This is a genomic window from Tistrella arctica (assembly GCF_039630945.1).
GTDB classification, from domain to species: domain Bacteria; phylum Pseudomonadota; class Alphaproteobacteria; order Tistrellales; family Tistrellaceae; genus Tistrella; species Tistrella bauzanensis.
The window spans coordinates 518,354-630,071 of sequence record NZ_JBBKTV010000001.1 but is presented as its reverse complement, the minus strand read 5'-3'; the positions used below and the strand labels follow the sequence as shown (position 1 = coordinate 630,071).

The window sequence follows — 111,718 nt, the reverse complement described above, 5'->3', positions numbered from 1 at the left end:
CGGCCGGGTCGTCGCCGCCGGTGGCGATACGGATGCCCTCAGCATCCGCACGGCCGCCGATCACCGGGGTGCGGGTGATCAGCATGCCGTCGGCGGCTTCCAGCCGCGCCAGCAACACCGCCATCAGGCCGTGGCTGTCGATGATCGCAGACGCAGGCGACAACAGCGCGGCATGCACCGCCAGCGCCGGCTCCAGCGCCCGTGCCGCAACCGCCGACACCGGTTGCACCTCGATCGCACCGTTGGCATGAGCGCGCGCCAGGATCGCGTCGAGCCGCGGTGCCTCGTCGGCGGTGACGGCGACCACCAGCTTGCCCACCGCCTGATAGCCGACGCCGGTCGCGGCGGCGAAGGCCTTCAGCCGGTCACGACCATCCAGACAGCATACGGCCTTCAGACTGCCCGGCGGGTAATACAGCCCCGCATGCACCACTTCCGAATTCCGGCTGCTGGCGCCCTCGCCAAACCGTGGGCCGGCTTCCAGCACCACCACGGAGCGGCCGGCACGCGCCAGACGCTCGGCCACCGCCAGCCCGACGACACCGGCACCAACCACCACCGCATCCAGATCCGGCTTCCGCATACCCGACGCATCCCCTCTGTCCGCCGCTCCCGACCCCTTGCCGGCCGCCTGCCGGCCGGCATTGAACCAGACACAAGCCTCAAAGCACAACGGCCGCGAACCCTTATGCAGGGCCGCGGCCGTCGAATGATGCAGACTTCGCCATCTGCGGGCATCATCCGGGGAAGATGATGCCAAAGAGAAGTAATGGTCGGAGCGAGAGGATTCGAACCTCCGACCCCTAGTCCCCCAGACTAGTGCGCTAACCAGGCTGCGCCACGCTCCGACCGGTCTTCCTGGGGGCATTTGACTGCCCCCTGCGAAGTGCGCGGACTATATCCAACCGGATCATCCCGCGCAACCCTTCTGCGACAGGTTACGGCCTGAAAAATTCAGGCCGCCCCATCCTGCCCGCGCTCGCCATCGGCGTCCGGGGACATCGTGTCATCTCCGATGGTTTCAGCGGCGGCTTCATCTGCCGCCTGAACCTGGTCATGGCCGTCTGCCGGCTGCGCGCCGCCAGCGATACCGGATGCTCCGGCGCCCTCGCCCGACAGCTCGATCACCAGAACATCCTCGGCAAAACTCTCGTCAATGCCGGCCACATCGCCATCGACAAGTCCGAGGGCGGCGTCGGCCTCGTCATCGCCATGCAGCAACGCACGCGCACGCTCCAGATGGGCCAAGGCCTCGCGCATCAGCCCCTGGCGTCGCTCATCCTCCGCCAGCAGGGTCCGGATACGGGCGGCCGACAGATCGGCGAGGCCGGTGGTGCCGGCCACAGGCACCGCGACAACCGGCGGCGCTGCCTGTGCAACAATGGAGGTCGGCGACGCGGCCGGCTCGGCCGGGGACGGCGCGTCATCGGCGGCGATCAGGCCGTCATCGCCGATGTCGTCGGGATCGTCGACGTCGTCCAGGTCTATATCGTCATGCCCGGCATCATCGTCGCCGCCGCCCTCGTCGCCATCCGACGCATCGTCGAGATCATCGCCGTCACGATCGAGACGTGCTGCCAGGGCATCGAGCAGATCGGGATCCTGAGCCGCGGTTCCCGCGGTGCCAGCCTCGACCCGCTCGGCCACCGCCTTCACACCACCCTCGCGCAGCAATTTCTGCACGCCCTTGATGGTATAGCCTTCGTCATAGAGCAGGCTGCGGATACGGCGCAGCAACACCACGTCCTCGGGCCGGTAATAGCGCCGGCCGCCTGCCCGCTTCAGCGGCTTGACCTGGGGGAACTTGCCTTCCCAGAATCTGAGGACGTGAGCGGGGACGTCGATCTCCTCCGCCACCTCGCTGATGGTGCGGTACGCGCCCGGCGCCTTGCCGCCGCCGCGCCGCCGTTCGCCATCATTGGCGGTGGTGTCGGTCATCTCGTCAACGCCTCCATCTCACCCTGATGTCCACAATGCCGATCCGCTGGTCAGGCTTCGGCGTCCTCAAGATCTTCCTCAAGGTCGTCGACATCGATCAGGCTTTTGCCGATACGGTCCTTGAGCACGTTCGAGGCCCGGAACACCAGCACCTTGCGCGGCAGGATCGGAACTTCCTCGCCGGTCTTCGGGTTACGCCCGACGCGCTCGCCCTTCTGGCGCACCGCGAACGTGCCGAAGGACGAGATCTTGACCGTGTCGCCCTCGACCAGACTGTCCGAGACAACGGCCAGCACCGCCTCGACCAGTTGAGCGGATTCGTGCCGCGACAGACCAACTTCCTGATAGACCGCCTCGGCCAGGTCCGCGCGAGTGACGGTGCGTGCCATCGTCTTGTCCTCAAATACTTGCGCGCGCAGCTTCACCCTGTTTATGCGCCATGGCGGACAAGCTTGTCAAACGCCTTGCGCTTCAGGGCCTTGCGACACGCGGTTGTGTCATTGTCGAAATGCGGGGGACGGCCCGGGAGCCGTCTGCGTCACCGGCAGGCACGGGGGCCCGGCCGGCCATGATGGACAATTACCAGCGGATCAGCGCCGACCCCCAGGACAGACCACCACCGATGGCTTCGACCAGCACCACCTGCCCCGGCTGGATACGGCCATCGGCGGCCGCCTCCGCCAGCGCCAGCGGAATGGATGCGGCCGAGGTGTTGCCGTGGCGATCGACCGTCATCACCACCCGGTCCATCGGCAGGCCCATCTTGCGGGCGGTGCCAGTGATGATTCGGGCATTGGCCTGATGGGGCACCAGCCAGTCGATGTCGTCGGCGGTCAGGCCGTTGGCATTCAGCGCCTCGGTCACGCTGTCGGCCAGCTTGACGACCGCGTGCCGGAAGACTTCCTTGCCTTCCATCCTGAGATGGCCGGCGGTCTGGGTGGACGAGACGCCACCATCGACATAGAGCGCGTCGTGATGTCGGCCATCCGAGAACAGATGGGTCGACAGCACGCCGATATCGGCATTCGTCCCCGCGCCGGCCTCGGCGCGCAGCACCATCGCACCGGCGCCGTCGCCGAACAGCACGCAGGTGCCACGATCCTTCCAGTCCAGGATGCGCGAGAAGGTCTCGGCGCCGATCACCAGCGCGGTCCGGAACTGGCCGCTCTTCAGGAAATTGTCGGCGGTCGACAGTGCGAACACAAAACCCGCGCACACCGCCTGAAGATCGAAGGCGGCACCGCGGGTGATGCCCAGCGCCGCCTGGATCTTGGTGGCGCTGGCAGGAAAGGTCTCGTCGGGGGTCGATGTGGCGAGGATGATCAGATCGACCTCCTGCGCATCGATCCCGGCATTGGCCAGCGCCGCACGTGCGGCATGCAGCCCCAGCGTCGAGGTCAACTCGTCGGGAGCGGCGATGCGGCGCTCGCGAATGCCGGTCCGCTCCTGGATCCACTCATCCGAGGTGTCGACCATTTTCGACAGGTCTTCGTTGGTCAACACCCTGGCGGGCAAATAGCCGCCGACGCCGAGCACGCGCGCGCGCATAACCGTCATGCCGTAGCCGCCTTCTGCTGAACGGAGGCGCCATCGATCTGGCCCGCCGCGATCCGTTTGAGTTCGCCACTGATACGGTCGTTGAAACCGTGAGCCACCAGGTCATAGGCAACACCGATCGCATTGGCGAAGCCCAACGCATCGGTACCACCATGGCTTTTGACGGCGATGCCGCCCAGCCCCAGGAACATGGCACCGTTGTGATGGCGCGGATCGGTCTGCTTCTGCAACGCCTTCAGACTTGCCCGGGCGAAGAGATAGCCGATCCGGGCCAGCAGCGACCGGCGGAACGCCGATTTCAGATAATGGCTGTAGAGCTTGGCCGTGCCTTCAGCCGTCTTCAGCGCAATGTTGCCGGTAAAGCCATCGGTCACCACGACGTCGACCGTGCCCTTGGCGATATCGTCGCCTTCCACGAAGCCATGGAAGCGGATGCCGTCGATGGTCTTCAGGCGGGCTGCTGCCTCCCTGACGGCCTCCAGCCCCTTGACCTCTTCCTCACCGACATTCAACAGGCCGACACTGGGATTCTGATACCCGAGAACGATCCGCGCAAACAGTTCACCCATGATCGCGAACTGGATCAGGTTGCGCACGTCGCATTCGGTGTTGGCACCAAGATCCAGCACCACGGTTTCGCCGCGCAATGTCGGCATGGTGGCGGCGATGGCCGGGCGGTCGATACCGGGCAGCATGCCCAGCATCATCCGCGCCATCGCCATCAACGCACCGGTATTGCCGGCCGAGACAGCGGCATGCGCCCTGCCTTCACGCACGGCCCGAAGCGCCAGCCCCATGCTGGACTTGCGCCCCTGCCGCAAGGCGACCGACGGCCGCATCGAGCCGGGGATGACCTCGTCGGTGTGCAGAAACTCGGTCGCGGCGAGCAGCTTCTTGCGGCGCTTCATCAGCGCACGCAGCCGCGGCTCGTCGCCGACCATCAGGAACCGGAGGCCGGGATAGCGCTTCAGCGCAATGGCGGCGCCCTTGACCACCATCTTTGGTGCCTGATCGCCGCCCATCGCATCGAGTGCGATGGTTACATCACCGGACAACGCCACCTCACCTCCGCGCCTTTCGCCGGGCCTGGACCGGCCCGACGCCACGTACCGATACCCAAAGGCATCGACCGGCGTCAGCCGGCCGCCGCCTCCGTCGCGACGTCACGGCCGTCATAGAAGCCGCACGAGCCGCAGACATGATGGGGGAGCTTCAGCTCGCCGCAGTTCGGGCACTCGTTCGCGTTGGTGGCGGTGAGCGCGTGATGGGCGCGACGCATGTCACGCCGCGACTTGGAGACCTTTTTCTTGGGGACGGCCATAGTCTTCGCCTTTCAGGATGGGACTTTTCGGTACGGTGACGGGCACAAGCCGAATAGCGCGCTTAGTTAGCGAAAAACCGGCGCGATGGCAAGGCTTCTCCCGGAATTCACGTCCGGTGTCATGCAGATCCGGAAGAACCGTCCTCGTCGGACCGCCCTTTCCCGCCCTGCTGCTTGAGAACCGCCAGCTTCGCGAATGGATGCTCACGCGGCTTTTCGCCCCCGGCCGTGCCGGCCCGAAGGGCAAAGACTTCACGTTCGACCGCCTCCGCCGGCGCCTCGGGCCCCCGCGGATAGGGATCGATCGCCAGGCTCAGATATTCCGTCGCCAGTTCCCCCACATCGACCCGACCGTCCACCAGAAGCTCCGGCGGTTCGGGCGCCTCCTCGGGCTCGGCGGCGTCGATGGCGGCCAGACGCCGGCCATATTCCGGTTCGGTCAACGCATCCACCGCCACCGTGTCCGAGACCGTGGACTCAAACCGTAGATTGGTCACGACGCAAGTCTGAATCAACCGGGCAGAGAAGGTAATTTCGATATGGGCCCCGCCGCGCACCCGGCCGATGGTGACCGTGACATCGAAGGCATTGAGCGCCGGCAGGTCGAGACGCCGGGCCAGCGCCGCACATTCGGCCGCATCGGCTGAATGGCGAAACACACGCGGCTCTGACGGATCGAGTGCATCGATCTCGATGATGCGCGAGAATTCCGGGGTCGCACCAGGCGCTGCGGACGGACCAGGTGCTGCGGTTGGGCCGGTCATGGCGGCAGATCCTCGTGTCGGAACAGATAGATGGGTGGTAACCGCCACAAGCGGCCGTGGCGGCGCACACTACCCTATTGAATGGCGCTCCGCCAGCCTTGGCAGGGCCACCGGGCATGTGCCGGGATCAGCCCTCACCAGCGTCGGACGCATCCTCGGCATCAGCCCGGGTCGCCGGGACAGCGGCGAAGGCGACGCGGCCATCAAGGATGTCCTGGGTCGCCATGGCGTCGAGCACGCCGATACTGGCCATGACATAGGCCGCGATGGCCTGAAGCGTCGCCTCCGGCGGCCGGGCCGCGCCGGCGGCCTCGATACCGAAGACGTTGCGGGCGATCGCCTCGTTCAATGCGGCGCCACCATCGCCCGCCACCGCCGCCACGGCCGCGTCATAGACTTTCACGCGGCCATAAAAGGCCTCTCCCATGCGCTTGACCTGCTTGCCGACGCTGAGGTCACCCACACCCATTTCGCGCAATGAGCGGTCCATATCGGCGAACATGCGGTCGAACAGCGCCTGACCGGTGCGCCGTCCGCCCTCGCCCTCGCGCTTCATCCGATGCAGGATCATGAAGACATGCAGCACGATCATGTCAAAACGGCCGTCGACGGTGTCGGGGACGCCCAGATCGCGATAGAACACCACCGAGCGGGCCTGGGCCACCGCGGTATCGTACTGGGCCTCGGCAGCCGCACGCGGGCCCGTCCGGCCGAACAGCCTGTCTAGAAACATGGGGGCCGTCTCCTCCTGTTGCTCGCTCGCCACCGACAGATGATCCGCACCCCGGTCGGCCGATTGACACCCCGCGCCGCGGAATGCAATCTTGGGCCGCCCGTAAGCAGACGGGCCGTCGCAGCCGACACCTTGTTTCGGATCCGGCCGGGCCGATGCGCCCGGATCCCTCATCCGCATCGACACATCGTCGGGGTGGTTATGGCGGCGACGCACCACAGCGTCAACGGTGACATCGCCAAGATGATCCGGTCTGCGCCCCGGCGCCGCTCCATCGCCCGCCCCGTTCTCCGCTCCGCGTCCATGGCCGCGGTGGTGATGGCGTCGATCGCCCTCGCCGCCTGCCAGCCCGTGGTGCGCACCCACGGCTTCATGCCGGCCACCGATGAAATCGCCCAGCTCCGGCCGGGTGAACAGACCCGCGAGGATGTGCGGGCCATTCTGGGGGCGCCGTCGACCACCGGCACCTTCGAAACCGATACCTGGTATTATATCCAGCGCCGCACCAGCACGATTGCGTTCTATTCGGCCGATGTGACCGAACAGGACGTGCTTGGCCTGCGGTTCGGCGATGATGGCCGGCTGGCGGACATCGTCCGCTTCGGCCTCGATGACGGGCGCACCATCAGCTATGTCGACCGGGTCACCCCGACCTCGGGCAACGAGCTGACGGTTCTTGAACAGTTCGTCGGCAATATCGGCCGGTTCAACTCGGAAGGCAGCGCCAACCGGCCCGGCAATCCCAGCGGCATGGGCGGCCGGCGCTGATCCGACGCGCCCCCCGCATCCGCTCTTCAACACCACCGCAGGCATCGGCCCGCCGGGATGAAGAAGACGGCGGGATGGAGAAGACGGCATGATGAAACGGCCGGGAGATCATCATCTTCTTCCGGCCGTTTCATCATTCGGGAGATTGTGATCGCCGCGCAGGCGGCCCGACCGGCTATCACTCCGCCCCGCTGTCACTCCGCCGCGCTATCACTCCGATCGGCGCTTCATCCCGCGTGGCGCTGTGCGGCGACATCATTGGTGCCCTGCACCAGAACATCGCGCACGACTTTGCGGCCGAACCACGCATTGGCGGCATCGGCCAGGCCGCGCTTGATCTCGTCGAGGGTCGGCTCACGTCCGAAGCGGGCCGCATCGGACGCCACGATATGGGCCGCGTTGACAAAGACCGGGCTCATCCGCGCGACCGCGGGGACGATGTCGTCGCTGCGGACCCCCGGCTCCAACTCCAGCATGATGTTGATCACCAGATAGCGATACACCACGCCATTGCGGAAGATGGGCACGCTGACCGGTTCCGGCTTGATGAACACAGGCAGCGCCGCAGCAGGCGGCTGCGACGATCTGATGCCGTGGAGCACGCCCAGCGGATCGGCCTGATACAGCAACCAGCCGCCCCCGCCGGCGACGGCGAGCAGAATGGTCACGATCGCGATCAGCAAGGGGCGCATCGGCAGGTGGTCCGGTGGTGGTGATCAGGGCAGCCGGATCAGCCGCGGCCGCCTGGCTCGGAGAAGTGCAGCACTTCATAGGTGTTGACGCAATCGGATTGCGCCCCCACCGCGGCAGCGCGCGATGCCGCCTCGTTACACCACAGGCTGTAGCGCACAAGCTCCCAGCGATCGGCGTCGAGCGCAATGGAATGGGCATAGAGGCCCGGCTTGCCCAGCATGTCGGCCTGAAGGGCGGCCTCACGCTCATGCACCGCATCCAGCGACATCTCGGGCGGGATGACGTCCACCTCGCGCACCGCGAAGCGCGGACTGTCGGCGCAGGTGCCATGCCCGAAGCCGAGCACGAACCAGGTCCGCACCCGCGGCCGTCCGAAGGCCGCGGCCAGATCGGCGAACAGATCCCCGAAGACGAACTGCTTCCAGTCCTCTTCCGAGCGCCAGATATAGAATGGCGCGTAGACCTGATCCTCCTCGTTCAGGAGGAACGACTTCATCACCAATCCGGGATGAGCATCATAAAGCTGTCCGCGCTCGGCAACCCGGTTGCGGATGGTCTCCGCGTCCAGATCCGCCTTCAGACGCACGGTGTATTGAAGCGCCAGCATCGTCTGCGTTCGTCCCCCCGCGATCGATCGGCAGAATCCATATGGCGGGACCGCCACATGGTGTATCCGCGGACGTTACGCCATCGTTGCCGTCGCGAGAACGGTCATTCACGCATGCCGCCCATGCAGGAAGCTGTTAGAAGTGCACATGTCCGGGCTGCCCGCCCGCAACAATCGGCCCACCGGCGTCGGTCAGCACCACCCGTCCCCGCCCCGTGGCCTGCCCGGTCACCTGCCCGATCCGGGTGACGGCGACACCGACGCGGGCGCCCTGCATCATCACGGCGCGGCGGGCGGCGGGCGGCGCGGTGAAGACCAGTTCATAATCGTCGCCGCCGGTCCACACCACCGGGGCAAGCCCGGCCCCAGCCGACACAGACCCGGCCGACACAACCCGGCGTGCTGCCGGCGAAAGCGGGACCAGATCGACACGCATGCGGATGTCGACGCCGGATGTTTCGGCGATATGGCCAAGATCGGCCGGGAGGCCATCGGACACATCGGCACAGGCGGTGGCGATGCCGGCCAATGCCGATCCCAGGGCCAGCCGTGGTTCGGGCAGCAGGCGCCGGGCCTCGACAGCGGCACAGGCAGCGGCATCCAGACCCATCGCTGCCAGGTCGATACGGCCATAGCCGGCCTCGACCGCCAGCGCCGCGTCGCCGATGGTGCCCGACACCCAGACATCGTCGCCCGGGCGGGCACCGCCGCGGGTGAGCAGACGCTCCGCCGCCGGCGCGTGCCCCAGCAGGGTCAGGCTCATCACCGCAGGGCCGTCGGTGCCAACCGTGTCGCCACCCAGCAGCGCCACGCCATAGCGCGCCTGATCCTGCGCCAGCCCCGCGGCGAAACGCCGCATCCACTTGCCCGCATCCGGACCGGGAATGGCCAGCGCCAGCAGATAGGCGACAGGTGTCGCCGCCATCGCCGCCAGATCCGACAGGTTCACGCGCAGCAGTTTGCGGGCGACCTGCTCCGGCGGCTCGCCCGGGAAATAATGCCGGCCCTCGACCATCGCATCCTTGGCCGCCACCAGAATCCGGCCCGGCGGCAGCGCCAGCCAGCCGGCGTCGTCGGTCAGATCGAGCGCGCCGGGCAGCGTGCGGGCCAGCGGCCGCAACCAGCGTTCGATGGCCCCGAACTCGCCGAGCCGGGGCTCGCCCTCGTCGGGCGCGCGCGCCACTGGTGCCCCATCATCCGGCGCCTCGCCGCCGCCCTCGCCGCCGCCGCTCACCGCGCCGTCGGCCGTCCGCCGCGATGATCCTTGCGCAGCAGCCCCGCCAGGCGGTCGAGAACGCCGTTCACGAAACCGGGCTCGCCACCGGCGAAGAACGCATGCGCCACGTTGACGTATTCATTGATGATCACGGCTGTGGGCACATCGGTGCGCGCGGTCAGCTCATAGGCGCCCGCGCGCAGGATGGCGCGCAGGGTCTGCTCCACCCGCTCCAGCCGCCAGCCTTCGGCCAGCGACGCCTCAAGCATCGGGTCGATCTCGGCCGCCGCCGCCGCGAAGCCCATTACGATGTCGCGGAAATGGTCGCGGTCGGCATCAAGCTCCAGGCCATCGTCGATGACCTTGCCGATCCGGTGGTTCAGGAACTCGGTGACCACCACCTCGGGCTTCAGGGCACTGAAGTCGATCTGATAGAGCGCCTGGACGGCGGCGAGACGGGCAGCGGTCCGCCGCGCCATCCCGGCTTCACGCGTGCCGTCGCCGCGACCGGGCCTCGGCGTGGGCTTGGGGCCGCGTGCGGCAGCCGGCGCCCGGGTGTCGGGTGCCGAAGCCCCTTTGGCGGCGTCACGCTGTTTGTCGGTCATAATGGTCGGAAATCCTTCAGCCCTGCTGGAACTGACGCTTGATCTCGATCATGCGCAGGCAGGCATTGGCCACGTCGCCACCCTTGTTGGCACGGTCGACGCGCGCGCGGGCCCAGGCCTGCTCGCGATTCTCGACCGTCAGGATGCCATAGCCGATGCAGGCCTTGCGCTCGATCGCAAGCTGGTTGAGCCCGCGGGCGCTTTCGCCGCAGACATAATCATAATGGCTGGTCTCGCCGCGGATCACACAGCCAAGCGCCACGAAGCCGTCGAAGCGGCCGCTGTCCATGGCGAGGCGGACCGCGGCCGGAATCTCGAACGCCCCCGGCACCGCCAGACGTTCCACCTGGGCGCCAGCGGCCTCAAGCGCCGCCACGGCGCCTTCGACCAGCGCATCGGCAATGTCTTCGTAGAAACGCGCCTCGACGATCAGGACGCGCAGATCGGATGCAGGTGCCGTGGCCATGGGGGCGTCAGACCTTCTCGATGGTAAGCGGGGCATGGCCGACGATGTGCAGGCCGTAACCGTCCAGCCCCACCACCGTCTGCCGCGAATTCGAAATCAGGATCATGTTGCGCACGCCCAGATCCAGCAGGATCTGCGCGCCGGTGCCGTAATCGCGCAGCGACGATGCCGCCTGCGGGCTTTCCAGCCGCAGCCGCGCCATCTCGGACAGGCCCGTGGGGCGCGGCTCACGCAGCAGGACCAGCACGCCGCGCCCGGCGCGGTCGATCTGCTCCATGGCGGCCCGCACGGCGCCGGCCCGGCCGCTGCTGCGATCGCCCAGCAGATCGTCGAAGGCATTGACCACATGCATGCGCACAAGAACCGGCTGCTCGCCGGCGGCGGCCAGATCGCCCTTCACCAGCGCCATATGCTCGGCGCCGTCGATCTTGCTCGCATAGACGATCATCCGCCAATCGCCGCCGAAATGGCTGCGGAACAGGCCGTCGGTCAGACGCTCCACCAGCTTTTCGGTGCGGCGGCGATAGGCGATCAGATCGGCGATGGTGCCGATCTTCAGGCCGTGCAACTGAGCGAAGGGCACCAGATCGGGCATCCGCGCCATCGACCCGTCATCGTTCATGATCTCGCAGATCACCCCCGACGGGTTCAGGCCGGCCAGCCGCGCGATGTCGACCGCCGCCTCGGTATGGCCGGCGCGGACCAGCACCCCGCCATCACGGGCGCGCAGCGGAAAGATATGGCCCGGGGTCACCACATCGCGGGCCCCCGCCTCGGGGTCGATCGCCACCTTGACGGTATGGGCACGGTCGGCGGCCGAAATGCCGGTGGTCACACCCTCGCGCGCCTCGATCGACAGTGTGAAATTGGTGTGATGGCGCGAGGCGTTGCGCTGGGTCATCAGCGGCAGGCCCAGCTCCTCGACCCGCTCGCTGGTCAGGGTCAGACAGATCAGCCCGCGGCCGTGCTTGGCCATGAAGTTGATCACCTCGGGCGTCACCATCTCGGCCGGAATGACCAGGTCACCCTCGTTCTCGCGATCCTCGTCATCGACCAGCACCACCATGCGGCCGGCACGGGCATCCTCGATCACATCCTCGATGTCGGAGATATAGGCGCGCGTATCGTCGGCCGCCTGGTCCTTGATCACCGTCATGTCGTCGTCCTCTCCCGTTGCGCCGTGTTCTTCAGGTCCGCAACATGTGATCGGCTGGGGATGCCGGATGATCAGCCGCGGATGCCGGCCTGCCATTCGTTCAATCGCGCCACATAGCGCGCAAGCACGTCGATCTCAAGGTTAATCGCATCGCCGGGCGTCCGCTCGGACAAGGTTGTGTTGGTCCAGGTGTGCGGAATGATGTTCACACCGAACCGCGTGCCGTCGACCTCGTTCACCGTCAGCGATATGCCGTCGAGGGTGACCGAGCCCTTGGGGGCGATGAAACCCGCGAGCTCTGCCGGCACCTCGAAGGCCAGCCGCCAGGATCCCCCCTCAGGGGTCACCGACACCAGACGCGCCACGCCGTCGACATGGCCCAGCACGACATGGCCGCCAAGTTCGTCGCCGACCTTCGCCGCCCGCTCCAGATTGATGTGCCGACCCTGGGTCCAGCCGCCAAGCGTGGTCTTCGACAGCGTCTCGCCCGAGGCTTCGGCATCGAACCAGGCCCGCCCGCCGCCGTCGCGCCCGCGCTCGATCACCGTCAGGCAGCAACCGGAACAGGCGATCGAGGCGCCGATATCGATGCCGTCGGGATCATAGGCCGTGGCGATCCGCAGCCGGCGGTCTTCGGCGGCCCCGGCCCTGGGGGCCGTGACGCTGACGATCTCGCCGATATCGGTGATGATGCCGGTGAACATGGCTGAACGCGCTTTCTGAAGGGAGGGACGCTGTCAGATCCGGGGGGCGACGGTGCCGGTCGCCGCATAGGTTTCGTATATGTCGGGTCCAAGGGACAGGACGTCCAGCCGCTCGAACGCCGCCATGTCGACCAGATGGTCCACACCATAGGCGCGCGCCGCCGCCAACCCGTCGCCGCCGGCCACCACCGGCGCCCTGAACCAGTGGACCCGGTCGACCAGCCGATCGCGGAGCAGAGACGCCGCAAGCTCGCCGCCGCCTTCGAGCAGCACCCGGGTGATGCCGCGCTGGCCCAGAACCTCCAGCACCCGCAGCGGGTCGGGGCGGCCATCGGCGCCGTCGGGCACGCCCAACACCTCGACCCCCGCCTGAACCAGAGCGGCCCGGCGGTTGACATCGGCATCGTCGCGGGTCACCAGCCAGACCGGCGCCATGCCGGTGTCGCGGCCGCGGGCGGCTTCACGCACCAGCGCATGGGTCAATGGCAGCTTCAGGCGGCTGTCGATCACCACCCGAACCGGCGAGCGGTCCTCAAGCCCCGGCACCCGCACGGTCAGGCGCGGATTGTCGGCCAGCGCCGTGCCGACACCGACCATGATCGCATCATGGGAGGCGCGCAGCATGTGGCCCATGGCGCGAGACTCAGGCCCCGTGATCCACTGGCTTTCGCCATTGCGGGTAGCGATACGGCCATCCAGCGTGGTCGCGACTTTCCAGGCGACCAGCGGCCGCCCGGTCAGAATGCGCGAGAAGAACCCGGCATTCAGCGCGCCGGCCTCGGCCGCCATCAGCCCCAGATCGACGATGACCCCGGCACGGGTCAGCGTTTCCATGCCACGGCCGCTGACCCGCGGATCGGGATCGCCGGTGGCGATCACGACCCGCGCCACACCCGCCGCCACCAGGGCATCGGCGCAGGGCGGGGTCTTGCCCCAATGGGCGCAGGGCTCAAGGCTGACATAGGCGGTGGCGCCGCGCGCCGCACCGCCTGCCGCCGCCAGCGCCACGGCCTCGCCATGAGGGCGCCCGCCGGGCTGGGTCCAGCCGCGCCCGACAACCCGGCCATCGGGCGATACCAGCACGCAGCCGACGGCGGGGTTCGGCCAGACCCGTCCGAGGCCGCGCCCGGCCAGCGCCAGCGCATGGGTCATGTGGTGCCGGTCGGCGTCGGACCAGATCACCGGCGCCGACACCGCCGGCCCGTCCGTTTCAGGCGCCTGCAGGCCGGCATATACCGCATCAGACATCGTCATTCCCGCCGCCATCGGCCGTCGGCGTCGGCATGCCGCCCGCCAGGCTGCCGATCAGGGCCTGGAAGTCGCCCACCTCGCGGAAGTCGCGATAGACCGACGCAAAGCGGACATAGGCGATCTTGTCGACGCCGATCAGAGCCTCCATCACCAACTCGCCGATGATCCGGCTCTCGATCTCGGTCTCGCCCATGCCTTCCAGGCGGCGGTGGATGGCGCTGACCATCCGTTCCACCTGCTCGGCCTCGACCGGGCGCTTGCGCACCGCGATCCGGATCGATCGCGCCAGCTTCTCGCGCTCGAACGGTTCGCGGACGCCATCCTTCTTCACGACCACCAGATCACGAAGCTGGACGCGCTCGAAGGTGGTGAAGCGGGCGCCACAGGCGGCACAATGACGGCGCCGCCGGATGGCGGCACCGTCTTCAGCCGGGCGGCTGTCCTTCACCTGGGTCTCTTCGTTGCCACAGAACGGGCAGCGCATCGCACCTCCGGATATGTCAGGACGATCGGCGCCCGATCAGGGCGCCGATCTGATCAGAGCGCCGGATAGATCGGGAAGCGGTCGCAGAGCGCCTTGACCTCGGCCCGCACCGCCGCCTCGACGGCCGCGTCGCCCTCTGGGTTGGCGGCAAGCGCGTCGAGCACCTGCACGATCAGCCGCCCGACCTCGCGGAATTCCTCTTCGCCGAAACCGCGGGTGGTGCCGGCCGGCGTGCCGAGACGCACGCCCGAGGTCACCATCGGCTTTTCGGGGTCGAAGGGGATCGCGTTCTTGTTGCAGGTGATGCCCGTCCGCTCCAGCGCATCCTCGGTGGCATTGCCCTTCAGACCCTTCGGCCTGAGGTCGACCAGCATCAGATGATTGTCGGTGCCGCCGGTGACGATGTCGAGGCCCCCCGCGACCAGTGTTTCGGCCAGCGCCTGGGCATTGACCACCACCTGGCGGGCATAGTCTTTGAAGTCGGGCCGCAGCGCCTCGCCGAACGCCACCGCCTTGGCCGCGATGACATGCATCAGCGGGCCGCCCTGAAGGCCGGGGAACACCGCCGAATTGATCTTCTTACCCAGCGCCTCGTCATTCGACAGCACCATGCCACCGCGCGGACCGCGCAGGGTCTTGTGGGTGGTGGTCGTGACGACATGGGCATGCGGCAGCGGCGACGGATGGACACCGGCCGCGACCAGCCCGGCGAAATGGGCCATGTCGACCATCAGATAGGCACCGACCGCGTCGGCGATGGCACGGAAGCGTTCAAAATCGAAGATGCGGCTATAGGCCGAACCGCCGGCGATGATCAGCTTCGGCTCGTGTTCCCGGGCCAGTTGCTCGACCTCGTCCATGTCGATGCGGCCATCCTGAAGACGCACGCCATACTGGACCGCATGGAACCATTTGCCCGACTGGTTGGGGGCGGCGCCATGAGTGAGATGGCCGCCGGCCGCCAGCGACATGCCAAGGATGGTGTCGCCCGGCTTCAGCAGCGCCTGGAACACCGCCTGATTGGCCTGGGCCCCGGAATGCGGCTGAACATTGGCATAGGTGCAGTCGAACAGCCTGCAGGCGCGCTCGATCGCCAGCACCTCGGCGATGTCGACGAATTCGCAGCCGCCGTAATAGCGCTTGCCCGGATAGCCCTCGGCATATTTGTTGGTCAGCACCGTGCCCTGAGCGGCCATCACGGCGGGGCTGGCGATATTCTCGGAGGCGATCAGCTCGATCTGGTCGCGCTGACGGGTCAGCTCGCCGTCGATCGAGCGCATCAGCTCGGCGTCATCGGCGAGCGAGGCGCGGAAGAACGCCTGGGCATTATAGCTGGGGGTCTGGTCGGTCATCGGTCGCGCACCTGTCCGGAGGTGAGGCGCGGACACCCGGCGCCGGTGCCAGCCGGGCCGGGTGTCCGCCTAAGCAGAAACGGTGCGGCAGCCTGCCATTCGGCATCAGCCACCGCACCGCGGTCGGTTGAGCGGTCAGCCGAGCTTGTCGACCCGCCGCTGATGACGGCCGCCTTCGAAGGCGGTGGTCAGGAAGACATCCAGGGCATCCCGCGCGGTTTCAGGGCCGATCACCCGTTCGCCCATCACCAGAACATTGGCATCGTTGTGCTGCCGCGACAGGCGCGCGGTCAAGGCGTCATGCACCAGGGCCGCACGGATATGGGGGTGACGGTTGGCCGCGATCGAGATGCCGATGCCCGATCCGCAGATCAGCACGCCGCGGGCCGCGCGGCCTTCGGCCATGGCCGCGGCCAGCGCATTGGCGAAATCGGGATAGTCGACCGATGCCGTGCCATCCGTGCCGAGATCGAGAACCTCCAGGCCACGGGCGGCAAGCTCTTTCTTCAGCGTGGATTTGAGATCGACGCCGCCATGATCCGAGGCGATCGCCACGACGCGGGTGCTGTCAATGGACATGCCGATCCCTTCCTTGATCCTGAACGCCGGCCGGAACCTCTCCGGCCCGGATACGACCGTCGCGCGTGTGCCCGGCCGCGATGCCTCTTCCCTTAACACACCCCGCCCGTATCGCCAACTGCGCCGCACACATGGTAACCAGCCATCGGGTGCATGGGCAGGTGCATGAGGCGCCCGGTCATGGCCGGATCATGGAACCGCGCACCCGGCCGCCACGACGTGCAACGGGACGCCACGCCACCCCAATTCGTCGTTCGAGAAAGGCTGAGCACCAAGAACACCCGGAAGAAGTGTGTCCATTACTGCAAAAGGGCACGCTATCGACGATATTTCTGTTGTGATATCTGTTCGGCCAAGTCATCATGCGGCAGGTGATATTTGCCGCGAGGGGCATTTGCAGAGGCGGATCAAGATCCGATGATGCTACCGATAGACGGGCTTCCGATATCAGGGCGTCCATAGCGGCCGCATCTGGCCCTTCAGCGGTTTTTTGCACGGTGACTTCAACGGCGGACAGCCATCGGAAAGCGAGCGTTCCATGTCGGATAGTTCCGAGACCAGTATCATCGCCCATGACAAACTGCTGAGCATGGCAGCGCAGATCGTGGCGGCCTATGTCAGCCACAATACCCTGCCCGCCCAGCAACTGCCCGAAGTGATCCAGACGGTGTATTCGGCGCTGAGCGATCAGCGCAATGGCGGCACGTCGCCACAGGAAGCGGTACGCGAAGAGGCGCAGAAGCCGGCCGTGCCGGTGCGCAAGTCCATCACGCCCGATTACATCGTGTGCCTGGAAGACGGCAAGAAGCTGAAGATGCTGAAGCGTCATCTCCGCGCCAATTACGGGATGACGCCGGAAGAATATCGCGCGAAATGGGGCCTGGCACCGGACTATCCGATGGTGGCGCCGAATTACGCCCAGCAGCGGTCGGACTTTGCCAAGAAGATCGGCCTTGGCCGCGCCACCAACGCGCCCCGCGCCCGCGGCGGCCGCCGCGCCGCCCAGGCCTGACCCCGGCCCTGCGACCGGACATACAGGCCGTCGTCACGACATCGAAGCAACGGGGGGCTCCGCATGACGGCGGCGCCCCCCGTTTGCAGCTTGTGCGGTGGCTGGTTTGGCGCCGTGGACAAACGCCCTGGCGCCTCGCGGGCAATACACGGTCCCTCGCACTCTATGACGGCTGTTCGGGCGATCTGTTATCGTCCCCGACCGGTGTCACGCCATCGCGCGTGATCCTGATGTTGCCTGATGTCGTGGACAGAAGGCATGTGCGTCACGCCTCCTGTTGTCTGGTCTCGGTGATCTGGAAAACCTTGGCGATGATCCGCCACGTTCCGTCCACCCGGACGAATGTCAGGAAATCCACGAAATCACGTGAGCCGATGGAGCAGCGCACACGCGCGACGGCGGTATTGTCTCCGGCAAGGTCGATCCCGTCGATGTGATCACGACGCCGTTCGCCGCGAGATGCCGGAGATTGCCGCGCCGCGACAACCGGAAAATACTCATCCATGGTCCGATACAGGAACGGTGTCTCGTCCGCCGTGGCATAGATCGCCCGGGGGTGAAAGACACGCTGAAGCTTCCCGACGTCGCAGTCGTAGAGCGCGTCGAAATAATCCTGAATGACCTGACTGAGATGGTCGAACGTGTCGTTCGTCATGCTGCCTCCGGTTGAATAAGGCCCTCGGCCATCAGCGCACTGCGCACCGCCGGACGTGAGCCGATGCGGCCGACATAAGCGGCGACCATCGGCCAGCGCGCCAGATCGACGCCGATAAAGTTGCTCCAGTTGAGGACGACGAACAGATAGGCGTCGGCGACCGTGAAGGTCTGGCCGAGGATAAAGGGCCGTCCGTCCGACAGCGCGCGCTCGACATCGCCGATGCGGCGGAAAAGCGTCGCCTCCGCACGGGACATCTCGTCGTCTTCAAGCGTGCGACCGCTGAACCAGGGGCTGAAGCTCTTGTGCAGTTCGGACGCGATGAAGTTGAGCCACTCCTGCAACCGGACCCGCTCGATCGTTCCCGCGGCGGGCGCAATCGCCGCGTCCGGAGCGATGTCTGCGAGATACTGCAGGATGGCCGCGTTCTCCGTGAGGATCACCCCCGGTTCAATCTCCAGAGCTGGCACATAGCCTTTCGGGTTCACCGTCAGATAATCGGCCCCGATTGCCGTTGTGGCGGTCTCGGTGTCAACCTTGATCGCGTCGAAATCCCGGCCGATCTCGGTCAGGGTGATGCGGGACGCGAGCGAGCAGGCGCCGGGTTTGAAGTAGAGCAACATGGAAACCTCATGTGTCGGTGGGCACGCCAAGACTACGAACTGGCGTTACCATTGACAATTTAGTTTCTCCTGGTTACTTCATTTTCAGGTTTCCCCGCGGTAACGCCTCCCCGATCTGAGACTGCTGTCCGATATGAGTTTGAAAGTCCGGAAGAACCGAAGCGCGCCGCCGCCCGAGACCTGCGCGCTGACCGAATGCATGTCGATCATCGCCGGTGCATGGGCACCGAATGTGATCTGGCACCTACGTGCCGGACCACGGCGCTTCAGCGAGCTGCGGTCCGACATCCCACCGATTTCAGCCAAGGTGCTTTCGCAGCGATTGAAGGAACTCGAAGGCCGGGGCGTGCTGTCGCGTGCCGTCCAACCGACGACGCCGCCATCGGTCGCCTATGCCCTCACAGCGCTCGGGCACGACCTCGTCCCGGCGCTCGACGCGATCGTCGCGGTGGGACATAAGTTGAAGGCCGAACGGCGGTAGGTCTGTGGTGGGGATGATCCTCAGGATCCATTCCCGATATCAGGGTCACCACCATCGGCAAGACCGCCCGGCCGCGTGCCGGGCACCGGATCGTGAAGATGGCAGAGATCCTGAAGCGCCGCACGGCTGCGCAGGACACAGGCCGCCCCTTCACCGATCGCCTGCGCGCCGTGATCGAACTCCATCCACCGGATATGACCCACACGGGGCGCCAGAACCAGATCTGGCGGGTCGCCGGCCATACGGCTGCGGCTGATCCGGTCCTGCATGATCGCGATCGCGCTCATCATCACGTCACCGATGCCGGGATGCGTGGCCCGGCCGGCCTGCGCCACCGCCCGGCGTTCCATCTCGGCCGCGCCACGCGGGCCGAAGCCGATCAACCGGCCACCGAACCCCAGCAGCCGGCGGGCGCCGCGACGATCGGGCACCGCGCTCGCCACACCGGCCGGTGCCCCGCGCGCAAGCCCGTGGGCATGGGCCGATGGATGGGCCTGCAGCGATGGGCCGTGCGCGTGGCCCGACGGTCGATCTTCATCTGCCGCCCGCGCGATCGCATCGGCGCCATCGATCGGCCGGGCGCTTGACGGCCCCGCAGCGGCCTGCCGGGCGGCATCGATCCGCAAGCGGCGACGATAGCCGGCCAGATCGCCATGCAGGGTGACGGCGATCACCGCTTCAGCGCCAAGATGACGACAGAGCGAGACCGGCACCGGATTGACCAGCCCGCCATCGACCAGCAACCGCCCACCCATGCGCACCGGCGCGAAGATGCCGGGAATGCTCATCGATGCCCTGAGCGCGTCGACCAGATCGCCTTCGGTCAGCCAGACCTCCTGACCACTTGCCAGATCGGTCGCGATGGCACCGAACGGCATCGGCAGATTTTCGATCCGGGTGTCGCCAAAGGCCTCACGCAGCACCGATGCCAGCCTGTCGCCAGCGACCAGGCCGCCGCCCCCCATGCGGAAATCGCCCAGCCGCACCACTTTCAGCCGGGTCAGCGCCCGTACCCAGATCTCGAATTCATCCAGCCGGCCGGCCGCATAGAACGCACCGACAATCGCCCCGGCGCTGGCGCCCGCCACGACCGTCGGGGTCACGCCCTCGCGCAGCAGGCCGTCCAGAACGCCGATATGGGCCCAGCCGCGCGCCGACCCTGAACCCAGCGCCACACCGATCACCGGCGGGCGAAGCGCCTGCGGCGCCGGATCGCCGCGACGGGCGGCGGCATCGGCGCGCCGCCGGCGGCGGCGGCGTGGCGGCACCGGATCGGCCGCCGGCAACGGGTCCGCCACGGGGGGTGGTTTGTTGGGTGTCGGATCGGCTGCCGCCATGGCTGCCGGTGCCGGTCCGGGGCGCACCGGCGGGTTGTGCGCTGCGGCAGAAGTTTGAGGATTGTTGCTGGTTCGGGTTGGCGCGACGGGTCTGGTCATGCGATGCTCGTCTCCGATGGCGGTCCGGATCGCCCGGCCGACAGCGCGAGCGAAAGGAAGTGCCCGATGCCCAGGCTGTTCGTCGCTCTTCCCCTCCCCGAAGCCGTCAGGGAGGCGCTGTCCGGCCTCCGGGGTGGGCTCACCGGCGCCCGCTGGACGGCGCCGGCCAATCTGCACCTGACATTGCGCTTCATTGGCGAGGTCGACGGGCCGTCGGTCGCCGACGCGCTCGACGCCCTCGGCACGATAGATGTCGTGCCGCTGACCCTGTCTCTCAAGGGGCTTGGTCTGTTCGGGCCGGCGAGACGGCCCGGAATATTGTGGATCGACGTCGATGGCGGCCCTGAGCTGATCGAGTTGCAGCGCCGCGTGGATGCAGCGATCGACGGTGCCGGCCTGCCCCGCGACCGGCGCCGGTTCACACCGCATATCACCCTCGCCCGGCTGCGCCGCGCCGCCGATGACCGGCTCGATCGCTATCTCACCACCCATGCGGCCGCGGCCGTGCCGCCGTTCACGGTGGATGCGATGCACCTGTTCGAAAGCCGGCTCGGTCATGAGGGGCCGGTCTACAGCAGCCTCGGTGCCTTCGGTGGTCTGGCTCATGTCGGCGCCGGCCTCGACGATCTGGACGATTTCGCCGAACTGGAGGCACCCGACGACAGCGAGTATCCGATGCTCGCCACATCGGGCGGACGCGTGCAGCCGGGCTTCGATGGCCGTGGCCATGCGACGACCAGTTGGGGCGGCCCGCCATCGCCGTGGCGCGATGCCGATATCTGGCCGCATGGCGTGTCGCGCCGCCGCCGGCGGCGCTGAACCCGTGCGGCGGTCACGATGCCACCGGTGACAGAGCGGCACCGCCGGATGGAAATTCTGTGACCGTCTTAACCACTTCGATACCAACAGCGGCCTAGGGTGAAGCCAGACGCCAGGATCGGGCCGGTCATAGACGACCCGGCCCGTCTCCTGGTCCCGCTCTCAAGTTTTTCGACGCGAGTTCAGATCGCATGGCCTCACCTGTCGCTCCCGCATCATCCTCGCCCGCCGATAGCAGCCGTGCAGCCGATGGATCGGCCGTGGCGGGTGACCCACGCCGGATGATGCGCCACCACATCGCCGAACTGGACCGGCGACTGGCCGAGCGCTGGCGTCAGGGCCGCATGCAGATCCTGGCCTGGAACAGCTATGGCGCCCGGCTGGATCTGCTGATGTTGTCGACGTCACATCTGCACGATGCGATCGCCCGCGATCCGTTTCTGATGGTGGGGCCGCGCAAGTTCAGCTATGCCCGCATGCGCCGGGCGCTGCAGACCCTGGGCCTGCGGCCGGTCACGATCGAACTGCCCTTCACCCCCGGCGTCGATCTGCCGGAAGCCGCGGTGGATGCCGCCGTCCGCCGCTATGGCTGCACCGAGGTGCAGCACCGCGGCATCGCCGGGTTCGAGATCCGCGGCATTCAGAAACTGGACCCGATGCAGGCGGCACAGGCGACCGCCGTGTTGTGGTCACGGGTGGTGCGGGCGCGGCAGTTGCTGGTGCGCTCCGGGCTCGATATCGATCTGGTCAGCCAGCAGAGCGGCGACACGCTGCTGCTGTGGAGCCGCCAGATCGGCCACAAATCCGACACCACCCTGTTCGCCCTGCTGCTGCTGGTGCTGGCCGATGCGACGCTGGACCGGATGACCGAAGCCGAGGCCGTGGCCGAAGCCCAGGCCGCCGCTGCCCACGCCGCCGCCATCGCCGCAGGCGTGACGCCGCCGCCGGCCCCACCCACGCCGGCACAACAGGCCGCCGAGGACGGGCTTGACCCGCATCACGGCAGCGGTCTGGTGGCGGCATTCCATGTCGGCAGCCATGTCGAGATGTATCCGCCCGAAGGCGATCGCCCGGGCACGATACCGGTCGCCATGGGCGAGGCGGTGCGGATGATCCGCCAGATGCTGACGATCGCGACCGACGATCAGCTTCTGATCGGGCAGTTCGCCGCACCGTTGGCGGAAGGGCCGATCCGTCAGGGGCGGATCTATCGGATGGTCGACACCCCCCGCTTCATCAGCCATGCCCAAGGCCTGCTGGATCGGATCGAGGGCGAGAAGATGGGCGGTGCCGCCCTGAACCGGCTGGTGACCTATCTGACCGGCGACCGGCTGATCGAGGGCGTCTTCACCATCAAGCGTTACGAACTGGATCGGCCGGACGGTCTGCCCTGCCGGTTCTTCAATGCCAAATGCACGCTGCACCGTCTGAACGCGCCGCCGGTGTTTCTGGGGCTTCAGAATGAACGGATCCGCCGGGCACCGGGCACGACCACGGTGTATGAGAGCCCGCAGCCGCAACCGGCAATGCTGTGGCCCGATGATCCGGTGAGCGATGCGGAGCCATCGGCCAGCGCCGGCTGACGGCAGGCCTCAGGCGTCGGGTATCTCAGGCGTCGGGTATCTCAGGCGTCGGGCACCTCAGGCATCGGGCACCTCAGGCATCGGGCACCAGCACCAGCGAGCCGATGACGTCGCGGGCTTCCAGCCGGCGGTGGGCGTCCGCCGCCCGGCGCAGCGGCAGCACCCCGGCCACGGTCGGTGACAGCAGGCCTTCCACAAGCGCCGTGAACAACGCCGATGTCGCCTCGCGCAGCCGTTCACGATCGTCGATATGGGCGAACACGCCGGGCCGGTCCAGGCCCAGCGACCGCTGCGGCCCCAGAACCCCCACATCCAGCGGCGGGATCGGCCCCGCCACCTGACCGAAGCTGACGATCCGCCCGAAGGGCCGCACCAATGCCGGCAGCCGGGTGAAATTGGCGCCGCCGATCGCGTCGAACACCAGATGCACCCCGGCACCGCCGGTCATGTCCAGCACCGCGCGGCCGGCATCGGCGATCGCCGCCGACCCGCCGATGACGACATGTTCGGCCCCCGCCTCACGCGCCGCCTCGGCCTTGGCCTGGGTGCCGACGATGGCGATCACGCGCGCGCCCATGGCAGACGCCCAGCGCACCAGGATCAGCCCCACCCCGCCCGCGGCACCGCGCACCAGAACCGTGCGGCCATCCAGCCGCAGCCCGAGCCCATAGACCATCATATGCACGGCGATGCCGGGCAGAAGTGCAGCCGCGCCGACATCCCAGGGGATCATGTGAGGAAACCGCACCAGCCGGCCGACCGGCAGCACACGGTGGGCGGCATAGGCACCGTGCGGCGGGCCGGCATGGGCCACGCGGTCGCCGGGCCCGAAGCGGTCGACACCGGCGCCCACCGCCAGCACCTCCCCCACCGATGCCAGCCCCGGCACATGCGCCGGCGCACCGGCGGGTGCCGGTATGGCATCGAAAGGCAGGGTGCCGTCGCGGTAATAGAGATCCAGATGGTTGACGCCGATGGCGCGGGTGGCCATCAGCACCTCGCCCGGCCCCGGCCGGCGCAGCGGCACCATCGCCGGCACCATTGCCTCCGGCCCGCCCGGCCGGTCGACACGCATCACCAGGGTCTCGGACGGGATCGGCGGCGGCGCGGCGGTGGTCATGGAGCGGGCTTTCCGGTCTGGGCAGGGCTGTTGCCATCGATGTCTGTCATCGATCCGTCCCATACCACGCCGCGGCCCCGCCGCCGTCAAGTGCCGAGGCGCGTCAGCCGCCGCGTGCGACCCGCCCGGGCGTGGTGCCGAAGCGGCGCCGGAAGGCGGTGGTGAAATTGCCGACATCACCATAGCCGGCATGAAACGCGGCCTCGGCGATGCTGCTATGGCCCGACGCAATGGCAGCGCGCGCATGATCGAGCCGCCGGCCGCGCAGCCAGCCGGCGATCGACTGGCCATGGGCCGCGCGGAACAGCCGCTGCATGGTGCTGACGCTGACCCCGCAATCCGCCGCCACCGCCGTCAGAGACGGCGCGATGCCATCGCGTTCCAGGGCATCGCACAGGGTTTCCAGCCGCTCGCGCAGCCGGGTGGCCCGGCGCAGATCGGCCGGTCGCAACCCGCCCGGTGCCGGGACATCGCCGCCGACCGCACCACCTTGGCTGGCAACCGCGGCGAGCACCGCGGCGGCAGTTTCAAGGCTTCGAGCCTCGGCGATCAGGTGACTGAAAGGATCACCCGGCGGCTCGGCTGTGATCAGCCCGGCCGTCAGCGCCACCAGCCGCGGCGACGGTGTCCACCGCACCGCTGCCAGATGACGGCCGCAGAACCGCCCGGCCGGGGTTTCGGCGGCGAGCCCGGCTGCCTCAAGCCAGCCCCGGTCAAGACGCAGGGTCAGTTTGCGGACATGGGCGCCGGCGTGAAACTGCCGCAACAGGCGGTCGGGTTCGGCCAGAGACACCGCAAAAGCCGCCGCACCAGCGGGCCCGGCCCGGCAGATCTGGCGCCGGCCGCCGAAGCTCGCCTCCACCAGTCCGTCCAGCACGATCACCGCCGTGATCGAGGGCGCGATCTCGCGGTCATGCACCCGGTCGTCGCATTCGATGCCGTCGGTGGTGTGGACCATCAGCCCCGGGCGCGGATGGGCGACGGTCAACGCGCCGGCCAGCGCCGCGCTCTCCAGGGGCTCCCGTGCCTGCATGATGATCCGCTCCCGCTGTCACATGACGTCGCATATCGCAATTGCGACTTATTCTCATTTATTGGCGACGCCAAGGCAAGCCCGGCCTGCTGGCCGGCATCACATGCCCGCGCAGGTTCAGGCAGGCGGGGACGCAGGCGGGGCAGGCTGGCACATTTTCACAAAACTGCGGCCGCCGCGCACAAGCCATGGATCTGGCGACCCCATCACTGGCGGTGTAATTGAAACGCAGTCGCAACTTGCTGCATCCCATCCTGCCCTTCGGAGGCCCCGTCATGCGCCAGCCCTGCCCGCTCCTGTTCCTGTCGCTCGGCGTGTCCGTCGCCACGGCGGCGCTGATGACCGGCGCGGCGCGTGCCGACGAGGCCGAGGCGCTGCCGACGCTCCAAATCGAGGATCGCCGCACCGATCCGGCCGATCCCGGCCGCACCGAGGGCAGCACCAGCTATGGCACCGACCGGGTCAGCGTCGGCGGCAAGTCGGTGCGTGAGATCCGCGAGGTGCCGCGCAGCGTGACGGTGATGACCCGCGCCCGGCTCGACGACCAGAACCTGACCCAGCTTGAAGACGTGGCCCGGCGCACCCCCGGCTTTCTGGCGCTGAGCAACGATCCCGGCCGGTCGAGCATCTTCTCGCGCGGGTTCGAACTCGACAATGCCCTGGTCGATGGCCTGCCGGCGCCGCTGTCGAGCATCTATGGCACCCAGCCGGACCTTGCGATCTTCGACCGGGTGGAACTGCTGCGCGGCCCCGCCGGCCTGTTCGGCGGCACCGGCGAGCCCGGCGGCACGGTGAACCTGATCCGCAAACGCCCGACCGAAACCTTCGGCGCGCGCGGCACGCTGGAAGCCGGATCCTGGAACAACTATCGCGGTGTGGCCGATGTCAGCGGCCCCATCGCCGGTAACGGCCGGGTGCGCGGCCGGGTGGTCGGCGCCTATCAGGACCGCGAGAGCTTCACCGACACCACCGACACCCAGGTCGGCGTCGGCTATGCCGCGATCGATGCCGACATCACCGACGACACCATGCTGTCGCTGGGGGTGTGGCGCCAGGAACGCGAGGGCACACCGTTCAATGGCCTGCCGGTATCGACCACCGGCGAGTTCCTCGATATCAGCCGCTCGACCTTCATCGGCGCCGACTGGAACCGGTTCGAGAACAGCTCCAACGAAGCCATCGCCAGCCTGACCCACAGTTTCGACAACGGCGGCCGGGCCGAAATCTCGGGCCGGGCGACCGACCGGGACGTCGATCTGAAATATGCCTATGGCTCGACGGCCGTCGATCCGGCCATCGGCACCACCAACCTCATCGCCATCCAGCGTGCCTATGAAGAGCGGAGCTATGCCCTCGACGCCCATTACAGCCAGCCCTTCGAGGCGCTGGGCGGGCGCCACGAAATCCTGATCGGCGCCGACTGGCGGCGCTATGTCCAGACCCTGGACAGCGGCACCGCCCGTGGACTTGGCACGGTGAATGTCTATGCCCCGTCTTCCGACATCGCCGAACCCGATATCGCCATGACCGAGCGGACCCGGGTGGAGCCGGAACAATATGGCCTGTACAGCCGGCTGACCCTGCGGCCGGTTCAGGACGTGACCGTGCTGCTGGGCGGCCGGCTGTCGTGGTATGAGAGCACCGCCACCGATCGCAACACCGGCACCACCAGCACGGTCGATGCCGATGCCGAATTCACCCCCGATATCGGGCTGGTCTATGACCTGACCGATGATATCGCGCTGTATGCCAGCTATGCCGGCATCTTCCAGCCCCAGACCCAGCTCGACGAGGCCGGCAACCCGATCGAGGCGCGCAGCGGCGAGCAGTATGAACTGGGCGTCAAGGCGGCGCTGGGCGATAGCGGCCTGATCGCCACCCTGGCCGCCTTCCGGCTGCGCGACAGCAACCGGGCGGTCGCGATCACCGACAGCACCCGCTATGCCGCCGGCGCCGAGGTTGAGGTGCGCGGCATCGAGGCCGAGGTCTCCGGCACCATCCTGCCGGGCTGGGAGGTTCAGGGCGGCTATACCTTCACCCGCACCGAATATCTGAAGGCGGCGACCAGCACGTCGGGCACCACCTTCAGCACCTATACCCCCAAGCATGTCGTCCATGCCTTCACCCGCTATACGCTTCAGAACGGCCCGATGGCGGGGGTTCATGTCGGCGGCGGGGTGCGCTGGCTCAGCAGCTTCTACAACATGGCGGGCGCGCTGAAGATCGAGGAGGACGGCTATGTCGTCACCGACCTTCAGGCCGGCTGGGGCTTCGCGCCCGGCTATGATCTGACCCTGTCGGTCAACAACATCTTCGACGAGACCTATTACGACCGGGTCGGCGGCGCCGGGCTGTTCAATTATTACGGCGCGCCGCGTAACGCCATGCTGTCGCTGAAAGCCAGCTTCTGAACCGGCGCCGCGCCCCCGATCCGCCTTCCCCGCGATATCCCGAGGACAGCCAGCCCATGCCCCGTTCCGAGGCGCGCATCGCCACCACCCTCGGCCAGCGCTACATGACCCTGCTCTGCCGGCATTTCCGCCACAAGGTGCCGGCCGAGGTGACCGGCGACACCGCCCGCGCCGATTTTCCCTGGGGCGCCAGGGCCGACATGCGGGCCATGGCCGACCGGCTCGACATCATCTGCACGGCACCCGCCCTGCCGGAGCTTGCCCGCACACAGGAGGTGATCGCCATCCATCTGGCCCGCTTCGCCTTCCGCGACCGGCCGGAGATTGTCTGGCAGACGCTGGACGAGACCTGAGACCGCATGGCCTTTCGGGTTCAGACGGCCTTGCGAAAGGTGAGATTGATCCGGCGGGCGCCCAGCAGCGGATGGGTGCCCGCCTTCAGCGCCCGCACGCCATGATAGGCCAGCCGCCAGGGCCCGCCCCAGACCGCGACATCGCCATGGATCAGCGGCACCGGCATCTGGCGGTCGGTGCGCTTCAGCCCGCCGAACAGAAAGGTCGCGGGCAGGCCCAGCGATACCGATACGATCGGCGCGGTGAAATCTCCCTCGTCGCGATCCTGATGCAGACTGAGCTTCGCGCCCGGTTCATACAGATTGATCAGACAGGCATCCGGGACAAAATCCGCGAAGCCCGCCGCATCAGCCGCCCGCAGCGCCAGACAGGTGAACAGGTCGGGCATCGCCGGCCAGGGCCGGCCGGTCTGCGGATCGCGCGGATCATAGCGATAGCCGGCCCGATCGCTGACCCAGCCGAGCCGGCCGCAATTGGTCATCGCCACCGACATGGTATAGCCGCCGGGGGTGACCAGATGCCGGAACGGCGCGCCGGCGGTGATGGTATCGACGGCGGCCAGCAGCGCCCGATCCTGCGGCGTGGCCAGCCCGCGCAGCACGGTAAGCCCCGGCACAGCCACCGGTGGCACCGAAAGCGCCGGTGCTCCCAGGTCATCGAACAGGTCCGGCAGCAGGCCGGTCTGGCGTGTGATGGTCATGGTCGCCCTACTGCGCGTCGTGAAAGATGATGCCGAGCGTATGGCGCCGACCGGCACGCACCCGGCTGACACCGTGGCGCATGGTCACCCGATAATCGCCGCGGGTGCCACGCACCGGCCGTTGATTGACCGCGAACACCACCGCATCCCCCTGCCCCAGCGGCACCACCTCGGCGCGCGACTGCATGCGCGGCCGTTGTTCGGTCAGCACGAATTCGCCGCCGCTGAAATCGGCATCGCCGGCCGCCACCGCCGCCTCGGTGCCCGGCCGCGACAGCAGCACCGCCAGTTGGAGCGGAAAGGCCAGCGCGCCATACAGATCCTGATGCAGACAGTTATAATCGCCGGGCCCGTATTCCAGCAGCAATGGCGTCGGCCGGATCTGCCCGGCCGCATGGCAGCGCGCCAGGAAGCTGGCATGATCATCGGGATAGCGATCGTCGAGCCCCATCCGTGCCGCCCAGCCATTGGCGATGGCCGCCAGATGCGGATAGATCCGCCCGCGCAGCGCCGCCACCAGATCGGGCAGCGGCCGCGCGAAGTATTTATACGCGCCCTGCCCGAACCCGTGACGCGCCATCACCACATGGCTGCGAAAGCGGCTGTCATCGGGGTAGAGGCCACTGATCGTAGCACAGTCATCCGGCACCAGAAGACCGGGCAGGATCGCCGATCCCTGACGGTCGAGGGCTGTGGCGACGGCCGCCCAGTCGATGCGGCCTGTCCGCCCGGCAATGGCATCGGCGGCGGTCGGCATTGCTGTCTCCAAGGTGGTGGTCATCGGCGCCGGCATCTCCACGGCTGAGGGACAGACCGGCATCATGGCGCCGATCGCCGGCCGGCGCTTCCCGCGAGCGGTCGCCAAAGTCGCAGCCGGCGGCCCGTCGCTCAGCGCCCGTCGATCTGCACCACCCGCAGATTGTTGGTGGTGCCGGCCTGAGCGAAGGGAATGCCCGCCACCGCCAGGATTTCGGCCGGTGCTGCGGCGAAATCCTCGGCAACGGCGATGGCGGTGGCCCGGCTGACCATGTCCTCGTAAGTGTGGATGTCTTCGGATCGGATGGCATGCACGCCCCAGACCAGACACAACCGGCGCGACACGGCTTCGTCGGGCGTGATCGCCAGGATCTGCATGGCCGGTCGTTTGCGCGCGATGCGGGCGGCGGTGGTGCCGCTGGAGGTGAAGGCCACGATCACCGGCGCCCCGATCGCCGCCGCCAGATCGGCCGCGGCGGAGGCGATCGCATGAGGTGCTGTCCGTTCCTCGCCCGGACCGGACGCATCGATGATCGCGCGGTAATATTTGTGCTGCTCGGTGCGGCGGATGATCCGGTCCATCATCTCGACCGCATCCACCGGATAGTCGCCGGCGGCGGATTCGGCCGACAGCATCACCGCATCGGCGCCGTCATAGATGGCGGTGGCGACATCCGATGCCTCGGCGCGGGTCGGCGTGGGGGCATGGACCATGGAATCGAGCATCTGGGTGGCCACGATCACCGGCTTGGCCGCCATCCGGCAGGCGCGCACGATTTCCTTCTGCCGGCCGGGCACCTCTTCATGGGGGATTTCGACCCCCAGATCGCCCCGCGCCACCATCACCGCATCGGCCAGCCGGACGATGTCGTCCAGATGATCCAGGGCCGAGGGTTTCTCGACCTTGGCGACCAGCCCGGCCTGGCCCTTGATCAATCCATGCGCCTCGATCAGATCGCCGGGCTTCTGCACGAAGGACAGCGCCACCCAGTCGACGCCAAGCGCCAGCCCGAAGGCCAGATCGGCCCGGTCCTTGGGCGTCAGCGGCGACAGGTCGAGCACGGTGCCGGGCAGATTGACCCCCTTGCGGTTCGAGATCACCCCGCCGGTGATCACCTCGGCGGTGATCCGCTGGTCATCGACCCCGGTCACGCGCAGATCGACCCGGCCATCATCGATCAGCAGATGATGGCCGGGCATCACCGCCGCGAAGATTTCAGGGTGCGGCAGCGGAATGGCGTCGGCATCGCCATCCGCCCCGTCGGGCACGAAGCTGACGCGCTGGCCGGCGGCCACGGTGATCCGTCCGTCCCGGATGGTGCCGACACGGATCTTGGGGCCCTGAAGATCCTGAAGAATCCCGATCGGCCGGCCGGTTTCGGCCTCCAGCGCCCGGATCGACGCGTGGACCCGGGCATGGTCGTCATGGCTGCCATGGCTGAAATTCAGCCGGAAGGTATCGACACCCGCCAGGAACAGGGCCTTCAGCATGGCCGGATCGGCACTGGCCGGGCCGACGGTGGCAACGATCTTGGCACGGCGATATCGGCGCATCGCATCATCCGGCCGGGGGGCCGGCTCCCTGCATGACGGTTGAGCGGCCGTTCAGTCTACGCCTGCGGGCTCATATCCTCCATCGCGACCCGCCTTTTCCGTACCGCCGGCCGGCGATATCTGCCGCCGCCAGGCATCGGGCGTCTGCGGCTTCACGAACAGGGCACTGATTTCGGGATGGGTCCGGTTCAGATGACATTCCAGCCGTTCGATGCAGGCTTCGATATCCGGCGTGGCGACGTGATCCTCGAATTCGGCGCTCAACGCCACCACCACCTGATCGGGCGCCAGATGGACGGTGATCACGCCATTGGCGCGGCGGATTGCCGGATCGCCATTGGCCACCGCCAGCACGGCGGCCTGAAGCGCCGGCGAGGCGCGCTCGCCGATCAGCAGGCCCATGCTTTCGCGTGCCAGCAGGGTCGCCGTCACCGCCAGGACCAGGGCGATACCGATCGAGGCGACACCGTCCAGCGCCGGCATGTCCAGCAGGTCGGCGGCCAGAATGCCGATGACGGCGATGGCGATGCCGAGCAGGGCGGCGCTGTCTTCCAGCAGAACCGTGAAACTGGTCGGATCCTTGCTGGCGCGCACCGCCTCAAGATAGCCGAGCCCGCCTTTGCGGCGCCGGAACTCGACCAGCGCCACCCACCAGGAATAGCCCTCGAACACGGCCGATGCCGCCAGCACGACATAGCTGACCGTGAGGTTGGTGGCGGGTTCGGGGTTCAGGACATGGCTGACGCCCTCATAGAACGACACCCCGGCCCCCAGCGCGAAGACCAGAACCGCGACCACGAAGCTCCAGAAATAGAGCTCGCGGCCATGGCCCATGGGATGCACGGCATCCGGCGGCAGGGTCGAGCGCCGGATGCCGTGCAGCAGCAGGATTTCATTGCTGGTGTCGACCAGCGAATGCACACCTTCGCTGAGCATCGCCGAACTGCCGGTGTACCAGGCGGCGGCAAACTTGGTGATCGCGATCAGCAGGTTGCCGGCAAGGGCGGTATAGATCGTGCGCTTCGATCCGGCCTTTGCCGATCCCGCCCCCGGCGTCGCGGATTGCCCTGAACCGGCAGCCATCGTGTCAGCGCCCCCTCATTGCGCGGGCAGCGCATAGGCGATCAACTCGTCGCCGATCGGGGTCTCCATGAAGTGATGACCGCCGGCCATGATCACCAGATACTGCCGGCCGCCGGCCTCATAGGTCATCGGCGTCGCCTGCCCCCCGGCCGGCAGCGTGTCCTGCCAGACGGTTTCGCCGGTCTCCATATCGATCGCGCGGATCAGATTGTCGGTCGCGGCGGCGATGAAGATCAGACCGCCGGCGGTGACCACCGACCCGCCATTATTGGGCGTGCCGATGGTGACCGGCAGCATCGACGGGATACCGAACGGCCCGTTGGTGCGCGCCTCGCCCAAGGGCCGGTCCCACAGGGTCTGGCCGGTGTCCATGTCGATGGCGCGGATCCCGCCATAGGGCGGCTCCTTGCACAGCAGCAGGGTCACCGGCAGGCGCCAGCCGGCATTGACGTTGATGGCATAGGGCGTGCCGGCCTGCGGATCGCCGGCGCCTTCCTGGCCGCCGATCTCGCCGCGGCTTTCCGATCGCGGCGCCCAGCCCAGTTCGTCGGCCCGCTCGCGCGGGACCAGGATGTTGTGATTGGGCATATCGTTGTAATTGGCGATGATCACGCGCCGCAGCGGGTCGACCGCGACCCCGCCCCAGTCCGAGCCGCCGTTATAGCCCGGATATTCGATCCAGTGCTGATCCGTGGTCGGCGGGGTATAGAAGCCCTTATAGCTGGCCTGACGGAACTGGATGCGGCAGATCATCTGGTCGATCGGCGACATGCCCCACATCCGCGCCTCGGTCAGATCGGATTTGCGCAGGGTGTGGAACAGCGATGCCGGCTGGGTCGGCGACCGTTCGTCGGGCTCGACACCGCCCTGCGGGGCGGGACGTTCCTCGACCCCGGTCAACGGTTCGCCGGTGCGGCGGTTCAGAATATAGATGTCGCCCTGCTTGCTGGGCAGGATCAGGGCCGGTACCGGGCCGTCGGCGGTGGGATAATCGACCAGCGTCGCCTGCGACCCCAGATCGTAATCCCACACATCCTTGTGCACGGTCTGGAACGACCATGCCGGGCGGCCGGTGTTGACGTCCAGCGCCACCAGAGACGTGGAATACTGGTTCTCGGCCTCGCTGCGATCGCTGCTCCAGTAATCGACCGCCGAATTGCCCATCGGCAGATAGACCAGCCCCAGTTCCTCGTCGCCCGAAGCCGTGGTCCACATATTGGGGGTGCCGCGGGTATAGGTGTCATCCTCGGGCAGCGGCAGGGTCAGATCGGGACGGGTCATGTCCCAGGCCCAGCGCTGCTCGCCGGTGATGGCGTCATACCCCTGGATGACGCCCGATGGCGCGCTGCGCTTCTGGCCGTCCAGAACCTGATGACCGGTGACGATCACGCCCTGGACGATGACCGGCGGTGAGGTGATCGACACCATGCCGGGCACCACATCGCCCAGGCCCTCCTTGATGTCGACCGCGCCGTTGGTGCCGAAGCCGGCGCAGGGCGTGCCGGTTTCGGCGTCGACCGCGATGATCCGGCCGTCCAGCGTGCCCTCGATGATGCGGGTCGCGCAGTCACCTTCGGTCGGCGTCGCGGGTGGTGCCGCCGGTGCGCCGGCCACGTCGGCACCCTCGAAATAGCTGACGCCACGGCAGGCGGCGGTATAGGGAATGTACTTGTCCTCGACCCCCGGATCATGGCGCCAGCGTTCCTCGCCGGTTGCCGCATCCAGCGCGATCAGGATGTTCTTGGCCGAACACAGATACAGCGTGTCGCCGATCTTCAGCGGTGTGGTCTCGGCGCCATAGCTGTCCTTGGCCTCTTCGCTCGGCAGGTCGCCCGTGTGGTACAGCCATGCCCGCTGCAACTGCCCGACATTCTCGGGCGTGATCTGCGACAGTGGCGAATACCGCCTGGAACTGTAGGTGCCACCATAGGCCGGCCAGTCGGCCCCGGTCTCGCGGATCGACGGGTCGGGCATGGAGCCGGCTTCGGGGCGCGGCACCGCCGCCATCTGTCGATCGGGCGCCGCCTGGATCGAGATCACGGTCACGACCACCGCCAGCACGGCCAGACCGACCACCCCGCCCAGCGCGCCGCCCCAGCCGATCCGCCCTGGACGCAGCAGCGGCAGCACCGCCACCACCAGCATCATCAGCACCAGCGGCCCGACCAGCCGTGGCACCAGCGCCCAGCCATTGGCGATGCCGACCTCCCAGAACGCCCAGATCAGCGTGGCCGCGAACACCACCGCATAGACCAGGGCGCCCGACATGCGGCCCCGCGCCAGCAGCACGCCGGCCACGATAAGCCCCAGCCCCGCCAGGACGTAATAAGCCGATCCGCCCAGGCTGAGCAGCCACGCGCCGCCGCCCGCGAGCACCAGGCCAATGAGAAAGATGACCAGGGCCAGAGCCCTGACCACCCAGACACCGGCCCCGGAAGGTCGGCCGTCTCCGCGCCGTTCCGGGTTCGCGGACATGTCCCGTCTGTCGGCCATGGCATCCTCTCCTCGGCAATTGGGCAAGCTGTCGGTCGCCCGCCGGGGCGGGTTGTGCCCCATGCGTGCGCCATCGCGGCCGCTAAGCCGCGGCCGCCATGGGTGACATGTCCCCAACGCCCGGATGCCCCGGCCGTTCCCGTGGAATTTGCGGAGGAGTCGGATGCCGTGCGATCAGTCGGTGACGGCACCCTCGCTCGCCGACCGTGCCAGACGGGCGAATTTCGCCAGAACGCCACGGGTATAGCGTGGCGGCGGCTGGCGCCACGCCTGACGGCGGCTCTCGATTTCCTCGGCGTCCACCTCCAGCTCCAGCAATTGACGATGGGCATCGATGGTGATGGTGTCGCCCTCGCGCACCAGGGCGATGGTGCCGCCGTCAAAGGCTTCGGGCGTCACATGCCCGACCACCATGCCCCAGGTGCCGCCCGAGAACCGGCCGTCGGTGATCAGGCCGACACTTTCGCCCAGCCCGCGGCCGATGATCGCCGAGGTCGGCGCCAGCATTTCAGGCATGCCCGGGCCGCCGCGCGGGCCCAGATAGCGCAACACCAGCACGTCTCCCGGCCGGATGCGGTCGGACAGGATCGCGTCCATCGCCGATGCCTCGTCGTCGAACACCCGCGCCGGGCCCGAGATCACCGGATTCTTCAGGCCGCTGATCTTGGCGACGGCACCACCGGTCGCGAGGTTGCCCTTCAGGATCGCCAGATGGCCTTCGCCATACAGCGCCTGATCGATCGGGCGGATGACGGTCTGTCCGGCCGGCGGCGCATCGGGCACGCCCGCCAGTTCCTCGGCGAGTGTCCGGCCGGTGATGGTCAGGCAGTCGCCATGGATCAGCCCGGCATTCAGCAGGATCTTCAGCACCTGCGGCACGCCGCCCACCTGATGCAGATCCACCGCCATATACTGGCCCGACGGCCGGAGATCGCAGATCACCGGCACTTTGCGGCGCACCCGCTCGAAATCATCCAGGGTCCATTCCACCTCGGCCGCGTGGGCGATCGCCAGATAGTGCAGCACGCCATTGGTGGATCCGCCGGTGGCCATGATCAGGGCCACCGCATTCTCGATCGACCGCCGGGTGATGATGTCGCGCGGCCGGATGCCGGCCTTCACCGCATCCACCAGCACCCGCGCCGACGCGGCGGCGTTGTCGGCGGTTTCAGGATCGGGATTGGCCATGGTCGACGACGACATCAGCGACATGCCCAGCGCCTCGAACGACGAACTCATCGTGTTGGCGGTATACATGCCACCGCAGGAGCCGGTGGACGGACAGGCATTGCGCTCGATGCCCTCGAAATCCTCGTCGTCCATGCGGCCGGCCATGCGCGCGCCCACCGCCTCGAACGCCGAGACGATCGACAGATCCTTTCCCTTCCAACGCCCGGGCTTGATGGTGCCGCCATAGACATAGATGCCGGGCACATTGGCGCGGGCCAGCGCGATCATGCCGCCGGGCATGTTCTTGTCGCAGCCGCCGATGACCAGAATGCCGTCCATCCACTGGCCCTGGACGCAGGTTTCGATGCAGTCGGCGATCACCTCACGCGAGATCAGCGAATACTTCATGCCCTCGGTGCCCATGGCCATGCCGTCGGAAATCGTCGGCGTGCCGAAGACCTGCGGATTACCACCCGCCGCCTTGACCGCCGCGATCGCGGCATCGGCCAGCGGTTGCAGCCCGGCATTGCAGGGGGTGATGGTGGAATGGCCGTTGGCGATGCCGATCATCGGCTTGTCGAAGTCTTCGGTCTGATAGCCCAGCGCATAATACATCGCCCGGTTCGGCGACCGCGCGATGCCGCCGGTGATGTGCTTCGACCGTTCATTATATGGCATATCGATCCTCCCCACTGCCGCGGGCCCTTGGCGGGTCTTGGGCTTGTGGGGACAGTGTTTCCTGTTTTCCGGCCGGTGAGAAGGCCCTCGCCGCCGGATCGGCCGGAGACCGGGTCGGGCCGGTCAGGGCACCAGCACCGCCGCGCCCTGAAACCGGCCATGGCGCAGATCGTCGAGCGCATGGTTGGCGTCGGCCAACGGATACACCGTCACCGCCATGCGCAGGCCCACCTTCGGTGCCACCGCCATGAACGCTGTCGCATCGGCCCGGGTCAGGTTGGCGACCGACACCAGCCGGCGTTCGCCCCACAGCAACCCATAGGGAAAGGCCGGAATGTCGCTCATATGGATGCCGCCGCAGATCACGATGCCGCCCTTCACCACCGCCGCCAGCGCCGCCGGCACCAGCGCGCCCACCGGTGCGAAGATGATCGCTGCGTCGAGCAAATCGGGCGGCGCCATGTCGGAACCGCCAGCCCAGGCCGCGCCTAGCGACCAGGCATGATCCTGTGCCGCATGATCGCCGGGGCTGGTGAAGGCATAGACATCGCGCCCCTGCCAGCGGCAGACCTGGGCGATGATATGGGCGGCAGCGCCGAAGCCGTAAAGGCCGATGCGCCGCGCATCACCCGCCATCGACAGCGCCCGCCAGCCGATCAGCCCGGCACACATCAAGGGGGCGGTGGTGACGGGATCGCAGGCGCCGTCGAGCGGTACGGTGAAAGCGGCATCGGCCACGACATGGGTCGCGAAGCCGCCATCACGGGTATAGCCGGTGAACACCGGATGGTCGCACAGGTTCTCCGCCCCGGCCTCGCAGAACCGGCAGCATCCGCAGGTATGGCCAAGCCAGGGCACCCCCACCCGCCGCCCCAGACATGACGGGTCGACATCCGCGCCAACGGCGGCGACGATGCCGACGATTTCGTGGCCCGGCACCACCGGCCGCAGCGGGTCGGGCAGGTCGCCATCCACCACATGCAGATCGGTGCGGCAGACCGCGCAGGCCTCCACCCGCACCACCACATCGGCCGCACCCGGCTGCGGATCGGGCCGGTCTTCCAGAACCAAGGCCTGGCCTGGGCCATGCAGAACCATCGCTTTCATCGGATCACCCTCGCCTGATGCGCCATCAACTGTCGCACGGCCTGGTGCCGCGCAGCTTGACACCGATCAAGTCGCCCGCGAATTACGCCGCCGTCGTCGCTGCCGGTCATGGCCCGGCCGTGGTCGACATGATAAAATCGTTCGATATCTGTTCCTGAGGAGGCGTGAAAGATCGTGGCGAAACGGGCCGGACGTGCCGATCTGCCCCTGCATAATGGCCGGGTGCCGGGCTGGCTGGCCCAGCGCATGGCGCGTCTCGGCGCCGTGGTCGCCGAGGCGATCATTCATCACTATGGCCGCGACGAATTCCTGCGCCGCATGGCCCATCCCTTCTGGTTCCAGTCTTTCGGCGCGGTGATGGGAATGGACTGGCATTCCTCGGGCATCACCACCTCGGTGATGGGCGCGCTGAAACGCGGGCTGGGCGGGGCGGCGCTGGGTATTCATGTCTGCGGCGGGCGCGGCAGCCATTCGCGACGCACGCCTCAGGAATTGCTGGCGGTGGGCGACAGGACGGGCCTGGACGGTGCGGCGCTGGCACGGGCCAGCCGGCTGGTCGCCAAGGTGGACAGCGCCGCCGTGCAGGACGGCTTCGACCTCTATCTTCATGGCTTCATCGTCAGCGATGACGGGCGCTGGGTGGTGGTGCAGCAGGGGATGAATGGCGACAGCCGCATGGCCCGCCGCTATCACTGGCTGTCGGAAGATCTGACCAGCTTCGTCGAGGCGCCCCATGCGGCGATCGACGGCCACGCCCAGGGTCAGATCATCAACCTGACCGACCATCGCGCCGCCGCCTCGCGGCATGGCCAACTGGATCTGCTTCACGATCTGGGGCCCGATGGCATCCTGCGCGAGATGGCGGCGATCGACCGCGCGGTCCGGCCGGCCGTGGCGACGGCTGCCCCACCCTGCCCCGACCAGCCGTTGCTGCCGTATCTGGTGATGCCGGCGCGTCACGACGTCCGCCCGGAAGACGTGGTCAGCCGGCGCCTGCATGGCGCGCTTGCCGCCGCCGCCAGCAATGGCCCGGCGGATTTCGCCGAGCTGCTGCTGGTGCCGGGGGTGGGTGCCCGCACGGTGCGATCACTGGCGCTGGTGGCCGAGGTGGTTCATGGTGCCCCGTGCCGTTTCACCGATCCGGCCCGGTTCTCGCTGGCCCTTGGCGGCAAGGACGGCGCACCTTTTCCCGTGCCGCTCACCGTTTACGATCAGACGATCACGGTGCTGAAGGCGGCGGTCTCGACCGCGCGGCTGGGCAATGACGAGCGGCTCGATGCCATCCGCAGGCTCGACGAACAGGCGCGGCGGCTGGAACGGCATGCAACCGGCCCCTCGGTCGACGCTTTCATAGCCGAAGAGCGCCGCCGCGCCGCCACCTATGGCGGACGCACCGTCTTCGGCCGGTCCGCCGCGGCCGACGCCCAGGCGGATCCAGACCCGACATCGCAGCAGGAGCCCATCCATGGCTGATCTTTCATCCTTCCCGATCACCACCCGCTGGCCCGCACAGCACCCGGACCGCATCCAGCTGTATTCATTGCCCACGCCCAACGGGGTGAAGGTATCGATCATGCTGGAAGAAACCGGCCTCGCCTATGAGCCGCATCTGATCGATATCGGCCAGAACGAGACCTGGACGCCGCCCTTTCTGTCGTTGAACCCCAATGGCAAGATTCCGGCGATCATCGATCCGGACGGCCCCGGCGGCGCGCCGCTGGGGCTGTTTGAATCTGGCGCAATCCTGCTTTATCTGGCGGAAAAGACCGGCCGGTTCCTGCCCGCCGACCCGGCCGCACGCTGGCAGTGCGTGCAATGGGTGATGTTCCAGATGGCGGCGATCGGCCCGATCTTCGGCCAACTCGGCTATTTCCACAAATTCGCCGGCCGCGAGATCGAGGACAAGCGCCCGCTCACCCGTTATCGTGATGAAAGCAAGCGCTTGCTTGCGGTTCTTGAAGCGCGGCTTGAAGGCCGCGACTGGATCATGGGTGATGACTACAGCATCGCCGATATCGCCACCCTTGGCTGGGTGCGCAATCTGATCGGCTTCTATGGCGCCGGTGATCTGGTCGATTATGGCAGCCTCACCCATGTTCCGGCGTGGCTGGCGCGCGGGCTGGCGCGGCCGGCGGTGCAGCGGGGTATGGAGATCCCGAAACGGCCGGACTGATCGCCGCCGCCATCAGCGACTGATGGGCGCCGACACCGGCCATGACACCGGCGGCCGCGGCCAATGTGGCGTTGTGCATCGGCCCTGCCGTGTCGCCAGCAGCAAATACCCCGGCGACACTGGTCTGCTTCCAGCCGTCGACGCGCAGATATGGCCCCATCGGTCCGTCCTCGACCGCGCAGCCCAGTTGTTCGGCCAGGGGACTGGCGATGCGGGTGTTCGGTGCGACGAACAGGCCCGCAACCGGCAGAACCCGACCATCGACGAGTTCCACGGCCGCCAGCGCCGGCGCCGGTCCGGTCAGCCGCGCGATTGGCGTGGTCTCGATCGTCACGCCGCGCGCGGCGAGCCCGGCCGCCTGATCGGCATCGGGACTAAATCCGTCATGCGCCAGCAGGGTGGTCGGCCCCCAGTCGGGCAGCATCATCGCCTGATGAACGCCCCGCGCATCATAGGCCAGCACCGCCAGATCGCGGCCCGCCACCTCATAGCCGTGGCAATAGGGGCAGTGCATCACGCCGACGCCCCAGCGCTCGGTCAGCCCCGGCAGGGGTGGCAGATCATCGGCAACGCCCACGGCCAGGATCAGCCGGCGTGCGGTCAACGCCTCGCCGGAGCCCAGCATGACACTGAAGCCGCCATCGATTTTCCAGGCCGAGATCGCCTCGCCCCCGATCATCCGCGCCGTCGGATAGGCCAGCAATTGGCGGGCGCCCAGATCCATGATCGCCTGCGGGCTCTGACCATCCTGGCCCAGAAAGCCATGGGATGCGACGGCGAAGCGGTTGCGCGGGCGTCCCGCGTCGATCACCAGCACCCGGCGACGGGCACGTGCCAACTGCATGGCGGCGGACAGGCCGGCAAAGCTGCCCCCGATAATGATCACGTCGTGGTTCATGGCTGCGGGCCTCCGGTCATGCCTGAATATCACGCATCTTTATAAGTTACGTATATCGGCGGCACAAGCCGTCACGCCACTTTTCTGGTTACGATAGCGGTGCCCTGCTATCATCGTAAGACAGCCGAGCCAATCGACGCCGTGATGAAGGAGCACCACCCGATGCGCGCCGACAGCCGCCTGTCACGCATGCTGCATGTGCTGATCCACATGGATCGCCATGACGGCGTCGCGACATCCGAAACCATCGCCGGCATGCTGAACACCAACCCGGTGGTGGTGCGCCGGACCATGGCCGGCCTGCGCGACCAAGGCTATGTGCGGTCGGAAAAAGGCCATGGCGGCGGCTGGACCCTGGCGCGCCGGCTGGACGACATCACCCTGCTCGACGTCTATCGCGCGCTGGGCGATCCGCCGGTCTTCGCCATCGGGCCGTCGGTCGACCAGCCCGATTGTCTGGTGGAACAGGCGGTCAACGCCACGCTCGCCCAGGCGATGCAGGCGGCCGAAGCCGTGCTGCTCGACCGCCTGGGCCAGGTGAGCATCGCCGATATCGCGCGCGATTTCGACCGCCGCTTCAGCGCCCTGACCGGTGCCACGGCCGGACGGCTGGTGATGGAGCAAGGCTGATGGCGCCGGGTCGGTGTCAACCCATGGCAACGATGATCTTGCCCCGCGCCCTGCCCGACGCCTGATGACGCAGCGCCCCGGCCAGATCGTCCAGGGCCTGCCATGCGGTCCCGGCGGCGATGGGAATGCCGGCGGCATCGGTCAGCGACAGCCCTGCCGGCACGGGCACCGGATGATCGGCGGGTATCGCCGCCGAGCCGGCCATGGCGCCGCCGATGATATGGAGCCGCGCCGCTTTCATGATCCCACCTCCGGCGACACCATCGGCCAGGCACCCACCTGCCCCAGCCAGCCGAACCAGTCCTCCAGATGCCAGGTATGGGTCAGCCGGCCATCGGCCATGGCGCGGAATTCGTGGATCGCGATCTGGAACGATCGCCCGGTCGGCGCCACCCGGATTGCCATCACTGAAGACGCGACAGAGCAGCTCGACGACACGGCGGTCGTCGGCGCCCAGCCCCTGCGGGCCTGGTTGTTCCTGATGGTGTGGCGACATGGCCATGGGTCCGGTCGTCCCGAATGAGAGTTGATGTCGGCGTCACCCCCACAGGAATAGGCCCGGCTGCGTCATCATTGAGATCGATAGAGAATATATGTGAACATCCAACGCGTGGATCTTCATCGCATCGACCTCAACCTGCTCATCGCCTTTGACGCGCTGATGACGGAACGCAGCGTCACCCGCGCCGGTATCCGGATCGGACGCAGCCAGCCCGCCATGAGTGCGGCACTGGCCCGGTTGCGCGCGCTGATCGGGGATGACCTGTTCGTCCGGGCGCCGCACGGTCTGCAACCGACACCGCGGGCGATCGATCTGGCCGAACCGCTGGCTCAGGCGCTGGCCCAGATAGAGCGGGCACTGGGCACTGAGCGGGTCTTCGATCCCGCGACCGCGACAACCGCGATCTCGCTGGGCATATCGGATCATCCGGGCTTTCTGATGCTGCCACGACTGCTGGACCGGCTGCGGCGTGACGCACCGGGCATGGCTCTGCATATCCGCGACATCGCGGCCCGAGACGATGCAATCGCGATGCTGGATGCCGGCACGGTCGATATCGCCGTCGGCGTTCCGCCCACCGCAACCGGCGGCGGTCGGATCCTGCACCAGCGGCTGTTCAGGGAACGCTTCGTCTGTGTGCTGCGGAAAGATCACCCGGCCGCGCAGGCACCGCTGGATCTGACCGCTTTCCTCACGCTGTCGCATCTGCTGGTCTCGCCCGAAGGCGACCAGTTCGGGCAGGTGGACGCGGCTCTGGCGCGACGGGGTCTGAAACGGCACCTGGCCCTGACCCTGCCCCATATGTACGCGGCGCCGCTGCTGGTGGCGCGGTCGGACCTGATCGCGACCCTGATGGAAGGCATGGTCATGGCCTCGGGCCATGCCGATGCCATGGTGATGCTGCCACCGCCGCTGGATCTGCCGGCGGTACCGTTCGTCATGTCATGGCACCGTCGCAACGACACCCATCCCGGCCAGCACTGGCTGCGCGGCCGGATCGCCGCCCTTGGCGATGCCGGCCGCGACCATGGCGATTGACCGCGCCGTCAATCGGCGCCGACGGCCTCGATGTCGAATGGCGTGGTCTGGTAGATCTCGTTGATCCAGTTGCCGATCAGCAGATGGGCGTGGCTGCGCCAGCGGTTTTCCGGCTCCCGGGTCGGATCGTCCTTCGGAAAGTAGTTCTTCGGCACCTGCATCGCATCGCCGGTCGCCGCATCGCGCTGGTATTCCTCGGCAAGCGAGGTCCGGTCGTATTCAAGATGATTGAACATGTGCAGCGAGCGGTGCCGTGGATCGTCAAGCAGGCACAAGCCGGCGTCGTCACTCTCGGCCAGCACGGTGATGCCGGCATCCCGGGGCAGATCCTCTCGCCGGATCTCGGTCCAGCGTGATACGGGAATCGAGAAATCATCGGAAAAGCCGCGCAGATAGGGCGAGGCCGGCGCCAGATTGCGGTGCCGGAACACGCCAAAGGCCTTTTCCGGCAGGTCATGCTTGGGCACACCGTGGAAATGATGCACCGCCGCCTGCGCGCCCCAGCAGATATTGAAACAGCGATGAACGTTCGTCTGGGTCCAGTCGAAAACGTCGCACAGCTCCCCCCAATAGGTGACTTCTTCAAAGGGCAGCCGTTCAATGGGGGCACCGGTGATGATGAAACCATCGAAGCGCTCCGACCGGATATCGTCCCAGCTTCGATAGAATGAACTCATATGATCATTAGATGTATTGCGCGCGACGTGGCTGCCGATGCGGATCAGCGACAATTCGACCTGTAGCGGCGTCGCGCCGATCAGGCGCGCGATCTGGGTTTCCGTCCGGATCTTGTTGGGCATGAGATTGAGCAGCCCGACCCGTAACGGCCGGATATCCTGCCGTATGGCGTCGGTCTCACGCATGACCATCACGCCTTCGGCTTCGAGCGTGCTCCGGGCCGGCAGGTCATCGGGAATCTTGATCGGCATCGACGCGTTCATCCTCCGACGTAGTGCGGGGCTGGCGCCGTGGCGTGATCCGATTGATTGCCGGTCCGGCCACATCCTCCCCCATGAAACAGGACGGGAGTGCCACCTTGCCCGGTCGGCAGGTTGGCGTTGGGCGCGCCCCAACTCTTGATGTCGCGTCAGTTGTAGGGGAGATTTCCGGCCGTCTCAAGGGGCAAGTATGACCGCCTGCGTGGCGCTGCATGCCCGGATGATCGCCACGGCGCGGAGACATCGATCGGAAACAATTCGCCAGACGTCCTGTTGCCGGCCACAGCCAGAGCCGGGCGGTGTCGTGGGGCGGCATGCTGGCCTGTATGGTTCTGGTCGGCCTCGTCTTCGCGGCGGGTTACAGGATCACCGACATGCGCTATGCCCGCGCCGTCGACACATCGGGCTGGACGGCCGGGGCGCAGGCGCCCGCCGACCGCTTCATTGCCAGAGCGGACTGGCGATCCTATGGCGGCACCCATGCGAATGACCGGTTCTCGGCGCTCGACCAGATCACCCCCGACAATGTCGCCCGGCTTGAAAAGGCGTGGTCGTTCTCGATCGGCGACATGCCGAAGCCGGGCGAGAAAAGGCGCGGCCGCGAATTCAGCTTCGAGGCGACCCCGATCAAGGCCGGCAATTCGCTGTATCTGTGCACACCGCACCGCGACGTGATCGCGCTCGACGCGACCACGGGCGATGAAACGTCCGGTGACGGCGGCATGGTCGATCTGCGTCAGAACATGGGGCCGGTGCCGCCCGGCTTCCATTTCATCACCGCGCCACCGCTGGTGATGAACGGCAGGATCGTGTTGAGCGGCTGGGTCTATGACAAGACGCCCGACTAGCTGAATGTCCTGGGTGTGCCCTGCGCCCGCAGGTCCATCTGCCGGCCGGCGGCAATACCAAGCCGCTGACTTACATAGGCGCGGACGGTCGGCAATATGTGGTTCGCCGCCGGCGGGCATGGTGGCATCAGGTCTCGCAATGGCGACGAGGTCATCGCATTCGCTCTCCCGCAGAAGGGCGCGCGGAACCGGCCGACCCCGATGTGGCCTGTTCAGGTGATCCCGACTGCGCCGTGACCGACGGAACGAGGGACTACCCGATCAGGTCGTCCCCGGCTGAAATTCTCCGTCCGTGCCGTTGACATTTACATGATGGTTGTCATATTTGTGATCTATGATGATAAACATCATGAATATGGGCGCCATCAGGGAAAGGGCAAGCCGGCGGCCACTCGCGGCATTCATCCCGGCCGCGCTCTATGGTGCGGGCGCCGCGGACGATCCGACCATTGCAGCCGCAATATCGCCTTCCATCATCTGAACGCTGCACCATCGACGCCGACATCGAGGTCTGGAGAACATCATGAGCACGCGTCACATCATCCTTGGCCACCCGGTCCGCACGGCGATCAGCGCCTATAACGGCGCGCTCAAAGGCGTGCCGGCAACCGACCTCGGCGCCGTCGTCGTGCAGGAAACCCTTCGACGCGCCGGGCTTTCAGGCGATGACATCGGCACCGTGGTGATGGGCAATGTCATCCAGGCCGGCAATCGGATGAATCCGGCCCGCCAGGCGGCCATCGGCGGCGGGCTGCCGGTTTCCGTCCCGGCACTGACCGTCAACCGCGTCTGTGGCTCGGGCGCGCAGGCCATCCTGTCCGCCGCGCTGGAGATTGCCGCCGGCGACAGTGATGCCGCCATTGCCGGCGGCATGGAGAACATGGACCGGGCGCCATATCTGATGGATGGCGGGCGCTGGGGCTACCGGATGGGGCCGGCCCAGATCTTCGACAGCATGTTGACCGACGGGCTCAACGACGCCTTCTCCGGTCAGCATTCCGGCTGGCACACCGAAGACCTCGTGGCCAGGCTCCAGATCACGCGTGAGGCGCAGGACGCCTTCGCCGCGCGGTCTCAGCAACGCTTCGCCGCCGCACGCGATGCCGGGCGATTCGCAGACGAGATCGTCGCGGTCGACATCAAGGGCCGCAAGGGCAAGGAGCAATTCGCGGTCGATGAAGCCCCCCGCCCGGACACCACCATCGAGACGCTCGCCCGGCTGAAGCCCGCCTTCCGTCCGGACGGCACCATCACCGCCGGCAACGCGCCCGGGCTGAACAGCGCCGCCGCGGCGATGATCGTCGCCGAGCGCGGTTTTGCCGAGGCCAAGGGCATCGAGCCGATGGCCCGCCTTGCCGGCTATGGCGTCGCCGCCGTCGAACCCGGCCTGTTCGGGCTGGGCCCGGTGCCGGCGGTGCGCAAGGCGTTGAGCCGGGCCGGCTGGACACTCGGCGATATCGAGCGCATCGAGATCAATGAAGCCTTCGCGGCCGTGCCCATCGCCGTCGCCCGCGAGCTTGGCTTGCCCGAGGATATCATCAATGTCGACGGCGGCGCCGTCGCGCATGGTCACCCGATCGGTGCCACCGGCGCAATCCTCACCACCCGGCTGCTTTACGCCATGAAGCGCGACGGCATTCGGCGAGGCATCGTCACCCTCTGCATCGGCGGCGGCCAGGGAATTGCTCTGGCGCTGGAAACGCTCTGACCGGCGGTGTGGCCGCGTCGTTGATGTGATCCTCAAGGATCCGCGGAACTGCTATCGACACGGCCCACCGATCACCATCGGCCGATGTGGCCGATGGTGATCGTGCCGGTGCTCAGCCCCGCAGCGCCCGCAAGCGTCAGCACCAACGTCATCGCTGTTCGACCACAACGACCTCTTCCGTGACGAGCCTGACCACGGAGGACAGATCGATGAAATTGATGTGATCCGGATCGACCTTTGCCTGGAAGTTCTCCGACAGGAACAGAGCGTCCATATCGTCCAAACTGTCGAACCATGCCTCGACCACGGCATCGAATCGCAGCTCTGCAGAATGCGCCGCAAGCAACGGATAGGAGACGACGAAGCGGCGGATGTTCTTCGCTTCGGGGATTGCGAAGAGAAGAGGCGCGTGCACGTCGCGGCGGTAGTCCCTGAAGTCTTGAACGCCCATTCCTTGCCGGCGCTTGAAGCCGAGAATGACCTTTATCATGAAAGCCCCCTTCACATGAACGCGCCCCTGTGGCGGGCGTGATTTCATGGGGATAGCAATTCCAGGCGGTACGAACTATGCTTGAATATCCATATTTTCTTCGAGAACGTCCCCATGCTCGCCGACCCTCTGTCCGACGTCCTGTCATTGCTGAAACCGCATACCTATGTTGTGGGCGGATTCGATCTGGGTGGTGACTGGTCGGTTCAGTTCGAGAAGCACAGCGGCGTAAAGTACTACGCGCTCGTATCAGGATCTGCCTGGTTGGCAGTCGAAGGAGAGTGCGATCCGATAAGGCTGGATGCGGGTGATTGCGTTCTCCTGCCGAATGGCAGGCGGTTCGTTATCTCCAATAATCTTGCCTTCGATCCTACACCCTTTGAAGATTTACCTGAATCGGGCTGGAATGGCGGAATCATCACCATGAATGGTGGTGGCGACACGATGATGCTTGGCGGTCATTTTGACTATTCCGGACCGCATACCGATATGCTGCTGGGAACCATGCCGGCGGTCGTCGGCCTGCGAGACGAAAATGACAAGGCGGGCTTACGCTGGGTTCTGGAACGGATGCGGCAGGAATTGTCTGCCGCCCAGCCCGGCACCGCCCTCGTGGTTCAGCACCTTGCTCATCTGCTGCTCGTCCAGGCTTTAAGGCTCTACCTGTCCCACGGAACCGGACGGGGCGCAGGCTGGCTGTTTGCGTTGGGCGACGCCAAAATTGCAGCAGCCGTTGAAGCAATCCATGCAAGTCCAGGTGCGCGCTGGACGCTGCCGGCGCTTGCCGAAAAGGCCGGCATGTCGCGATCAAAATTTGCCGCGCGGTTCAAGGCGGTTTCGGGCTCGTCCCCGATCGACTACCTCAAGCGTTGGCGCATGCTTCTCGCCTGCGAACGCCTGACCAGGAGGAACGAGCCCGTCTCTGCAATCGCCTTGTCGCTGGGTTACGAATCCGAAGCGGCTTTCAGCACGGCCTTCAAGCGTGTCATGGGGTGCGCGCCCCGCACATACGCGACGCGCGGCTGACATGGCGCAAGGCCTCGGCGTCTTGCGCCATCAGGGCCGGCGGCACCCTATTTGTTGAGGAACGGGTTGATCGCCGCCAGCGTGTCGTCGAAGCGTCCCTCTGTCTCGGCATTGCGCATGAAATCAACGCCGTCCACCAGGATCTCGCGCGGCGTGGGCGTCTTCTGGAAGAGCGCGATGACCTGATCGGCGAAGGCATTGAGCGGCATGAAGCGCGCATTGGTTTTCTGGCCGGGGGTCAGATCGGTCTGCACGGCAGGCGGCACCAGTTCGACGACCTCGATCCTGCCCTTCAGAACCGCACGGAGTGATTCCGTGTAGTTGTGGATGGCCGCCTTGATCGCCGAATAGGTGGGCGCGATCACCAGTGGCACGAAGGCCAGACCCGAGCTGACATTGACGATGACCGCATCGGGCTGGCGGCCCAGATGCTCGACGAGCGCATTGGTCACCCGGATGGGGCCGAGCAGATTGGTGGTGACCGAGGCCTCCGCATCGCTCAGATCGCGGTATGTGTCGAGCGGCCCTTCCATGCGCATGATGCCGGCATTGTTGAACAGCACGTTGACGCCTGGAAAATCGGCAACGAGCGTCTTGGCAAAAGCCGCAACGCTTGCGGCATCGTCCATATCGAGCGTCAAAGCGTGGATATTCGGCCGGTCGCCGATCACCTGGACCAGCGTTTCCATCCGCCGGCCCGCGATGATCACGGTGTTGCCGAGATCGTGGAAGCGGTGCGCGAGCGCTTCGCCGATCCCTGTGCCACCGCCGGTGATGAGGATGGTGCTTCCTGTCGTCTTCATGGGAAGATCCTTGTCGGAGTGGCGGCTGAGCGTCTCCGCTTTACCGGGGCGAGCGTTTGCCCGCGCGCCTCGATGGCATCAGGGGGAAGGATCAGAGCCGACCCACGGCAAGCAGCTCGCGGGTGCGCCTCAGCGTCGACAGCAGAGCGGATCTGTAGCCCTTATCCTCGCTGTCGAACTGCTGCTGCTCGGCCTGCTCACGGGTGAGCCTGATGTCGCCTTCAGGGTTCACCGGAACGGTGGCGGTCGAATAGATCATGGTCCGTCTCCTTGACAGGGGGGTGCCGAAGCCCGTGGCGATCAAGCCGTGATCTGAGCGACGTCATCACGATAGGCGCGAAGCGGACGACCCGGCCGTTGCGCCACGCTTGACGAGTTGCTCGACGGCGTTGTGGCCGACAGTGCCGGTCGCACCGGTTACGAGAATGGTCATGGCGTCACGCCTCGGTTAAGCCGTTTGCCTGCTCCGACTCTAACGATCCATATTCATGCAGATAGACGCCAAATTTAGACAGACTGTCTCACTGATAGAACGATATCGCGATCTGCGCAGGCACGAGCGGCATCCCGGGTGCCGCCGGCACCACATCCAACGGCAGATCGGTGATCCACATCAGCCGTAATAACCGGTACACTGGGATAGTTCGTCTCACATATGGAACGCTTATGGATCTCCTCGCCCTTGCGGATTTTAATCTCGTCGCCCGGCACGGGGGGTTCGGAAAGGCCGCGCGCGCCGCCGCGCGCCCGAAAGCGACCCTGTCGCGGCGGGTCGCGGAGCTGGAGGCCAGCCTTGGTCTGCGCCTGTTCGAACGCGGGAGCCGCGCGCTGAAGCTCACCGAGGAAGGACGGGCGCTTTATGAGCGGACAGCGGTGTTGCTGACCGAGATCGATGAAACCGCAGCGGCGATCGCCTCGGGTGGAAACCGCCCGCGAGGCCGGTTGCGCATCAGCGCGCCACTGCTCTTCTCACAGGTTGCAATGGGTAAGCTCGCCGCTGAATTCGCGGTCAGATACCCGGAGGTACGGCTGGAAATCACGACCGAAGATCGAGCCGTCGACATGGTCGAGGAAGCGTATGACCTGGTGATCCGGGTCAATCCGGAGCGAGATGAAAGCCTCGTCGGACGGGTCTTTCTACGCGACCGGCTGGTCGTTGTGGCAAGTCCGGCTGTCGCGCGGCCCACGGATAATGTCGCTGTCCCGGCCGTGGTCCGCGGACCCGGCGATCAGAGCGCTGTCTGGGATGTGGCGACATCAACGGGAAGATCGCGCATCACCGTGGAGCCGGTCCTGCAACTGTCGTCAATGATCATGGTGCGCGATGCGGTGCGCATTGGTGCCGGCGCCGCCCGTCTTCCGATATCGCTCGTTGGTCACGATCTGGCTGCCGGCAGGCTGGTTCATTGGGGTGATGTGGATGGACCGGACATAGCCCTGTGGACACTCTATCCGTCACGGCGGCTTCTAAGCGCGCGCGTATCGGCTTTCCTCGATCATTTGAAAGAGGCCTTTCCGAAGGGCACGCCAGATGAACTGGCAGCCTATATCGAGGCGTAACAGGCCCGCCGCGTTTCGGCGACGGCGCCAGGCCCTGACGACGCAAGGCGCTGGCGGCACAAGGCCCTCAAGTCACGGCCCTCAAGTCACGGGCGTCTTTGCCGCCAGCGCTCCCCACATCGCTTCGAAGCCCCAGTCACAGAACGCCGCGGCCCGCTCGGGTTCACCGGACATGAAATCGATCGTGGTGGTCGCCATGGCTTCCATGACGGCGCCAATGAACATGACCGGCGCGTCGCGCATCGGTCCTTGCCCGCTGACCCGTCTGACCAGCGCAAGCATATCGGCGACGCCATCGAGCCCCTTCGCCCGGCTGTCGGCCGTGATCTTGTCCGATACCTGAAGTTGAGCGAGCGCCCTGCGCTTCGCCGGCTCGTGAACGCCCCAGTCGGTCCAGGTCTTCCAGATCCCGTTGAGCTGCGTCCGCAGATCCGCTTCGTGCGACACCGAAGCGGCAACCCTCGCCTTCAGTTCTTCCTTCAAATGCAGATACAGATCATTGAGTAAGACGTCTTTGTTGGAAAAGTAGACGAAGAGCGTTCCATCCGCGACACCCGCCGCTCTGGCGATCTTCGCGGTCGGCGCGCTCAAACCCTCATCGGCTATGACACGGGCGGCCGCTGACAAGATGGCGAGACGCTTTTCCTCATCTCTCTGGCGAGCCATCCATAGTCCTCCATAGTTCTGCGCAGGCAGAGCCTCGCACTTGCAATTCCGCGAATGACGGCACATATAATGAGTGCCTAGGCAGTTATAAATATGTGCCCGTGTCCGTATATGTGCCCTTGCGACATGACATTTCCATCTGCGTCTCCAGAGAGGAGCACCTGCATGGCGATCATTATTAACGGCAGCGAGATTGCCGTACCAGAGGACGTTCGTGTTTCCCTGCTGGATCTGCTGCGCATGCAAACCGGCCTGACGGGCACAAAACCCGGTTGCGACCAGGGCGCCTGTGGAGCGTGCACGGTTCTGGTCGACGGCAGGCGCGTCCTGTCATGCCTGACCTTGGCGGCGCAGATGGACGGCCGGTCCGTCGTCACGATCGAAGGCATCGGAACCCGGAACGAACCGCATCCCCTGCAACGCGCCTTCATTGAATGCGACGGCCTTCAGTGCGGCTATTGCACACCGGGGCAGATATGCGCCGCCATAGCGATGCTCGACGAGATGCGGGCGGGCCTGCCCAGCTATGTCACCGAAGAGCTGAACGCACCAGCACCGCTGTCTCGGGAAGAAATACGCGAACGGATGAGCGGCAATCTGTGCCGATGCGGTGCGCATAACGGCATCGTCGATGCCATCCTGCACGTGGCGACGGAGCAGACCGGATCATGAACCCGCTCAGCTATATCAAGCCGCCATCGGTCGACGAGACGTCGACGCTGATGCGACATCCCGGCCACCGGCTTCTGGGCGGCGGAACCAATCTCGTCGACCTGATGCGCAAAGGCATCGAGCATCCATCGGGGCTAGTCGATGTCGCGGCCTTGTCGGACCTGATCGAAACCAGAGCCGATGGCAGCCTGTTCATCGGCGCCGCGACGCGCAACAGCGCCGTCGCGGCCCATCCGCTGGTGCGTGCGAAATATCCGGTGCTGGCGCGCGCAATTCTGGCGGGCGCCTCGGCCCAGATCCGCAACATGGCGACGGTCGGCGGCAACATCATGCAGCGCACGCGCTGCCTCTATTTCCAGGATCCCGCCACAGGCTGCAACAAGCGCGTGCCCGGCAGCGGCTGCGACGCGATCGGCGGGTTGAACCGACATCATGCGATCATCGGCACGTCGCCCTCGTGCATCGCGGTCCATCCGTCGGATATGTGCGTGGCCTTGGCGGCGCTTGACGCGTCGGTTCACGTGACCGGCCCCAACGGCCCGCGCATTGTCCCGCTGGTCGATGTCCATCGTCTGCCCGGGGATCGACCCGATCTCGACACCGTGCTGGACAGCCACGACCTGATTACGGCCGTGGAGATTCCGGCCCTTCCGCCAGGCACGCGGTCGGCCTATCGCAAGGTGCGCGATCGGGCGAGCTATGCCTTCGGGCTCGTCTCGATAGCCGGCTCGCTCGGCATGCACGGCGATCGCATCGGGCACGTCCGCATCGCCTTTGGTGGTATCGCGCCAAAGCCGTGGCGGGCATTGCGGGCGGAAGCGATCCTGTCGGGTGCGCAAGCGGGCCGCGCGGCGTTTGCAGATGCCATCGCAAGCGCCCTGGCCGACGCCGCCCCGCAAGCGGGAAATGCCTTCAAGGTCGATCTGGCGATCCGCACATCGGTCGCCGTCCTGACCGAATTGAGCGGGAGCGCCAGATGAGCGGGATTCAGAACGCGATCATCTCTTCGGTGAAGACCACCCTGGGCTGGGTTCCAGACAGATGGCTGAGCAGCGGGCCCGACCCGTTGATCGGGCGCACGGCTGCGATCGGGCGACAGGACGTGCGGGTGGACGGCCCGGCCAAGGTGAGCGGCGAGGCGCGGTTCGCGGCCGAGATCGCGATGGACCGTCTCTCCTATGCGTCGGTCGTGCACAGCACGGTTGCACGGGGACGGATCACCCGCCTCGACACCGTCGCGGCGGAGGCGGCACCGGGCGTTGGGCTGGTCATGACCTATCGCAACATGCCCCGGATCGGCACGCTCGACCTGATCGGCGTCACGAACCTGTCCGCCATCGGCAACAGCAGCTTGCCGATCATGCAGGACGCAGATGTGCGGTATGATGGCCAGATCGTCGCCGTCGTGATCGCCGAGTCGCAACAGCAGGCCGATCACGCCGCCTCGCTGATCGAGATCGACTATACCCGAGGTGCCGCGAGAACAAGCTTCGAAGCCGCGAAGACAGACGCGCGGACACCCGCATCGATCCTGATCGAGAAGAACCACGAGAAAAAGGGCAATGCCGAAGATGTGCTGAAGCGCTCCACCCATCGGGTGGATGCCAGATACACGACGCCGACGCTCAATCACAACGCCCTTGAGCTGCATGCCGTCACCGTCGCCTGGCAAGACGATGCGCTGCTGGTCCACGACTCCACGCAGATGATCGCGGCGAGTGCCCAGGCTCTGGCCAGGCTGTTCGGCCTGAAGAAGGAGCAGGTCCGGGTTCTCTCGCCATTCGTGGGCGGCGGATTCGGCGGCAAAGGCCTGTGGGATCATCAGATCGTGGCCATCGCCGCCTCCAGGCTGGCGGGCCGTCCTGTCCGCCTGGTCCTGAGCCGTGAAGGCGTCTATCGCAGCGTCGGCGGCCGCAGCCCCTCGGAACAGCGGGTTGCGATCGGTGCGGATGCGGATGGCCGGTTCACCGCCCTGATCCATACCGGCTACACCGTGATGCCGCCATACGCCGCCTGTCCGGAACAATTCTCTTTCGCCGGCCGCGTCCTCTATGGGGCCAGGAGCTGGGAATTTCTCCAACGCCATCTCGATCTCGACGTGGTGCCCAATACGTTCATGCGCGCACCCGGCGAGGCGATCGGCACCTTCGCACTCGAAAGCGCGATCGATGAGCTGGCTCATGACATGGGCATCGACCCGATCGACCTGCGCCGCCGCAACGAACCCGACCGTCATCCTGTCAATGGCAGCGCATTCTCGCAGCGCGCGCTGGTAAAAGCCTATTGCGATGGTGCCGCAAGGTTCGGCTGGGAGAAGCGCCTGGCCACGCCGGGTGCGCGGCGTGACGGCGAATGGCGTCTCGGCATGGGCTGCGCGACCGGCACCTATCCCTATACGAGAATGCCCGGTGCCACGGTCGGGCTCACGCTTCGTCGCGATGGGTCGGTGACCATCTCCTGTTCCGCTCAGGATATGGGCATGGGAACCGCGACGGCTCAGATCCAGCACGCCGCCGATCGTCTGGGTGTCCCGACCGAGGCGGTCAGCTTCGAACTGGGCGATTCCGCGATGCCGCCCGCGCCGTTCGCCGGCGGCTCAGGGCAGACGGCGTCGATCCTCAGCGCCGTCATCGCGGCGGCCGAGAAGCTGGCCGGCACGCTGCTGCGGCTGGCCGGCAACGACAGCCCTGTCGCCGGCCTGCGCACAGGCGAGATCAGGCTGGTCGACAGAGGCATCGCCTGCAATGCCGACCTCTCCCGCCATGAAAGCTATCGGTCCATTCTCGCGCGTGCGGGACGAGATGCGATCACGGTCACTGCCTCGGGCAATCTCCCGATCGAGATGCTGAAATACGCCATGCACAGCACGTCCGCCGTGTTCTGTGCGGTACGCGTCAGCGAGGTGACGGGAGAAATCCGTGTCGACAGAATGCTTGGATCGTTCGACTGCGGAACGATCCTCAACCCCAAGACCGCGGCAAGCCAGTTCAAGGGCGGGATGATCATGGGCCTGGGTCTTGCCCTGACCGAAGAGACGCTGGTCGACGCGCGCACAGGGCGGATCATGAATGCGACCCTGGCCGATTATCATATCCCGACCCATCTGGACGTGCCCGACATCGAGGTGATGTGGACCGGAATCCCGGACCCGCGATCGCCGCTCGGCGTGCGCGGGATCGGTGAGATCGGGGTGACGGGCGTTGCCGCGGCGATCGCCAACGCCGTGTTCAACGCCACGGGAAAGCGGGTGCGCGACCTGCCCATCACTTTGGATAAACTGCTCTGACGCTCTGACGCTGGCGCTCTGACGGAACCAGGGGCACGACGCCCGGCCCCATGATTGAGGATCCCGCTATGATCCCATCCCTCTCGGCCCTCTATGCCGATTACATCGCCTGCCTGAACGCGCGGGACTGGAGCCGCCTCGACCGGTTCGTCCATCCCGAGGTCGTCCACAACGGACGGTCTTTGGGGCTGAGCGGCTATCGCGGCATGCTGGAGGCGAACTATCGCGACATACCGGACCTGCAGTTCCGGATCGACATTCTGGTGATCGACCCGCCGAAGGTGGCGAGCCGCCTGACGTTCGACTGCACGCCCATCGGCGACTTCCTGGGCCTTCCAATCAACGGGAGACGGGTTTCCTTCTCGGAAAACGTCATCTACGCCTTTGAGGACGGCAGGATTCGAGAGGTCTGGTCGGTCGTCGACAGGCACGCGATCGAAATGCAGCTTCCAGGGCGGAGCGCGGGCTGACCCACTGTTCCGACGATCCCCGCCGTACCGCTGGCATTGGCCATGCTATGGGATGCGGTTGGGAAAAATGCCGGCCAGCCAGTCGATGAAGACCCTGAGCCGCGACGAGAGATGGCGGCTCTGCGGATAGAGCACCGACACCGGTATCGGTGGGGGCGGAAAGGCGTCCAGGATCCGAACAAGCTGTCCGGCGGCAATTTGATGCGCAACGCGATAGTGCGGGACCTGAATCAATCCCAATCCGGCAACGCCCGAGGCGGTGTAGAGTTCGGCGCCGCGGACGACCACGTCGTAGGGCAACGGGATTTCCCATATCCGGCCGTTCTTTTCGAATTCCATCGGATAGGGCTGCCCCGTCGTTGAGGCGCTGTAGGCGACCATACGATGGCCATCGAGATCGGCGGGCGTCGACGGCATGCCATGGCGCTTCACATAATCGGGGCTTGCCAGGGTCAGTTGCTCGAACATGGTGATGCGGCGGCCGATCAGCGATGAATCGGAAAGGTCTCCGGCGCGCACGACACAATCGACACCCTCGGTGATGAGGTCGACCATCCGGTCGCCCTCGCTGAGACTCAGCGAAATGTCGGGATAGCGCGCGATAAAGCCGGGCAGCGCGGGCAGCACGAAGAATCGGGCGATAGTTCCCTGCATGTCCACCCGAAGCGGCCCCTTCGGTTCGGCATTTCGGAAAACGCTCTCCACCTCGTCGAGATCCGCGAGCAACCTGACGCAGCGCTCGTGATAAAGCGCGCCGTCGAGCGTCGGCCTGACGGTTCGCGTGGTCCGTTCGAGCAGACGGACGCCCAGATCCGCCTCCAGACGCTGGATGGCATGGGTGGCGGTGGGGCGCGGGATCTGCAGGTCTCGCGCGGCCTGAGCGAAGCTCCCACGCTCGACAATCCTGACGAACAGCCGCATGACGTCGATGCGATCCATGATCCCTTGCCCGATTGTTGTGCCCGGCGCGATTGTTATGCCCGTGCCCCGATTGTTATCGCTTTTGAAATAGTGATGTTGATATCGGCTTTCTACCCCGGATTTTCATAACCATTACCTTCATTCCAGAGGCTGGCGATCGACGACGGCCGGAATGGCCGGTCGAAGACGCCGAAGCGCCTCACATCACCAGATCAACCAGCCAAAAGGGATGAAGATCATGCCGTTCGCCAATTTCAAAGTGCCCGAGGCCGCGCTGAGTCGCGCACAGAAGGAAGAGATCGTCCATCGGACGACCGCGATGCTGGTCGAGTACTTCTCCGAGGCCAGCCGTCCGCACACCATGGTTCTGATCGAAGAGATCAAGGACGGGGGCTATGCACGCGCCGACGAGGTCTACGCGATCCCTGCGGAATACCGGGCCAAAGACTGATGTCAGCGGCGGGCGGCCAACCTTCACGCCGCTGCCCGCGCTGCGCCACCATCACCTGGGAGCACAGACAATGACAAGAGCGACGAGCAAGGTTGCGATCGTCACCGGAGCGTCTCGCGGCATCGGCGCCGCGATCGCCCGGCGGCTGGCGCGCGATGGACGAAAGGTCATCGTGAACTATTCAGGCAGTGCCGACGCGGCAGCGATGCTGGTCGACGAGATCGAGAGCGAGGGCGGCCAGGCCATCGCCTGCCAGGCCGATGTCAGTGACCCGCAAGCGGTGCGGCGGATGTTCGATGCCGCCGAAGCCGCCTATGGCGGGGCCGACGCGCTGGTGAACAATGCCGGCATCATGAAGCTGGCCCCGGTCGCCACGACCGACGACGCGATGTTCGACCAGATGATCGCGATCAATCTTAAAGGCACGTTCAACGGTCTGCGCGAAGCCGCGAACCGGCTACGCGACGGCGGCAGGATCGTGAGCTTTTCATCAAGCGTCGTCGGGCTCTATCAGCCGGCCTACGGCGCCTATGCCGCCACCAAGGCCGCGGTTGAAGCCCTGACGCATATCCTTGCCAAGGAGCTGGGGCCGCGCGGGATCACCGTCAACGCGGTGGCACCCGGACCGGTCGCCACCGCGCTTTTCCTCGACGGCAAGGACCAGGCGACGATCGACCGCATCAAGCAGATGAACCCGCTCGGCCGTCTGGGCGAGGTCGACGACATCGCGCGCGTCGTGTCCCTCCTCCTCGGGCCCGACGGCGCATGGATCAATGGTCAGGTCGTGCGGGCAAACGGCGGCGTGATTTGACCAGTGATCCCATGAAACAAGTCATTCTCATCACCGGCGCATCGAGCGGCAAGAACGCCGCTCAGATCGGCGCGGTTGCAGCCTATGCCGAACCGCACACGGTCGATCTGCGGACGGTCGAGCTCGATGTCCTGCCTGTTTCCCTAATTCGATGGATTGTGAAACTCGCTGAGCCTGAAAGTTCATGGGTAACTGGCCAAGTGATTGGCGCAGATGGAGGTCTAGGCCTATAAGAGGCTGTCTCGAAACGCATGATGGAGGTGGATGGCCGGGTTCAGATGTGATTCCAAACGGTTGTCGAAGCCAGTCTGGAGAGCCTCATGTGGACGCCGACCACCCGGCGGCAGCATAGCCGCGGTCACCTGTCTTACCCAAGCGATCTGACAGATGGTGAATGGGAGATCATCGCGCCGTTCCTGCCGCAGCCGGCGAGAACGGGGCGGCCGCGCGCATGGCCGATGCGCGAGATCATAAACGCGATCCTCTACGTGCTTCGGGCCGGCTGCGCATGGCGTCGGCTGCCGAAGGACGTCCCGCCAGGGAGCACGGTCTACGGCTGGTTCCTGCGCTTTCGCCGCGAGCACCTGTTCGAGGCCCTCAACCACCATCTGGTCATACTCGACCGCGAGCGGGTCAGGCGCGAGGCCAACCCACCAGCAGCCGTAATCAACAGCCAGGGCGTCAAAACGATCGAGGCCGTCGATCCCAGCTATGACGCGGGCAAGAAGATCAAGGGCCGCAAGCGCCACGCCATGGTCGACACCAACGGTCGGGGGGCTGGTTCTCCACGCCCATCCGGCCGATATCCAGGATCGTGATGGCGCTGTCCCGCTGCTGCAGGCCTCGCAGCGCTCGTTTCCCTTCATCGAGTTGGCCTTCGTCGACAGCGCCTACAACGCCCGACGGATCGAGGACGCGACCTGCATCGCCATTGAGGTGGTCAAGAAGATCGCCGGTCAGGTCGGCTTCCAGGTTCTTCCGCGCCGCTGGGTCGTCGAGCGCTTCTTCGCATGGATCAATCGTAACCGACGCCTCGCCAAGGACTTCGAGGCGTCCGTCGCCTCCGCAACCACCTTCCTATACGCTGCCTCCGTCATCCTCCTGACCAGACGCCTCGCACGTTCATCATGAGTTTCGAGTCGGACTCTAAGCGAGCCCGCCAGACGCGCTCTATGCCCACCGATAGCACTCGATAGACATAGGCTGGATTATTATTATTCTTCAGCGTATTACGTCGTACCGAAGCGTCTTTTCGGATACGCTCGGATAGGCAAAAATCATTCCCACTCGATTGTTAAAAGGCACACAACCCATTGAAATTGCTTGTAAATGGTTTCTGATGGGGAGAAATTGCCGACGTAGAGGCCGTCAAAAAGTTACGCTTTTGATTTTAAAGGGAAAATCGCCGGAAAAATATTTTTGGCGTCTCGCCAACTATCGGAGCCAATCGGCCGATTTTCGCTCTCACGGTGTTCGGTCGCACACTCGACTCGATCGCAAAAAGTACCGTCAACACAATCTATCACGCCCCGCTAGAGCGATCCATCCATCGCAAACCAAAAGAGCTGGCCTGCTCCATCCACACTTTGTCGCGCCGTCATTCATGCAAGCCCCAGTTTCGATCAGGGTCGTTGCGTCGATTGTCGGCCTCCGGCGGGACCGTCTCGGAGTGCCGAGGCTGACCATCCGATCCTATCCAGTCAAACCGAACGCGCCAACCGGTGCTCTTCCCGCTGTTGCTCTTGTAGCCAATGACCTGCTTATGCACCGTGATGCCCGCCAACACCATCGAACCTGATCCGGTGCCACTGTTAGCAATAAAAGCGCTGTCGATCAGGCGATGATCCATGAGATCGCGCTCTAGAATGAGCGATGGGTTATTGACCGCTTGCTCCCTCCTCCTTCTCTCCGCGAGCTGCTCCCTAAGTTTGCCTCCTTCGGCAAGATAAGCCTCTGCTTCCGGCGCATTCGTTGGCGTACAGCCTCTCTTCATTGGAAGGCGTCCGTCCTTGTAGGCTGACAGGATCGCCGCGGCCGCATCAGGACCAACCTCAAGAACGAGATCGAGCCAATTCCTTTCGCGCATGTAGATATCGGCGCGATCAGCTTTCGACAGAACACCTCCTTCAAGGACGAGCTTTCTTGTCTTAATGGGCATGATGCCAGGCAGGCTGGCTAGGAAGTCCGTGAGAGAGTGCATCGCCAACCCCATCAAGTCATTTCGTAAGCCACTGACCGTAAGCTTCGACATCGATCATTGGTACGGTGCCGCTAAACTGAAGCTGCGATATCAACTTGAACAAGAACGCCGTCGCCGGCTTGTTCTCGTTGACGAACTTATAGCTCGATACGGCTTGATCGAAGAAGAAATGGCCGTGCGACGCGACACAACCCATATCGAGCCGCCCGTCGCCGATATTGGCTACCAGGGATTTCTCAAATGAGGCTCCGAGCGCGGGGCTCCATTCGCTTTCAAAGGTCAGGAGGCCGCCTAGGATCGGGATCAAGGGTTTCGCCGGATAGACGCCGTGGGCGTATGGAATCGGAAGGCTCGTGCGGTGGAGGCGTCTGACGCTTGCAATCTTTTCCTGCGCGTAGGCGACCAAGCTAGCGTCCGCCGTCTGCTTTGCCTCGAAAACGGCGTAGACGCTTTCGGCCGGGATGATTGTCTCGTTCTCATAGGTGAAGATGAACGGCGAATACTGGCGATCGAAGATCACGACATCGATCTGTTGGCTGAAGTTTCCCAAGCTATCGACCACATGCGCCTTGGCGGCCTGATAGCGCTTCGGCAAATACGTCTCCAACATGCTGATCCAGACATTCTCGCTGGCATCGCCCTTCGTCCCCGGATGGTTGAACGATTTCCGGACGGTCGCGAGGCGCTGCTGAATATCTTCATGCAACGAGGAGAGAAGCTGGGACAAGGACCATTCCGACATCGGCAAACCTCACTGAGTTTCTGTTGGCTACCGTTACGACAGCGGAAATTTCGGGCCAAATAATTCACGCCAGGCGCGCAACGCCTGGCCGTTCCGGCCGTGGCGGACATGGTCGATTGCAAGAGTTGCTTCGCGTTCTGCCGCGAGCAGAAGATCGCGCGCCCGCGTCTTCCGCGCGGTGTCCATGCCGTTGCTGATCGGCGGGCCAAGGCCGGCGGGGTCGGGCCACTCATCGAAGATCCGGGCCGCGAGCGTCGCAAAGAATCCCTGGATCTCCCGGTCAAAGCTGCCACCCCAGCCGCCATAAAGGCATTGCATTGCCATCACTTCGATCAAGAACGAAGGCTTCACCGGCTTCTCGCCATGCTTGGGATTATTGTTCCAATATTTCACCATCCGCACGAGTCCCTTCCATTCGTTGGAATAGGCCTGGTGCGCGGCGGTGGCCTCCGCTGCATGGGTCTGAGGGTTGGTCCCAATCCACTTGCCGAGTTCGTTGTCGGGAATCTCGAAGTCGTCATCCTTGTCGAACGCAGGGACGACATCGACGCTGATGACGCGGTAATCGGTATTGTCCTCGGCATCGGCCTTCACGCCGAAATCGACGTTGATTGAGCGGTTCTGCTTCCTGGCCTTGTCACCATATTTTTCGACGAGGGCATTGTGAAAGTCGGTCAACACCACAGACGGCGCCTTCGAGCGGTAGTGATCCTCTGAGGATTTCAAGACGAAGAATATGTCGACGTCCTTCAACGGCTTCGTCTTGGTCCAGCGGGCATAGGATCCGGTCAGGAAACTCCGATCGATCTTGAACTTGGTGTCGAGATAATCCCGGACCTCTTTCTGGCGCGCCGAGGCGTTTGCCTGCTCTCGATCGTTCAACTCCAGGCGGCTTTTGAATTTGCGAAACGCTTCGTCGATCGTGAGCATCAGGCTCTCCTCAGATAAGATGTGCTGGCGCCGAGGCCGCTGTGCTCGACGGTCGTCCCGAGGCTTTGGCGAACCATGCCCTCCGTCGAACGGCCGCTCGCCTTGCTCCAACCGGCCACGTCGGGACGGCCAGGCTTGCTTTGAAGAAGGAGTCGATACCGCGCCTCGCTCGGAACCAGCCCCGCCTTTCTGATGGCGTATTTGAGCTGTTCAGTATCCGTCCAGAAGCTGCCGTCGCCGCCGGACCAGCCGTAGGCGATGTCGATGTCCCACCGGAAAATCAGCGCGTCCGTTTTCGGATTGTAGATTTCCAGCTTTACGGTTTCGAGGTCGCCTGTGTTCAGCCAGGTCTGGACACCGCGCATGTGCAATTCCCAGTCGCCGACAAACTCGGTTGGATCGAGGCCCACAAGGCGGATGATATCCTTCAAGCTTTTGAGAATGTTGTCCGCCACATAGGTGACAGAGTGGGTATAAGTGTTGACGGCGACGTTGGTCATGAGCCCAGAAACCCTTTCGGATCGAACACAAGGGTCTGTGATTTCGCGGTCGCCGCCCCGTCGGCGCTGGAGACAGCCGCATCGAGATCGCGCGCCGTGATGCGGGTGCTGTGCTTCTTGAGCGCGCCCTGGACCCATGCGAGATCGTCAGCCAAGCAAGGCAGCGACACCCGCCAGTCCCCTTTCAGCGGGTCAAAGCCAAGGGCGTCTTCGTTCGCACCGGAACCCTCGATGGCGTCATCGTCATAGAGGCAATAGATCCGCGTGCGTGGACCATCGCAGGTCACCGTGATGGCGGCATACTTCGGCGCCTGATCAGAGATCACACTGGCGGCGACACCGGAGACGGCAAGAAGCTCCGTCCGTGCATCTCCGGCATTGCCCTGAGTCAATAGATCGACGATCGCCGTCCAGGTCCGTGAGGCGTCGCGCTCGGGCGTGCTCTTGAATGTGCGGCTGGCAACGGTGCTCATGACGCCTTGCCTCCCGAAATACGGCCCGACTTGGCGGCCCGTGCCGCAGCAAACAGATCTTCGATCGTCACACGTTCCGGATTCATGGCCGTTTGCGGGCTGCTGGCCAAAGCGTTGGCCACCATCTTGCGGATGGCGCGTCCGTCGAGCCCGACGCATTCGGCTGCGCAGCGGTCGAAACCCGGCGAGTTGGGCAATTTCGCTATCGCCGGGTAGGTCTTGCTGAGGCCGGTCAGGCAATCCTTCAGGATAAGCCCGCACGCTTCCCGATCGGGCAGCGGCACATGGACGACCAGGTCACAGCGCGAGGTGAAGGCCGCATCGACCGCCTGGGGAAAGTTGCTGGTGGCAAGGAACAACAGGTTCGGATGCCGCTCGGCCAGCGCATCGAGCTGAACGAGCACAGCGTCAGTCGCGCGGTGGATATCGATCGGATTGGCCTCCAGGCTCATTTTTGACCGGTCGGCGGCAAGCGTCTCGACTTCATCGAGGAGCACAATCGTCGGTCCCGCGGCGGCGGCTTCGGCGATCGACTGTGAGAACAGCTCCGATACCGCACGCTGGGTCTTGCCCATTGCCGAACTGGTAAGCGCGTGCGGCTCGACTTCGAGCAGGCGGAACCCGCCGCCCGGAAATGTTTCGGCGATACGATGCGCCACCCCCCGAGCAAGAGAGGTCTTGCCAGTTCCGGGCGGCCCGACCAGCAGAATCACGCCGTGTAACGGAATGACACTACGGTCGACCTTTCCGCGCATCGTGAAGTTCAACATCGCCTGCGAGAGGAGCTGGGCCTTCATGCGCTCATCTAGGATGATCGAATTCCACAAGGCTCCGAGCGCGGGATCGGGAAGCCGGCGTGCGCGCTGGATACCCTTTGGTTGGTTGAAATCCTCGTTCTGCACCGCCGTCAGCTTTTGCATCTTCGTTTGCCTCGTGCCGCCTGCGGCGGTGGTTGAATGTGCCTCATAAAAACGCCGCGCCTGGACAGGCGCGGCGTTGGCGGTCAGCCCTTCGGCGGATTGGGATCGCGCCCGTGGCTGTCGCTCTGGCCGATGCGGCCATCCTTGTTATGGATGCGCAGTTCGGTTTCCTGATTGCGGCTCACCTGCCGGCCGTAGTCGATTGCATCTTGCTTCCTATCGAAATGTCCCGAGGCGCGCTCACCGCCGCCACGCTTAACATCCCAGCCACCATCGTGGTTTGGCACTACATGATGGGTATCTGGTCCGCGCTTATCCGCCATATCTTGATCCTTCCTCAGGGTGATAAAATAAAAAATACCGCTACTCCGAACTTAATATGGGAGGCGAAATGCGCGTTGTCAAGGACCACATATATCGCTACTCTGAACAGAGATGATTTGGAGTATGGAGAGCATGACGTGTCGACGCCACTAGGCGACAAGATCCGGGATCTGCGAAAGGCGAAGGGCTACACCCTCGACAAACTCGCTGAACTCGCTGAATCGAGCAAAAGCTACATTTGGGAGCTCGAGAACAAGAATCCGCCCCGCCCCTCGGCCGATAAGGTTGCAAAGATTGCGGCGGTTCTCGGTGTCACGGCTGACTACCTTATCGACACGACCGAGAAGGTCGGCGTCGAAGACGCCACAGACAACGCTTTTTTTCGCAAATACAGAAAAATGGACGCCGCTACCAAAGACAAGATTCGACGCATGGCTGACCTGTTGGGTGACGACGAATGACGCGCGCCCCGTCACCCGAGCGCTGGGCTTTCGAGATTACTCATCTCCTGAACGCTGTGTTCGGGGCGGATCGTTTTCCGATCGATATTCCGGCGGTGGCACGGGAATACACGGTGCAACGATTTCCAGATGACCCGATTATTAGCGTTCAGGGTGAAAATCTGCCGGGTTTCGATGGTGCGCTATTCAAAGCCCCGGCTGGCCGCAAGGGCTGGGGGATAATCTACAACAACCGGATCAGCTCGAAGGGTCGGATCAACTTCACCCTGGCTCACGAGTTCGGCCACTTCCTGCTGCATCGGTCGGCGTATCCGAATGGCTTCCGCTGCGGTGAACAGGATGTGGTTCGCTGGGATTCTGAATATGGACAGGTAGAGCACCAGGCAAACGTGTTCGCTGCAAACTTTCTGATGCCGCTCGATGACTTCCGCCACCAGATCCCGGAAAGGGACAAGGTCGATCTCGACATGATCGCGCATTGCGCGGATCGGTATCGTGTTTCGCTCATCGCTGCGACATTGCGTTGGCTCAGCTATACGCAGAAGCGAGCGGTCCTCGTTGTATCCCGCGACGATTTCATTCTTTGGGCCCGTTCAAGCCCATCCGCGCTGAAAACCGGTGCGTTCTTCCGCACGTCGTCAGGACCGATCGAGATTCCGGCGACATCGCTTCCCGTCAAACAGGACCTGCTCGTTGGCGGCAGGGCGACTATCGATCATGGGGCCGGTGTCTGGTTCCGAGAACCTGTGCGGGAGATGACGGTGTTCGCCGAGCAGTACGATTTCGCGATTTCGCTGCTTCTGCTCGATGACGCACGGCCATTCGCTTCCTTTGAATCTGAAGATGAACCCGATGTCTTCGACAAAATGATGCCCCAGACTGACCGGCGCGAATGGTGACGAGGAAGTATCGCGCTCGATGAAGATTTGCGTCACAGCGCTCGCTGGCTAATGGCTGGTGATTTTCGCACCGGGGACCTAGCAGGCTGTCGAGTTGACAAATTTATGCGGGTAGAAGACGGGCCGTCTCACGTTCACGGGTGCGCCATCAGCGTCGTCATGCGACGGCAGTTATAACCCAAGGTGACGAGTGTCTACTCGGCGGCGACTTTCGCCAGACCACGCAGAGAGAAGCGTCTGAAGCCGATGGCGCTGTTGATTATGCCGAACGCGAGTTTAACGGTCTGCATGCGTTTTCGGCAATGCGCTTTAGCTTGCTCTGTCTGCATTGCGCAGTCCCTCCATCGTGATGCCAACGCCGATCTTGTTCCGATCTCTAAGGCGATAAACAACTCTGGCTGGGTAAGAATCCCTAGCTTCGCTGGTCGATGACGAGAGCAACTTAACTCTGCGCCGTAGATTTCCACTTGCGTTCATGTTATGTTCCGATAGAGTTGCTAAACGGCAACACCGTCCCGGAAAGGACCTATTTTGGGACCGTTTGCAGGTAGGATGAGTTCAGATGCTTGCGTGTCCCGAAACTCTGTCCCAAAAGAAGCTTATGAAAATAGGCTATGTGCGAGCTTCGACCGACGACGAGGACCTGAACCAGCAGCGCCGAGCCTTGCGCCTCGCTGGCTGCAGGAAGATTTTTGAGGATCGGACTTCCGGCACATCAACCAAGCGCCCAGGCCTCGACGAGGCGCTGGAACAGTGCGGCTCGGACGGTGTTCTCGTGGTCTGGAAACTCGACCGCCTCGGCCGCTCCCTTTCTCACCTCATCACCATTGTCCAGGAACTCGGCGACAAGGGCTGCGGCTTCCAATCCCTCTCCGAGAACATCGACACGACGACCGATGGCGGTCGCCGCGTGTTTCACCTAATGGGCTCCCTCGCCGAATTTGAACGGGCGCTGATCGCAGAGCGCACCAAAGCCGGACTGGCCGCGGCGCGCATGCGTGGTGTCCAGATCGGGCGCCGAAAGGCGATGAATGCCGAACAGGTGAGACGCGCGCGCGCCTTGCTGGAGGCTGGCGAGCGTCCGGCAGATATTGCCCGCACACTGCAGGTCGGGCGATCGACGCTCTATCGCGCACTCGACGTTCAACATGCCAGGGGAGGCCAAGCTGCATGAACGTGGTGCTGTCGAAACCGAAACCGCTTCGCGAGCCCAAGGCTCTGGACCTAGAGCCGATCCGTATTGAATTGACCCGTGCGCGGATAATGGCGCGCGCGTGGTCTGAAACTATCCCCGAAACAAGGCGCACCGGCCACGCTGCGAGGTTCGCGCGCGCCGCACTGGAAATATTTGCCGAAGAAGTCGCGCCGGGGGTGAAATTGAGCCCACCCTTCGCAAATACGAAAGGCAAGCTGGACGCCACGGCGGAGCAACTAGCCGACTCCATGGGCCGCATTGCGGCCGCTCTGCCCATCACGGAGGGCTGCAATGCCCTGACTAGCCTCTACACGACCCTCCTGCCCGGCAAGGAGCGCAGCTCCCTCGGGGCGTTCTACACGCCTGCCGCATTGACCCAGCGCCTCCTTGATCTGGCAACAGAGGGCGGGGTTGACTGGAAAACGGCGCGCGTGCTCGATCCCGCCAGCGGTGGAGGCGCTTTTCTTCTGGAAGCGGCCGCAAGGATGCGCGCCAGCCTGGCAGGCAGCGAGCCCGCCTTCATCCTCGCACAGCTCGGCACCCGCCTTTCCGGCATGGAGTTGGACCCGCACGCAGCCTCTCTCTCGCAAGCCGCCTTGGAGATCTCTCTTGCCGACCTCGCATGGGCGAGCGGCCGCGATGTGCCTGTATTCGTCAAGGTTTGCGACACGCTGGAAGAGCAGGCGCATGCGATCTACGACCTCGTTGTCGGCAATCCGCCCTATGGTCGGATACAGCTGACGGCCGCGCAGCGTGCCCGCTATGCTCGTAGCCTTTACGGCCATGCCAATCTTTATGGCGTGTTCACGGACATAGCGCTGCGATGGACACGCCCCGGCGGTGTCATCGCTTACCTCACGCCGACGAGCGTGCTAGGCGGGCAGTATTACGCAGCGCTCCGGAAATTGCTGGCCGAGGAGGCTCCACCCGTCGCCATCGACTTCGTCCATGCGCGCAAGGGCGTCTTTGAAGACGTGCTTCAGGAAACGCTTCTCGCCCTTTATCAGAAGGGCGGCGCCCGCACGCGATTCCAAGTGCATTACCTCAACGTCGACAGCGAGCGGCAGGCGCGGCTCACCAAGAACGGCAAGGTAGGCCTGCCCGCCGACGCTACCGCACCCTGGCTCGCGCCGCGGGAGCCTGCTCACGTCGCGCTGATCGCCGCGGCCGAAGATCTGCCGTCTCGGCTGGCTGACTGGGGCTATGAGGTTTCAACAGGCCCGCTCGTATGGAATCGCTTCAAGCCACAAATGCGCGCCAGAGCCGGCCGGGGCCTCCATCCCCTCATCTGGGCGGAAGCTGTGACCGCCGACGGCCGTTTCGTGTTCCGCGCCGACAAGAAGAACCATGCTCCCTTCTTCAAACCTGAAAAGGGCGATGAATGGCTGGTTGTCGACCGGAGCTGTGTGCTGGTCCAGCGCACCACTGCTAAGGAGCAGCAGCGCCGCCTCATCGCGGCCGAGCTGTCGCAGGAATTCATAGAGACGCATGGCGGCGTTGTCGTCGAGAACCACCTCAATATGGTGCGCGCGGTGGGCGCGCCGAAGGTCTCGCCGGCCGCCGTCGCTGCCGTTCTGAATAGCGAAACGATTGATCAGGTGTTCCGCTGCATCAGCGGCAGCGTTGCCGTTTCCGCCTTCGAGCTGGAAGCCATCCCTCTGCCCCCGGCTTCCGCCATGGCCCCGATCGAGCAATTGGTCCGTCGGGGCGCGACGCGAGCCGCAATAGAGAAGGCCCTGCGCGACGCCTATGGACTTAAGGCATGAGCCTCCCACCGCTTCTGCCTTGGAACGAGATCCATGCCCGGCTACCGGTGATCTTTCCGGAGGGATCGGCAAACCGTGATCGCTCGATTTGGGAGATTTCGGCGAAGACCATCTTCGTTATGATTTACGTTGGCGCCGTGGAAGGAACGAACAACTGGATACGCCCGGATCAGGTCACTCGCATGACCGACCAACAGGCCGGCCAGACCGGCGACGATGCGCGGCTGGAGTGGGCGAAGGCGTCGATCCGGCCGAGCAAGGCCGATGTGCCGGGCCGCTGGTACGCAGTAAACACGCGGGAATCGATCCGCGACGACACGATCCGATATGCGTTGATCCAGAACGGCGCTGTCATTGAGCGGCCTGGATTATCGACGACGTCGCCGGCCGGGCGGTACGCGCTGCAAGCCGATTTCGCGGCGCTGCTGACACCAGATCTGGACGAGGCAACATTCATCGCAAAGGCGGCCGCCTGGCGGACAAAGCACCTTAACGCCGGGGCGCTTGCGCGTATCGCCATCGTCCGCAAAGGCGCGGCCGGCGGCGGCGAATATGAACTCGTTACGTTTCCGAACGGCGAAACGCGCCGGATGAGTACTGGTCCCAGCGCGGACATCTCAAAGGCCGTTATCGAGGTCTTTGCGTCGAAATTCCTCAAGAAGCCTGGTGTGATCGCCTTGAGCGAAAGCGGCAACAAGGTTGTTGCGCGGGATGACGAACTGGCCAAAGCGATCGGCCTGACGATCCCGGCCGACAAGAGCCTGCCCGACATTGTGCTGGTAGACTTGGGTCCCGCCCATCCCCTGCTGATCTTTGTCGAGGTGGTACACACCGATGGGCCGGTGAACGAAGCACGCAAGACCGCTCTACTCCAGATTTCGGAGGGCGCCGGGTTTCCATCCGAACACGTTGCCTTCGTGACCGCCTATCTTGATCGTGCGGGACAGCCCTTCCGCAAGACGGTCAGCAGTCTTGCCTGGGGCAGCTACGCGTGGTTTGCCTCTGAGCCGGACAGCCTCATCGTCTTCAGCGGAAAGCCGCTCTCGATCGAGGGCAGCTAAAGCTTCCCGGTGGCTCTGGTGTGATGTCGCGAGGCGGCCCTGATCCGTGTTGGGGAGACCCTGCGGGACGCCGTTCTCTGATCTAAGATCAAACGCCGGGGTTTCTGCGGAATGCGGGGTCCGGACCTCTTGGCAAACCAACAAGATTCACCGAATGGTTACCAGAAGAAACGCGATGTGATCTTGGGGGGACGCCGCTTTGCTCGAACGTATCCAGTTGTTGAGAAATATAGGCCAGTTCGACTCGGTAAATGCAGGCGCCCAACTCCCGTTCGCGCAACTTACGCTTATTTACGCGGAAAATGGGCGCGGCAAGACCACGCTCGCCTCGATCCTCCGTTCGCTCAATTCCGGCGCCTCCGAGCTTGTTCTGGAACGACACCGACTAGGCGCCGCTAATCCTCCACACGTCGTACTCGGCTTTGCAGGCGGTCCGATCCAATTTCAAAACGGCGCCTGGCCAGCCCCGATGCCGGAGATCGCAATCTTCGACGACGCTTTCGTAGCGGCCAATGTCTGCTCGGGCGTCGAAATTGCCGCCGGCCACCGCCAGAATCTCCATGAGCTGATCCTGGGCGCGCAGGGCGTCGTCCTCAACGCAACGCTGCAGGTCCACGTTGCGCGGATCGAGGAGCATAATCGAACCCTCACCCAGAAGAGCAACGTAATCCCGGCGGCCGCCCGCGGGGACCTAAGTGTCGACGACTTCTGCGCCCTCCCCGCCGATCAAAACATCGACGCGGCGATCGCCGTCGCTGAACGAAATCTCAGCGCCGGGAAGTCAGCCGACGCCATCCGACAGCACGCCGAGTTCTTGCCGCTCTCTCTGCCTGCCTTCGACGTCGCGGGACTGAACGATCTTTTGGCCCGTTCACTTCCTGATCTTGAAGCAGAAGCCGCTGCCCGCGTACGCACGCATCTACGCAGCCTAGGCCGGGGCGGCGAGACTTGGGTTGGCGACGGGATGGCGCGCATCGCGACGGCGTCAGAGGGCCACGACCACCAAGTCTGTCCCTTCTGTGCCCAGGACCTGGCTGCCTCTCCCGTGATCCGCCACTACCAGGCTTATTTCAGCGATGCCTATGCGGGTTTGAGAGCGTCCATCAACGACGTCGGCCAAGGCATCAACACCACGCACGGCGAAGAAGTGCCGGCAGCATTTGAAAGGGCCGTGCGCATTGCAGGCCAGAGCCGCACATTCTGGAGCGCTTTCACTGACGTTCCCGAATTGAACGTCGATACCGCCGCAATCCTGCGCGCCTGGACCGCCGCGCGGGAGGTCGTTCTAACTACGCTGCGCGCGAAGGCCGCCGCCCCCCTCGACCGCACGGAGCTGGCACAAGAGACCATCACGCTGATCACGGAATATGATGCCCACCGCTCGGTCGTCGACACGATTTCGAATGCGCTCCAAGCGTGCAATGCGCCCATTGCGATCGTGAAGGAGCAGGCAGCCGCGGCCAATCTCGCCGCGCTAACCGCCGACCTCACGCGGCTGCAGGCCGTCAAGACCCGTCACAGCGATCCAGTCAACGCGTTCTGTGCTGACTATGTCGCCGAAAAGGCAGCGAAGACCGCTACCGAGGGCCAGCGCAGGCAGGCGCGCACGGCTCTCGACAACTATCGTCAAAACATCTTCCCCGCCTACGAAGCAGCCATCAACACGTATCTCCAGCGCTTCAATGCGGGGTTCCGGCTAGGCTCCGTAAGTCCCGTCAACACGCGTGGCGGGTCGTCTTGCAGCTACAACGTCGTCATCAACAATGTCGCGATAGCGGTCACTTCGGACGCCGGTCCAGCGTTCCGCAACACTCTTAGCGCCGGCGACCGCAACACCCTCGCGCTCGCCTTCTTCTTCGCCTCGCTGGACCAAGATCCGCAGCTCGCGCACAAGATCGTCGTCATCGACGACCCCATGACGAGCCTGGACGAACATCGCGCGCTGACCACCGTCCAGGAGATGCGCAGGTTGCTCGCACGGGTGAGCCAAGTGATAGTGCTTTCACACTCCAAACCATTCTTATGCCAGCTCTGGGAAGGTGCAGATCCGGTAGGCCGTCAGGCGATCCTCATTAGACGTGACGGGGCCGGCTCCACTCTCGCCGCGTGGGACGTCAAACAGGACTGCATCACCGAACATGATCGCCGGCACGCGCTCGTGTCCGCCTATTTGAACGCGGGCGATCCGGCAGTAGAGCGCCGGGTGGCGGCGGCGCTACGCCATATCCTAGAAGCCTTCATGCGGGTCGCTTATCCAGCGGCATTCCCACCGGGAATGTTGCTCGGACCTTACCTCGGAATTTGTCAGCAGCGGGTCGGGCAGCAGAATGAGCTTTTGGTTCAGGCCGATATTGACGAACTGCGGGCAATTCTCGTCTACGCCAACCGCTTCCATCACGACACAAATGCAGCCTACGAAACCGAGGCGATCAACGACCAAGAACTCACGCACTTCTGCACGCGTGTGCTCGCGTTCGCGAAGCGCGGGTAGATAGATGGCGATGACGATCGACGTGTGGGATGTCGCGGCAATGCAGGAGTGGCTCACTAAAGTCATTCTTGCCGAAATCGAGAGTCCGACAGGAACGCGGGCGGCGTGGAGTGACGAGCGGTAATGGTCAAGCTATTCGTCGGCATGACCGATAGAGACTGGTATGATTACCTCTCCCGTCGGCCAGGAATCGAGGAAGTTAATTTCTGGCAGCCGAGTGGACGCACTAAATTCCGCGCGCTTCGCTCCGGTGAGCTCTTCCTGTTCAAGCTGCACAGCCCGAACAACTTCATTGTTGGTGGGGGAATATTTGCCCACGCCTCGCTCGCACCCACATCGCTGGCTTGGGAGGCTTTTGGCGAGTCAAACGGTGCAAGCTCCCTGCTGCAGATGCGCGAGCGCGTTGCTCGTTACCGGCGTGAGCCTTTCGATCCGCGAGCCGATCCCCAAATTGGTTGCCGACTTCTGGAGCAGCCCTTCTTTTTTCCGCCAGAGGACTGGATCCCTGTTCCGGAGTCCTGGGCGCCCAGCATTGTTGTGGGCAAGGGATTCGATACCGATGAACCCGAGGGGCGAGGTTTGTGGGACGCGATTCAGATCCGCCTTGCTGCGCGACAGCTCTCAACATCGGACGAGATTGTCCGTTTCGGACCTCCTCGGCTCGTCGCACCGCGCCTCGGTCAGGGAACGTTCCGCATCGCGGTGACCGACAGCTATGAACGAAGGTGTGCCGTGACAGGCGAGAAGACTTTGCCGATTCTCGATGCTGCCCACATTCGAGCCTTCTCGGAGGGAGGATCCCACGAGCTGAACAATGGAATGCTTTTGCGCACGGACATACACCGTCTTTTTGATCTTGGATATGTTACGGCCACAACAGATGGTCGGTTTGAAGTGGGGCGGCGCTTAAAGGAGGATTTCGACAACGGTCGACATTACTATGAACTTCATGGTCAGCGTCTTATTCAACCTGAGCAGATTGACGCCCGCCCCTCTGCGGAGGCGCTTGAATGGCATCAGAACAATCGGTTTCTCGGATGAAGCGGGTATCGAAGACAGGTCAAGTGAGAAGCGCTAGCGCGCCCGGAAAGCAACGCAGGCTGCCCATTCGCAAGCGCACAAACGCTATCGAGCGCAAAGGCGTAGCCCATGTTCGCACGGTGGTGGAAGACGCAAACTGCGTTTTCAAAGAGATCGACCGCGCCAGTGATTATGGCCACGACGCCTTCGTCCTCCTCGTGGACGACGAGGAAGTCACTCCAATGGAGATCGCGCTACAGATTAAGGCCGGTCGGAGCTTCTGCCGGGCGAAGACCTGTAAGTTTTCAGCGACCAGAGCGCAGCTCACTTTCTGGGCGCGGCATCCGTTCACCACTCTCGGCGTTGTCTACGATCCTGATGCCGAGTGTGCTTGGTGGGTGGATCTGAGGGAGGAAGCCCGTTCGCACAGTTCCGGAACCGCCGGCAAAACCGTGACCTTTTCGAAGCAAGATTGGAATAGGTTCGATGGACACGGGTTTGAGAAGGTCTTGCTACCTACACTTCTCGGCGAACCGCCGCGGATAAATCTTGAGACAGCTTTAGCCTGGGCGGTAGACGCGGATTCTGGGACCCACGACCTCGGCACGCGGGTGCTTCTCGCACGCTTCCGTCGGGAAACCGAGACATGGGAGGCCATTTTCCGAGAATTTCGCCGACGTGGCTCCAATGCGTCCTTTTCCGTGTATCGCGGTCTTGTCCGCATTATGGGCCATGCGGACGAGGGATATTTTAGCGACGAGGTTCCATGGTCCATCCGCAGCCCGCGTCAGGCCGAGGTAATGAGCTTCGGGAAGGCAGAGGTAGTTGCGCTCCTGCATTTTGTGGATGATCGGGGATTTGAACGCGGCTCTTCCGGTTATGGACTGTTCGCAATTATCCCCTCTCTGATTGATGGCTTGAAAATCCTTTGCGAGATCGCCAACGACGGCAACATCTCAGACGAGATCAGGAACCACGCTACTTTACTGCTAGCCATTCATACTGATGATCCACAATGGTGGTCGCTATGGCTACGGAAACGTCCGGTTTCAGTTGATCCGCCTCAACTTTGATTTCTCCTGCAAATGTACCGCGCTCAGCATAGCCTCCAATTCTGGAATATACTCTATGATCACTCTTGAACTCTTCGATGACGGCGGCGTTTTCCGTCATGGCGATGACTATGCTCGGATCGTCGAGGAACTGGATGATGCGCTTGAACAGCGCGACGGCGGGACGCTCGCGCCTTCAAAGTACCTCAAGATGCTAAAGTCGCTCGTCGATCGTCACCCCCACTTCATCGATGGCCATGCCCATCTGGGCCATGCGCTCATGGAGCAAGGCAAACCCAAGCTTGCACTCCAAGCCTGCCTTCAGGGTTTGGAAGCAGGTGAGCGTGCGATCCCCGCCGGTTACGCCGGTTCGATCGAATGGGGCTTCCTGGAAAATCGCCCCTTTCTGCGCGCGGCACATGGCGTCGTCCTGTCGCAGCTCCGGCTTGGCCAACGCAAGAACGCTCTGCGACTGATGGAGAGGATGCTTGCCTGGAATCCCAACGACAATCAGGGCATCCGCTACCTGATTGGTCCGGAATATCTTCGCGCCGGAGAAACGGCAAAGGCCGAACGCATTTTCACGGATGAAGCCGCCCACTACCCGCCTTTTCACTATGAGCATGCCCTGTTGCACCTGAAGGCCGGTAATCACGTCTCTGCCGCGACCAAGCTGCGCCATGGTTTTGTCGCGAACGGCTATGTCGCCGAGATGTTGTCGGGGAACCCCGAGCCGCCGGCGCTTGCGATCTGGCACGGCTCGAACCTTGCCGAACCGGAAACGGCTCGGGACTATCTGAATCAATGTGGCGACCTATGGCAGCGAACACCGGATGCTATGGCCTTTGTACGCTGGCTGCATACGCATCCGAAAGTCCTCGCCGAAAGGGCCGCCGTCCTTGAATGCCAGGAGGCGCTGTTATGGGAGCACGACTTTGAAAAACGACAAATGCTGGGCTTGAAAGAGGAGGCAGCACGCGCGCGGATCGACGACGTGCTTTCGGCGGAGATCGTTCGGAAGAAAGCCGACCGTCATGGGTGCCCAATCCAACCATGGCGATATCAACGCACACGTTTTTGAAGTCGTGAATACGGTACCTAGCTTCCTTATTCTCGGGTTCATCCGACACCACCGAAGCGGCGCAACATACTTCATGAGGCGGGTCGATTATCAGAAAATCATATTTGACAAATAATCTGCGATAACTCGCCAAATATGACTTAAAGAGTGCAGGCTGTTTCTATTTCAGCGCCGACGAATGCAGCCTCGTAGTCGCGCGCCAACGCGCCGGAGACGCCAACCTGTCTGAAGGCTTCCCTCCATCCGTCCGAAACACGCTGCGCCGTTGTCCGGATGATCTCTCGTGCCTCCGCCTCGGCGATCTCGAAAAACTCGCAGGCTTCCAGGGCGAGGATGATCGACCGATCATGGGCCCCGCCCTCAAGGATCGCAGTCTCGAGATGCGGGTTGCGATCCGGTGCCGGATTCACGTCGAATACCGGCGACAAGCGCCACTGACCCGCTCCCACATAGAGGAAGCCATGGTTCTTCAGGTGATCGTCCTTGTTGGATACGATTATCGTGAAGATCAGACGCCGGTAGAGTTCGCGGAAATCGTCAGACGGATTAGGTGAATAAGACCGCATGAAATCGACGATCTCGGTATAGGAACCCAGATCCGCTCCCGTCTTGCCGAGCGCGGTGCGCGCGGAGATGTAAGGAATCCGTGCGGCCCCACGCCGGTCGAATCGCCGGATCAGCGCAACCGGGAACGGCGTGTCCGCCAGTTCCAGCCGTGCCTCGGGCGTGCGGATACCGCAGGCCGCCGCCAAGCGGAGGGTCGCGACCTCGACGCGCTCGATCGGTTGTTGATCGTGGACCGAGGTGAACTTCGCCAGCCACAGCGCATCGCCGTCCCTGACATTGGCTTTGGGACGAGCGCCGCCGGAGCCGCCGGCGCCGGCCAGAGCTTGCATCTCCTCGGGCGAGATCTCCTTGCCTTGCTCATAGGCGCGCGCGATCGCCGTAATGGTTTCAAGATCGACCAGACGCGGAACGGCGTCTGCTGCCTTGCCGCGAATGACCTCGCCCTTGTCATCCAGAAAGCGTAGCGCGCCTTGGCGGCAGGTATCGTCGGAAAGAGTCACATACTCGAATTCGCTGAGACCATTGCCGTAGGCGCGTTCGAGCAGCCTTCGTCCCCAACTGTCCGGAGCCGCATCGGCGAAAACGCCCGCCAAAGCGTCGCGCATGTTGCCGGGCTGCCCCGAGGTATGAAATGGGCCGGCCTCAAGAGGAAAATCAGGCTGTATGGCGAAGGCGCGCGGGTTTTCGACCCATTCGGGATTATAAGCGAAAGTCGAGAATTGCCGCGGCCCGGCATGGGTGAATCGCAATTGGCCCACCGGTGTCCGGCCTTCGCCAAGCGCGACACGGGCGACGAAATCGGCCATCAGAAAGAGGCCCCGTCAGGGTCCACAACGTCCTGCCGATCCTGCGTCTCCTCCGTCTGAGCCTTCTGCTTTTTCAGCCTTGCCGCGAAGGAGCGGCCCCTGCGCGGTCCGTGCTCCGCTGCCAGCGCCAGCCCCAGATCGTCCTTGCGGATATCGACCAGGTCAGCGAGCCGCTCCAGAAGACCGAGCACAACGAGAACGTCGGCAAGCGTTCCGATGGCAACGCCCGGATCACCCCGTTCAAGGCGGGCAATGGAGCTTGGCGAGGTTCCCGCACGCACGGCGAGATCCGCCACGGCGATGCCACGCCGCAGACGCGCGTTGCGGATATCCTGGCCCAGCCGTTCCAGTGCTGGCTTCGCCTTGGGAGAACCCATCTCAATCATCCATATATGATGCAAAACGCTGATAAACCGACCATATATGACTAATTAGCTCCAAGGTCAAGAATTTCAGTCGGTGCCTCCAAGATCACCATCGCCTCGTTTTGGCGATCTGCGACAGGCGGGGCGCGAACTGATGCGCCGATATTCTCAATTTCCTTAGCCATTGGCGGTCAGTGCCTCGAGATAGGGCCGAATGACCGTGGCGACCGATCCTCGTTCAGCCTGGCTGGCAATCTCGCTTGGCGTCGTCTTGCGCTGGCGCAGCGCTTCCTGAAGGCCTTCGATCGCCACGGACAGGCCAATCTTGTTCCGATACCGGAAGCAATCGGCAATCGTCTTTGCGACGCCGAAAACCTTCACAGGCACCCTCTCGACAGGGTGGGTCTCAACCCCCTCGGTCAGGAGACGATCTGTGAAACGTACCAGCCTAATGGGTGTGCCTTCGGGTTTCGGAGACCAGTCCTTCTGGCCCACGGCGAGCCAAACTTTCCTGGGCAGCTGATCGGTCAGCCCGTGGAACGCCAGGGCAGAAACGAGGCAAACGACGCCCTTGGGAATCCGTTTGGCCGTCTCTGCAAGACTATGGTGAACGTCGAGGCGCGCGTCGGAAAGTCGATAAAGTCCGCGCGCGAGTCGAAGCACCTCGCCGTCCCGTTCCATCCGGCTCATGGTGGCGGCCGTTACGCCCGCCTCGCGCAGCTCTGCCAGGCGCGAAATGCCGCGCGCGGTCAGCACGGTATGGGCAATCTGGCGTTGGGACATGGATGACGGCACGATACGGAACCTCGGAGAAAAGGACCTATTATCCGAGGAATTGTATCAATCTGCGTGGATGAAGAAAGGTGCCAGGTAGAAGAGGCTGCCGCTCTACGAAACGCGTTCGCCTCGAACGGACCCCTGAGCCAACAGCGACGACTGCTCAACAGGTCACCTTGTACATCCGCACCGGGAGGGGAAAGCCTTCCCCTGCGCCCGAGCCCGCTGGTCTCGACCGACCCCTTCTGCGGGGCGGCTGCCCCGCAACGCCCCGCTGAGAGTGAGAGAGTGGACTTGTTTCCCGTGACGGGTTGAAGGTCGGAGAAGAGGTCTCTGACGCCCGTCATGGAGATTGGTCCCATGAATATCCAGGTCCTCGATGCGCGCCGTGACACCAGCGGCGGTTACAAGGTCGATGTCGGCCGTGGCGAGCGGGTCGGCCGCGTCTCGTCAGAGTGGTTCTCGCGTCCGGCCGACGAGCGCTACCTGTCTCTGTCCGAGTTGGCCCGCACTGCCCGCGACCGCACCGAACGCAGCCGGACGCGGGTGGTGGAGAGTGCGCTCATCCATGTCGAGGCGAACCGCAACGACCCGGAGCGGCTGGCCCTCATCCTGCCGGGCACGGATACGCCAGTCGCGCCGACGCACTGGTCCTTCGGACAACTCGCCAGCCTGGTCGGAGCGCCCGCAGCCTATCTGCGCCAGCTCCCGGCCGCCCTCGCTGGCATCAACCTGCAATATGGCCTGACATCCAATCGGGCCGAGCAGATCAAGACGCTCGAAACCGATACTGGGCGTGTCGAACTGCGCGCCGTCACTGGCCCGGACTATGGCCGCATCTACGATCACGAACTGGTCGAGGCGGTGCAGCGCATTGCCGGCAACGGCACGGGCGACACCCGCTGGAAGGTGCCGGGCGTGCTCGACTGGTCGACCGGGATCTACAATCCGCGCGTCGACATCACCAAGGATACGACCACGCTCTATGCCTCCGACCGCGACGTCTTCCTGTTCCTGGTCGACGACCTGAATCCGATTGAGGCCGGCCGACTGCCGGACGGATCGCCCGACCTCTATTTCCGCGGCTTCTATTGCTGGAATTCCGAGGTTGGCGCCAAGACGCTCGACATGGCGAGCTTCTATCTGCGCGCGGTCTGCCAGAATCGCAATTTGTGGGGCGTGGAGGATTTCGAGGAAATCACCATCCGCCACTCCAAATATGCCGCCAATCGCTTCGCGCACGAGGCAGCCCCGGCGCTGCTGAACTTCGCGAATTCCTCGCCCCTGCCGTTCGTCAACGGCATCAGGGCGGCTCGCGAGCGGATTGTCGCCAGGACGGACGAAGACCGCACTGACTTCCTGCGCCGTCGCGGCTTCTCCAAGGCCGAGACCGGCAAGATCATCGACAGGGTGCTGGCCGAGGAAGGTCGCCCGCCTGAGTCCATCTTCGATTTCGTGCAGGGCATCACCGCCGTCGCCCGGGACAAGCCGCACCAGGACGCCCGCCTCGACATGGAAGGCAAAGCCAAGAAGCTGCTCGATCGAGCTTCCTGATTTCCGCAAAGCCGGGGATGCGGTTTTCCGCGTCTCCGGCTTTGCGCTTCCGTGCCTTTCAGGTTTGCCGGTTCGTGGCGCTGCCCCCCTTTAGAGGAAGAGGGCGGCGCTTCGCTTCGTGACGGGTTGGAGGTTGAGAGAGAGTCTCTCGGCCGCCCGTCACGGAGTAAATCCCTATGGCTACTGCCGTTCAGAAGATCATCCTGTCGTCCTCGCGCGACATCCCCTTCAACAAGCTGGTGCTCAGCCAGTCCAACGTCCGGCGCGTGAAGGCCGGCGTCTCGATCGAAGACCTCGCGGCCTCGATCGCTCGTCGCGGCCTGATCCAGAGCCTCAGCGTCTTCCCCGTCGTTGACGCCGAAGGCAACGAGACCGGCATGTTCGAGGTGCCCGCCGGCGGCCGCCGCTTCCGCGCGCTCGAACTGCTGGTGAAGCAGAAGCGTCTCGCCAAAGTCGCGCCCGTCCCCTGCGTGGTCCGCGATCGCGACGGCGCCATCCTCCCCGAGGAAGTGTCGCTCGCCGAGAACATCGAGCGCGCCGCGCTCCATCCGCTCGATCAGTTTCGCGCCTTCCACGACATGCTGATCAAGGGCATGACCGAGGAGGAGATCGCCGCGGCGTTCTTCGTGCCCGTCAACGTGGTCAAGCAGCGGCTGCGCCTCGCGACCGTCTCGCCGGTCCTCCACGACGTCTATGCCGACGACGGCATGACGCTGGAGCAGCTCATGGCGTTCACGGTCTCCGAAGACCACGAGCGTCAGACCCAGGTCTGGGACGCGATCAAGGACGCCTGGTCGAAGGAGCCCTATCAGATCCGGCGCATGCTGACCGAGACCACGGTGCGCGCCTCCGACAAGCGTGCTGTCTTCCTCGGCATCGAAGCCTACGCGGCGGCTGGCGGCATCGTCATGCGCGACCTCTTCCAGGCCGATGATGGCGGTTGGCTGCAAGACGTCGGTCTTCTCGATCGACTCGTCGCCGATAAATTGAAGGCCGAGGCTGAGGCGATCGCCGTCGAAGGCTGGAAGTGGATCGAGGTCGCGATCAGCTTCCCCTATGATGCCGTTCGCGGCCTCCACGAGGTCTCCGGCACGCCGATCGAACTATCGGCCGAAGAACAGGCGACCATCGAGGCGCTCACCGCCGAGCAGGTCAGGCTCGAAGCGGAATATCAGGACGCCGACGAACTGCCCGACGAGGTCGACGAGCGCCTCGGTGAGATCGAGACGGCTCTGGCCGCGTTCGACGATCGCCCCGAGCACTTCGACCCAGCCGACATCGCCATGGCCGGCGTCTTCGTTAGCATCGACGCCGACGGATCGCTTTCGGTCAATCGCGGCTTCGTCCGGCCCGAGGATGTGCCTCAGGTCCGGACCGATGGTGAGGAAGGATCGGAGACGGATACCGAATCCGCTGGCACCGCGAGCCCCTCGGTGCAACGCGCTGTCATCACTATCGACGGCCGGCCTGTCGAACCGGAGGAAGACGATGAGGACGACAGCATCAAGCCGTTGCCCGAACGCCTCGTCGTCGAGCTGACCGCCTACCGCACCCTCGCGTTGCGCAACGCGGTGGCTGAAAACCCGCACATCGCCATGACGGCGCTTCTCCACAAGCTGGTCTCGGACAACTTCATGACGCGCATGTACACGGGCGCCATGGAGGCGGGGGTGAAGCACATCTTCTTCCCCGTTCAGGACGAGGCGCTGAAGGACAGCCCTTCCGCCCGCGCCGTGCAGAAGCGTCACGACGCATGGGCCGCCGACATCCCGAAGGACGACGACGCCCTCTGGGACTGGCTCGCCGCGCTTGACGATGCCAGCCGCATGGCTCTGCTGGCGCATTGTGTCAGCTATGGGGTCAACGCGCTCTATGAGCGGCCGAACCCGCACAGCGCGGGCGGCTTGTCGCAGCACACGCTCGATATGAGGCTCGCGCAGGCCGACCGGCTGACGCGGGCGACCGGGCTCGACATCGTCGAAGCCGGCTGGCGTCCGACCTTCGGGAACTACCTCAACCGTGTCACCAAGCCGCGTATCCTTGAAGCCGTCCGCGAAGGCGCCGGCGAACGGGCAGCACAGCTCATCGACCATATGAAAAAGGGCGACATGGCCAAGGAGGCCGAGCGTCTCCTCGCCGATAGTGGCTGGCTGCCTGAGCCGCTTCGGATTGCCAGCGTCGACGGCGATGCGGCATCGGACGTGGACGGCGGCGGAGAAGCCGACGGGGCCGAACTGCCTGACTTCCTCAGCGCCGACGAAGAAACGGAATCGCCGGCCGATGGCGAAGACGACGAGCGTCACCTCATCGCCGCCGAATGAGCCGGCTCGCGGGGCGGCTTCGGCCGCTCCGCACCTTCCAATTCCAACCACTCTGAGCCCGGCCCTGCGCCGGGCTCTTTTCGTTTCAGGAGCCTGACATGGCCGAATATCTCACCCGCTTCTCCTGCCTGCTCGACGTCGGCACGGTCACCAATGTCGCGCGGGCCTTCGACATTTACACCGCGCTGATGGCCGAAAACGGTCGCGAGGACCCGCCCGCCGAGCCGTTCCTGCTCTCGCTCACGCCCGAACACGGCGCGACACGCCTCTGGCTTCGCGACCCCGGAACCGCCGATCCGCAATTACTGATAACCTTCGTCACCCGCTGCGCGGAGACATTCGCGCTCACCGGCACATGGGGCTTTCAGTGGGCCGGCGTCGCCTCAGAACCTGTCGTTGACGGTTTCTCCGGCGGCGCCCATCTGCTCGATCTCTCCACCGGCCGCACGATTGAGTGGATCAGCACCGGCCGATGGCTAGCTGAGGGAGGTGTGCGATGATTCCCGACCATGCGCGCGCCCGGCCTCACGGTCGGGCGCCTTTTTTAATGTCAGCGGACGAGAGGGAGAGGACGGCCGGGACGGGTCGAGTCCGGGCGGTCGAGAGAGAGCGCCGACCGGGCTTGTCCCTTCCGCTCTCCCGAGGTTCCTCCCATGAACATTCTGTCTCCAGCGGCCCTTTCGGCCGCGCCCGTCATCCGTGCGTCCTCAATCCTCGACGTGGCGCAGCAGCTTTTCGATTATCTCGAACGCGGCCAGCGCATCGATGCCGCGATCCTCCGTGCAGCGATGGAAGCGGCCTTTGGCGCATCCGACACCAGTGGCGCCTGGGACTGGAAGGCGGCCTATGAGGCATGCGAAGTCGCGACAGTCCTCTTCCTGCGCAAATACGGAAAGGCGCTTTTCCGCAAGGCGGCATCTCCGGCTGCACGTCTCTCCGCTCTTGCAAAGATCGCCGGACTCCTGCCGACGCATTCGCGGCGTTCGGAAGAATCGCAGGCGCTTCAGCAGTTCTCGACGCCGACGCCGCTCGGTCTCGCCGCAGTGGCGGCCGCCGCCATTGCTGCTGGCGACATCGTGCTGGAGCCGTCGGCTGGCACCGGCCTGCTCGCCATCCTGTCCGAGATATCAGGCGGAACGCTCCTCCTTAACGAGTTGGCCGAAACCCGCGCCGATCTGCTCGCTGCGCTGTTTCCGGACGTTGCCGTCACGCGCTTCGACGCGGCCCAGATCGACGATCACCTCGCGCCGGAGGCCACCCCCACAGTCGTGCTGATGAACCCGCCATTCTCCGTCATGGCGAACGTCTCCGGCCGTGTGGACGACGCCGCCTATCGCCATGTCGCTTCAGCACTGGCCCGGCTTGCCGATGGCGGGCGGCTGGTGGCGATCACCGGCGCCAACTTCAGCCCCGACCACCCGGCTTGGGCAGCGGCCTTCGTCCGGCTTCAGGAGCGTGGCCGCGTCGTCTTCACCGCAGCCGTGGACGGCTCGGTCTACGCCAAGCACGGCACGACCATCGACACGCGGCTGACGGTCATCGACAAGCTGTCGGCCGACGATCGTTCGGCATTTCCCCCTTCGCCAGGCATCGCACCCGACGTCTCCACGCTGCTCGGCTGGATCGCGACACAGGTTCCGCCGCGCCCGACCGCAACCCTCCCGCCAGTCACAACGTCGGCATCCGCCGCGTCGCCCCGCACCGTCCGCGGATACCTCGCCCGTACCACTGCCGCGCCCGCCACGCCCGCGTCCATCGAGCCGGAAGGCGTTGAACTCGCCTATGAAACCGTGGACTGGACACCCGCCGAAGACGGCCGGATCACCGACGCGATCTATGAAGAATATGGATTGCAGGCAGTCCGTATTCCCGGGGCGCAGGCCCACCCCACCAAACTGGTGCAATCCGTCGCGATGGCCTCGGTCGCGCCGCCCAGGCCGAATTACCGGCCCCGACTGCCCGCCAACATCGTCACCGATGGACTGCTCTCCGACGCCCAGCTCGAAACCGTCATCTACGTCGGCGAGGCGCACTCCGACTTCCTCGGCGGTTCGTGGACGCTCGACGAAACCTTCGACGTCGTCTCGGCCGCGCCCGACGATGCGCCGAACGCCGTGCGCTTCCGCCGGGGCTTCATGCTCGGCGACGGCACCGGCTCCGGCAAAGGACGCCAATCGGCCGGCATCATCCTCGACAACTGGATGCAGGGCCGCCGCAAGGCGGTGTGGATCTCCAAATCCGACAAGCTGCTGGAGGACGCCCAGCGCGATTGGTCGGCCCTCGGCATGGAGCGCCTGCTGGTCACGCCGCTGTCGCGCTTCCCGCAGGGGAAGGACATTACCCTCTCCGAAGCCGTCCTATTCACCACCTATGCCACGCTACGGTCCGACGACCGGGGCGAGAAGCTTTCTCGCGTCAAGCAGATCGTCGAATGGTTGGGCTCCGATTTCGATGGAGTGATCATTTTCGACGAGAGCCACGCCATGCAGAATGCCGCAGGCGGCAAGGGCGAACGCGGCGATGTCGCCGCCTCGCAGCAGGGCCGTGCGGGTCTCCGGCTCCAGCACGCCCTGCCGAACGCGCGTGTCGTCTATGTCTCAGCGACCGGCGCGACCACCGTCCACAATCTCGCCTACGCCCAGCGCCTCGGGCTCTGGGGCGGCGAGGACTTCCCGTTCTCGACCCGCGCCGAATTCGTCGAGGCGATCGAGGATGGCGGCGTCGCGGCGATGGAAGTGCTGGCCCGCGACCTGCGCTCGCTCGGTCTCTACACGGCCCGCTCACTGTCCTATGATGGCGTCGAATACGAACTGGTCGAGCACCAGCTCACCCCCGAGCAGACCGGCATCTACGACGCCTATGCCGGCGCCTTCGCCGTCATTCATAACAATCTCGACGCCGCGATGCAGGCCGCCAACATCACTGGTGACAGCGGCACGCTGAACCGGCAGGCCAAGTCCGCGGCCCGCTCAGCCTTCGAATCCGCCAAGCAGCGCTTTTTCGGCCATCTGCTGACCTCGATGAAGACGCCGACGCTGATCCGCTCGATCGAGCAGGACCTGGTCGATGGCCATGCCGCCGTGATCCAGATCGTGTCGACCGGCGAAGCCTTGATGGAGCGCCGCCTGGCGGAGATCCCTACCGAGGAATGGAATGACGTCCGAGTGGACATCACTCCGCGCGAATACGTTCTGGATTATCTCGCCCATTCCTTCCCGGTGCAGCTCTACGAGCCGTTCACCGACAGCGAGGGCAACCTGTCGTCGCGACCGGTGTTTCGCGACGGCCAGCCGGTTGAGAGCCGCGACGCCGTTGCCCGTCGTGACCGCCTGATCGAGAGGCTCGCTTCGCTGCCGCCGGTCCCCGGCGCGCTCGATCAGATCGTCCAGCGCTTCGGCACGGATGTCGTGGCGGAGGTGACGGGACGCTCGCGCCGCATCGTCCGCAAGACCGGCCCCGGCGGCATCGATCGCCTCGCCGTCGAGAACCGCGCCGGAACGGCCAATCTTGCCGAGACGCAGGCCTTCATGGACGATCAGAAGCGTATCCTGATCTTCTCGGACGCCGGTGGCACCGGGCGCAGCTATCACGCCGATCTGTCGGCACGGAACCAGCGGCTGCGCGTCCACTATCTGCTGGAGCCGGGCTGGAAGGCCGACGCCGCCATTCAGGGCCTCGGCCGCACCAACCGGACCAACCAGGCGCAACCGCCGCTGTTCCGGCCGATCTCGACCGACGTGAAGGCGGAAAAGCGCTTCCTGTCGACCATCGCCCGCCGCCTCGACACACTCGGCGCAATCACGCGCGGCCAGCGCCAGACTGGCGGCCAGGGCCTGTTCCGGCCCGAGGATAATCTGGAATCGCACTACGCCCGCGACGCCCTGCGGCAGCTCTACCTGCTGTTGGTGCGCGGCAAGGTCGACGGCTGCTCGCTCCAGATGTTCGAGGATGCCACCGGCCTGTCGCTGACGGACTCCACCGGCATCAAGGACGAGCTGCCGCCTATCACCACCTTCCTCAACCGGTTGCTGGCGCTGACCATCGAACTCCAGGGCGTCTTGTTCACGGCCTTCGAGCGGTTGCTGAACGCCAAGATCGAAGGCGCCATCGCGTCGGGCAGTTATGACGTCGGGCTGGAGACGCTGCAGGCCGAGAGCTTCATCGTCACCGATCGACGGACCATCCATGTCCATCCCGGAACCGGCGCCGAAGCCCGGCTGCTGACCATCACCCAGCGCCAGCGCAACCGGCCGGTGACGCTGGCCGAGGCGCTCGACCATCTCGACGATCCGGGCGCGAGGATGCTTATTAACGAGCGATCGGGCCGCGCCGCCGTGCAGATCCCGACCACCAGCATCATGCTGGACGATGGCGAGATCGAACGGCGTGTCCGCCTGATCCGGCCGATGGAGGCGCACAACGTCCCCATCAGGATGATGGATGAGACCCATTGGGTCGACGCGGACCGAACCGGGTTCACGGCGGCATGGAACGCCGAGCTGACCGAGGTGCAGGAGTTTGCCGAAAGCACCATCCATGTCGTCAGCGGGCTGTTGCTACCGATCTGGAAGCGGCTGCCGAAAGAATCGACGCGCGTTTATCGGCTCCAGACCGACGACGGCGAGCGCATCGTCGGCCGCCGCGTCTCCCCCGCCTGGGTCGCCGGCGCACTCGCCAACGGCACATCGACCCTGACGCCGGACGACGCCTTCGTGGCGCTGATGGACGGCAAGACCATCCTCGACCTCATTGAGGGTCTTCAGCTCCGCCGCGTCCGGGTCATGGGCGCCAACCGCATCGAGCTGTCGGGTTTCACCGACGCCATGCGCGACCGCCTGCGGGCCTACGGTCTCTTTCACGAAATCATCTCGTGGAAGCTGCGGATGTTCGTGCCGACCGATACGACCGGGGCGGCGATCCTCGCCAAGGTGCTGGAGCGCTATCCGGTCGAACGCATCGGCGAGCGGGAGGCGGTGTGATGGCACGGCACGACGCTTCTGAGCTGGCGATCCGTCTCGGCCGACACGCCGAGGCGGTGTGCCGCCATTACCTGGCCGCCGGCCATCGCGAGGGGCGCTATTGGCTGGTCGGCGATGTGCGCAATACGCCGGGCCGCTCGATGTTCGTTCGATTGAAGGGCGGCGAAACCGGCAAGGGCGCGGTCGGCAAATGGACCGATGCCGCCACCGGCGAGCATGGCGACCTCCTCGATGTCATCCGCGAGAGCTGCGGCCTGATCGACTTCAAGGACGTCGCCGATGAGGCACGCACCTTCCTGTCGATGCCGCATCCCGAACCGGACCGTCGATATGACGGCGAGCGCAAGTCACCGGCGCCGACCGGCTCACCCGAAGCGGCACGGCGGCTCTTTGCCATGGCACAGCCGATCTCGGGCACGCTCGTAAAGACGTATCTCCGTACACGCGGCATTACGGATTTGCACGGAACCGGAAACCTGCGCTTCCATCCCCGCTGCTACTACCGGCCTGACGAACATTCCCCGACCGAGACCTGGCCGGCGATGATCGCATCGGTCACCGACCTCACCGGGCGTCAGACCGGCGCGCATCGCACCTGGCTCGCTGCAGACGGCTCGAACAAGGCTCCGATCGACACGCCGAGACGGGCGATGGGCGACCTTCTGGGACATTCCGTTCGCTTCGGCGTGGCTGGCGACGTAATGGCGGCGGGTGAAGGTATCGAGACGATATTATCGCTCAGGATGGCGCTGCCCAGCATGCCGATGGCGGCGGCGCTTTCGGCGGCGCATCTCTCGGCCATCCTGTTCCCCGACACGCTGCGCCGGCTCTACATTGCCCGCGACAATGATCCGGCCGGCGACGGTGCGATGGCGACGCTGATCGAACGGGCGAACGCGGCCGGGATCGAGGCGGTCGTGGTGTCTCCAATACTGGGCGACTTCAACGAGGATCTCCGCCTGGCAGGCCTGGACAGCCTCCGGGCAGCGGCCCGTGTGCAGATCGCGCCCCAGGACGTCGCGCGCTTCATGGCACTGGTGGCATAGGGCGACAGGAAAATGCAGGCGGCGGAAGCGGCGTCGCCGGCATCGCTCGGATGATCCCCAAGTCGGAGAGAACCGCGCCCCGGCCTTCGAGAGGGCGATCGGCCAGCAAACCGCCCGGACCCGCAATGCCTGCGGCGGACTATTTTCCGGCGCGGCCGAGTGCCGCTTTCCATCGCGAGGCAAAATAGCCCGCCTTCGCCATCCTCCGCTGTGCTCCGGCCCTCCGCTTCGCTGCGGATGCAGGTCCGGCCCGCCCGCCGGCTTTCGTCGCCATGAAGGCCGCGAGGGTCGCGGTCGAACCGACGGAGCATCCCAATGAGCGAGCACGACGACTACTACGAACCGCACCACGCCTCTTCCCCCACCGACCATGTCCTGAGCGAACTCCAGCTTTACGGCTACCGTCCCTTCACGGATGAACCCAACCCCCGACCGCTTCCGGAGGGCGACCACGTCGCCGGCGCCATCGCCGACATCTTCGACGCCCTGATCGCCACCCTGGAAGACACCCGCCTAGAGCCCGACCTCGACGATCTCCTCTGGTCGACCGTCAACCTTTTCCACCGGGCTACCGACCGGATCGAGCGCGAGCTGGACGACAATGAGCAGGCGCAGCGCCGCGGCCAGCGCGAACAGGACGGCAGCGAGGTGAAGGCCGTCGAGCTGGAACGCCTGACGGCCGAGGGTCAGACCCTGATCGAACGCCGTAACGCCTTCGAGCTGATGCGCGACCAGGCCGCCGAACACTACGAGCGCCACACCGGATCGAACTGGCGACCGCGCAGCGGATCGATGGTCAACCATCGCAACCTCACCTCGGCGATGATCGACAGCCGGGACTTCCTCGCCGCTAAGAAGCGCGCCGACAACGAGGTGCTGCTCCCCGCCGGTCCGAAGATCGCCTTCACCGGCGGGCTCGACTTCAACGATCACCGCCTGATCTGGGCCAAGCTCGATCAGGTCCACGCCAAGCACCCCGACATGGTGCTGTTGCACGGCAAGTCGCCGAAGGGCGCCGAGAAGATCGCCGCGAAATGGGCCGACACCCGCAAAGTGCCACAGGTAGGCTTCGCCCCCGACTGGACGAAACATGCCAAGGCCGCGCCGTTCAAGCGCAACGATCAGATGCTCGACGTCCTGCCGATCGGGGTCATCGTGTTCCCCGGCACTGGCATCCAGGACAACCTTGCCGACAAGGCCAGAAAGCTCGGCGTCCCGGTCTTCGACTTTCGCCCGAAGGGAGGCGGCGCGTGAGCGCCGTCACCCCAGGTCGACGCCCCAGAACTTCAGCACCGCGAGCACTTCCTCCTTCGGATAATGGAGAAAGGCCGCATTCGCGAGGTCGGCCTTCAGCTTGCCCTTCCGCTTGGCAATCTCGCGCTCGATCCGCTCCCCGAACGGCGCTGTACCCGGCGGAAGCAGTCCAGGGCGCTCCGGACAAGGCCAACTCTTCGGATAGCCTTCGGGAATCCAGCCGTTCTTGACCTTCTCATATTGCTCGGCAACCGACGGATGCTCGCAAGCCCAGCCGTAAAGGTGGAAAGCGCACACTCGCAGCATCGCCTTGATTTCAGGCATCGTATCCGTGAAGCCTTTGAGCGGGGTCGGCAGCCACACCATATTGGCGACGCAGGAGAAGTAGCGCAGATCCTGGACGACGCTGCTTTGCTGAGCGAACGAGGGATCGTCGTATCCCCAGATGTGACACACGGTCCAGTTCTTCGGCTTCGGCGCCGCGACGCCCAGAGCCGCCACGAGTGCATTGAGCGCGGCGACATTGCCCTCGAACTTCTCAGCGGTGATCTTGGTCGCCTTTTTCGTGTTCGTGTACCGACGCGACCACGCAGCGTCATAGAGAGGCCGGCCGCGAGCCGTATGCGGCGCCCATACCGGCAGACGCCGGAAAGTCTCCGGATTCACCCACCGGGCCGTACGCTCGATCAGTTCGACCACTGCCGGAAGATCATCTCGAAGGGCGTCGTTGCCGTCTGGTATGTGAAATCCGGCTGCCATCGTTTGCTTGCGCCCTCCTGCCTTCCGACGCGGACGACCAGGACACGGCTCGAATCCAACGCAGTGAATTGCTGTGGCGCGATCCTAGCACTCGGTCGAAGCGAGAAACCATCCCCCGCTTCCATTGCGCTAATCCTTGGTCCAGCCGCTGGCCTGACGCCATCAACCCGTAAAGGGTCGGACTACGCAAAGCGTGCCGCCGCTCCGGCTTTGCCTGCGCGGTGATTGCGGCCATCGGCCGGACACCTCGGGCGCCTGTCGCGCGGGAGATGGTCTCCCGCCTCCAAGACAGGAGCCGGTCATATGTCCCTCAATCAAGCTCACGCCTTCGCCTTCAGCCTCGCCGCCACCCTCATGGTCTCGATCGTCATCTTCCAGGCCGGGGACGGCACCATAGGCGTCATGCCCGCTGGCGAATATGACGGCGAAGCCGCCGCCATCGTTCACGAGATCGACCCCTTCGCCCGCTAATCGCGGGCAAGGCGACAGGGCCGCAAGCGGAAGTCCCACGGGATTTCCGCTCCCGCCCTGCCTTCTCTTCGCCTATACTATCAATGCGCCGTGGTGGTGGTGGAGGCGCAACCGTCAGACCTTTATCTCATGGAGAACACCACCATGATCTTCATCGGCATCCTCTCCAGCATCGCGGCGATTGGCGTTCTCTGCTGGTTGCTATTCACGCTGGCTGTCTTCGCGCTGCCGTTCTTCGCCGGCGTCAGCGCCGGGACATGGGCCTATCAGACCGGCGCCGGCTGGCTCGGCGCAATCCTCGTCGGCCTTGTCGCTGCCGCACTCACATTCGGCCTGGGGCAGGTTCTGCTCGCCTTCATCCGACCGCTCTGGATACGGCTCGCGATCGCACTCGCCTTCGTCGCGCCCGCGGCGCTTGCCGGCTACCACGCGACGCATGGCATCGTGAAACACACCATGCCCTCCGACACCTGGCAGCTCATCTTCTCAGTTATCGGCGCAATCGCCGTTGGCGTCACGGCGCTGATCCGGGTCACAACCATGGCCACGCCCGGGCCAACCGGGCAAGCCATCGTGCGAACCTGACATCGGTGCAGGCGGCGGCGGGATGATAAATTGATGTCTTGGCGGTCGCGCCTTCCATGTCGCCAGGCTGGTTTGCAATCGCGCTGACCGGATCGACGGCTAACCCAACTGACGCGCCATGCCATCGGTGACGGTGCCGGTGGCAATGCCGTGACAGCGCGCAGACGGTGCGAGTGCCGGAAGGGGGCGATCTCGTGGGCGACGGGCAGGAATCGGCGGAACGTAGCGTCTGGCGGAGCTGGGTTTCCCCGCGGTGTCAGGCGTCGCTACGGTCCATCGGTCGGTATGGTCGCCACGTTCTCCTGTGATGCGTCTCTGTCATGTCGACCGTTCCAAAACGGCCTCTTCAATGGGCTGATCTGGCCGAAGGTCGGCTGCGCCTCGATCGCCTATGCCGCAACAGCGGCGTCGAAACTTTCTTCCCCTGCCGGCTGCGCCGTCATTCCTCGCGAGGCAAGAAAGCCTCTCCTTTGCTGTCAGGCCCTGCGGGGTGCGCCGTCAATCGCCTCCGGCCTCTCGATCGCCATCGAGGCCGCAATGGTGCGGGCTCGCAACAGCGTTCAAGGAGAACTACCATGGCGACCATCGGCACCTTCAAGAAGACCGGCAACAACGAGTTCACCGGCGAAATCGTCACCCTCAGCGTCCAGACCAAGAATGTCCGGATCATCCCCGAGGCCCGCGCTACGGGCGAGAACGCCCCGAGCCACCGCGTCTTCGTGGGCCGCGCCGAGATCGGCGCCGCCTGGTCCAAGACCTCCAACGAAGGGCGTGCCTATCTGGGCCTGAAGCTCGACGATCCCAGCTTCAACGCCCCGATCTACGCTAACCTCTTCGACGACGAGGAAGGCGAGACCCTCTCGCTCATCTGGTCCCGTCCCAATGGGCGCCGAGGCGACTGAGGTCCTCCGCGAGGCCCCGACCGGAAGGCTGGGGCCTCGGCTTTGCTGCGACCGAATCAGTTGCGATCTCGGCGGCCTGACAGAGAGCAAATAAGCACTTCCGACTGGAATACGCTGCCAAGAACGACTATTATAGTCGTAGTTTTGGCGTACGCGTAGGTCCGTGTGGGAGGTGATCATGCATGATCACCGCCCGACAGTTTCGGGCCGCACGCGCGTTGCTGGGTTGGACACAGGAGACGCTCGCTGACAAGGCCCGGGTCTCATTGACCGCGCTCAAACGCCTCGAATCCACCAGTGGCCTCGAGGTTTTTGAGAGCACGCGCGATGAGGTGAGACGGGCTTTCGAACGCGCCGGCATTGTCTTCCTGAACTCTGATCAGGGCAAGGGAGTGCTGCTCGTTGATGCGAACAAGGAAACCTGACGTTCGACAGGTCGCGGCGTTGCCAATTCGTCTCGCGTCAAGGTCATGCGTCATCGTTCCGATCAAATCACGGTTAACAATATCCTCCAGTTTGGATACATCTCGCGATCGGGGGATGTTGTGACCAAAGACGATTTTCTCGATCAGCCGCCGGCCGGGGCGGCATTGACCGCCTATGACGAGGCGCATCTGAAGCTGTACGTCCGGCTGCTGGATGCCGACGCTGAAAAAGCCGACTGGCGCGAAGTCGTCGAAGTCCTCTTCGGCCTTGATGCCAAGGCCGAACCGGAACGCGCTCAGCGCATCTACACCAGTCATCTCGACCGCGCGAAATGGATGACGAAGAACGGTTTTTGCGCGTTGCTCCAGGGCCGCCTGCACTGAGGTGATGCGTAAACCGCATCACGTTGCGGCCACTTCGTTCTTCCCGCGCTCCGTTCAACCCGGAATCGTATCCACTGCAAAACTCGCGTTGCACAACCTTACGCGGAGGCAGTGGAGAATGTCCGAGGATGAAAGTTGGCGGTCTGAAGCCGCCTATGACTATATCGACAAGTTGACCCCCGGCGATCTCGCCTGGGAGTTCCTGCGTCGCAACCCAGACTACAGAAAATCCTATCAGGAACTGGTAGCCGTCGGGCGGTTGACCGAGGATGTCGCGGGCGAGTTCGCCGAGCAATGGGGCTTGCGATTTCGTCGCCGACCCTCGCAACTCGGCGCTCGTCCAGCCGATCTTCTGGACCCCGCAGACCGATCCCGCGACACTGCCGTTCACCGTCGGACCGAACCCGGCGGGACATCTCCGCCTCCGCGTTGAGGATCTGCACGCCCACGCCATCATCGAGCATGATCCTGGTCTGATCCGGCTCGTACTGCGCGGCGAACCCCACGACGTCGCCCTGATCGGCGTCGATGATGCCCGCCCCCTTGGCGCGTTCATCATATTCGATGAACTGACGCCCGACCGACTGACCGCGGTTGAACGCCTCTGGCACGCGATGTTCGGCAAGCGCGTGCCGCCCGATCCACGCCTGACGCCACAAAGACGTCAGCGCGCCCGCCAGATGCTGCGCGCGATCGACGCGCGCGAGAGCGGCGCCATCTACCGCACCGTCGCCGAGCATCTCTTCCCCCAGCACAAGATTGACGCAGCATCCTGGGTAGGCGACCCGATCCGGGAGACCACCATCCGTCTCGCCCGCGACGGCATGAAGCTCGTTCGCGGCGGCTATCGGACATTGCTGCGCCGCCCACGCCGGGATCGCTGATACCCGCTCGCGTGTCGATTTTAGCATCTTACTTCGACATCGTCCGGGGCGCCGTCTTCGCGCCACCGTGCTCGCAACCCGCCGCTTATTCGAAGCGGCCGCCCGCGAGACCACGGAGGTGCGATCATGGCCGAAAGAGCCGCCAATTTACCGCCACGCTACCTGAGAACGCAGGAGGCGGCGCGCTTCCTCGGCCTTTCCGAACGCACCCTTGAGAAGCATCGGACCTACGGGACCGGTCCGATCTACCGCAAGCTCGGCGGCCGCGTGGTCTATTCCGTCGACGACCTTCAGGCCTGGGCGGATCGCGGTCTCGTCACCTCCACGTCCGATCCGCGGGGCGGCACCGTGCTGCCCGCGAAGCGCCAGCCGTCCGCGTCCGCCAGCGTCGGCGCCCGTTTCCCGCGCTGAGTCCCGGCATGTCGGCGCGCCATCACAGCAGCGAACGCGAGCAGCTCGATCTCTTTCGGACGCTGCCCGGCGATCTCGCGCCGCGCGATGCGCAGGACCTCATGGCGTACCCGTTTTTCGCGCTCGGCAAGTCCAAGCGGGTGGCGCCAATCGACTTCAAGGCCGGCTCCATCGTCATCCGTGTCGAAGCCGTGCCGGAGCACGGCATGGCCACCATCTGGGATGCCGACGTGCTGATCTGGGCCGCGTCCCAGATCGTCGAGGCACGTGACCACGGATTGCGCCCGTCGCGTCTGATGGCGACCACGCCATACGAAATTTTGCAGTTTATCGGCCGCGGCGTTTCGCTGCGTGACTACGACCGTTTGAAAGCCGCGCTCGACCGGCTTCAGTCGACCACCATCGCGACGTCGATCCGCCAGCCGACAGAACGGCGGCTGCACCGCTTCTCCTGGATCAACGAGTGGAAGGAGCGCGCCGACGGCAAGGGCCGGCCGCTCGGCCTCGAGCTGATCGTGCCGGACTGGTTCTACGCCGCCGTTCTCGACGACGCGCTCGTGCTGACGATTGACCGCAATTATTTCGGCCTGACGGGCGGCCTGGAGCGCTGGCTCTATCGCCTCGTGCGCAAGCACGGCGGCAAACAGGAGTTCGGCTGGAGCTTCGATTTCCCGCATCTCCACGCGAAATCTGGCAGCCTCTCGCCGCTCAAGCATTTTGCCTACGACCTGCGCGACATCGTCCGTCGTCAGCCGCTTCCCGGCTACCGCCTGACCATCGAGCAATGTCTCGGCGGTCCTGAAATCCTGTCCTTCGTACCCACCGATCCTGACGCGCTCGGCATCCCACGCCGCCGTCGCCGCTCGTTAACTCGCCCTGGGGATAAGCTGTGAATCATCTCGTGCTATCAGGGACCGGCGCTGTCGTGCCATCGGGGACCGGACTCTCGTGCTATCGGGGACCGGAATCGCAGATTCATCGCGCTGAATCAGCGACTTGCGAGCCCTCTAACTTATCTAACTTAGATTCCTACGGAATCTTTCTAACGCGACCGCGTTTTTCGGTCGCTGTGGACGAGTCCCCGATCGCCGGGAGACCGTCATGATCGTCGCGCTCCTCAACCAGAAGGGCGGCGTGGGAAAGACCACGCTTGCCCTCCACCTGGCAGGTGAATGGGCTCGCCGTGGACAGCGCGTCACGCTGATCGATGCCGATCCGCAGGGCTCGGCACTCGACTGGTCGCAGCAGCGCAGCCGGGAGGGGCTGGAGCGGCTGTTCGGCGTCGTGGGCCTCGCCCGCGACACGCTCCACCGTGAAGCGCCGGAGCTGGCCCGCGACGCCGAACATGTCGTCATCGATGGTCCGCCGCGCGTCGCCGGGCTGATGCGCTCGGCGCTGCTCGCGGCCGACCTCGTGCTGATCCCGGTGCAGCCGTCGCCGCTCGACGGATGGGCGTCCGCCGAAATGCTGGCGCTGCTCGGCGAGGCGCGCATCTATCGTCCGCAGCTCGCCGCGCGCTTCGTGCTGAACCGCTGCGCGGCCCGCACGGTTCTGGCGCGCGAGACCGCCGAGACACTGGCGGATCACGACCCGCCCTTGCTCGCCACCACCATCGGCCAACGCATCGTCTTCGCCGATGCCGTGCGGACCGGCCGGCTCGCCGCCGAGCAGGACGAGAATTGCCCCGGCGCGCGCGAGATCGGCGCGCTCGCTGCGGAAGTCGCGAGGATCGGCGCATGAGCGAACGGTCCCCGAAGCGCAGCTTTGCGGCGCGTCCGGCTGATCCCGAAGAATGGGTCAAGGCGGCCGACCGCCATGCCTCCCGCAGTCAGCCCGCCGAGGACTTCTCGGCCCGGCTGACGATCGACGTCACCGCCGACATGCGCGGCCGCATCAAGATCGCCGCCTTTCAGCGCGGCCAGACCGTCGCCGACATGCTGCGTGCGCTGTTCGAGCGCGAGTTTCCACCCCCGTCAGGAGAAGGACAATGACCGGCCTCGTCGCCGCGCCAGAACGCGTCGGCCGTGCTGCCGCCGAGCCGCCGCCCGAAACATTCACTGAGATCGAACTCGTCTGGATCGAGAAGCAGACGGAGCACTGGGTCCGCTTCGGCCGCGAGCGGCACGACCAGATCCTCGATCGCCGCCGCCGCATCCTCTTCTTCCCTCCTGGCAGCGTCCTCGCGCTGGTGCGCTGGGCGGCGAATGAGCACGGCACCGTGCTCTCGCGCCTCGACATCCTGCGCACGGTGGAGCGCAACGCGCCGTGTCAGACCGTCCCGACGGTGACGCCCGGCGCAGAGGTCCTGCTGCACGTCGATGGCTGGCCGAGAGTGGAGCGCATGCTCCAACTCATCGACGCCATCGAGGCGCGCGGCATCGACCCGATCGAGGTCTCGCCGGACCATTGGCGTCACGTCCATAACCGAATGACCGTTGGCGAAACGCCGCGCGCCTATGGTCTGCGCCAGCACCGCGCCTTTCTCAAGCGCCGGGAGATCGGCCCATGACCCGGCTCTCCTACGCCATCGTCACGACCGTGGCCGTGTCGCTTCTGGGCGTTGCCTCAATCGCTTCCTTCGCGCCGCGCCTGATCTGGAACGCCTCCGCCAGCACGCCGGTCGGCTTCTACACGATCGACGAACCCGGTCCGGTCGCCGTGACCGATCTGGTCGCGGTGGATGCTCCTGAACCACTCGCCACCTTCCTGTCCGAAGGCGGCTACCTGCCGCGTGGCGTGCCGCTTCTGAAGCGCGTCGCCGCGCTCCCGGGACAGCGGGTCTGCCGGACCGGGCTCGCCATCACCGTCGACGGAATGCCGATGGGCGATGCCCTCGATCGCGATCGTCGCGGTAGTCCGCTCCCGATCTGGCAGGGCTGCCGATTGGTCGCTGATGGCGAGTTGTTCCTGATGAACTGGCAGGTCCGCGACAGCCTCGACGGTCGCTATTTCGGGCCGCTTCCGGCCACCGCCGTGATCGGCCGGGCCACCCCTCTCTACACCGACGAGGACGGTGATGGCCGCTTCGTCTGGCGCGGGCCGACGCGGTGACGGCGCGCCCATGACCCTATCCACCGCAATATGAAGGAGACGACCCATGCCCGTGATCGGTCAATTCATGCGCGAGAATGATGGCTTCATCGGCCATCTGACGACGCTGTCCTTGCATCAGGACATCATCATCGTCGCGGCCGAGCCGTCCGAAGCCGAGAACGCGCCCGACTACCGCGTCCATGTGCTCGACACCATGAGCAACGAGACCGGCGCGGAGATCGGCGCGGGCTGGAAGCGCACCGGCGAGAAGGCCGGCGAATACGTCTCGCTGCAGCTCGACGATCCGACCTTCGAACATCCGATCCGCGCCAACCTGTTCCAGTCGGCCGACGACAAGTCCGCCTGGGGCCTGCACTGGAATCGCCCGCCGAAGCGCGGCGAGCGGGACTGAACGATGCCCGTCGCGCGCCATCAACCTGCCGTCGGAGGGAGGATCACCCTCCGACGTGCAGCCCTTCTTCTCCTTTCCGGCCTGATCCTTGCCGCACCGGTCGCGAGCACTGCCCACGCCCAGCAGACGCCGGTCGAGCGGCCATCACGCAGCGATCCATATGGCGCTTACATCGCCGAGGCGGCGCAGCGGTTCGGCGTTCCAGAGGCATGGATTCGCGCCGTCATGCGCGTCGAAAGTGCCAGCGACGTGCGCGCCATCTCGTCGGCGGGCGCGATGGGCCTTATGCAGATCATGCCCGCCACCTGGGCCGACTTGCGCGTCCGCCATCAGCTCGGCGGCAATCCCTATGACCCACGCGACAACATCCTGGCGGGCGCCGCGTATCTGCGCGAGATGCACGATCGCTACGGATCGCCCGGTTTCCTGGCGGCCTACAACGCCGGACCGGGCCGTTACGAAGAGTATGTCGCCGGTCGCCCATTGCCGGCCGAGACGCGCGCCTATGTCGCGACGCTCGCCCCCATTGTTGGCGGCGGAGAACTCGCCGGCCCAGTCGTGGTGGCGGCCGCCGATCCGCTCGCCTGGACGCGGGCGCCGCTCTTCGTCGTGCAGTCGGCCGGCAGCGGCCCTACCGCGCCAGCGCAGTCCGAAGGCGCGCCCGGTAACAGCACGGCGTCTGCACCGAAGCGCTATCAAGGCCCGGTGGCTTCGCGCATCGATGGCCTTTTCGTCGCGCGCAATGTCCCCGGTGGCCCGCGATGACCGCGTTCGCACCCGTTCGCATTGTGGCGTGGTCTGGCGGGCAAATGGCGGTCCGGAGAGGAGGAGCAGTCAGCACAACGGCACGATGGCGAGATAAAAGCGCGCGAGGTGCGGCTTGGTGCGGTCGTGTGTTTTCAGGAGCTTATGGCGCATTGGCGCGAGGTGCGCCTGATCGGCGCAGCCTGCGCTCTCGCAATTTATTCGGGATTTTCCTCGGCTTTGCGCGATGTGCGGGGCTTCGGCCATGAGCGGAGAGGACGATTTCCGCATCCGGCCTGGCCGCATCCGCTCCACCCGGGCTCAAGCGGCGCGGCCTTTCATCGCGCAAGCGCTGGCGGCCGCGCAACGCGCCGGCGGCAGCGTCTCGCGCTCCGGCAAGATCAGCTCGGGCAACCGCTCGCGGTTCGGGCGTGGTCAGCGCGCGACCGTGCAGGCCAACCGGCTGCTGACCAGCCGATCACGCAACACGGTCATTAAGACCCGCGTTGTCCGCCATACGGCGCGGGCCGCGCCGCTTTCCGACCACCTCAGCTATCTTCGTCGCGAGGGCGTCACCCGGGATGGCGAGAAGGCCCACCTGTTCGGCCCCGAGACCGAGGACGCCGATCCGAAGGCCTTCGCCGAGCGCACCCAGGACGACCGGCATCACTTCCGCTTCATCGTGTCGCCCGAGGACGCGACCGAGATGTCCGACCTCAAGACCTATGCCCGCGAGCTGATGGGGCAGATGGAGAAAGACCTCGGCACCAAGCTCGACTGGGTCGGCGTTGATCACTGGAACACCGACAATCCGCATGTCCATATCATCCTGCGGGGGCGGACCGACGACGGCCAGGACCTCGTCATCTCCCGCGACTACATCAAGGAAGGCATGCGCGCCCGCGCGCAGGATCTCGTCACCCAGGAGCTGGGGCCGCGCACGGATCACGAGATCCGCCGCAACCTCGAAAGGCAGGTCGAGGCGGAACGCTGGACCAATCTCGACCGGCAGCTTGCCCGCGACAGCTATCGCACCGGCGTCGTCGACCTCGCGCCGCACCCCGACCGGCAGCCCGATGAATTCCATGCGATGAAGGTCGGCCGGCTGCGCAAGCTGGAGACGCTCGGCCTCGCCGATCAGGTCGGTCCCGGTCAGTGGGTCGTATCGGAGAACGCTGAGGCAACGCTGCGTGAGCTGGGCGAGCGCGGCGATATCATCAAGCGCATTCATCGTGGCCTCACCGAGCGCGGCATCGAGCGCGGCGCGGCGAGCTACGTGCTCGCCGGCGAGAGCATCGACGATCCCGTCATCGGCCGGCTGGTGGATCGTGGCCTCGACGATGAGCTGACGGGTACGGCCTACGCTGTTGTCGATGGCACCGACGGACGGACTCACCACATCAAACTGCCCGACCTCGATGCCGCTGGCGACAGCGCGCCGGGTTCGATCGTCGAGCTGCGCAAGTTCGATGACGCGCAGGGTCGGCGCCGCGTGGCGCTCGCCGTCCGCTCCGATCTCGACATCGAACGGCAGGTCAGTGCGGCCGGCGCTACGTGGCTCGACCGGCAGGCGATCGCCCGCGATCCCGTCGCGCTTGGAGGTGGCGGCTTCGGCGCGGAGGTGCGTCAGGCGATGGACCGGCGTGCCGACCATCTCGTCAGCCGGGGCCTCGCCGAGCGGCAGTCGCGCGGTGTCAGTTTTGCGCCGGGGCTGATCGACCAGTTGCGCCAGCGTGAGGTGGAAGCTCTGGGCGAGAAGCTTGCCGCCGAAACCGGGCGTCCGTTCACAAAGGCCGGAACGGGCGAGTATGTGGCGGGCACTTACCGGCAGCGCTTCGCGCTCGCCTCGGGCCGCTTCGCCATGATCGACGACGGCCTCGGCTTCCAGCTCGTGCCCTGGTCTCCGTCCCTCGAACGCCAGCTCGGTCAGCACGTCTCAGGCGTATCGCGCGGCCCCGGCGGCGTCGACTGGAGCTTCGGCCGCAATCGCGGCCTCGGCATGTAGCCCAACCAAGAAAGGAGTGCCCGCCATGTCGGCGACGAAGATCCTCTGGGGCCAGATCCTCACCGTCTTCCTGATCGTCCTGATGACGACCTGGGGCGCGACACAATGGACGGCCTATCGGCTCGGCTTCCAGCCACAGCTCGGACAGCCCTGGTTCGAGCTGGCCGGCTGGCCGATCTACTATCCGCCGGCCTTCTTCTGGTGGTGGTATTTCTACGACGCCTACGCCCCGCCTATCTTCATCGAGGGCGCGTATATCGCCGCGTCGGGCGGGTTCATCTCCATCGCGGTTGCCATTGGCATGTGTCCGTGTGGCGGGCACGCGAAGCGAAGAATGTGGAGACCTACGGCTCGGCCCGCTGGGCGCGACCGGAAGAGGTGAAGGCCGCCGGCCTCCTCGGTCCCGACGGCGTCGTCCTCGGCAAGCATGAGCGCGAGTATCTTCGCCATGACGGTCCGGAGCATGTCCTGTGTTTCGCGCCAACACGTTCCGGCAAGGGCGTGGGCCTGGTCGTGCCCTCGCTCCTGACCTGGCCGGGCTCGGCGATCGTTCACGACATCAAGGGCGAGAACTGGACGCTGACCGCCGGCTATCGCGCCCGGCACGGCCGCGTGCTGTTGTTCGATCCGACCAATGCCAAGTCGGCAGCCTATAATCCGCTGCTCGAGGTGCGCCGCGGCGAATGGGAAGTCCGCGACGTGCAGAACATCGCCGACATCCTGGTCGACCCGGAAGGCTCGCTTGAAAAGCGGAACCACTGGGAGAAGACGTCGCATGCGCTTCTGGTCGGCGCGATCCTGCACGTCCTCTATGCCGAGGCCGACAAGACCTTGGCCGGCGTCGCCGCCTTCCTGTCGGATCCGAAGCGCCCGATCGAGTCGACCCTCGCGGCGATGATGAAGACCGCACATCTCGGCGAGGCCGGTCCGCACCCGGTAATCGCCAGCGCGGCCCGCGAGTTGCTCAACAAATCGGACAACGAGCGGTCCGGCGTGCTGTCCACCGCGATGTCGTTTCTCGGTCTGTATCGCGATCCCGTCGTCGCCGAGGTGACGCGCCGCTGCGACTGGCGCATCGCCGACATGGTCAGTGGCAAGCATCCGACCACCCTCTACCTCGTTGTGCCGCCCTCCGACATCAACCGGACCAAGCCGCTGATCCGCCTGATCCTCAATCAGGTCGGGCGTCGGTTGACCGAGGATTTGCAGGCGAAGGGCAACCGCTATCGGCTGCTGCTCATGCTCGACGAGTTTCCCGCGCTCGGCCGCCTCGACTTCTTCGAGAGCGCCCTGGCGTTCATGGCGGGTTACGGCCTGAAAGCATTCCTCATCGCGCAGTCGCTGAACCAGATCGAAAAGGCTTACGGGCCGAACAACTCGATCCTCGACAACTGCCACGTCCGGGTCAGCTTCGCGACCAATGACGAGCGTACCGCCAAACGCGTTTCCGATGCGCTCGGCACCGCCACCGAGATGAAGGCGATGAAGAACTATGCCGGTCACCGCCTCTCGCCCTGGCTCGGCCACTTGATGGTGTCGCGCTCGGAGACCGCCCGGCAATTGCTGACGCCCGGCGAGATCATGCAGCTCCCGCCCTCCGACGAGATCGTCATGGTTGCCGGCATTCCGCCGATACGCGCGAAGAAGGCCCGCTACTATGAGGATCGGAGATTTCAGGAGCGCATCCTGACGCCGCCCGGCCTGACCAAACCCGCGAGCGCAAGAGCAGACGATTGGAGCACGCTGGCTTTGCCCGAACGGCCGGTGCTGGATAGGCCCGTCGCCGTGGACGACGTGGCCGATGACGATCCGACGGATTCAGAGCGCCGGCATCAGCCCGAGCTGAGCCGCACCAAGACCGTTGAGCGAAAGCCCGTCATCGAAAACGAATTCGAGATCGATTCCCGTGATGACGTCGACGAAGATGCCGCCCGCCTCAGCCGCATGACGCAAACGATGCGCCAGGTCGCGCGCCAAGCCTCGCTCGATCCGGGCGACGGCATCGAATTGTAGGAGGCGCCCGTGAGCAAGCAGCCGAAGAAGCAGCGCCTTTCCGTCTATCTCGATCCGGACGTGATGAAAGCGCTGGCGGCCCATGCAGCACGACGCGATCTATCGTTGTCGCTGGTTGCCGAGGCCGGTATCGCCTCTTTCCTCTCACCAGATGCCGCGGAACGGCAGGAAGCCGCGACAACAAAGCGGCTCGATCAGCTCGACCGCCGCATGGCGCGCATGGAGCGCGATGTCGGCATATCGGTCGAAACGCTCGCCGTGTTCATCCGCTTCTGGCTGACCTCTCATCCGCCGCTCCCGGAGCCGGCTCAGGTCGCGGCACGCGCCAAGGCGGCGGAGCGCTACGAAGCGTTCGTGACCGCGCTCGGCCGGCGACTCGCGCAGGGACCAAAACTCAGACAGGAGATCTCCGAGGACATTGACGCCGCTGATGACCAACGATGACGCCGTATCGTGATTTCGCGGCTCAACTAGCTGCTAGTTGTTGGGCTTCCTTCCTCAACACGTCGAAGGCTTCAGCATAACTATCCGCTGCATTCATCCACGCCGGCGGGTTCGATGCGATATGGCGCCAAATCGCGAGATCGTCGCCCGTCCTGATGCCGTGCCGCACATTCTGAAGAAAGTACGTCTCGTAGCCACCGGCCTGTTTCATCCATGCCTCGGCGACAGACTCCGCGGCAGGCTGGCTGGTCTCTGGATCGGTGGCAGTGGCCAACACGATATCGAGTTCGATGGGCTTCCCGTCCAAATCGTTCGGCCACGGAATATCAAACTCGCCATCGGCGGTTACGACCGACAGTGCTTTACCGCCACTACCTTTGAAGCGCTCGCTCCAATCCGACGCCAGCCGCTCGCGCGCGCCGGCATTTCCAAACAAAACACCAACGCTTCCCCACCCAGCGGCAATTTTACCGACCTTCGAGTCTGGAGCCTCCGCCTTCCAGAGCGCGCGCGCTTCTTCCACCAAATCATCGATGCTTTCGACGTCGCGCTTGCAAGGCACTAGGCGGGCGAAACCTGACGGCTCTTCCTGACGAAACGTCATCGTGAAAGTGCCGCCGCGTTTTACTGATTTCCGTCCGTAATATATCGGTGCCCGGACCAAACCGGACATTTCCATTGTAAGGCGATCACGTCGCCACTCAGCTCGCCCGGCGGTGTCGGCATCCCAAAACAATGAGCCAATGATCAGAATTCCACACTTCATCGACACCCCCGCTACCGTTAGCAATTATTTCATTGAGCTAGCTTCGATGCATACCAAATAGGCAGCGCTTAGATAAGCGTGGCGCAGCCAGTATTCCTCGGTACGCGAGATTCATCTAGCCACGGCCTTGGGAGAACGACCCCGCCGTTTCCCTGTCTTTGTACGCCACACTACGACGGCCACATGATGGTTGTTGTCAGACCATAATTTCTGCCTCTTCTACTCATCCCCGATCCAGGGCCGCGTGTCGCGGTCCCGCAAGAGAACGGGGACGACGTGGCGGCAAATCACCAGAAATCGGAAGCGATCCTACGCGGCGCGCGCATGCTGCGCACCGCGCTCGGCCCCGCCATCGCCCGCTTTCTGGAAGACCCCGCGATCGTCGAGGTGATGCTCAATCCCGATGGGCGGCTCTGGGTCGACCGGCTGTCCGAGGGGCTTTCCGATACGGGTGAGTTGCTGACGGCGTCAGATGGCGAGCGGATCATCCGCCTCGTCGCTCACCATGTCGGGGCCGAGGTTCATCCCGGCGCCCCCCGAGTCTCGGCCGAGCTGCCCGAGACGGGCGAACGGTTTGAGGGCCTGTTGCCGCCTGTGGTGCCCGCGCCGGCCTTTGCGATCCGCAAGCCCGCCGTCGCCGTGTTCACGCTCGACGATTATGTCGGCGCCGGGATCATGGCCGCAGCTCAGGCCGAGACGTTGCGCCAGGCGGTTGCTGATCGTCGCAACATCCTCGTTGCGGGTGGGACATCCACCGGCAAGACCACCCTCACCAATGCGCTGCTGGCCGAGGTCTCGAAGACCTCGGACCGCGTCGTCCTAATCGAGGACACGCGCGAACTGCAATGTGCAGCGCCAAACCTCGTTGCGATGCGGACGAAAGACGGTGTCGCCTCACTTTCCGATCTCGTGCGCTCCTCGCTCCGCCTGCGCCCCGACCGCATCCCGATCGGCGAGGTCCGCGGCGCCGAGGCGCTTGATCTGCTGAAGGCCTGGGGCACCGGCCACCCCGGAGGCGTCGGGACGATCCACGCCGGCACTGCCATCGGCGCTCTGCGCCGCATGGAGCAGCTCATCCAGGAAGCCGTCGTCACTGTTCCGCGCGCGCTCATCGCCGAAACGATCGATCTGGTCGCCGTCCTGTCCGGCCGCGGCGCCTCGCGCCGCCTCGCCGAACTCGCCCGCATAGAGGGCCTCGGCCCCGATGGCGACTACCGCGTCACCCCCGCAAGCCAGCCCCGCACAGGAGACCCGTCATGATTAAGCATGCTTTGCGCATTCGCCGCCATATCGCCACGGCGGTGTCTGTCACCTTCCTCACGCTCGCGCTGGCGCCAGCCGCCCATGCGTCGGGCTCGTCAATGCCTTGGGAGGCGCCGCTCCAGTCGATCTTGGAGTCGATCGAAGGCCCGGTCGCCAAGATCATCGCCGTAATGATCATCATCATCACCGGCCTGACGCTGGCCTTCGGCGACACGTCGGGCGGTGCGCGGCGCCTGATTCAGATCGTGTTCGGCTTGTCGATCGCCTTCGCCGCGTCGAGCTTCTTCCTGTCGTTCTTCTCGTTCGGCGGGGGGGCGCTCGTCTGATGGCCGACGGCGCGGATCATGGCGGCGAGGTCCCGGGCTTTTCCGTGCCCGTCCACCGGGCGCTGACCGAGCACATCCTGCTCGGCGGCGCCCCGCGCTCGATCGCTATTCTCAACGGGACACTGGCCGCCGCGCTCGGCCTCGGCCTTCGCCTCTGGCTGGTCGGCCTGGGCCTTTGGGCTCTCGGCCACTTCGCAGCCGTCTGGGCGGCCAAGCGCGATCCGCAATTCGTCGACGTCGTGCGCAAGCATCTGCGCATCCCCGGTCACTTGTCGGTCTGAGGAGCGGTGCGATGATGAATCTTGCCGAATACCGCAACCGCAACACCCGGCTCGCAGATTTCCTGCCTTGGGCCGCGCTCGCCGGTGAAGGCATCGTTCTCAACAAGGATGGCAGCTTGCAGCGCACCGCGCGCTTCCGCGGCCCCGACCTCGACAGCGCCGTGCCGGCCGAGCTGGTCGCCGTCGCCGGTCGGTTGAACAACGCCTTCCGGCGTCTCGGTTCCGGCTGGGCGATCTTCGTCGAGGCGCAGCGGCACGGCGCCGCGACCTATCCGGCCAGCGCGTTCGCCGACAGCGCTTCCGCGCTGGTCGACGCCGAACGCAAAGCCGACTTCGAGGAAGCCGGCGCGCATTTCGAATCCAGCTACTTCCTCACCTTCCTCTACCTGCCGCCAGCCGAGGACGCCGCCCGCGCCGAGACCTGGCTCTACGAGGGCCGCGATCACTCTGGTGTCGATGCGCATGAGATCCTGCGCGGCTTCATCGATCGCACCGACCGCATTCTGAACCTCATCGACGCCTTCATGCCGGAATGTGCCTGGCTCGATGACGCCGAGGCGCTCACCTATCTGCATTCGACAATTTCGACGAAGCGGCATCGCGTCCGCGTTCCCGAGACGCCGATGTATCTCGATGCGCTGCTCGCCGATCAGCCGCTCACCGGCGGGCTCGAACCACGCCTGGGCGAGACGAACCTGCGCATCCTCACCATCGTCGGTTTCCCGTCCGCGACGACGCCCGGCATCCTCGACGAGTTGAACCGGCTCGCCTTTCCCTACCGCTGGTCGACGCGGGCCATCCTGCTCGACAAGACCGACGCCACCAAGCTGCTGACGAAGATCCGGCGGCAATGGTTCGCCAAGCGCAAGTCGATCGCCGCCATCCTCAAGGAGATCATGACCAACGAGGCCTCGGCACTCGTCGACACCGACGCAGCCAACAAGGCGGCCGACGCCGACATGGCGTTGCAAGAACTGGGCGCCGACTATGCCGGCCAAGCGTATGTGACCGCCACGATCACGGTCTGGGACGATGACCCCCGCATCGCCGCCGAGAAGCTCCGGCTGGTCGAGAAGGTCATCCAGGGTCGCGACTTCACGGCGATGGCCGAGACCATCAACGCCGTGGACGCCTGGCTGGGCTCGCTGCCCGGCCACGTCTACGCCAACGTCCGCCAGCCGCCCATCAGCACATTGAATCTCGCCCACATGATCCCGCTATCGGCGGTGTGGGCGGGACCGGAACGGGACGAGCACTTCGATGCACCCCCACTGCTTTACGGCAGAACGGAGGGCTCGACCCCGTTCCGACTTGCCATCCACGTCGGCGACGTTGGCCATACGCTGATCGTCGGGCCGACCGGCGCCGGCAAGTCGGTGCTGCTCGCACTCATGGCGCTCCAGTTCCGGCGCTATCCGCGATCCCAGGTCTTCGCCTTCGACTTCGGCGGCTCGATCCGCGCCGCGGCGCTCGCCATGCGAGGCGACTGGCATGATCTCGGCGGCGGCCTGACCGAAGGCGCCGACGACAGCGTGTCGCTCCAACCGCTCGCCCGCATTGACGACATTGCCGAGCGCGCCTGGGCCTCTGACTGGCTGATCGCGATCCTCTCCCGCGAGAGCGTGCCGGTCACCCCTGAGGTCAAGGAGCATCTCTGGTCGGCGCTAACCTCGCTGGCGTCGGCGCCAGTTGCGGAGCGCACACTGACGGGCTTGTCTGTCCTACTCCAGTCCAATGACCTGAAGCAGGCGCTGCGACCCTACTGCGTCGGCGGCCCCTATGGCCGGCTCTTGGACGCCGAGTCTGAACATCTCGGCGAGGCGTATGTCCAAGCCTTTGAGACCGAGGGGCTGATCGGCACTGGCGCAGCCGCGGCCGTGCTCGCCTATCTCTTTCATCGCATCGAGGACCGCCTCGACGGCCGGCCGACGCTTCTGATCGTCGACGAAGGCTGGCTCGCACTCGACGACGAAGGGTTCGCCGGGCAGCTCCGCGAGTGGCTGAAGACGCTGCGCAAGAAGAACGCGAGCGTCATCTTCGCCACCCAATCGCTGTCCGACATCGACGGGTCTGCGATTGCGCCAGCGATCATCGAGAGCTGCCAGACCCGCATCCTCCTGCCGAACGAACGGGCAATCGAGCCTCAGATCACCGCCATCTATCGGCGCTTCGGTCTCAACGATCGCCAGATCGAGATACTCGCGCGGGCGATGCCCAAGCGCGACTATTATTGTCAGTCCCGGCGCGGCAATCGGCTGTTCGAACTGGGCCTGTCGGACGTGGCGCTGGCGCTCTGCGCGGCCTCATCCAAACAGCACCAGGCGATGATCGCCGACGTTCACGGCCGCAGCGGCACGGACGGATTCCTTGCCGAGTGGCTCACTGCGAACCGGCTCGACTGGGCTGCCGACCTCATCGCCGACCTCACCAATGTCACCCACCAAAGCGATCCGGAGGCACGTCCATGACCCGTTCCGTTCACACCCGTATGCGCGCGCTTCGCATCACGGCCGCAATTCTTGCGACCCCGCTCGCACTGTCACCGGTCCTCACGCCACCGGCCGCCGCGCAGTGGATCGTCTATGATCCGACCAACTATGCGCAGAATGTGCTGACAGCCGCGCGCACGCTCCAGCAGGTCAATCAGCAGATCACCCAGCTTCAGAACGAAGCGCAGATGCTGATCAACCAAGCGCGCAACCTCGCGAGCCTGCCATATTCGTCGATTCAGCAACTCCAGCAATCGGTCCAGCGGACGCAACAACTCCTCAGCCAGGCCCAGGGCATCGCCCTCAACGTCCAGCAGATCGACCAAGCATTTCAGACCACCTACGGCAACGCCTCAATGTCCGCCTCCGATCAGGCGCTCGTCGCGCAGGCACGCGAGCGCTGGCAGAACACCGTCGGCGGCTTGCAGGACGCCATGCGCGTTCAGGCCGGTGTCGTCGGCAACATCGACACCAACCGCGCCGAGATGTCGACGCTGATCGGCCAGAGCCAGGGCGCGACCGGCGCGTTGCAGGCGACGCAGGCGGGAAATCAGCTTCTCGCCCTCCAGGGCCAGCAGCTCGCCGATCTCACCGCCGTCGTCGCCGCCAACGGACGCGCGCAGAGCCTCTCCGAGGCCGAGCGCGCCGCCGCGGCCGAACAGGGCCGCGAGCAGCGTCGGCGATTCCTGACGCCAGGCAGCGGCTACCAGCCGGGCAACGCCCGCATGTTCCCCAACGGCAACTGAGGGGCTGGCGATGGACGGCAAGTTACTCGCCCGCATCGGCGCCGTGGTGTTCGTCGCCGTCGCGGTCACCGCGACCGCGATCGAGATGACCCGGCAAGAGGAAGCGCCCGAGATTTGGCCGTCCGGCCGCACCGTACAGGCCCAGGTCGATCCGTTGCGCGACGCACTGATCCGCTGCCAGGCGCTCGGCGAAGAAGGTCCGCGCGACCCGGATTGCCGCCGTGCCTGGGCGGAGAACCGCCACCGCTTCCTCGCGCCGGGCGCCCGACCTGCCGAGCACCTGCCGGACATGCCTCCAGCACCGCGGGATGGCCTCACCCCTCAGCCACAACGGACCAATCCACCGGAGACGACGCCCGCCGCGCCGAACACGCCTCAGCTCGACGAGGCGCGATAGCATCATGGGCGGCACCGGCGTCATCGACCATTTCCTCGAGGTCTTCACCCGCTACATCGACAGCGGGTTCGGGCTGCTCAGCGGCGAAGTCGCCTTCATCGCCACGACGCTGATCGTCATCGACGTGACGCTCGCAGCGCTGTTCTGGAGCTGGGGCGCCGATGACGACATCATGGCGCGGCTGGTCAAGAAGACCCTGTTCGTCGGAGTCTTCGCCTACATCATCGGCAATTGGAACAACCTCGCCCGGATCGTCTTCGAAAGCTTCGCCGGCCTGGGCCTGAAAGCGAGCGGCACCGGCTTCTCGACCGCCGACCTGATGCGTCCCGGACGGGTCGCACAGACTGGCCTCGACGCTGGCCGGCCACTGCTCGATTCGATCTCCAGCCTGATGGGCTTCTGGTCGTTCTTCGAGAATTTCATCCAGATCGCTTGCATGTTCCTCGCCTGGGCGCTGGTGCTGCTCGCCTTCTTCATCCTCGCCATCCAGCTTTTCGTCACGCTCATCGAGTTCAAGCTGATGACGCTCGCCGGCTTCGTGCTGATTCCGTTCGGCCTCTTCGGCAAGTCCGCCTTCATGGCGGAGCGCGTGCTCGGCAACGTCATTTCGTCCGGCATCAAGGTCCTCGTGCTTGCCGTCATCATCGGCATCGGCTCGACGCTATTTTCCGAGTTCACCGCTGGCTTTGGCGGTGCCACGCCCTCGATCGACGAGGCGATGGCGATCGTCCTCGCCGCACTGTCGCTGCTCGGCCTCGGCATCTTCGGACCCGGCATCGCGAGCGGCATCGTCTCGGGCGGTCCCCAGCTCAGCGCCGGCGCAGCCGTTGGAACGGGTCTCGCCGCAGGCGGCATGGTTGCGCTCGGCGCTGGCGCCGTCGGCGCGGCCGCCTCCGGTGGCGCGGCTTTGGCTGGAGGTGCAGCGGCCGCCGCTCGCGGCGGCGCAGCGATCGCGGGTGGCGTATCGACTGCCTACAGCCTCGGCGCAGCCGGACAGTCCGGCGCGGCCGGCGTCGCATCCGGCCTCGGCGGCATTGCTCGTGCAGGCGGCAGTGCCGCCGTCTCACCGCTACGCCGCGCCGCATCGCGTGCGGCCGATAGCATGAAGTCCAGCTTCAACGCCGGCGGCAAAGCGGCACTCGAAGCCACGGGCGGATCGTCCACCATGGGCTCGATCGGCGGTGATGCTGCCGGCGACGGCGCTGCGCCTGCGAGCGCTGGCGGTCCTCCCGCCTGGGCGCAGCGGATGCGTCGCTCCCAACGCATGACACACGCTGTCCAGGCGACGGCACACGCCGTCCGCTCCGGCGACGCCCATGGCGGCGGCTCTTCCGTCAATCTTTCCGAAGGCGATCGCTGATGTTCAAACGACCCTCCACCCATTACGGCAAAGCACCCGAGCCGGAGACGCCGTATCAACGCGCGGCCCAGGTCTGGGACGAGCGCATCGGCGCCTCGCGCATCCAAGCCAAGAACTGGCGGCTGATGGCCTTCGGCTCGTTGGTTCTCTCCGCCGGGTTCGCCACTGCACTTGTCGTTCAATCGGCGCGCGGAACCATCGTCCCGTGGGTGGTGCAGGTCGATCGGCTTGGCCAGGCTCAGGCAGTCGCACCCGCCGAGGCGGATTACCGCCCGACCGATCCGCAGATCGCCTTCCACCTCGCGCGCTTCATCGAACAGGTCCGCAGCATTCCCGCCGACGCGATCATCGTGCGTCAGAACTGGCTCCGGGCCTACGATTTCACGACCGATCGCGGCGCGATGGCACTGAACGACTACGCGCGCTCGAACGACCCGTTCACGCGGGTCGGCCGCCAGCAGGTTGCGGTGGACGTGTCCAGCGTCATCCGCGCCTCTCCGGACAGTTTCCGCGTCGCCTGGGTCGAGCGCCGCTATGAGAACGGCCAGCTCGCCGAGACCACGCGCTGGACCGCGATCCTGACGATCGTCGTGCAGGTCCCCAGAAACGCCGATCGGCTCAGGGCGAACCCGCTCGGCATCTACGTCAACGCCATCAACTGGTCACGGGAGCTTGGGCAATGAAGTCGTCTTTCCGTAAAGCCGGAAACCCGGCTTCGCACACACTCGCGTTCCCGGCTCTGCGGAGAGCCGCAATCCCGATGGTTCTGCTGGCGACAACCGCGCTCGCCGGCTGCGCCACCACCAACCCGCCGCCCGAGATCTCTTACGACAACGCGGCTCCCGCCGTGCAGACCGTCGATCCGCCAGCGCCCGTCACCGTGGTTGAACTGCCGCGGCCGCTGCCGCTGCCCGGCCAGTTGCAACGCGTGGAGCCTTCGCGGCGCACACCCGAGCCGGCTGACCCGACCGCGCGGGTGAACCAGGCAAATGCCGCCGCGCGCATCCAGCCGGTGCGCGACGGTTTCATCAATTCGATGCAGGTCTACCCCTTCACGCAAGGCGCGCTCTATCAGGTCTATACGGCCGTCGGACAGATCACCGACATTGCCTTGCAGCCCGGTGAGCAGCTCGTCGGCTCCGGCCCCGTCGCGGCGGGCGATACGGTGCGCTGGATCATCGGCGACACCGAGAGCGGATCAGGGGCGACGCGCCAAATCCATATCCTCGTGAAGCCGACCCGCCACGACCTGATGACGAACCTCGTCATCAACACCAACCTGCGCACCTACCACATGGAGCTGCGCTCGACCGAGCGGACCTATATGGCCTCCGTCTCCTGGCAGTATCCGCAGGACCAGCTCATCGCGCTGCGCCGGCAGAACGCCGAGGCGCAAGTCGCCCAGCCGGTGGCAAGCGGCGTCGACCTCGCCAACGTCAACTTCCGCTACGCGATCGAAGGCGACCGCGCCCCTTGGAGGCCGCTGCGCGCCTTTGACGACGGCCGCCAGGTCTTCATCGAATTCCCACGCGGTATTGGCCAGGGGGAGATGCCGCCGCTGTTCGTGGTTGGTCCCGAGGGTAACACCTCGGAACTGGTGAACTACCGGGTTCGCGGCCATCACATGATTGTCGATAGGCTCTTCGCCGCCGCCGAGTTGCGGTACGGCTCCGGCGATCGCCAGAAGCGCGTTCGGATCGTGCGCACCGATGGGAGACCGGCGTCGTGAGCGAGACGGAGCCCCGGAAAGAGGAAGGTCTGGACGAGGAGGCTCGGCCGTTGACCGGCGAGCCCGTCGGTCCTGCGCAGATGCGGCTGCGCGCCGAACCGCCGCGCGTCATTCGACTGTCGAGAAAGGTGCTGGCCGGTCTCGGCCTGGTCGCGAGCGTCGGGATCGGCAGTGCGCTCATCTATGCGCTACAAACCCGCGATGGCGGTCGGCCCAACGAGGAACTTTTCTCGACCGAGAACCGCCCGACAGCCGACGGCATCGCCGGCCTGCCGCGCGATTATAGCGGTGTGCCTCAGCTGGGCCCGCCGCTTCCGGGCGACCTTGGTCGCCCCATCCTTGACGCACAGAATCGCGGCCAACCCGTACCGACGCCCGGCGTGGTCCCGCCCAACCCCGGCCTCAGTCCGGAAGAGCAGCGGCGCATTCAAGAACTCGAATCGGCACGCACGGCGAGGCTGTTCGCCGCCACCGAAACCCGCACGGCGTCGGCAACGCCGTCCCAGACAACGCCTTCCGCGCAACCGATACCCGATCTCACCAGCCTCGGGTTGGCCCCGCCACCGACGACGCCCACGGCGCAGGACCGGCAGAACGCGTTTCTCACTGCGGCCGCCGATCGGCGCACAGTCGCTGCCGATCGCGTCGCCGCCCCGGCGTCGCCCAACATCCTTCAGGCTGGCGCCGTGATTTCCGCCGCGCTGATCACTGGGATCCGATCAGACCTTCCCGGTCAGATCACGGCTCAGGTAACCGAGAATATCTACGACAGCCCGACGGGCCGCATCCTGCTCGTGCCTCAAGGTGCACGCGTCATCGGCCAGTACGACAACAACGTCCAGTTCGGACAAAGCCGCGTGTTGTTGGTATGGAACAGGCTGATATTCCCCAACGGCCGGTCGATCGTGCTCGAGCGCCAGCCGGGCGCAGACGCCGAGGGCTACGCCGGCCT

At 65.2% G+C, this 111,718-nt stretch carries 116 protein-coding genes, 1 tRNA gene, 4 pseudogenes and 1 riboswitch (2 of these 122 cut by a window edge); of the genes and pseudogenes, 67 read left to right on the top strand and 54 right to left on the bottom strand.

What is annotated here, in order from left to right; all coding sequences use genetic code 11:
• The 9 genes and pseudogenes from WG924_RS02915 to WG924_RS02875 all read right to left on the bottom strand — a co-directional run.
• A protein-coding gene (locus WG924_RS02915) for an NAD(P)/FAD-dependent oxidoreductase (protein WP_345931520.1) crosses the window boundary here: on the bottom strand, positions 1–583 show its 5' portion. It extends 551 nt beyond the left edge of the window; 583 of the gene's 1,134 nt are visible here — the first part of the coding sequence; it begins with the start codon at positions 581–583; its stop codon lies beyond the left edge, outside the window.
• Positions 584–770: 187 nt separating this feature from the next.
• A tRNA-Pro gene (locus WG924_RS02910) sits at positions 771–848 on the bottom strand.
• A 799-nt stretch (positions 849–1,647) separates the two neighbouring features.
• Positions 1,648–1,938, bottom strand: a pseudogene (locus tag WG924_RS28210) (MerR family transcriptional regulator); the annotation flags it as partial.
• A 50-nt stretch (positions 1,939–1,988) separates the two neighbouring features.
• Complete coding sequence (locus tag WG924_RS02900; RefSeq protein WP_188575566.1) at positions 1,989–2,327, bottom strand: integration host factor subunit alpha; 339 nt, start codon at positions 2,325–2,327, stop codon at positions 1,989–1,991.
• Positions 2,328–2,517: 190 nt separating this feature from the next.
• Complete coding sequence (locus tag WG924_RS02895) at positions 2,518–3,495, bottom strand: beta-ketoacyl-ACP synthase III (RefSeq protein WP_345931518.1); 978 nt, start codon at positions 3,493–3,495, stop codon at positions 2,518–2,520.
• Positions 3,492–4,550, bottom strand: a complete 1,059-nt coding sequence (plsX, locus tag WG924_RS02890) for a phosphate acyltransferase PlsX (RefSeq protein ID WP_345931517.1) — start codon at positions 4,548–4,550, stop codon at positions 3,492–3,494. The genes WG924_RS02895 and plsX overlap by 4 nt, the downstream gene beginning before the upstream one ends.
• Before the next feature lie 80 nt (positions 4,551–4,630).
• A complete protein-coding gene (gene rpmF / locus WG924_RS02885; RefSeq protein ID WP_188575570.1) occupies positions 4,631–4,816 on the bottom strand; it encodes a 50S ribosomal protein L32 in 186 nt (61 codons plus the stop codon).
• Positions 4,817–4,935: 119 nt separating this feature from the next.
• Entirely contained in the window at positions 4,936–5,580 is a 645-nt protein-coding gene (locus WG924_RS02880) for a hypothetical protein (protein WP_345931516.1), read from the bottom strand.
• A 127-nt stretch (positions 5,581–5,707) separates the two neighbouring features.
• Positions 5,708–6,313, bottom strand: a complete 606-nt coding sequence (locus WG924_RS02875; protein WP_345931515.1) for a ubiquinol-cytochrome C chaperone family protein — start codon at positions 6,311–6,313, stop codon at positions 5,708–5,710.
• Positions 6,314–6,556: 243 nt separating this feature from the next.
• Here WG924_RS02875 and WG924_RS02870 point away from each other — a divergent pair, with 243 nt between their 5' ends.
• Complete coding sequence (locus WG924_RS02870) at positions 6,557–7,081, top strand: outer membrane protein assembly factor BamE (protein WP_345931514.1); 525 nt, start codon at positions 6,557–6,559, stop codon at positions 7,079–7,081.
• Positions 7,082–7,308: 227 nt separating this feature from the next.
• Here the strand turns inward: WG924_RS02870 and WG924_RS02865 are convergent, their stop codons facing one another.
• From WG924_RS02865 to rpiB, 11 genes are all read right to left on the bottom strand, one after another.
• Positions 7,309–7,773: a flagellar basal body-associated FliL family protein gene (locus WG924_RS02865; protein ID WP_345931513.1), complete on the bottom strand. Its 465-nt coding sequence runs from the start codon at positions 7,771–7,773 to the stop codon at positions 7,309–7,311.
• Positions 7,774–7,811: 38 nt separating this feature from the next.
• A complete protein-coding gene (locus tag WG924_RS02860) occupies positions 7,812–8,381 on the bottom strand; it encodes a DUF4865 family protein (protein WP_345931512.1) in 570 nt (189 codons plus the stop codon).
• 136 nt (positions 8,382–8,517) lie between these two features.
• Positions 8,518–9,615: a thiamine-phosphate kinase gene (thiL, locus tag WG924_RS02855; protein WP_345931511.1), complete on the bottom strand. Its 1,098-nt coding sequence runs from the start codon at positions 9,613–9,615 to the stop codon at positions 8,518–8,520.
• Positions 9,612–10,076 (bottom strand): transcription antitermination factor NusB, encoded by a 465-nt coding sequence (gene nusB / locus WG924_RS02850; RefSeq protein WP_188575660.1) that lies wholly within the window; start codon positions 10,074–10,076, stop codon positions 9,612–9,614. Before nusB ends, thiL begins: the two co-directional genes overlap by 4 nt.
• A 142-nt stretch (positions 10,077–10,218) precedes the next feature.
• A complete protein-coding gene (locus WG924_RS02845; RefSeq protein WP_345931510.1) occupies positions 10,219–10,668 on the bottom strand; it encodes a 6,7-dimethyl-8-ribityllumazine synthase in 450 nt (149 codons plus the stop codon).
• Positions 10,669–10,675: 7 nt separating this feature from the next.
• On the bottom strand, positions 10,676–11,824 hold the full coding sequence (ribB, locus tag WG924_RS02840) for a 3,4-dihydroxy-2-butanone-4-phosphate synthase (protein ID WP_345931509.1): 1,149 nt from the start codon (positions 11,822–11,824) through the stop codon (positions 10,676–10,678).
• Between the two features lie 71 nt (positions 11,825–11,895).
• Positions 11,896–12,528 (bottom strand): riboflavin synthase, encoded by a 633-nt coding sequence (locus WG924_RS02835; protein WP_345931508.1) that lies wholly within the window; start codon positions 12,526–12,528, stop codon positions 11,896–11,898.
• A gap of 33 nt (positions 12,529–12,561) precedes the next feature.
• Positions 12,562–13,680, bottom strand: a complete 1,119-nt coding sequence (gene ribD, locus WG924_RS02830) for a bifunctional diaminohydroxyphosphoribosylaminopyrimidine deaminase/5-amino-6-(5-phosphoribosylamino)uracil reductase RibD (protein WP_345931743.1) — start codon at positions 13,678–13,680, stop codon at positions 12,562–12,564.
• 88 nt (positions 13,681–13,768) lie between these two features.
• A complete protein-coding gene (nrdR, locus tag WG924_RS02825) occupies positions 13,769–14,263 on the bottom strand; it encodes a transcriptional regulator NrdR (RefSeq protein WP_345931507.1) in 495 nt (164 codons plus the stop codon).
• 53 nt (positions 14,264–14,316) lie between these two features.
• The gene (gene glyA / locus WG924_RS02820) at positions 14,317–15,615 is read right to left on the bottom strand and encodes a serine hydroxymethyltransferase (RefSeq protein WP_345931506.1); all 1,299 of its coding nucleotides are present in this window, start codon (positions 15,613–15,615) and stop codon (positions 14,317–14,319) included.
• Between the two features lie 135 nt (positions 15,616–15,750).
• The gene (rpiB, locus tag WG924_RS02815; protein WP_345931505.1) at positions 15,751–16,194 is read right to left on the bottom strand and encodes a ribose 5-phosphate isomerase B; all 444 of its coding nucleotides are present in this window, start codon (positions 16,192–16,194) and stop codon (positions 15,751–15,753) included.
• Positions 16,195–16,732: 538 nt separating this feature from the next.
• Here rpiB and WG924_RS02810 point away from each other — a divergent pair.
• Positions 16,733–17,206, top strand: a complete 474-nt coding sequence (locus WG924_RS02810) for a Ros/MucR family transcriptional regulator (RefSeq protein WP_188575594.1) — start codon at positions 16,733–16,735, stop codon at positions 17,204–17,206.
• A 265-nt stretch (positions 17,207–17,471) separates the two neighbouring features.
• Here the strand turns inward: WG924_RS02810 and WG924_RS02805 are convergent, their stop codons facing one another.
• Positions 17,472–17,861, bottom strand: a complete 390-nt coding sequence (locus WG924_RS02805; protein ID WP_345931504.1) for a nuclear transport factor 2 family protein — start codon at positions 17,859–17,861, stop codon at positions 17,472–17,474.
• A complete protein-coding gene (gstA, locus tag WG924_RS02800) occupies positions 17,858–18,484 on the bottom strand; it encodes a glutathione transferase GstA (RefSeq protein WP_345931503.1) in 627 nt (208 codons plus the stop codon). Before gstA ends, WG924_RS02805 begins: the two co-directional genes overlap by 4 nt.
• Positions 18,485–18,617: 133 nt before the next feature.
• Between gstA and WG924_RS02795 the strand changes: the two genes are divergently transcribed.
• Positions 18,618–18,965 carry a winged helix-turn-helix transcriptional regulator gene (locus WG924_RS02795; RefSeq protein WP_345931502.1) on the top strand — a complete coding sequence of 116 codons (348 nt, stop codon included), beginning with the start codon at positions 18,618–18,620 and terminating at the stop codon, positions 18,963–18,965.
• Between the two features lie 20 nt (positions 18,966–18,985).
• On the opposite strand, the gene WG924_RS02790 is transcribed toward WG924_RS02795, so the two are convergent.
• Positions 18,986–20,401 (bottom strand): patatin-like phospholipase family protein, encoded by a 1,416-nt coding sequence (locus WG924_RS02790; protein ID WP_345931501.1) that lies wholly within the window; start codon positions 20,399–20,401, stop codon positions 18,986–18,988.
• Positions 20,402–20,467: 66 nt separating this feature from the next.
• Here WG924_RS02790 and thpR point away from each other — a divergent pair, with 66 nt between their 5' ends.
• Both thpR and WG924_RS02780 read left to right on the top strand, forming a co-directional pair.
• Positions 20,468–21,220, top strand: coding sequence for an RNA 2',3'-cyclic phosphodiesterase (gene thpR, locus WG924_RS02785; protein ID WP_345931500.1), 753 nt, complete (start codon positions 20,468–20,470; stop codon positions 21,218–21,220).
• A gap of 281 nt (positions 21,221–21,501) precedes the next feature.
• On the top strand, positions 21,502–22,803 hold the full coding sequence (locus WG924_RS02780; protein WP_345931499.1) for a hypothetical protein: 1,302 nt from the start codon (positions 21,502–21,504) through the stop codon (positions 22,801–22,803).
• Between the two features lie 73 nt (positions 22,804–22,876).
• Here the strand turns inward: WG924_RS02780 and WG924_RS02775 are convergent, their stop codons facing one another.
• Positions 22,877–23,923, bottom strand: a complete 1,047-nt coding sequence (locus tag WG924_RS02775) for a zinc-binding dehydrogenase (protein ID WP_345931498.1) — start codon at positions 23,921–23,923, stop codon at positions 22,877–22,879.
• A gap of 103 nt (positions 23,924–24,026) precedes the next feature.
• Positions 24,027–24,956: a helix-turn-helix transcriptional regulator gene (locus tag WG924_RS02770; protein ID WP_345931497.1), complete on the bottom strand. Its 930-nt coding sequence runs from the start codon at positions 24,954–24,956 to the stop codon at positions 24,027–24,029.
• A 275-nt stretch (positions 24,957–25,231) separates the two neighbouring features.
• Here WG924_RS02770 and WG924_RS02765 point away from each other — a divergent pair, with 275 nt between their 5' ends.
• Positions 25,232–27,367 (top strand): TonB-dependent siderophore receptor, encoded by a 2,136-nt coding sequence (locus WG924_RS02765; protein WP_345931496.1) that lies wholly within the window; start codon positions 25,232–25,234, stop codon positions 27,365–27,367.
• A 56-nt stretch (positions 27,368–27,423) separates the two neighbouring features.
• A complete protein-coding gene (locus WG924_RS02760; RefSeq protein WP_345931494.1) occupies positions 27,424–27,720 on the top strand; it encodes a DUF2218 domain-containing protein in 297 nt (98 codons plus the stop codon).
• A gap of 20 nt (positions 27,721–27,740) precedes the next feature.
• Here the strand turns inward: WG924_RS02760 and alkB are convergent, their stop codons facing one another.
• The 7 genes from alkB to WG924_RS02725 all read right to left on the bottom strand — a co-directional run bounded on the left by alkB (position 27,741) and on the right by WG924_RS02725 (position 37,262).
• Positions 27,741–28,421 carry a DNA oxidative demethylase AlkB gene (alkB, locus tag WG924_RS02755; RefSeq protein ID WP_345931492.1) on the bottom strand — a complete coding sequence of 227 codons (681 nt, stop codon included), beginning with the start codon at positions 28,419–28,421 and terminating at the stop codon, positions 27,741–27,743.
• Between the two features lie 7 nt (positions 28,422–28,428).
• On the bottom strand, positions 28,429–29,202 hold the full coding sequence (locus WG924_RS02750) for a 2OG-Fe(II) oxygenase (protein WP_372045126.1): 774 nt from the start codon (positions 29,200–29,202) through the stop codon (positions 28,429–28,431).
• A gap of 107 nt (positions 29,203–29,309) precedes the next feature.
• The gene (gene pyk, locus WG924_RS02745) at positions 29,310–30,731 is read right to left on the bottom strand and encodes a pyruvate kinase (protein ID WP_345931490.1); all 1,422 of its coding nucleotides are present in this window, start codon (positions 30,729–30,731) and stop codon (positions 29,310–29,312) included.
• Between the two features lie 51 nt (positions 30,732–30,782).
• Positions 30,783–31,814, bottom strand: a complete 1,032-nt coding sequence (locus tag WG924_RS02740; RefSeq protein ID WP_345931488.1) for a cation diffusion facilitator family transporter — start codon at positions 31,812–31,814, stop codon at positions 30,783–30,785.
• Positions 31,815–31,829: 15 nt separating this feature from the next.
• A complete protein-coding gene (locus WG924_RS02735) occupies positions 31,830–34,307 on the bottom strand; it encodes a membrane-bound PQQ-dependent dehydrogenase, glucose/quinate/shikimate family (protein WP_372045127.1) in 2,478 nt (825 codons plus the stop codon).
• A 174-nt stretch (positions 34,308–34,481) separates the two neighbouring features.
• Entirely contained in the window at positions 34,482–36,155 is a 1,674-nt protein-coding gene (ilvD, locus tag WG924_RS02730; RefSeq protein WP_345931487.1) for a dihydroxy-acid dehydratase, read from the bottom strand.
• Positions 36,156–36,278: 123 nt separating this feature from the next.
• Positions 36,279–37,262: a zinc-dependent alcohol dehydrogenase family protein gene (locus WG924_RS02725; RefSeq protein ID WP_345931486.1), complete on the bottom strand. Its 984-nt coding sequence runs from the start codon at positions 37,260–37,262 to the stop codon at positions 36,279–36,281.
• Between the two features lie 17 nt (positions 37,263–37,279).
• On the opposite strand from WG924_RS02725, the gene WG924_RS02720 reads away from it, so the two are divergent.
• Genes WG924_RS02720 through WG924_RS02710 form a run of 3 tightly spaced genes read left to right on the top strand, consistent with a single transcriptional unit; the run spans position 37,280 to position 39,435 of the window.
• Positions 37,280–37,420 carry a hypothetical protein gene (locus WG924_RS02720; protein WP_345931484.1) on the top strand — a complete coding sequence of 47 codons (141 nt, stop codon included), beginning with the start codon at positions 37,280–37,282 and terminating at the stop codon, positions 37,418–37,420.
• A 16-nt stretch (positions 37,421–37,436) separates the two neighbouring features.
• Positions 37,437–38,735 (top strand): DUF763 domain-containing protein, encoded by a 1,299-nt coding sequence (locus WG924_RS02715; protein ID WP_345931483.1) that lies wholly within the window; start codon positions 37,437–37,439, stop codon positions 38,733–38,735.
• Positions 38,728–39,435 carry a glutathione S-transferase N-terminal domain-containing protein gene (locus tag WG924_RS02710; RefSeq protein ID WP_345931482.1) on the top strand — a complete coding sequence of 236 codons (708 nt, stop codon included), beginning with the start codon at positions 38,728–38,730 and terminating at the stop codon, positions 39,433–39,435. Before WG924_RS02715 ends, WG924_RS02710 begins: the two co-directional genes overlap by 8 nt.
• Here WG924_RS02710 and WG924_RS02705 read toward each other — a convergent pair.
• On the bottom strand, positions 39,350–40,333 hold the full coding sequence (locus WG924_RS02705) for an NAD(P)/FAD-dependent oxidoreductase (RefSeq protein WP_345931480.1): 984 nt from the start codon (positions 40,331–40,333) through the stop codon (positions 39,350–39,352). The genes WG924_RS02710 and WG924_RS02705 overlap by 86 nt on opposite strands.
• Positions 40,334–40,495: 162 nt before the next feature.
• Between WG924_RS02705 and WG924_RS02700 the strand changes: the two genes are divergently transcribed.
• Positions 40,496–40,963: an Rrf2 family transcriptional regulator gene (locus tag WG924_RS02700; protein ID WP_188575629.1), complete on the top strand. Its 468-nt coding sequence runs from the start codon at positions 40,496–40,498 to the stop codon at positions 40,961–40,963.
• Between the two features lie 16 nt (positions 40,964–40,979).
• Here WG924_RS02700 and WG924_RS02695 read toward each other — a convergent pair whose 3' ends face one another.
• Both WG924_RS02695 and WG924_RS02690 read right to left on the bottom strand, forming a co-directional pair.
• Entirely contained in the window at positions 40,980–41,204 is a 225-nt protein-coding gene (locus tag WG924_RS02695) for a hypothetical protein (protein WP_345931475.1), read from the bottom strand.
• The gene (locus WG924_RS02690; protein ID WP_345931756.1) at positions 41,201–41,356 is read right to left on the bottom strand and encodes a hypothetical protein; all 156 of its coding nucleotides are present in this window, start codon (positions 41,354–41,356) and stop codon (positions 41,201–41,203) included. Before WG924_RS02690 ends, WG924_RS02695 begins: the two co-directional genes overlap by 4 nt.
• 202 nt (positions 41,357–41,558) lie before the next feature.
• On the opposite strand from WG924_RS02690, the gene WG924_RS02685 reads away from it, so the two are divergent.
• Positions 41,559–42,503: a LysR family transcriptional regulator gene (locus WG924_RS02685; RefSeq protein WP_345931472.1), complete on the top strand. Its 945-nt coding sequence runs from the start codon at positions 41,559–41,561 to the stop codon at positions 42,501–42,503.
• An 8-nt stretch (positions 42,504–42,511) separates the two neighbouring features.
• Here the strand turns inward: WG924_RS02685 and metA are convergent, their stop codons facing one another.
• Positions 42,512–43,432, bottom strand: a complete 921-nt coding sequence (metA, locus tag WG924_RS02680; protein WP_345931470.1) for a homoserine O-acetyltransferase MetA — start codon at positions 43,430–43,432, stop codon at positions 42,512–42,514.
• A 43-nt stretch (positions 43,433–43,475) separates the two neighbouring features.
• Positions 43,476–43,591, bottom strand: a riboswitch (SAM-I-IV-variant riboswitch).
• A 149-nt stretch (positions 43,592–43,740) separates the two neighbouring features.
• Here metA and WG924_RS02675 point away from each other — a divergent pair.
• Complete coding sequence (locus WG924_RS02675) at positions 43,741–44,289, top strand: hypothetical protein (RefSeq protein WP_345931468.1); 549 nt, start codon at positions 43,741–43,743, stop codon at positions 44,287–44,289.
• Between the two features lie 523 nt (positions 44,290–44,812).
• Positions 44,813–45,997, top strand: a complete 1,185-nt coding sequence (locus WG924_RS02670) for a thiolase family protein (protein WP_345931466.1) — start codon at positions 44,813–44,815, stop codon at positions 45,995–45,997.
• Positions 45,998–46,145: 148 nt separating this feature from the next.
• Here WG924_RS02670 and WG924_RS02665 read toward each other — a convergent pair whose 3' ends face one another.
• Positions 46,146–46,535, bottom strand: coding sequence for an EthD domain-containing protein (locus WG924_RS02665; protein WP_345931465.1), 390 nt, complete (start codon positions 46,533–46,535; stop codon positions 46,146–46,148).
• A 33-nt stretch (positions 46,536–46,568) separates the two neighbouring features.
• On the opposite strand from WG924_RS02665, the gene WG924_RS02660 reads away from it, so the two are divergent.
• A complete protein-coding gene (locus WG924_RS02660) occupies positions 46,569–47,513 on the top strand; it encodes an AraC family transcriptional regulator (protein ID WP_345931463.1) in 945 nt (314 codons plus the stop codon).
• A 47-nt stretch (positions 47,514–47,560) separates the two neighbouring features.
• On the opposite strand, the gene WG924_RS02655 is transcribed toward WG924_RS02660, so the two are convergent.
• Positions 47,561–48,316: an SDR family oxidoreductase gene (locus tag WG924_RS02655; protein WP_345931460.1), complete on the bottom strand. Its 756-nt coding sequence runs from the start codon at positions 48,314–48,316 to the stop codon at positions 47,561–47,563.
• A gap of 91 nt (positions 48,317–48,407) precedes the next feature.
• A pseudogene (locus WG924_RS02650) lies at positions 48,408–48,515 on the bottom strand (DUF1857 domain-containing protein); the annotation flags it as partial.
• A gap of 467 nt (positions 48,516–48,982) precedes the next feature.
• Here WG924_RS02650 and WG924_RS02645 point away from each other — a divergent pair.
• A complete protein-coding gene (locus WG924_RS02645; protein WP_345931458.1) occupies positions 48,983–49,876 on the top strand; it encodes a LysR family transcriptional regulator in 894 nt (297 codons plus the stop codon).
• 81 nt (positions 49,877–49,957) lie between these two features.
• On the opposite strand, the gene WG924_RS02640 is transcribed toward WG924_RS02645, so the two are convergent.
• Positions 49,958–50,542, bottom strand: a complete 585-nt coding sequence (locus tag WG924_RS02640) for a TetR/AcrR family transcriptional regulator (RefSeq protein ID WP_345931456.1) — start codon at positions 50,540–50,542, stop codon at positions 49,958–49,960.
• A 165-nt stretch (positions 50,543–50,707) separates the two neighbouring features.
• Between WG924_RS02640 and WG924_RS02635 the strand changes: the two genes are divergently transcribed.
• The 4 genes from WG924_RS02635 (at position 50,708) to WG924_RS02620 (ending at position 54,970) form a co-directional block, all read left to right on the top strand.
• Positions 50,708–51,214 (top strand): (2Fe-2S)-binding protein, encoded by a 507-nt coding sequence (locus tag WG924_RS02635; RefSeq protein WP_345931454.1) that lies wholly within the window; start codon positions 50,708–50,710, stop codon positions 51,212–51,214.
• Entirely contained in the window at positions 51,211–52,194 is a 984-nt protein-coding gene (locus WG924_RS02630) for an FAD binding domain-containing protein (protein WP_345931452.1), read from the top strand. The genes WG924_RS02635 and WG924_RS02630 overlap by 4 nt, the downstream gene beginning before the upstream one ends.
• Positions 52,191–54,500: a xanthine dehydrogenase family protein molybdopterin-binding subunit gene (locus WG924_RS02625; RefSeq protein WP_345936697.1), complete on the top strand. Its 2,310-nt coding sequence runs from the start codon at positions 52,191–52,193 to the stop codon at positions 54,498–54,500. The genes WG924_RS02630 and WG924_RS02625 overlap by 4 nt, the downstream gene beginning before the upstream one ends.
• Positions 54,501–54,568: 68 nt before the next feature.
• Positions 54,569–54,970, top strand: a complete 402-nt coding sequence (locus WG924_RS02620) for an ester cyclase (RefSeq protein ID WP_345931448.1) — start codon at positions 54,569–54,571, stop codon at positions 54,968–54,970.
• A gap of 45 nt (positions 54,971–55,015) precedes the next feature.
• Here the strand turns inward: WG924_RS02620 and WG924_RS02615 are convergent, their stop codons facing one another.
• The gene (locus WG924_RS02615) at positions 55,016–55,909 is read right to left on the bottom strand and encodes a LysR family transcriptional regulator (protein ID WP_345931446.1); all 894 of its coding nucleotides are present in this window, start codon (positions 55,907–55,909) and stop codon (positions 55,016–55,018) included.
• Between the two features lie 220 nt (positions 55,910–56,129).
• Here WG924_RS02615 and WG924_RS02610 point away from each other — a divergent pair, with 220 nt between their 5' ends.
• From WG924_RS02610 to WG924_RS02595, 4 genes and pseudogenes are all read left to right on the top strand, one after another.
• Positions 56,130–56,342: a tautomerase family protein gene (locus WG924_RS02610; protein ID WP_345931444.1), complete on the top strand. Its 213-nt coding sequence runs from the start codon at positions 56,130–56,132 to the stop codon at positions 56,340–56,342.
• A 70-nt stretch (positions 56,343–56,412) separates the two neighbouring features.
• On the top strand, positions 56,413–57,153 hold the full coding sequence (locus WG924_RS02605) for an SDR family oxidoreductase (protein ID WP_345931442.1): 741 nt from the start codon (positions 56,413–56,415) through the stop codon (positions 57,151–57,153).
• An 11-nt stretch (positions 57,154–57,164) separates the two neighbouring features.
• A pseudogene (locus WG924_RS28205) lies at positions 57,165–57,284 on the top strand (oxidoreductase); the annotation flags it as partial.
• A gap of 189 nt (positions 57,285–57,473) precedes the next feature.
• A protein-coding gene (locus WG924_RS02595) for an IS5 family transposase (protein WP_345931438.1) occupies positions 57,474–58,284 on the top strand; the annotation gives its coding sequence in 2 pieces (ribosomal slippage) (positions 57,474–57,926 and positions 57,928–58,284; 810 coding nt in all).
• 466 nt (positions 58,285–58,750) lie between these two features.
• Here WG924_RS02595 and WG924_RS02590 read toward each other — a convergent pair.
• The 7 genes from WG924_RS02590 to WG924_RS02560 all read right to left on the bottom strand — a co-directional run bounded on the left by WG924_RS02590 (position 58,751) and on the right by WG924_RS02560 (position 63,241).
• A complete protein-coding gene (locus tag WG924_RS02590) occupies positions 58,751–59,404 on the bottom strand; it encodes a hypothetical protein (RefSeq protein WP_345931436.1) in 654 nt (217 codons plus the stop codon).
• A complete protein-coding gene (nucC, locus tag WG924_RS02585; RefSeq protein WP_099555781.1) occupies positions 59,370–60,095 on the bottom strand; it encodes a CBASS effector endonuclease NucC in 726 nt (241 codons plus the stop codon). Before nucC ends, WG924_RS02590 begins: the two co-directional genes overlap by 35 nt.
• Before the next feature lie 33 nt (positions 60,096–60,128).
• Entirely contained in the window at positions 60,129–61,025 is an 897-nt protein-coding gene (locus WG924_RS02580; RefSeq protein ID WP_345931433.1) for a CBASS oligonucleotide cyclase, read from the bottom strand.
• Positions 61,025–61,525 (bottom strand): HORMA domain containing protein, encoded by a 501-nt coding sequence (locus WG924_RS02575; protein WP_099555779.1) that lies wholly within the window; start codon positions 61,523–61,525, stop codon positions 61,025–61,027. The genes WG924_RS02580 and WG924_RS02575 overlap by 1 nt, the downstream gene beginning before the upstream one ends.
• Positions 61,522–61,998, bottom strand: coding sequence for a hypothetical protein (locus WG924_RS02570; protein WP_099555778.1), 477 nt, complete (start codon positions 61,996–61,998; stop codon positions 61,522–61,524). Before WG924_RS02570 ends, WG924_RS02575 begins: the two co-directional genes overlap by 4 nt.
• On the bottom strand, positions 61,995–62,918 hold the full coding sequence (locus tag WG924_RS02565) for an AAA family ATPase (RefSeq protein ID WP_345931431.1): 924 nt from the start codon (positions 62,916–62,918) through the stop codon (positions 61,995–61,997). The genes WG924_RS02570 and WG924_RS02565 overlap by 4 nt, the downstream gene beginning before the upstream one ends.
• 83 nt (positions 62,919–63,001) lie before the next feature.
• Positions 63,002–63,241 carry a DUF2188 domain-containing protein gene (locus WG924_RS02560; protein ID WP_099555776.1) on the bottom strand — a complete coding sequence of 80 codons (240 nt, stop codon included), beginning with the start codon at positions 63,239–63,241 and terminating at the stop codon, positions 63,002–63,004.
• A gap of 138 nt (positions 63,242–63,379) precedes the next feature.
• Here WG924_RS02560 and WG924_RS02555 point away from each other — a divergent pair, with 138 nt between their 5' ends.
• Together WG924_RS02555 and WG924_RS02550 are read left to right on the top strand one after the other, a co-directional pair.
• Positions 63,380–63,703, top strand: a complete 324-nt coding sequence (locus tag WG924_RS02555; RefSeq protein ID WP_076401874.1) for a helix-turn-helix domain-containing protein — start codon at positions 63,380–63,382, stop codon at positions 63,701–63,703.
• Positions 63,700–64,602 carry an ImmA/IrrE family metallo-endopeptidase gene (locus tag WG924_RS02550; protein ID WP_345931426.1) on the top strand — a complete coding sequence of 301 codons (903 nt, stop codon included), beginning with the start codon at positions 63,700–63,702 and terminating at the stop codon, positions 64,600–64,602. The genes WG924_RS02555 and WG924_RS02550 overlap by 4 nt, the downstream gene beginning before the upstream one ends.
• A gap of 194 nt (positions 64,603–64,796) precedes the next feature.
• On the opposite strand, the gene WG924_RS02545 is transcribed toward WG924_RS02550, so the two are convergent.
• Positions 64,797–65,069, bottom strand: a complete 273-nt coding sequence (locus WG924_RS02545; RefSeq protein WP_245884207.1) for a transposase — start codon at positions 65,067–65,069, stop codon at positions 64,797–64,799.
• 95 nt (positions 65,070–65,164) lie between these two features.
• Here WG924_RS02545 and WG924_RS02540 point away from each other — a divergent pair, with 95 nt between their 5' ends.
• The 7 genes from WG924_RS02540 to WG924_RS02510 all read left to right on the top strand — a co-directional run bounded on the left by WG924_RS02540 (position 65,165) and on the right by WG924_RS02510 (position 74,268).
• Entirely contained in the window at positions 65,165–65,776 is a 612-nt protein-coding gene (locus tag WG924_RS02540) for a recombinase family protein (protein WP_345931422.1), read from the top strand.
• 89 nt (positions 65,777–65,865) lie between these two features.
• A complete protein-coding gene (locus WG924_RS02535) occupies positions 65,866–67,563 on the top strand; it encodes an HsdM family class I SAM-dependent methyltransferase (RefSeq protein WP_372045145.1) in 1,698 nt (565 codons plus the stop codon).
• Positions 67,560–68,624: a BsuBI/PstI family type II restriction endonuclease gene (locus WG924_RS02530; protein WP_345931418.1), complete on the top strand. Its 1,065-nt coding sequence runs from the start codon at positions 67,560–67,562 to the stop codon at positions 68,622–68,624. Before WG924_RS02535 ends, WG924_RS02530 begins: the two co-directional genes overlap by 4 nt.
• 199 nt (positions 68,625–68,823) lie before the next feature.
• The gene (locus WG924_RS02525) at positions 68,824–71,115 is read left to right on the top strand and encodes an AAA family ATPase (protein WP_345931416.1); all 2,292 of its coding nucleotides are present in this window, start codon (positions 68,824–68,826) and stop codon (positions 71,113–71,115) included.
• A gap of 123 nt (positions 71,116–71,238) precedes the next feature.
• Positions 71,239–72,156, top strand: a complete 918-nt coding sequence (locus WG924_RS02520; RefSeq protein ID WP_099555770.1) for an HNH endonuclease — start codon at positions 71,239–71,241, stop codon at positions 72,154–72,156.
• Positions 72,126–73,208 (top strand): DUF4365 domain-containing protein, encoded by a 1,083-nt coding sequence (locus tag WG924_RS02515; protein WP_099555769.1) that lies wholly within the window; start codon positions 72,126–72,128, stop codon positions 73,206–73,208. Before WG924_RS02520 ends, WG924_RS02515 begins: the two co-directional genes overlap by 31 nt.
• Positions 73,209–73,263: 55 nt before the next feature.
• Positions 73,264–74,268, top strand: coding sequence for a tetratricopeptide repeat protein (locus tag WG924_RS02510; protein ID WP_345931412.1), 1,005 nt, complete (start codon positions 73,264–73,266; stop codon positions 74,266–74,268).
• Positions 74,269–74,408: 140 nt separating this feature from the next.
• On the opposite strand, the gene WG924_RS02505 is transcribed toward WG924_RS02510, so the two are convergent.
• The 3 genes from WG924_RS02505 to WG924_RS02495 all read right to left on the bottom strand — a co-directional run bounded on the left by WG924_RS02505 (position 74,409) and on the right by WG924_RS02495 (position 76,789).
• On the bottom strand, positions 74,409–75,641 hold the full coding sequence (locus WG924_RS02505; protein WP_345931410.1) for a type II toxin-antitoxin system HipA family toxin: 1,233 nt from the start codon (positions 75,639–75,641) through the stop codon (positions 74,409–74,411).
• Positions 75,641–76,018, bottom strand: a complete 378-nt coding sequence (locus WG924_RS02500; RefSeq protein ID WP_048648545.1) for a helix-turn-helix domain-containing protein — start codon at positions 76,016–76,018, stop codon at positions 75,641–75,643. The genes WG924_RS02505 and WG924_RS02500 overlap by 1 nt, the downstream gene beginning before the upstream one ends.
• 165 nt (positions 76,019–76,183) lie before the next feature.
• Positions 76,184–76,789: a type IV toxin-antitoxin system AbiEi family antitoxin domain-containing protein gene (locus WG924_RS02495; RefSeq protein WP_345931402.1), complete on the bottom strand. Its 606-nt coding sequence runs from the start codon at positions 76,787–76,789 to the stop codon at positions 76,184–76,186.
• A 354-nt stretch (positions 76,790–77,143) separates the two neighbouring features.
• Between WG924_RS02495 and WG924_RS02490 the strand changes: the two genes are divergently transcribed.
• The 6 genes from WG924_RS02490 to WG924_RS02465 all read left to right on the top strand — a co-directional run bounded on the left by WG924_RS02490 (position 77,144) and on the right by WG924_RS02465 (position 87,937).
• On the top strand, positions 77,144–78,337 hold the full coding sequence (locus WG924_RS02490) for a DUF932 domain-containing protein (protein WP_345931400.1): 1,194 nt from the start codon (positions 77,144–77,146) through the stop codon (positions 78,335–78,337).
• Between the two features lie 176 nt (positions 78,338–78,513).
• The gene (locus tag WG924_RS02485; RefSeq protein ID WP_345931398.1) at positions 78,514–80,658 is read left to right on the top strand and encodes a ParB/RepB/Spo0J family partition protein; all 2,145 of its coding nucleotides are present in this window, start codon (positions 78,514–78,516) and stop codon (positions 80,656–80,658) included.
• A gap of 98 nt (positions 80,659–80,756) precedes the next feature.
• Complete coding sequence (locus WG924_RS02480) at positions 80,757–81,158, top strand: hypothetical protein (protein ID WP_099555763.1); 402 nt, start codon at positions 80,757–80,759, stop codon at positions 81,156–81,158.
• A gap of 153 nt (positions 81,159–81,311) precedes the next feature.
• Complete coding sequence (locus tag WG924_RS02475) at positions 81,312–85,637, top strand: strawberry notch-like NTP hydrolase domain-containing protein (protein WP_345931393.1); 4,326 nt, start codon at positions 81,312–81,314, stop codon at positions 85,635–85,637.
• Positions 85,637–86,683, top strand: coding sequence for a DUF7146 domain-containing protein (locus WG924_RS02470; protein WP_345931390.1), 1,047 nt, complete (start codon positions 85,637–85,639; stop codon positions 86,681–86,683). Before WG924_RS02475 ends, WG924_RS02470 begins: the two co-directional genes overlap by 1 nt.
• Before the next feature lie 315 nt (positions 86,684–86,998).
• Entirely contained in the window at positions 86,999–87,937 is a 939-nt protein-coding gene (locus WG924_RS02465; protein WP_345931388.1) for a DUF2493 domain-containing protein, read from the top strand.
• Positions 87,938–87,943: 6 nt separating this feature from the next.
• Here the strand turns inward: WG924_RS02465 and WG924_RS02460 are convergent, their stop codons facing one another.
• Positions 87,944–88,696 carry a hypothetical protein gene (locus WG924_RS02460; protein WP_109856087.1) on the bottom strand — a complete coding sequence of 251 codons (753 nt, stop codon included), beginning with the start codon at positions 88,694–88,696 and terminating at the stop codon, positions 87,944–87,946.
• A gap of 303 nt (positions 88,697–88,999) precedes the next feature.
• On the opposite strand from WG924_RS02460, the gene WG924_RS02455 reads away from it, so the two are divergent.
• The 18 genes and pseudogenes from WG924_RS02455 to WG924_RS02370 all read left to right on the top strand — a co-directional run bounded on the left by WG924_RS02455 (position 89,000) and on the right by WG924_RS02370 (position 101,409).
• Positions 89,000–89,167 carry a hypothetical protein gene (locus WG924_RS02455; protein ID WP_345931384.1) on the top strand — a complete coding sequence of 56 codons (168 nt, stop codon included), beginning with the start codon at positions 89,000–89,002 and terminating at the stop codon, positions 89,165–89,167.
• A gap of 144 nt (positions 89,168–89,311) precedes the next feature.
• Positions 89,312–89,752 carry a hypothetical protein gene (locus tag WG924_RS02450; protein WP_345931740.1) on the top strand — a complete coding sequence of 147 codons (441 nt, stop codon included), beginning with the start codon at positions 89,312–89,314 and terminating at the stop codon, positions 89,750–89,752.
• 575 nt (positions 89,753–90,327) lie between these two features.
• On the top strand, positions 90,328–90,654 hold the full coding sequence (locus WG924_RS02445) for a DUF736 domain-containing protein (protein WP_183825898.1): 327 nt from the start codon (positions 90,328–90,330) through the stop codon (positions 90,652–90,654).
• 182 nt (positions 90,655–90,836) lie between these two features.
• Positions 90,837–91,079 carry a helix-turn-helix domain-containing protein gene (locus WG924_RS02440; RefSeq protein ID WP_345931381.1) on the top strand — a complete coding sequence of 81 codons (243 nt, stop codon included), beginning with the start codon at positions 90,837–90,839 and terminating at the stop codon, positions 91,077–91,079.
• Between the two features lie 120 nt (positions 91,080–91,199).
• Entirely contained in the window at positions 91,200–91,463 is a 264-nt protein-coding gene (locus WG924_RS02435; protein ID WP_345931379.1) for a DUF2285 domain-containing protein, read from the top strand.
• 4 nt (positions 91,464–91,467) lie between these two features.
• Positions 91,468–91,896, top strand: coding sequence for a transcriptional regulator domain-containing protein (locus WG924_RS02430; protein WP_345931377.1), 429 nt, complete (start codon positions 91,468–91,470; stop codon positions 91,894–91,896).
• Positions 91,811–92,347: a DUF2285 domain-containing protein gene (locus tag WG924_RS02425; protein ID WP_345931739.1), complete on the top strand. Its 537-nt coding sequence runs from the start codon at positions 91,811–91,813 to the stop codon at positions 92,345–92,347. Before WG924_RS02430 ends, WG924_RS02425 begins: the two co-directional genes overlap by 86 nt.
• A gap of 126 nt (positions 92,348–92,473) precedes the next feature.
• On the top strand, positions 92,474–92,758 hold the full coding sequence (locus WG924_RS02420; RefSeq protein ID WP_345931375.1) for a helix-turn-helix transcriptional regulator: 285 nt from the start codon (positions 92,474–92,476) through the stop codon (positions 92,756–92,758).
• Between the two features lie 8 nt (positions 92,759–92,766).
• Positions 92,767–93,651, top strand: a complete 885-nt coding sequence (locus tag WG924_RS02415; protein WP_345931373.1) for a replication initiator protein A — start codon at positions 92,767–92,769, stop codon at positions 93,649–93,651.
• A 208-nt stretch (positions 93,652–93,859) separates the two neighbouring features.
• On the top strand, positions 93,860–94,498 hold the full coding sequence (gene parA / locus WG924_RS02410) for a ParA family partition ATPase (protein WP_345931371.1): 639 nt from the start codon (positions 93,860–93,862) through the stop codon (positions 94,496–94,498).
• Positions 94,495–94,749, top strand: a complete 255-nt coding sequence (locus WG924_RS02405) for a ribbon-helix-helix protein (protein WP_345931369.1) — start codon at positions 94,495–94,497, stop codon at positions 94,747–94,749. Before parA ends, WG924_RS02405 begins: the two co-directional genes overlap by 4 nt.
• Positions 94,746–95,267, top strand: a complete 522-nt coding sequence (locus tag WG924_RS02400; RefSeq protein ID WP_345931367.1) for a DUF2840 domain-containing protein — start codon at positions 94,746–94,748, stop codon at positions 95,265–95,267. Before WG924_RS02405 ends, WG924_RS02400 begins: the two co-directional genes overlap by 4 nt.
• A complete protein-coding gene (locus tag WG924_RS02395) occupies positions 95,264–95,809 on the top strand; it encodes a S26 family signal peptidase (RefSeq protein ID WP_345931365.1) in 546 nt (181 codons plus the stop codon). Before WG924_RS02400 ends, WG924_RS02395 begins: the two co-directional genes overlap by 4 nt.
• Before the next feature lie 46 nt (positions 95,810–95,855).
• Positions 95,856–96,203 (top strand): DUF736 domain-containing protein, encoded by a 348-nt coding sequence (locus WG924_RS02390; RefSeq protein ID WP_062347404.1) that lies wholly within the window; start codon positions 95,856–95,858, stop codon positions 96,201–96,203.
• Between the two features lie 3 nt (positions 96,204–96,206).
• Positions 96,207–96,968, top strand: a complete 762-nt coding sequence (locus WG924_RS02385; RefSeq protein WP_345931360.1) for a lytic transglycosylase domain-containing protein — start codon at positions 96,207–96,209, stop codon at positions 96,966–96,968.
• Positions 96,969–97,212: 244 nt separating this feature from the next.
• The gene (locus tag WG924_RS02380) at positions 97,213–98,952 is read left to right on the top strand and encodes a relaxase/mobilization nuclease domain-containing protein (RefSeq protein ID WP_345931358.1); all 1,740 of its coding nucleotides are present in this window, start codon (positions 97,213–97,215) and stop codon (positions 98,950–98,952) included.
• Positions 98,953–98,977: 25 nt separating this feature from the next.
• Positions 98,978–100,965 (top strand): annotated as a pseudogene (locus WG924_RS02375) (conjugal transfer protein TraG).
• 9 nt (positions 100,966–100,974) lie between these two features.
• Complete coding sequence (locus tag WG924_RS02370) at positions 100,975–101,409, top strand: CopG family transcriptional regulator (RefSeq protein ID WP_345931356.1); 435 nt, start codon at positions 100,975–100,977, stop codon at positions 101,407–101,409.
• Between the two features lie 22 nt (positions 101,410–101,431).
• Here WG924_RS02370 and WG924_RS02365 read toward each other — a convergent pair whose 3' ends face one another.
• Positions 101,432–102,088 (bottom strand): hypothetical protein, encoded by a 657-nt coding sequence (locus tag WG924_RS02365; RefSeq protein WP_345931354.1) that lies wholly within the window; start codon positions 102,086–102,088, stop codon positions 101,432–101,434.
• A gap of 363 nt (positions 102,089–102,451) precedes the next feature.
• On the opposite strand from WG924_RS02365, the gene trbB reads away from it, so the two are divergent.
• The 10 genes in view from trbB to WG924_RS02315 are tightly spaced (at most 11 nt apart) and all read left to right on the top strand, a layout consistent with a single transcriptional unit that may run on beyond the window.
• The gene (gene trbB, locus WG924_RS02360; protein WP_345931352.1) at positions 102,452–103,435 is read left to right on the top strand and encodes a P-type conjugative transfer ATPase TrbB; all 984 of its coding nucleotides are present in this window, start codon (positions 102,452–102,454) and stop codon (positions 103,433–103,435) included.
• On the top strand, positions 103,432–103,764 hold the full coding sequence (locus WG924_RS02355) for a TrbC/VirB2 family type IV secretion system protein (RefSeq protein WP_209159349.1): 333 nt from the start codon (positions 103,432–103,434) through the stop codon (positions 103,762–103,764). Before trbB ends, WG924_RS02355 begins: the two co-directional genes overlap by 4 nt.
• On the top strand, positions 103,764–104,045 hold the full coding sequence (locus tag WG924_RS02350) for a VirB3 family type IV secretion system protein (protein ID WP_271199532.1): 282 nt from the start codon (positions 103,764–103,766) through the stop codon (positions 104,043–104,045). The genes WG924_RS02355 and WG924_RS02350 overlap by 1 nt, the downstream gene beginning before the upstream one ends.
• A gap of 11 nt (positions 104,046–104,056) precedes the next feature.
• Positions 104,057–106,513 carry a conjugal transfer protein TrbE gene (gene trbE / locus WG924_RS02345; RefSeq protein WP_345931339.1) on the top strand — a complete coding sequence of 819 codons (2,457 nt, stop codon included), beginning with the start codon at positions 104,057–104,059 and terminating at the stop codon, positions 106,511–106,513.
• Entirely contained in the window at positions 106,510–107,280 is a 771-nt protein-coding gene (gene trbJ, locus WG924_RS02340; RefSeq protein ID WP_345931337.1) for a P-type conjugative transfer protein TrbJ, read from the top strand. The genes trbE and trbJ overlap by 4 nt, the downstream gene beginning before the upstream one ends.
• Before the next feature lie 10 nt (positions 107,281–107,290).
• Positions 107,291–107,677, top strand: a complete 387-nt coding sequence (gene trbK-alt / locus WG924_RS02335) for a putative entry exclusion protein TrbK-alt (RefSeq protein ID WP_345931335.1) — start codon at positions 107,291–107,293, stop codon at positions 107,675–107,677.
• A 4-nt stretch (positions 107,678–107,681) separates the two neighbouring features.
• Entirely contained in the window at positions 107,682–109,037 is a 1,356-nt protein-coding gene (gene trbL / locus WG924_RS02330) for a P-type conjugative transfer protein TrbL (RefSeq protein ID WP_345931333.1), read from the top strand.
• Positions 109,037–109,720, top strand: a complete 684-nt coding sequence (gene trbF, locus WG924_RS02325; protein ID WP_209159355.1) for a conjugal transfer protein TrbF — start codon at positions 109,037–109,039, stop codon at positions 109,718–109,720. Before trbL ends, trbF begins: the two co-directional genes overlap by 1 nt.
• Positions 109,717–110,766 (top strand): P-type conjugative transfer protein TrbG, encoded by a 1,050-nt coding sequence (trbG, locus tag WG924_RS02320; protein ID WP_345931328.1) that lies wholly within the window; start codon positions 109,717–109,719, stop codon positions 110,764–110,766. Before trbF ends, trbG begins: the two co-directional genes overlap by 4 nt.
• Positions 110,763–111,718 carry the 5' portion of a TraB/TrbI/VirB10 family type IV secretion system protein gene (locus tag WG924_RS02315; protein ID WP_345931326.1) on the top strand. It continues 268 nt past the right edge of the window, so only the first 956 of its 1,224 coding nucleotides appear in the window; its start codon is at positions 110,763–110,765; the stop codon falls past the right edge of the window. Before trbG ends, WG924_RS02315 begins: the two co-directional genes overlap by 4 nt.

Bases quoted from the DNA above. Each gene is read 5' to 3' on its own strand.
- WG924_RS02900 (WP_188575566.1), bottom strand. From the start codon at position 2,327: ATGGCACGCACCGTCACTCGCGCGGACCTGGCCGAGGCGGTCTATCAG.
- WG924_RS02895 (WP_345931518.1), bottom strand. From the start codon at position 3,495: ATGACGGTTATGCGCGCGCGCGTGCTCGGCGTCGGCGGCTATTTGCCC.
- rpmF (WP_188575570.1), bottom strand. From the start codon at position 4,816: ATGGCCGTCCCCAAGAAAAAGGTCTCCAAGTCGCGGCGTGACATGCGT.
- WG924_RS02880 (WP_345931516.1), bottom strand. From the start codon at position 5,580: ATGACCGGCCCAACCGCAGCACCTGGTCCGTCCGCAGCGCCTGGTGCG.
- WG924_RS02875 (WP_345931515.1), bottom strand. From the start codon at position 6,313: ATGTTTCTAGACAGGCTGTTCGGCCGGACGGGCCCGCGTGCGGCTGCC.
- WG924_RS02870 (WP_345931514.1), top strand. From the start codon at position 6,557: ATGATCCGGTCTGCGCCCCGGCGCCGCTCCATCGCCCGCCCCGTTCTC.
- WG924_RS02865 (WP_345931513.1), bottom strand. From the start codon at position 7,773: ATGCGCCCCTTGCTGATCGCGATCGTGACCATTCTGCTCGCCGTCGCC.
- WG924_RS02860 (WP_345931512.1), bottom strand. From the start codon at position 8,381: ATGCTGGCGCTTCAATACACCGTGCGTCTGAAGGCGGATCTGGACGCG.
- nusB (WP_188575660.1), bottom strand. From the start codon at position 10,076: ATGGCGCGGCGGACCGCTGCCCGTCTCGCCGCCGTCCAGGCGCTCTAT.
- WG924_RS02845 (WP_345931510.1), bottom strand. From the start codon at position 10,668: ATGGCCACGGCACCTGCATCCGATCTGCGCGTCCTGATCGTCGAGGCG.
- ribB (WP_345931509.1), bottom strand. From the start codon at position 11,824: ATGACGGTGATCAAGGACCAGGCGGCCGACGATACGCGCGCCTATATC.
- WG924_RS02835 (WP_345931508.1), bottom strand. From the start codon at position 12,528: ATGTTCACCGGCATCATCACCGATATCGGCGAGATCGTCAGCGTCACG.
- ribD (WP_345931743.1), bottom strand. From the start codon at position 13,680: ATGACCCATGCGCTGGCGCTGGCCGGGCGCGGCCTCGGACGGGTCTGG.
- nrdR (WP_345931507.1), bottom strand. From the start codon at position 14,263: ATGCGCTGCCCGTTCTGTGGCAACGAAGAGACCCAGGTGAAGGACAGC.
- glyA (WP_345931506.1), bottom strand. From the start codon at position 15,615: ATGACCGACCAGACCCCCAGCTATAATGCCCAGGCGTTCTTCCGCGCC.
- rpiB (WP_345931505.1), bottom strand. From the start codon at position 16,194: ATGTCCATTGACAGCACCCGCGTCGTGGCGATCGCCTCGGATCATGGC.
- WG924_RS02810 (WP_188575594.1), top strand. From the start codon at position 16,733: ATGTCGGATAGTTCCGAGACCAGTATCATCGCCCATGACAAACTGCTG.
- WG924_RS02805 (WP_345931504.1), bottom strand. From the start codon at position 17,861: ATGACGAACGACACGTTCGACCATCTCAGTCAGGTCATTCAGGATTAT.
- gstA (WP_345931503.1), bottom strand. From the start codon at position 18,484: ATGTTGCTCTACTTCAAACCCGGCGCCTGCTCGCTCGCGTCCCGCATC.
- WG924_RS02795 (WP_345931502.1), top strand. From the start codon at position 18,618: ATGAGTTTGAAAGTCCGGAAGAACCGAAGCGCGCCGCCGCCCGAGACC.
- WG924_RS02790 (WP_345931501.1), bottom strand. From the start codon at position 20,401: ATGACCAGACCCGTCGCGCCAACCCGAACCAGCAACAATCCTCAAACT.
- thpR (WP_345931500.1), top strand. From the start codon at position 20,468: ATGCCCAGGCTGTTCGTCGCTCTTCCCCTCCCCGAAGCCGTCAGGGAG.
- WG924_RS02780 (WP_345931499.1), top strand. From the start codon at position 21,502: ATGATGCGCCACCACATCGCCGAACTGGACCGGCGACTGGCCGAGCGC.
- WG924_RS02775 (WP_345931498.1), bottom strand. From the start codon at position 23,923: ATGACCACCGCCGCGCCGCCGCCGATCCCGTCCGAGACCCTGGTGATG.
- WG924_RS02770 (WP_345931497.1), bottom strand. From the start codon at position 24,956: ATGCAGGCACGGGAGCCCCTGGAGAGCGCGGCGCTGGCCGGCGCGTTG.
- WG924_RS02765 (WP_345931496.1), top strand. From the start codon at position 25,232: ATGCGCCAGCCCTGCCCGCTCCTGTTCCTGTCGCTCGGCGTGTCCGTC.
- WG924_RS02760 (WP_345931494.1), top strand. From the start codon at position 27,424: ATGCCCCGTTCCGAGGCGCGCATCGCCACCACCCTCGGCCAGCGCTAC.
- alkB (WP_345931492.1), bottom strand. From the start codon at position 28,421: ATGACCATCACACGCCAGACCGGCCTGCTGCCGGACCTGTTCGATGAC.
- WG924_RS02750 (WP_372045126.1), bottom strand. From the start codon at position 29,202: ATGACCACCACCTTGGAGACAGCAATGCCGACCGCCGCCGATGCCATT.
- pyk (WP_345931490.1), bottom strand. From the start codon at position 30,731: ATGCGCCGATATCGCCGTGCCAAGATCGTTGCCACCGTCGGCCCGGCC.
- WG924_RS02740 (WP_345931488.1), bottom strand. From the start codon at position 31,814: ATGGCTGCCGGTTCAGGGCAATCCGCGACGCCGGGGGCGGGATCGGCA.
- WG924_RS02735 (WP_372045127.1), bottom strand. From the start codon at position 34,307: ATGGCCGACAGACGGGACATGTCCGCGAACCCGGAACGGCGCGGAGAC.
- ilvD (WP_345931487.1), bottom strand. From the start codon at position 36,155: ATGCCATATAATGAACGGTCGAAGCACATCACCGGCGGCATCGCGCGG.
- WG924_RS02725 (WP_345931486.1), bottom strand. From the start codon at position 37,262: ATGAAAGCGATGGTTCTGCATGGCCCAGGCCAGGCCTTGGTTCTGGAA.
- WG924_RS02720 (WP_345931484.1), top strand. From the start codon at position 37,280: ATGCGCCATCAACTGTCGCACGGCCTGGTGCCGCGCAGCTTGACACCG.
- WG924_RS02710 (WP_345931482.1), top strand. From the start codon at position 38,728: ATGGCTGATCTTTCATCCTTCCCGATCACCACCCGCTGGCCCGCACAG.
- WG924_RS02705 (WP_345931480.1), bottom strand. From the start codon at position 40,333: ATGAACCACGACGTGATCATTATCGGGGGCAGCTTTGCCGGCCTGTCC.
- WG924_RS02700 (WP_188575629.1), top strand. From the start codon at position 40,496: ATGCGCGCCGACAGCCGCCTGTCACGCATGCTGCATGTGCTGATCCAC.
- WG924_RS02695 (WP_345931475.1), bottom strand. From the start codon at position 41,204: ATGAAAGCGGCGCGGCTCCATATCATCGGCGGCGCCATGGCCGGCTCG.
- metA (WP_345931470.1), bottom strand. From the start codon at position 43,432: ATGCCGATCAAGATTCCCGATGACCTGCCGGCCCGGAGCACGCTCGAA.
- WG924_RS02670 (WP_345931466.1), top strand. From the start codon at position 44,813: ATGAGCACGCGTCACATCATCCTTGGCCACCCGGTCCGCACGGCGATC.
- WG924_RS02665 (WP_345931465.1), bottom strand. From the start codon at position 46,535: ATGAAATCACGCCCGCCACAGGGGCGCGTTCATGTGAAGGGGGCTTTC.
- WG924_RS02655 (WP_345931460.1), bottom strand. From the start codon at position 48,316: ATGAAGACGACAGGAAGCACCATCCTCATCACCGGCGGTGGCACAGGG.
- WG924_RS02645 (WP_345931458.1), top strand. From the start codon at position 48,983: ATGGATCTCCTCGCCCTTGCGGATTTTAATCTCGTCGCCCGGCACGGG.
- WG924_RS02640 (WP_345931456.1), bottom strand. From the start codon at position 50,542: ATGGCTCGCCAGAGAGATGAGGAAAAGCGTCTCGCCATCTTGTCAGCG.
- WG924_RS02635 (WP_345931454.1), top strand. From the start codon at position 50,708: ATGGCGATCATTATTAACGGCAGCGAGATTGCCGTACCAGAGGACGTT.
- WG924_RS02630 (WP_345931452.1), top strand. From the start codon at position 51,211: ATGAACCCGCTCAGCTATATCAAGCCGCCATCGGTCGACGAGACGTCG.
- WG924_RS02625 (WP_345936697.1), top strand. From the start codon at position 52,191: ATGAGCGGGATTCAGAACGCGATCATCTCTTCGGTGAAGACCACCCTG.
- WG924_RS02620 (WP_345931448.1), top strand. From the start codon at position 54,569: ATGATCCCATCCCTCTCGGCCCTCTATGCCGATTACATCGCCTGCCTG.
- WG924_RS02615 (WP_345931446.1), bottom strand. From the start codon at position 55,909: ATGGATCGCATCGACGTCATGCGGCTGTTCGTCAGGATTGTCGAGCGT.
- WG924_RS02610 (WP_345931444.1), top strand. From the start codon at position 56,130: ATGCCGTTCGCCAATTTCAAAGTGCCCGAGGCCGCGCTGAGTCGCGCA.
- WG924_RS02605 (WP_345931442.1), top strand. From the start codon at position 56,413: ATGACAAGAGCGACGAGCAAGGTTGCGATCGTCACCGGAGCGTCTCGC.
- WG924_RS02590 (WP_345931436.1), bottom strand. From the start codon at position 59,404: ATGTCGAAGCTTACGGTCAGTGGCTTACGAAATGACTTGATGGGGTTG.
- nucC (WP_099555781.1), bottom strand. From the start codon at position 60,095: ATGTCGGAATGGTCCTTGTCCCAGCTTCTCTCCTCGTTGCATGAAGAT.
- WG924_RS02580 (WP_345931433.1), bottom strand. From the start codon at position 61,025: ATGCTCACGATCGACGAAGCGTTTCGCAAATTCAAAAGCCGCCTGGAG.
- WG924_RS02575 (WP_099555779.1), bottom strand. From the start codon at position 61,525: ATGACCAACGTCGCCGTCAACACTTATACCCACTCTGTCACCTATGTG.
- WG924_RS02570 (WP_099555778.1), bottom strand. From the start codon at position 61,998: ATGAGCACCGTTGCCAGCCGCACATTCAAGAGCACGCCCGAGCGCGAC.
- WG924_RS02565 (WP_345931431.1), bottom strand. From the start codon at position 62,918: ATGCAAAAGCTGACGGCGGTGCAGAACGAGGATTTCAACCAACCAAAG.
- WG924_RS02560 (WP_099555776.1), bottom strand. From the start codon at position 63,241: ATGGCGGATAAGCGCGGACCAGATACCCATCATGTAGTGCCAAACCAC.
- WG924_RS02550 (WP_345931426.1), top strand. From the start codon at position 63,700: ATGACGCGCGCCCCGTCACCCGAGCGCTGGGCTTTCGAGATTACTCAT.
- WG924_RS02540 (WP_345931422.1), top strand. From the start codon at position 65,165: ATGCTTGCGTGTCCCGAAACTCTGTCCCAAAAGAAGCTTATGAAAATA.
- WG924_RS02535 (WP_372045145.1), top strand. From the start codon at position 65,866: ATGGCGCGCGCGTGGTCTGAAACTATCCCCGAAACAAGGCGCACCGGC.
- WG924_RS02530 (WP_345931418.1), top strand. From the start codon at position 67,560: ATGAGCCTCCCACCGCTTCTGCCTTGGAACGAGATCCATGCCCGGCTA.
- WG924_RS02520 (WP_099555770.1), top strand. From the start codon at position 71,239: ATGGTCAAGCTATTCGTCGGCATGACCGATAGAGACTGGTATGATTAC.
- WG924_RS02515 (WP_099555769.1), top strand. From the start codon at position 72,126: ATGGCATCAGAACAATCGGTTTCTCGGATGAAGCGGGTATCGAAGACA.
- WG924_RS02510 (WP_345931412.1), top strand. From the start codon at position 73,264: ATGATCACTCTTGAACTCTTCGATGACGGCGGCGTTTTCCGTCATGGC.
- WG924_RS02505 (WP_345931410.1), bottom strand. From the start codon at position 75,641: ATGGCCGATTTCGTCGCCCGTGTCGCGCTTGGCGAAGGCCGGACACCG.
- WG924_RS02500 (WP_048648545.1), bottom strand. From the start codon at position 76,018: ATGGGTTCTCCCAAGGCGAAGCCAGCACTGGAACGGCTGGGCCAGGAT.
- WG924_RS02495 (WP_345931402.1), bottom strand. From the start codon at position 76,789: ATGTCCCAACGCCAGATTGCCCATACCGTGCTGACCGCGCGCGGCATT.
- WG924_RS02490 (WP_345931400.1), top strand. From the start codon at position 77,144: ATGAATATCCAGGTCCTCGATGCGCGCCGTGACACCAGCGGCGGTTAC.
- WG924_RS02485 (WP_345931398.1), top strand. From the start codon at position 78,514: ATGGCTACTGCCGTTCAGAAGATCATCCTGTCGTCCTCGCGCGACATC.
- WG924_RS02480 (WP_099555763.1), top strand. From the start codon at position 80,757: ATGGCCGAATATCTCACCCGCTTCTCCTGCCTGCTCGACGTCGGCACG.
- WG924_RS02475 (WP_345931393.1), top strand. From the start codon at position 81,312: ATGAACATTCTGTCTCCAGCGGCCCTTTCGGCCGCGCCCGTCATCCGT.
- WG924_RS02470 (WP_345931390.1), top strand. From the start codon at position 85,637: ATGGCACGGCACGACGCTTCTGAGCTGGCGATCCGTCTCGGCCGACAC.
- WG924_RS02465 (WP_345931388.1), top strand. From the start codon at position 86,999: ATGAGCGAGCACGACGACTACTACGAACCGCACCACGCCTCTTCCCCC.
- WG924_RS02460 (WP_109856087.1), bottom strand. From the start codon at position 88,696: ATGGCAGCCGGATTTCACATACCAGACGGCAACGACGCCCTTCGAGAT.
- WG924_RS02455 (WP_345931384.1), top strand. From the start codon at position 89,000: ATGTCCCTCAATCAAGCTCACGCCTTCGCCTTCAGCCTCGCCGCCACC.
- WG924_RS02450 (WP_345931740.1), top strand. From the start codon at position 89,312: ATGATCTTCATCGGCATCCTCTCCAGCATCGCGGCGATTGGCGTTCTC.
- WG924_RS02445 (WP_183825898.1), top strand. From the start codon at position 90,328: ATGGCGACCATCGGCACCTTCAAGAAGACCGGCAACAACGAGTTCACC.
- WG924_RS02440 (WP_345931381.1), top strand. From the start codon at position 90,837: ATGATCACCGCCCGACAGTTTCGGGCCGCACGCGCGTTGCTGGGTTGG.
- WG924_RS02430 (WP_345931377.1), top strand. From the start codon at position 91,468: ATGCGTAAACCGCATCACGTTGCGGCCACTTCGTTCTTCCCGCGCTCC.
- WG924_RS02420 (WP_345931375.1), top strand. From the start codon at position 92,474: ATGGCCGAAAGAGCCGCCAATTTACCGCCACGCTACCTGAGAACGCAG.
- WG924_RS02415 (WP_345931373.1), top strand. From the start codon at position 92,767: ATGTCGGCGCGCCATCACAGCAGCGAACGCGAGCAGCTCGATCTCTTT.
- parA (WP_345931371.1), top strand. From the start codon at position 93,860: ATGATCGTCGCGCTCCTCAACCAGAAGGGCGGCGTGGGAAAGACCACG.
- WG924_RS02405 (WP_345931369.1), top strand. From the start codon at position 94,495: ATGAGCGAACGGTCCCCGAAGCGCAGCTTTGCGGCGCGTCCGGCTGAT.
- WG924_RS02400 (WP_345931367.1), top strand. From the start codon at position 94,746: ATGACCGGCCTCGTCGCCGCGCCAGAACGCGTCGGCCGTGCTGCCGCC.
- WG924_RS02395 (WP_345931365.1), top strand. From the start codon at position 95,264: ATGACCCGGCTCTCCTACGCCATCGTCACGACCGTGGCCGTGTCGCTT.
- WG924_RS02390 (WP_062347404.1), top strand. From the start codon at position 95,856: ATGCCCGTGATCGGTCAATTCATGCGCGAGAATGATGGCTTCATCGGC.
- WG924_RS02385 (WP_345931360.1), top strand. From the start codon at position 96,207: ATGCCCGTCGCGCGCCATCAACCTGCCGTCGGAGGGAGGATCACCCTC.
- WG924_RS02380 (WP_345931358.1), top strand. From the start codon at position 97,213: ATGAGCGGAGAGGACGATTTCCGCATCCGGCCTGGCCGCATCCGCTCC.
- WG924_RS02365 (WP_345931354.1), bottom strand. From the start codon at position 102,088: ATGGAAATGTCCGGTTTGGTCCGGGCACCGATATATTACGGACGGAAA.
- WG924_RS02355 (WP_209159349.1), top strand. From the start codon at position 103,432: ATGATTAAGCATGCTTTGCGCATTCGCCGCCATATCGCCACGGCGGTG.
- WG924_RS02350 (WP_271199532.1), top strand. From the start codon at position 103,764: ATGGCCGACGGCGCGGATCATGGCGGCGAGGTCCCGGGCTTTTCCGTG.
- trbE (WP_345931339.1), top strand. From the start codon at position 104,057: ATGATGAATCTTGCCGAATACCGCAACCGCAACACCCGGCTCGCAGAT.
- trbJ (WP_345931337.1), top strand. From the start codon at position 106,510: ATGACCCGTTCCGTTCACACCCGTATGCGCGCGCTTCGCATCACGGCC.
- trbK-alt (WP_345931335.1), top strand. From the start codon at position 107,291: ATGGACGGCAAGTTACTCGCCCGCATCGGCGCCGTGGTGTTCGTCGCC.
- trbL (WP_345931333.1), top strand. From the start codon at position 107,682: ATGGGCGGCACCGGCGTCATCGACCATTTCCTCGAGGTCTTCACCCGC.
- trbF (WP_209159355.1), top strand. From the start codon at position 109,037: ATGTTCAAACGACCCTCCACCCATTACGGCAAAGCACCCGAGCCGGAG.
- trbG (WP_345931328.1), top strand. From the start codon at position 109,717: ATGAAGTCGTCTTTCCGTAAAGCCGGAAACCCGGCTTCGCACACACTC.